Raw genomic sequence first — 106,968 nt, forward strand, 5'->3', positions numbered from 1 at the left:
GGCCTAGTGCGGGGCGGCCGGCCATCCGATCCCACCACACGAGAGGCACCACCATGACCACCAGCCCTGCCGAACTTCCGCCCGCCTCGCAGAAGCTGCTGCTGGAACTCGCCCGCCGCGACACCGGAGACGGCGTCGCCGTCCGCTACTCCGGCCGCGACCGCTGGTACCTCGACAGCGTCAGCACCCAGGGCCTCTACAGCACTCGCCTCTTCCCCGCCCTGTGCAAGGCCGGTCTGACAACGGGATGGGACGAGTACGGCGAGAGCCCGCTCCACATCACCGAGGCCGGCCGGAAGCTGGCCGCCGAACTGGAGCAGCAGGCGAAGGCCCAGCGCGCGGCGAAGCAGTCCCGGCCGAAGGCGAACCCCGACGGACCGACGGCCATGCGCCTGCTGCGGGAGATCGCCAAGCAGCAGGAGCCGGTCCCGGTCTACGACGACGGGCGCCGACGCGTCTGGCAGCTCGGGTCGCGGGACGGGTTCAGCGCCTCTGTCGACATCTGGCTGGCGTTGGCCAAGGCCGACCGGATCCGCATCGACCGCACGTCCAGCATCGGCGGCCACCTCGTGACCGTGACCGACGCCGGCCGCGCACGCCTCGCCTCTGCCTGACCTGACCCGCCTGGCCGCCCCCACCACGGGGCGGCCCCACCACCCGGAGCACCTGATGACCCACGACCTCGCCGCCGCCCTCGAAGGCATGGAGCGGCTCATCACCACCAGCAGCCGCGACTGGGGCACCTACCGCGTCGACGCCTGGCTGTACGCCGTCCTCGTCGGCTGGGACTGCGAAGACACCACCCACGACGACACGTGCGTCCACGGCGCGCTCGAGGAGATGGCCTCCCGGCACGGCTGGGACGCGGACGCCGTCGCGAAGGCGCGTCGGTACCGGGCCGCGGTGCGCGCCGCTGTGTCTGCTGCCGTGGCCCCGCTCACCGGCCGCGCCGCGCTCCGCGAGGCCGTTGCTGAGGCCATTCATGCCGACCGTTTTCCCGACCACAGCTGGGAGCGGCAGCCCGAGGCGATCCGTGACGACTACCGCGGCACAGCCGACGCGGTGCTGGCGGTGCTGCCCGAGCCCGCCGACCGGACCGTCGTCCTCCGCGAAGCCGCCGAGGCCCTCGGTCGCATGGACTACGACACGGACAGCCGTGACTACGGCTACGACACGTACTGCGACGCCTGGAACGGCGGGGTCATGGACGGTGCCGACCTGCTGCGCCGCATGGCCGACGAGACGGCAACCGAGACGCCCGCCCGCACGCCGTGCAGCGTCCCCGAGTGCGACGCCGACGGCACCGGGGAGCCCTGCACCCGACACGAGCGCGAGGACGCCCACGCCGAGGGCGACCACGAACTGTGCGGCGCGGAATGCGAGCCCGCCGCCGGGGCGCGGCAGGACGGGGCGCAGTCGTCCCCTCCGCCCGCCTGAGCCCCACGGGAGGCGCTACACGCCCGCTGTAGCGCCTCCCGCCCGCCCGACGACTCTCGCACCGCCGGAACCCTCCCCGACGCCTCACAGGGCCGCACAGAGCTTTCGACCACCAACCCGTAGGCAAACCACCCGAAAGGCCAGCACCGTGACCGAACAGCCCTGCCCGTTCTGCGAGATCGTCGCTGGACGTGCGCTCGCCACCTACGTGCACGAATGGTCCGACGTCATCGCGATCGTTCCACTCAACCCCGTGGTCGATGGGCACATTCTCGTCATCCCGAAGCGGCACGTCCGCGACTTCGCGAGCGACCCCGCCGTCTCGGCTGACGCGATGTTCCACGCGGCGCAGCTCATGCGATGGACGGATCGACCCATGAACCTGATCACCAGCCGTGGTCGGGAGGCGACGCAGTCCGTGTTCCACCTGCACCTGCACCTCGTGCCCCGCGCTGAGAACGACGGCCTCGCATTGCCCTGGTACAGCGGGCGCGGGAAGCGGGTGGCGTCGTGAACCGCCGTGTCCCGGTTCGCTGGATTCCCGACGACGGCAGCGCGCAGATCCTCACCGCCTACGCCCGCCGCCGCGAACCCCTCCGCTCCGCCCTGCGGCGCGCGCTCCGGCTGCTCGCCCAGGCCGACGGCATCCTCGACCCGCGCGGACGGGTCCGGCAGCCCGGAGCCCAGCCGTGAGAGGACTGACTGCCCGACAGCGGCAGGTGCTGCTCCTTGCCGCCTCGGGCCACACCAGTGAGCAGGCCGGCCGTCGACTCGGCATCCGCCGCAGCACCGTCGACCGGCATCTCGGTGAGGCGTACCGGCTGCTCGACGCCCGCGACCGCACCCACGCGGTCGTCCTCGCGATCTACCACGGCCACATCACCCTTGCCGACCTCACCACCATCGCCACCGCCAACCAGACCAAGGGGCAAGCCGCATGACCGACCAGAAGACGCCTGACAGTCCCCAGGAGCGCCCGAAGGGGGGTTTCCCGACTCCAAGGGCATGCGAGGGGTGGAACGGCCCGCAGGCGGACGCTGACGGCCTTCGCCTGCGCGAGCTGATCACCGGGGCCCTCACCCACTGCCCCGACATCAGCACCTGGGACGCCATGGCCGGCGCCGTCCTCGACGCCATAACCCCCCACCTCGCCACACACCACCCGCACACCGTCGACCAGGCTGAGAAGCGACTCCGTCTCGCCCACCAGGCCCGCCGCGCCAAGGAACACCAACTCGACGACATCCGTCGCGCCCTGTGCGACATCGGATTCATGGAGGACGACGACCCGTACTCCCACGCCGACCTCGCCGACGTCATCCGGCAGAACGGGCAGGCAACGAACGCCGCGGCCGACCTGAAGACGCTGGGGCAGACCGCCCTCGGCTACCAGCAGCGCGCCTGGGACGCCGAAGCCGAGCTGAAGCAGGTGCAGACCGCCCTCGATCGGGTCCGCGCCCTGCACCCGCAGGAAGGCGACTACTGCGCCAACTGCACCGAGGACTACGGCCGCCTGTCCGCGCCCTGGCCCTGCCCCACCATCCGCGCCCTCAACCCGCCCGCCCGCAACGCCGGCCCGACCGTCGCCGAATGCGCCGAAGCCGACCGCGCCTACTGGACCGACAAACACGCAGGGGACCAGCCGTGACGTGGCAGCGGCAGGAGTCCACCAGCCGGTGCGACTCCTGCCGCGCCTACTGGTCAGTCCTGCAAGACCTCGGCGAGGAATGGGACGCCGCCGGCCGGCCCGCCGACCCCGACGGATGGGGCGTCCTCATCGGTCGCGGCCTCGTCGCCTACAGCCAGCACCTCGTCGACCACTTGCCCACCCAACCGAAGGAGCCGTCGTGACCGACACCAGCCCTGCCGCGCGAGCACTTCTCGTTGCGTTCGACGAGACCCAACTCGCCGAGATGCACGCCGCCGCGTCCGCCCGGATGAAGCGCGTGCGGGCCCTGCACCGGCAGGAGTACGACGCCTGCGACTGGTGCTCAACGAACGATCGACACGTGCCGTATCCGTGCCCGACGATCCGCGCACTCGACGGAGAGGAGCCGTCGTGATCCGTGACCCCGACTGCCTGCGCGTCGTCTGGCTGTTCAGCCGGCCGTACTGGTGGGACCGCCTCCCCGACGGCCGCCTCACCCTCGCACCCGCCACCTGGACCACGAAGGAGCCCTCGTGATCGTGTCCTGTGTCGCCCTGGCCGTCAGCGTCAGTGCCCTGGTGTACGTCCTGTGGAGTGGGCGCGTGACCCGGCGGATGCAGCGGCAGGCGGAGGTCTACTGGTACCTCGCCGCCGCACGAGCCGGTCGACGCCGGCGGCGGGCGGGGGAGTAGCCCAGGCTGTAACAGAATGATCACTCTGCGTCCGTGCTGGTGCCCCGCGCGGCAAACTGCCCACAACCACCACCAATCAACAGGACGCACCCCGTGATCAAACGCATCGCCTGGACTCTCGTCCCCCTCGCCAGCGCCGGACTCCTCGCCTTCGCGCCCTTCCTGTACCTGCACCTCACCCGCCGCACCCGCCGAGACCGCGGCCTCCTCGCCGGCAGCATCACAGCCGTCGTCGCCGAGGTCGTGATGCTCGCCCTCGTCGGCAGCGACACCATCGAAGGCCTCCCCGACTTCTTCGGCGGCGTGTACATCACCGTCCTCGCCGTCGTCGCCGCGATCCTCACCTGGATCGAAATGCGGCCCGGTAAGGAAGCCGCCGCCCTCCCCGGCCGCGCCTACCTGTAACCGTGCACGACAACGCCCCCGCACCTCGGCTTGAGGTGCGGGGGCGTTCGCTGTCGGGCCCTCGACCGATAGCGAACCCCTGGCATATGCCAGGTAGCGTCAGCGAGGAACGTTCCCCGGTGGTACCACCACTGCGGCCCAGGCCGTGCGCTACGGTGAAATCACGCTCCAAGAATCGCGCGGGCCAGGAGGCGACCATGAGCGAGCAGCCCTGGACCATCGAGTCCATCCGTGACGCCCTCGGCAACCCTGCCCTCGCCCAGCGCTTCCTCGCCGAGATCAACCGAGCGCCCGCCCACCAGCTCCTTGGCGTCTTCGCCCGCTGGGAACGCATCGCGAAGGACACGCTGGCAGCCGTCGAGCGGGGCCGCGCTATCGCTGCCGCTGAGGCCCGGGGTGAGGAGCCGACTGCGGGCTGGAGTGACGCGACCGACCGTGTCCTCACCGACGCCGACCGTATCCGAGCGTGCGGCGCCGCCTGATCGAGGAACGCGGCACACTGCGTGTCGCCATCCTGCTACTCTCTGCATCATCCCTGAGGCCCTTCACTCCCACTCTGCCTGGACCGACTAGGGGTGAGGTGCGCCCGTGTATCGCTTGAAGTACGACCCTGCCGCCGAAGCCGTCCATGAGGCGATGCCGCCGGCCGCGAGTGAAGCCCTCACCCTCGCGCTCGCTGAGGCCTGCCGTGACCCGCACGCCGTGACCGAGCCTTACGGCGAAGACGACGGCGTCGTCCGGATGATCGTCACCAAACAGGCCTTCGCCGTCCTCCTCATCGGCCAGGCGATGAAAACGATCACCGTACTGCAGGTCACCTACCTCGGGTGAAGACGACAGCGCCCCCGCCACCTCAACCCGAGGCGACGGAGGCGTTTCTTAGCACCCCCCTTGCTTTATTCTTAGGGGGGTGCTAAGTTTCTCGTGTCGGGAGGGAACGGCCCACCCGCAGAAGGGGGAAACATCATGCTCCGCGTCATCCGCTCCAGCATCCAGGGCATCGACATCGACACCGACCAGGCCGACGACTTCGAGGCCGCCATCAACGCCGCCCTCGGCCGCCGCGACGAGGTACGCGAGACCTTCAGCCTCGACGAGATCGGCCAGAAGGCCTACCACCTCGCCCTCATGCCCTACACCGACCCCAACGGCGAGCACCGGTGGGTCATCTTCGACAGCGGCCCCAGCGAGTGCGACTTCCAGGACACCGACGACCTCGACGAGGCAATCGCCGCCTACGAGGAGTGGGTGCGCGGCGCGACCGCCGGCGCTATGCCCTCCTACGACAAAGAAGGCGAAGAGCTCCCCATCTGGGACGAGACCGACGTCGAAGGCATCTCCGCCAAGGAGATCTACGACGGCGCCGCCAACAACGACACGGCCCGCCTGATCGACGCGGAATGGGCGCACGAGAAGTTCAGCAAGGCCGAGGAGAGCTACCAGCAGGCCACCCAGCGCCGGCAGATCGCCTTCGCCAAGATGATCGACTCCTGGGGGCGTGGCGGCCAGGCCATCCTGGCCAAGAGGGTCGACATCAAGGAACCCACGGTGAAGACCATCGCCGACAAGGGCCGCGCCCTGCTCGCCCAGCGCCGCGAGGACGACGGAAAGAGCGGCGAGTGACCCTGCGCCCTTCCCAGCTCCCGAGGGTGCGGCGGCAGACGCTGCGGCACCTTCGGGAGCCGTCTTCGTCCATCCGGTCCGGGACCGGCGCAGACATCGCAGAAGGCTTAGACGCTCTGGCGTCCATGCTTGAGGTCGGTGAGCTGTTCTGGGTACAGCAGGACATGGCCGCTCTCGCCATGCACGCCGGTGAGCAGCTCGCCGCCGCACGGTGGGCGACCGCGGACCGGCCGGCCCCGTGCGGGCTGCTGTACTGGCAGGACGGCATCGGCCACATGGAAGCGCAGGGCGTGCAGGTGCCGGTGGAGGCATGCGCGTGGGGCCCGTACCAGGACGAGCTGCTGGTGTGGCTGCTGATGTCCCGGGACCGGCTGGTGGCCGAGGCTGCGGCAGCCCGGCCCGAGCTGGAGGTGGTCGTCGAGAAGATCCCGCCGCTGATCCCGATCTATGCGGCGACGATTCCCGTCACGGCGGAGCCGCTGCCAATGGCACAGCTCGACTCTGAGATGCCCCAGCCGGTGGTGGCGGCGCTGGCGTCGGCGTGGCTGCTGATGCAGCAGCCGCTCCTCATCGACCGCACCCGGGAGCGGGCCGACAAGCCGACCGCGCGGGCCTATGCGCGGGATGGTCTGCCCGCCCCGGAGGTGACCGTCGTCGATCTGCGTCGCCAGTACACGCCGCAGGATCAGGACCCGGACCGGGAGACGGCCGGCTGGCATTACAAGCACAGGTGGGTCGTGTCGGGGCACTGGCGGAACGCCTGGCGACCGTCTGTTCAGGAGCACCGGAAGGTGTGGGTGCCCTCACACGTGAAGGGCCCGGAGGGTGCGCCGTTGTTGTCGACGGAGAAGGTCAACGTGTGGCGGCGGTAGGCCTGCACCGCGATGCCCCCGGCCGTTACAGCGGTCGGGGGCATCGTCGTTTCAGCGGAGAGTGGTGCCTGTCTCGTCCACGCCCAGGTAGGCATGTCCGCCGCCACCGGCTTCAATGCCGCCGTTCCACTTCCGCGCCACCTCGAGCGGCGCCGACGAAGCTACCCGGACCCTGGTCCGGTTACTGGGATTCCCAGCGGTCCACACTGCCCACCTTGCACGTGAACTTGCCCGAGATCTCCTTCAGCCCCATCGCGTCTTCCTTCGCCTTCTGCCCCGGCTCCAGCGCCGTCACGATGGTGCCGCCCTCCGCCAGACGCGTACCGTCCGCGCCATTGAACGACACCTGCACGTTCATGTCCTGCGTCTTATCGGTGGAGTTGACGACCTCAAGCTTCGCCACCGGATAGCCGAACTCATCCTTCGAACACGCGGTGATCTTCACGTCGGCTTTCGCATCCGGCTCCTGAGACGACTCCTTCTCATCCCCGCCCAACGCATCCGCGATGGCCGCACCAGCAGCCCTCTCCGCGATCTTCTCCTTCGTCGCCTCATCCAACCCCGCACACGACGCCGGCAACTCCTCCGCGTCCCTCGCCGCCTTGTCCCCGCCCATCGACTTCTTCACCTGCTCGGTCACGGCCTTCTCGCACGCCGCGGTGTCCGCCACTGCGGACGAGCCGCCGCTCTTCGCGTCGTCGCCCCCATCCCCACCACCACACCCCGACAGCATGACCACACCGGCGACAACGGCAGCAGACACGACGAAACCACGCATAAGAACCCCCGTAAGGACACAGACAGAAAAGAGCGGTGATCGAACCCGCACGAGTACAACTATCACGCACACACCACCAGCACGTCACGAACCGTCACCACCGTGACACGGGCGTAACACCCCACCACCGTCAGCACGCGACACGCCCGCTGGCCAGATCGCATCCTTGTCGACCAGTGCCACCCACACCACCCTGTACCGGGTCACTAGTGACCATGAGGGGGAAAAGTGCCATTCGGCAGTGGAGACAGGGTCCAGCTTCAGCAGATCCTCGACCAGCTCGGGAAACTCGCCACCGACCTCGCCGCCGTCAAGCAGCAGGTCGCCGACCAGCAGCACATGATCGACCAAGCCCGGCGGGACGCCACCGCCGCCATCACCAGCGGCCTCGCCGAGATCCGAGCCGTCGCCCGCGAAGCGCTCGGCCGCACCAGCGACGTCGCCACCGGACACCTCGCCAACATCGGCAGCGAACTCATCGCCATCCGCGGCGCCATCGGGCAGCTGGACGGCAGGCTACGGGAGACGCCGCCCCCAGTGCCGGAAGCGTCGGAGCTCAGGGAGGAGCCCGCCGCCACCCCCGAGCCGCAGCCCGTCGAGCACCCGGCACCCGAACCCGCGCCCGAACCCGAACCGACCATCGAACCCACAACCGAGCCCGATCCGGACATCCTCCGCGCCGCCGCCGGCATCGCCCACGCCACCGTCGAAGCCCACCGCGACACCTGGGCCTTCCTCATCCAAGTTGCGGGGAACGAGCAGCACTTCCACATCCCCGGCAAAGTCCAAGACGACGACGGCTTCGTCCAAGTCCGCTTCTCCGGCCCCAGCCTCGTAGCCGCCATCACCAGCCTCGACCACGTCCACCACACCGCCAACAGCCCCGTCACCCGAGCCATCGCCGCCCACATCCACGACAAAATCACCACAGCCGTACAGGCGATCATCGACCGCCCCCACCACGGCGACGGCGACGGAACACCCGTCCGCATCGTCATCGACGACCGCGCCACAACCAGCGAGGCTGCAGAGCAGTAGACGTGCGATGCCCCCGATCGCCGCTGCGATCGGGGGCATCGTCATGCTGTCAGACGGCGAAGCGTTCGATCTCGATCGCGAGTGCCCCCAGCGCCTCCTTCTCCGGCGGATAAATGGCCCGAATATTCGCGAGCTGCTGCTCGCGGCCCGCCGTGGGGTTCACGTTCGCCGGGCCCTCGCCGTCGAGGAGCGCCTCGAAGTCGTCATAAGCGGTCACCCGCAACACTCGGACGTCGCACGTCTCGTCGGTGCCCTTGATCCGGAACCGAATCGTGTCACCCGCAGCCATTCCGGCGAGGTGCGGATACCGCACTCGAACCTCGATCCTCTTACGGCCAGCGGCGACCAGGTCGAAGTACTGCCGGTACAGGTTCAACTCGTACCTACGGACGATGCCGGTATTGCTCATGAGGTAGTGGTCCTCCTTGTCGGTGCGGACATCAGCCGGCCAATCTCCCCAGCCGAGTACGAGCGGAAGAAGTGCCGCGGATCGGACAGGACAACCTCAGTCATGCCGAGCAGCCCGTCGGCGTACTCGGACAACGAGCCCGGCCACTCCCGGGTGTCGAGCATCCAAGGCGCAGCACCCTCGGGCAAGGACGCGCGCCCCTCCCGGATAAGCGACTTGGACAGCTTCGCACCGGTGTCCGTGACAACCTGCGGGCAAAACAACCGAGCGGGCAACTGCGCACCAACGAGCCCGATCGCGGTGAGCGCATTGTCGACGAGGGTTGAACCGAAAACCCAGTCCCCACCCTTCACCATCACACTCAAGCAGCCCCGGTCCGCGCCGGCAGCCAACTCCTTGACGAGGTTGCGGTACAGCGTCGCAAGATCGAGATAGCCACCACTGTCCGGAGCGATGACGATCTCGTATGGGCCGTGGTGAAGGCAGACCGCATGCACCACGGCGTGCTCGTCGCCGACCAGAATCCGAGTCCGCTCCGCGTACTTCTCAGCCCAGCCGCAGCCCGGCTTCGAGCACGGAACACGGACATGCGGAGTGCCGTGAGCCGGGTCAAGCCACCATCGGGCAGCGTCGATACGGCGATGCGCCCGTAACCAGGTACGGCGGAAGTGCCCATCGGCCTGCTGCCGGGAGTACATCTCGATCGAGTACGGGACCGACAGTCGCTCGGAAAGAGCTACGAACAGCGGCCGGTACAGGACGTCTACCTGATCGGCGAGAACATCCTCACCGAGCGCCTGAGCGTAGGCGCGCTGATACCGGTGCCCGGACCCCGAGTCCACAACGACCTCGTGAGGGGCATTGTCGAGAGCGCCGAACGCCACCTCGACAGGGATACCGAAACGCTGCCGAACCCGGGCAGCAGTGGCGAAGGTGAGGGACTGCACCAGCGAGGTGCCCAGGTGAGGCACACCGTTGATCTGAGTGCCGACCATGAACACGATGCGCTCAGGCGGCGCAGTGCGAATCCGCGGCGCAAGAACATCCTCGGCACGGCCGAGCGCGTTGGCGAGCACCGTGTTCGGGGAAACGGGATAGGCAGTCATGCTCTGCTCCCTGGACGGGTGGGGTCAGATTTCCGTGGTTGTGAACGGGGCCGGGAGCTTGGGCAGGTCGACGTCGAAGACCTGGGCGAGGAGGTAGCGGGCCATGGTTTCGTGCTCCAGCTCGCTGCGCCCGGCCGGCATGGCGAGGAGGACGTCGCCGTTCTTCCGCTGGACGGCCGCGCCGAAGAAGTCCCGGTCGGGGATCGCGCTGTCGATGATCTCGGCGCCCGTCTCGGCGAGCAGCTGCGGCAGCGGCGCGTCGAGCAAGTGGTCGGGGGAGAGGGGAAGCGCTACAGTCATGGGCAGACTCCAATCGCGCAGATTGAGTTCACGGTCAGCGGCTGGCACCGCTGATGACTTCGACGGCCGGGGTGTTGACGCACCTCGGCCGTTTACGTGCGTTCAAGCCGTCACGCAAAGTGCGGCGGCGAGCACGCTTAGACCGTAGACCTTATTCGCACTTGTATCAAGCCTTCGCGTTCGGCATGACAAAGCCCCCGGCATGAGCCGAGGGCTGTCGGACCTCTGATCAGTGCACTTCGATGTGGTAGCCCATCTTGAACCGGTGGGCCGGCTTCGTCAGTAGCGTGACCTCGATCGGCTTCTCGTCATCGCTGTAGACGATGCGGAAGATCTCGAGCACCGGTACGTCCCGTGGGATCTCCAACGCCTCGTACTCCTCCGTCGTGGCTGGCCTGGCGGCGACCGCGTCATCCTGGGATCGCGTCGGATACCCCATCTCTTCCAGTAGGGCAGGGGAGCCGCCGGGGATGAGTCGGCGGTCCGCAAGTCGCGTGCCGCGCGCCAACTCGATCGGGTAGTACGAGTGCACCAGCTCGGCCGGTTGGTCATCGAGGAATCCGATGCGGGAACGCAGCATCGCTGTTTCGCCCTCTTCGAGGCGTAGGGCTCGCGCGACCTCGAGGGGGGGTGCGACTTCGTGAACCTCGAGCATCCGATACTTGCCGCGCTGCTGTCTCTTGCTCGCTTCGGTCAGCCAGCGGTATGGCCGGCCCGGTTCCGAAGGGGCGATGTAGTGAGCGGGTTGGATGGTCTGCGCGCGACTGCTGCGCACGAATACGCCCACGCCGGTCTGGCCCTCAAGGAACCGCTCATCCTTGAGGATCTGGAGTGCGCGTTGGATCGTTACGTTGGACGTCTCGTACCTCGTGCGTAGTTCTTCGTTCGTGGGGACCTTGCGGCCGGGCTCCCAGTCGCCGGACATGATCAGCTTTCTTATGTCGGCGGCGATCCGTTCGGCAAGGGGGCGCTTGTCTTCGTGCGGCTCGGGCATGTCAGTCGACCTCGATCTCGTAGTGGAGGCGACGAGGCGCCTTCAGGACCATGAGTTGCACTTCGAAAGGGCTCCCGTCTTCGGTGGATGTGGTGCGTAGCAAGGTGAGGACGTTAGCCCCCTCGGGCAGGGCCAGCGCGTCGAGCTCAGTCTTGTCGGCGGCCCGGAACTCCAGGTCCTCGCTGACGTGGCGGGCCTGGTAGCCGAGTTCTGCCAGCAGTGTTGGGGCGCCGCCCTTGATCTTGCGCTTCTCGGTGAGGGCCGTGCCGCGGGCGATGGCGCGAGGGTAGTACGAATCGGCGAGTTCGATCACGTCTCCGTCGAGGGAGATGGCGCGGCGCCGGACGACTGCTGGCTCGCCGGGAGAGAGGCGCAGCGCCTCGGCTACCGCGCTAGGCGGGATGACCTCGGCAACCTCGGTGAGCTGCTGCCCTCCTCGCTCCCCGGCCTCTTTGCTCCAAGCGTCGGCCTGCCCGCTTCCCTGTGGCGCGATGTAAGCGAGTGAGTCGGATTGTCGCTGCTTATCGGTCATCTCCTGCGCCTCCTCCCCTGCTGACTATGTGGCTGCTGACCTCCCCACCTTAATCCTTTGATGCTTACGCCTGTCGGGGTGACTCTGGCCAGTTTCATGCCGTATGGCTTGCTACCTAGATACGTAAGGTATTAACGTCTGCTGACAGATGCGAAGCACTCGATCGGAGGCGTAATGCTGCGAGTTCGAGACGTCGCGACGCACTTCCGAGTGCACCCCGCGACCGTCTACCGCTGGATCCACCAGGGCTTTCTCCCGGCCTACAGGAACGGCCAGCCCTACAAGCCCGGAGACGGCGCAACCGGAGCCCTCCGGATCCCCGAGTCCGTCCTGAATTCGACGGCTCCCACCGAAGCCACTGAGGAGGCGGCGTGATGTCTACCACCGTCGAACCCCCCACCCCCGATTTGACCGCCCCGCTTTCCGCCTCTGCCGCTGCGCTGCTGGACCGGCTGCAGGCCGAGTTCCCGTTGGTGCGTGCGGTTGCCCAGTACGAGACGGCTGCGATGCACGCGGTGCAGCTCGCGGCGCTCGCCGTGGCCGGCGAGATGACCGACTTGGATGCGGACAGTCTGGCTGCGGCGGAGGACGTGATGTCCGCCGCTCGCGCGGTTCTCGCTGAGGCCGGCCGTCTCGACTTGATCGGGGAGGCGTCGTGAGCGATCCGACCCGCATCGACATGGCGGCCTCGAACGGCGAGGCCATCCGCGAGACGCTCGACAACGGCGGCCGACTGGAACTCCACGACTCCACTCGCCCCGACGTCGCCCCGATCGTTCTGGACGACTTCCTGATGGCCGTGATGCGGGGTGAGGTCCGGTGACCGCCCGCGAGATCCTCGACCGGTTCCCGGCTGGTGGCCCGCGCGGGTCGTGGCCGGCGGAGGAGAAGGCCGCCGAGCTCACCGCTGCTGGTACGCCCGCGACCGTCCGTATGGACCTCGAATCTGACCAGTTCCTCGTCGTTGAGGAGGTGGCGTGATGTCCCGTATCGAGCTGGACGCCGCCGACCGTGGGTCGGTGGGCCGGGCCCGTGAGGTGCTCGCCACCGCGAGGGCGACCGACTACGCGGCGCTGTCCCGCGCGGATCTGCTGATGCTGGTCGGTGATCTGCAGGGGCAGCTGGGCATCGTCCTCCGCGTCGTCGAGGGCGGTGAGGTCCGGTGAGCGCCGACCTGGCCCTGTTGCACGCGAAGCGGGAGACCGCGGATCGGATTGCCGCCCGGGTTGGTGACTGGGACGGCGGGGAGTCGTCGCGGCTGATGGTCGCGGTGATCGACCCGGAGACGAACACCCGACTGGCGACGGCGTTCGTCACCGTCCGGCCCGAGCCGGCCACCCCGCGCCTGTACCTCGTCGGGGAGGCGTCGTGAGCGCCGAGCACGAGAAGGTCAAGGACCCGCTGCCGATCCGGCCGCCGCGCCCCCACCCGCAGGGCTTCATCTGCTGGCTTGACGAGGAGGGCCACAAGAAGCTCTCCGAGAAGGTCCGCGAGGTCAACAAGCAGTCGCAGCAGCGGCCCCGCTAGCCCCCTTGTTCTGTCGCGGGGGGCGGTTTCCGACCCCCTGTCCCGCCCCCGCGGCCCACCACTCCTATTCCGGCATGACCAACCGAGGAGATCAGCCATGCCTTCTTCCGTCGAGATCACCGACCACCGGTACAGGTGCACGGTTCACGACGGTGAGCAGTGCGACGGGCACTGTGTCGTGACCCCCGAGTCGATCCTGGCCGTCGCCGACATCGTCACGGATGTGACCGAGCAGCCCGCGGCGACGTCCTTGTCCGAGCTCGCCGACCAGCTCGACGCGGCGTACATGCGCATGGAGGACGCCGGTATCGACGGCGCCGAGGACGTGGGTCGGGCCGCCGTCTTCATCGGTGAGGCCGCCGACGCCACGGGGAGCGAGCAGGCGATCTTGCTGGCGAAGGCGCGCGGCCTGCTGAGCGGCCTCCGCGACCTGGTCGAGCAGTACCGCAACACGGACTAACCCTCTGAGCTTCACATCACCCCATCCCACTGCACTCGAAAGGGCTACCCCTGTCATGTCTCCGTTCATCTCCGACGCCGACCTCTCCCGCACCGAGCTGGGCCGGCGTGTCCGGTCCACGACGACGATCGCCGACCTGTTCGGTGACGCCCTCGACCGGGCGCTGTACCGGGAGGACGTCTACGCGGTGCCGCTCGCCGAGCGGTCGACGTGCCCGATCCACCTGGACTGGGTGACCGGCTGCGCCGAGCTCCACCTGCACTACCCGGCCGCCGCCTGATGGGCCTCCGCCGCCGCCAGGAGCCGACCGGCTACCGGCCCACCGAGACGGAAGTGCAGGACGCTGCCGCCCGGCTCAACACCGGAAGCCCGCACGCCGCCTACGACCTGGCCGCCCACTCCGGCGACCGCCGGCAGGAGACCGCGATGCGGATCCTCGGCCACTGCGCGCAGGACCCCGAATAGCCCACCCACCGACCCGAGAGGACACCGCAGATGAGCAACGACGACTTCCAGGACCGCATGTTCCTGGCGTCAGAGGCCGTGTACGAGCAGATCGAGCAGGGCCAGCCCGTGGACGTGCCGGCCGCCCTCATGGACGCGCAGGTCCAGGCGTCCGACGACTCCTACTGACCCGAGAGGACCCGCCATGTTCGGCACCCGCCACAAGACGCGCGTCGAGCGCACCCACGACGACCGCTACCAGGCCGTGTGCAGCTGCGGACACCGCAGCTGGGACTGCGTCAGCTACCGGTCCGCCGCCCAGGCCGGCCGCGAGCACGAGAACAGCGCCCGCAAGTGACCCACCCGCCCCGGAGTACGGCGTGATGCTGCCGGATCGAATCCGGCCCGGGGCACGCACCACCACCCGATCCGATCACTCAAAAAGGGAGAAACCCTGATGGCTTGGTACAACAAGGCGAGCGACGCGGACCTCCAGCAGAGCATGGACCTGGCCTGCGCCGCCGCGAAGGACGCCCGTGAGAACGGTGACCGCGAGCGTGAGGCCGCCTTCCACGAGGACCTGAACGGCATGGTGACCGAGGCCCAGAACCGCGGTTGGACGCAGGGTTCCGGCTGGAAGGCCGGCCGCCGATGAACGTCACCGTCACATCGTTTGGCTACCTGCATGGGGAGCCGCCCGCCGCGCACCTGACCGTTGATCTCCGCCACCACTTCCGGGACCCGCACGTCTCCCCGGAGTTGCGGCACATGACCGCCCACGACAGCGAGGTCCGCCAGGCCGTCCTCCGCACGCCCGGCATCCCGGCTCTGATCGACGCGGTCTCCGATGCGGTCGTGGCCTACCGGCACGGTCCCGGCGGCCAAGACGTGGAGGTGGCGGTCGGTTGCGCTGGCGGACGCCACCGGGCTGGGGTCGTTGCCGCCGCGATCCGCACGGCCCTTGCTGATGAGGGCGTCCCGGCCACCGTCGTGCACCGCGACCTGGACAAGCCCGTCATCGACCGCTGACCGGTTGCCCGCCCCGCCCGTCTCGCACGGGCGGGGTCGAGGGGAACCGCTCAGCGTTCCACCACCCACCCGAGAGGAACCTCGCATGCCGAAGTGGGCACTCACCGCCACCAGCCGCACCGGCCAGAAGGTCAACACGATCACCGGCGCCGCGACCGACAGCGTGAACGTCTACAGCCAGGACGACCTCGACCGCCGCCTGGAAGCCGCGAAGAACGACCCCCGCGACCTCGACGTCCAGGTCGAGCGCCTCAGCTGACCGGCCGCCCGATCCAGCCCCGGCCCGGTCGATCTCGGGCCTACGCCTCAAACGCAGGCCGGGGCACCACCTCTGACCCACCCCTATCCGTTCCGACCTTGGAGAGGTCGTCATGCTCCGCTACATCGCCTGGGCGCTCGCCGCCCTGTACCTGCTGACCGTCGGCCTGTGGCCCGCCGCCATCACCCCCGTCACCCTGACGCTCGCCGGCCTGGCCGCCGTGATCGCCACCATCCCGCCGTCTGTGCTCCTTCTCGCCGCCGCCGTCGTGTGGTTGAAGCGCAAGCCCGCCCTCGCCAAGCCCGTCACCGCCTGACCGACCGGAAGGACAGACCGTGCCCATCGACTTCGGCACCCTTCCCGACACCCGGGTCCTTAACTTCGTCTCACGGCCCACCGACCAGGTCATCACCGGGATCGCCTACCACGAAGCCGGCCACGCCGTCATCGGCATGACCTACGGCATGAGCCTCGCCCGCCTCCGCGTCTACACCATGGACGTCGACGGATACATGGGCTGGACCGGCTCCACCACCTGGAACAACTGCTTCGCCCGCTGCTTCCACCTGGCCGTAGAACTCGCCGCCGGTGAGGCAGCCGAGAAGCGCCACCTGACCAGCGTCGGCCACCCCCAGTACGTGGCTAACCGTCTCGCGGCATCTCCCCACGACCGGGACATGGCCATCGCCGCCCTGGCCAGCTCCAACTACACCGTCACCCTCGACGGCACCGAGCACGAAGACCCGGCCACCGGCACCAGCTGGGCCCGCGTCATGGCCGCCGCCGACCAGGCCGTGAGCCAGGCATGGGACCAGATCACCGTCACCGCCGAAGCCCTCATCGCCGCACCGCGCCGCGAGATGACCGGCGCTCAGGTCGCTGAGCTCACCGGCATCCGCAACGGCCTTCCCGCCCCGGCGACCGCCTGATGGCCGCCGACAACGCTTACGGCGCCCGCACCGACGACAACCGCCGCCCCCAGTACACGGCCCCCGCCCAGCCCAACGGCCCCGGCGACGCCCAATTCCAGGGCCGCACCCCCACCACCACCGACGACCACCTACGCCGACGCGCCCGCGTCACCGCCAGCTAGACGCCACCCCAAGCCGACCGTTCACCCCACCAGTCCTGAAAGGACAACCATGAGCAGCGGATACCGTTCCTGGGAGGAGCGTGACGCCGACGTAGCCAAGACGAAGGCCGAGACCGCCCGCATCGCGGCCGAAGCCGAGAAAGCAGCCAAGGACGCCGAGGCCGCCGCAGTAGCGACCGAGACCGTGAAGCTCGCCGAGCAGGTCAAGCAGGCCAGGATCCGTAACCAGCTCGGCGAGGTCACCGAAAAGGCCAAGGACGACAAGAAGGCCCGCCAGGCGAAGCGACGCGAACAGCGCGACGAGGACGGCACCACCTTCAAGATCCTCGTCAACATCGTCATGGCGCTCGGCCTGCTTGCCGCGCTCCCCGCCCAGATCTCCTACTTCCTCGGCCTGGACCGCAAGGACGACAAGGACCCAGGCCTGGCCTGGACGCTCGCCCCGATCCCGTTCTTCCTGGAACTCCTCGCCTGGGTTGGCGTCATGGGCACCAGGTGGGCGCACCGCAAGGGCCTGCCTCGCTGGCCGTTCTGGATCCTTACCGCGTCCCTCGGGTCGCTGGCTGGCTACATCAACTGGGCTCACGGCGTCACCGAGTACGGGCCCGTTGCCGGCTACGCCCTCGCCGCTACGTCGATCATCGGACCGCTGCTTGCCGAGGTCCGCCAGTACCTCGAGTCGAAGGCCGCCGAGGACGGCCGGGATCTGAGGCAGCGCGCGAAGGACCGGCGGGTCGCCCGGGTAGCCGCGAAGGCGGACCAGGAGCGCAAGCGGGTCGAGCGTGCCGAGGACGAGCGTCGCAAGAAGCTGTTCCCGGACGAGTTCGAAGAGTACGAGCGGATCATGGCAGCGCATCCGACCGGGGCCATTACCCGAGAGGCTGCGTGGCAACAGGCGTGGGACACGAAGCACGGCCTGCCGCTGTCGCTCACGGCCGAATCCCTTGCCTCCAAGGAGGCCGCCCGGGAGGCGGTTGAGGCGGTGATGCGGGATCACGGTCGCACCCCCGAAAGCGTCGCCGTCGACCTGTGGCTCGCCGACGTTTTCGGCTCGAACCGGGGCGATGACGGGCCCGCTGGAGCGTCCGCAGAAGACCGCCCTGAAGGGCCTGCGGGGGGAGGGTCACGGGCCCGCTCCCGGAGTACCTCCGAAGGGCCTGAAGTCCTTGGGCGTAAAGGGAAGCAGGGCTCTGGACGCACCTCCGCCAAGACCCCCGAGAAGCCCCTCGAGCCAGCCCACATTGAGAAGGTCCGCAAGCTCGCCGATGCCCTCGGAGACGTCGACCGACTCTCCGCTCGCAAGGTCCGCGAAGTGATCGGAGGCGGATCCAACGAGTACGCCGTCCGGCTCCGCGACTACGTCAAGAGCAATCCCACACCCACCGCCTGACTCACCGCCCGGAAGAAGGACTGAGCCCTCTCATGGTCACCCCGATCACCGACCGCCAGACCCTGGCGGTACCCGTCCAGCCGACCGCGGCCGGCCCCGTCGAGACGGTCGTCGACAAGCGGCCCGCCACCCCTCAGCGGCACCTGCCCGCCTGGATCCACTCGCAGGCAGCGATCGCCCGCCGGACCGCCCGCACGGTCGGCCACCACCCGTCCGTCGTGTGGATCGGCTGGACGGCGCGCGGCTGGTGGCACATCGCCCGCATCGAGCACGACAAGATGGTCGGCGACTACCCGCAGATGATCCGCACCGCCCGCGCCCAACTGAAGACAGTCAAGGGCGACGTGTCGAAGGAATCCCAGTTCGACGCGGTCGTTCACCGGCGCACCCAGCAACTGAAGGATCGCCGTAAGAACTACCTCATCACCCGCGTCATCACGGCCGTCCCGGTCGCCGGAGCCGGAACCTACAGCCTGGCCGAAGGCGGACTGTGGGTCGCTGCCCTGTACGCGATGGCTGCCGTCACCGTCGGCGTACTGAAAGGCCGGCCGCGCAGTGTCGACCCCGGCAAGGTGGAGATCGCCGCCGCCGACGGTGAGCCGTTCCCGATCGCCGACGCCCGGAACCGCACCGAAGCCGCCGAATGCGTCCGCCGAGCGCTCGCCTCCGAAGGCATCCAGGTGAAGGAGGTGGAGGCGAACCGGCGCTACGAGTGGGGCTGGGAAGTCACCGTCCACCTGCTCAAGGGCAAGCCGGCCGACATCGTGTCGAAGGCTCCTGACCTGGAGACGCCGCTCGACCTGCCGCAGGACGGACTCCTGTGCCAGCCGCTGCGTGCCTCCCGCGGCCGTGTGCTGCTGCGCTTGGTGCAGAACGACCCGTTCGCGAAAATGCCGTCGGCACCCGAGCGGAAGCCCAACAGCCGCCGCATGCGGGACAAGCAGGTCGTGGCCTACCGGATGGACGGCCAGCCGTTCGACGTGAGCCTGCTCGGTGTCCACGTCGTCGTGATCGCGTCCTCGGGCGGCGGGAAGTCGGTGATCCTCCGAACCCTTGGCGACATCCTCACCGCCTGCTCCGATGTCCTGGTCGGCGACCTCGACCCGGCGGGCAACGGTCTCGCCCCTCTCGCTGAGGCGATCGGAGTTCGGGCGATCGGCGACGACAACATGGGGCAGATCGAGGCCATCCTGGAGCAGGCCCTGAAGATCGCGAAGGCGCGGCCGAACCTGTTCGCCGAACTCGGTATGGGCGACAACTGGGAACCCACCCCGGAAGACCCGGCGATCGTCCTCGTCATCGACGAGTTCCCGCAGCTGTCCGACCGGGCTAAGGAACTGGCCGTCAAGATCCTGCGCACCGGCCGCAAGTCGCGCGTCCAGCTCATCATGGCCGCGCAGGAGGCCACCGTCGACTCGCTCGGTGACGCCATCGCCGACTCCATCGCCCTGAAGATCGTGGGGCCGTCCCGGCACCAGGACATCAAGCAGGTCTTCGGCACCGGCGCCGGTGCTGACGGCTGGCGCCCCGACCGGCTCCACCCCGCTCAGGGCGAGGACCCGGCCGACGCCGGCAAGGTCTACATCATGGGCTGCGGCTCCACCGAACCGATGATCCACAAGTTCCTGATGCTCGATGTGAAGGAAGCCACCCGCCGCGGCAAGGAGCGGGCAGCCGCCGGCCGCCCCACCGTGGGGCGCCGCTCCCTCGACGCCGCGGGCCTGGACCACTTCGGCGCCACGGAGGAGGACCGGCTGCGCTCCGACCTGCCGAGGATCGTGATGATGGTGCGGGGCGCATTCGCCGCTGCCGACGACCCGGACTTCCTGCCGACCGGGGACATCCTCGACTACCTCGGCACGCACGACCCCGACGCGTGGGCGCTCGAGCAGTTCGGCGACGACGAAACGAAGGCTCGCCTGGCGGGCGCCAAGAAGCTCGCCGGCGAACTGAAGCGAGCGGTGGACGCGCTCGACCTGGACGTCAGCACGGCGACGGTCCAGGTGACCGGCGGGGCGCGCGGCTACCGCCTGGAGACGATCAAGCAGATCACCGGCGAAAGCAGCGTCCAGGCCGCTTGACGACCGTGACGGCACCGTGACGCCGCAGGTCAGGGCCGTGACCCTCACCGTTACGACCCGTGATTCGCGGTCCGTAACCGTGACGGCGTCACGGGTCATCACGGACACCATCACGGCCCTGACCTGCACCATCACAGACCATCACGGTCCCTGTAACGGTCGGAATGCGTAGGAGATCCCGCTATGGCCATCACTCTGAAAATCCTGCACGCAGCACTCGACAGCACCCCCTACGGGTGCCCGGACTGCGCTTCCGCGGCGTTCACCCTCGACGGCGACCGGTTCGACAGATCACCCGCCCGAGGGAGCTGCGGCAACGGCCACAACTGGGAAGACCCTCTCATCACGGTTGCCGACCTCAAAGCGATCAAGGCGGCATCCACCGGGCGAGAGAAGCCCGAGGACGCCGACCTGTTCGAGATCACTATCGGCGGTGCGGTCCTCGCCGGGGAGCTGTACCCGGAGGTCACGGCGGAGGACGTGAAGGCGGTCGCCCGCGTCTACTGGCGGAAGCTGATCAAGCCCGCGATCCGCAAGCAGAAGCGGCGGGCCGTCCGCGCCGTCACCCAGCCGGTCAAGACGGCGGCCCGCAACGGAGCCGCCGCCGCGAAGGCCGGAGCGCTCGAGGCCGCATGGACCGTACAGGCCGGCGGGTACGAACCCGACCCCGACCACACCCCCGAACCGATCAACCCGTGCCCCGCCTGCAAGGGCAACGGCAAGCACGCCATCGAAACCCGCCTCCACACCACCACGACCGCCCCCTGCCTCGTGTGCTCCGGCACCGGCGAAATCGACTAGGAGAACCCGCATGACCGAGCCCGTCATCCCGATGAGCGAGGAGGCCGCCAAGGAAGAAGCCGCCCGCCTCATTGCCTCCGCCTACCAGCCCACCACCTTCCGCGACGACACCCCCACCCCCGAGGTCGGGGACGCCCCGCCCGTCCCGCAGCCCGGTCGGCCACCCATGAGTCAAGGCGCCACGGACGCCAGCGTGCTGATACTCGCTGGAGGGGGAGCCTTCTCCATGGTCAGCCTGTCCGCGGGCGTGCTCATGTATCTGTCCCAGTACGCCGACCCCATCGTCTGCGGCATCGTCTTCGGCGCCCCCACCACTCTTTTTCTCGCTCTTGCGCGGCTCGCCAAGAGAGTCCGGCCCGAGCCGGAGGTGCACCAGCACTTCCACGGGGACGTCACCCAGACCACCGTCAACGCGAAGAACACCGGCGTCTGGGCCAAGAACATCAACGGGCGCTGAGCTACCCAGACACGGCAGGGCCCCGACTGTCCGCCTGGACGGTCGGGGCCTTCGACGTGGGTACAGCACGAGCGACCCAACCGCGGCCGGTGCCGGCCGTCGGCCGCAGTGTCGGCCGGGCATCGAGCGCCACACACAGGCGGTCCAACTCCCGCTGGCACGCTTCCCGCGTCCCACCCCGCACCATGTACACCACATCATCCATGCCAGCAGTCTGACGCGGACTGTGGGGGAGTAGGGGCGGAATCGGCGAAGCGCCCCGCCAGAGTCATCCAACAAGGCGCTTCAGGTATGCAGGCTACGGCCACCACTCCTCGCGGTAGCCGCCGGGCCGGTCCGCGTCGAGCTGCGCGTCCAGCCACCGCGCCAGGTCATCCCTCCTCCTCCCGCTCCTTGCGGGCAGCTTCGACGACGGCCCGGTCCGGGCGGTCGGGCAGCTTCGCGCCGGGCTCGCGGATGTACCAGTCGATGAGCTGCCGGATCACGGCCGCGCGCTCGGTCCCCATGGCCTTGGCGGCGGCGTCGAAGTCGTACCAGGTCTCGCCGATGCGGATCTGGCGGGCGGGGGTCTTCGGCACGTTCGGCGACATGCGCTGACCGTATCCGGGTGTAGCTACCTGCGTCATCTTCACTCCTCTCGGGTGTAGCTACCGGTGTAGCTACAGAATCTCGATCGAATGGCTTGCGGTGTAGCTACACCCAACTCTATGGTGTAGCTACACCCCGAGCAAGGGGAGCGTCAAGAACCATCAAGGGGGACCCGCATGATCCGCACCAGCCGCGCCCGCCGCGCCGAACTCCGCAACCGTGCCCGCACCACCCGAGCCGCCGCCCGCATACGCCGCCGCGGCACCGGCACCCTCACCACCCACTGCATCGCCGCCGGCCTCACCCCCCGCGAAGCCCGCTCCGTCGCCGGCACCCTCCGCAAAAAGGCCAAAGAACTCGGCATCAACGGCACCCCCGCCCGCATCCACGCCGGCCGGAAGATGCGCAACGACTGCCGCCGCTACACCCCCACCCAGGTCGCCCGCATCGCCATCGCCTACCGGCCCCGGAAGCCCGCCTACAAGACCGCCGCCACCCGCCTCGCCCTCGCCGCCTGAACCTGATCGGAGAACCCACCATGACCAGCATCCGCATCGCCCAGCTCCGTGAGTCCATCGCCCGCCGCGCCCTTGACGCCAACAGCACCCCGACCGACGCCCGCATCCTGAACGTCGTGCGCACCGGCACCGTGTTCACCGTGGTCACCGAACAGCCCGGCCAGACCTTCCGGTACGGCGTCGACAGCTTCCGCATCCCCACCCCGGACAACACCGACCCCGACCATGAGGAAGTCACCGCCCCGAAGCTGTGGACCGTGGTCGACGAGGACTGTGGCGCCGGCCTGGACGAGGTGCCCGGCATGCTCGCCCGCGCCACCGCCTACGCCCGCTCCATCGCCTGACCCACCCCCCGGGGCGGCAGCCTTCTCCGCGCGGCGGCCCCGACCGACCCGGAGGCCCGTCATGCTCGGCATCATCCCCACCGAGACCGTCCTCGACATGCTCACCCCGGACGACGACGACACCCCCGACGCCCTGTACGTGCGGGACGTCCTCGACCACAAGCGGCGCTCCGAGCACTACGCCGGCCTGCTGGAGGAGATACGGCGTGACGGGATTGCCCTCCCCATCATGATCCGCACCTACCGGGGCCAGCCGTGGCTGGTCGACGGGCACCACCGCGTAGCCGCCGCCCTCGACGCCGGCATCACACACCTCGTGTGGTCGGACCTGCCGCTCGAGGTGGAGGACCGCCCGTACAACCCGATGCTCCGCGGCGAGTGGGGCCCCTACCGGCCCGCCGCCTGACCGAAAAGGAGATCCCCATGAGCCAGGTTGTCGGTATCCGTGACGGGCACCGCTACACGATCACCGTCACCGGACGCGGCGGCATCGCGACCGTGGACCGCATTCACCGGGCGGACTGCCCCTGCCACACCCGCCCGGCCCGTCCCGCCCTGTCGGCGCGTGTCGCCCGGCGCCGCAAGCCCGGCCGCACCGTTTGACCTCCGCCCTACGCTCAACCCACCGCCACCGAAAGGCCGCCCCATGTCGTTCCGTCTGATCGTCACCCGCCCCAACGGCACGCAGACCCAGACCAGCGCCGACCCCCTGCCGGACCGCGGCACCGTCGGCATGTCCGCGCTGCGCTTCCTGGCAGCGGAAAACGTTGCGTTCGGGAGTGCTGGGCTGGCTTTTGGTCGCGAACTGCGCGACGCCCCGCTTGGCAAGACCCTGACGCACGACTCCGGCTACACCTTCCGCACCGAGCAGTTCTAACTGCCGCCTGATCTCGGCGTAACTGAAGGCCCGTCCCACGCCCTGGGACGGGCTTTCGTCCTGCGCGCCCACCGCCGAGCCGCCGCCCCGGTTGTACGCATCGTTACCATCTGACGTGATCAGGCAGTAACCCCGAGCGGAGCGGAGGCGTCATGGCCAACCCCGACCAAGACAGCCGAGACGGCAAAGGCCGCTACATACGCACCCCCGAACACGCCACCCGCGACGCCCGCGCCGCTCAACTCCGCGCCGAAGGCTGGACACTTCAGCAGATCGCCGACGAACTCGGCTACAGCGACAAATCCAGCGCCCGCCTAGCCATCCAACGCGCCCTCCGTGAAATCGTCCAAGGCCCCGCCGAACAACTGCTGCAGATACACCTCACCCGCCTTGAGACGCTGTACCAGTCGGCACTGGACGTCCTCGAAGCCGATCACGTGCTCGTGTCCCACGGCCGGATCGTCAAAGACGACGACGACCAGCCCCTCCCCGACTACGGGCCCAAACTCGCAGCCATGCGCGAAGCCCGCGCCGCCCTCGCCGACTTCCGCAAAGCCATAGGCCTCGACGCCGCCCAGAAGGTCGACGTGTCCGGCGGCGTCCGCTACGAGATCATCGGCCTCGCGGACGATGAACCCCATGCCTGACACCGTCAGGTTCGAGGCCCGCGGCGCCGTCCGGGAACTCTTCCGGTCCACGGACACCGAAGTGCTGCTCTCCGGGGCCGCGGGCACGGGCAAGAGCGTGGGCGCACTCATGTACGTGCACCTGCAGTGCCTCGACAACCCGAAGACCCGGGCGCTGATCGTCCGTAAGACCCATGCGTCGCTCACATCATCGACACTGGTCAGCTTCCGGGAGAAGGTCGCCCGGGAAGCGATCGACGCCGGGCTGCTGCACTTCTTCGGCGGATCGGCACAGGAGCCGGCCAGCTACCGGTACGCCAACGGCTCAGTGATCGTGGTCGGCGGACTCGACCGGCCAACGAAATTGCTCTCGACCGAGTTTGATCTTGTCCTGGTGGATGAAGCGATCGAAGTCACTGCCGAAGACCTGGACACCATCGTGTCCCGCCTCCGTAACGGTGTGCTGCCGCTCCAGCGGCTGATCATGTGCACCAACCCGGGACCCCCAAGCCACCACCTCAAGCTGCGCGCGGACTCCGGCCGCTGCCGCATCCTCTACAGCCGCCACGAAGACAACCCCCGCCTCTACCAGAACGGCGAATGGACCGAGTACGGCAACGCCTACCTGGCGCGCCTCGACAGCCTCACCGGGCCCCGCTACCAGCGCCTGCGGTGGGGCAAGTGGGTCAGCGCCGAAGGCGTCATCTACGACGAGTGGCAGGACGTCGTACACCTCGTCGACCGGTTCGCCATCCCCGACGCCTGGCAACGGTACATATCGATCGACTTCGGATTCACGAACCCCATGGTGATCCAGTGGTGGGCCCAGGACGGGGACGGGCGCCTGTACCTGTACCGGGAGATCTACAAGACGCGAACGCTTGCGGAGGATCACGCCAAGCAAGTGAAGCGGATCATCGGCGAGACCGGCGAACCGCACCCAGTTGCGGTGGTCTGCGACCACGACGCCGAAGACCGGGCCACCTTCGAAAAGCACTCCGGGCTCTTCACCACCCCTGCAAAGAAGACGGTCTCTCCAGGCATTCAGGCCGTGCAGACCCGAATCCGTCCGGCCGGCGACGGCAGGCCGCGGCTGTTCATCCTGCGTGACTCCGTCGTCGACCGGGACCAAGACCTGATCGACGCCGGAAAACCGACCTCGACAGTCGACGAGATCAACGGCTACGTGTGGGCCGTCAAGCCGGGCGCGGCAGGCGGGTTGAAGGAGCAGCCGCTGAAGCAGGACGACCATGGCATGGATGCGATGCGGTACATGGTCGCGGCGGTGGACCTGGTGGGTGTGGCCCGAGTGCAGTCGCCTGCCCGCCGTGTTCCGGGGGTGTCGGCTGCTGCTTCCCGCTATGCCCGGCCTGTGGCTGGGGGAGCGGGACGGTAACCCACCCCGAACAGGAGATCTTCCTGCTGAAATCCTGTGCGACCATAAGATTTTCGGTTGTGGCTTTATAGTGATGCCCGTACCCGAAGGATCTCCACAGGGGGCGGCCTTGATCAACGTCATGGAACTCGCAGTGCTCGGAGCCGCGTCCTACCGGGCAACCCAACTCGGCGTCCACGACACGATCCTCGACCCCGCCCGCCAACGCCTCCACGCCTGGCACGCCAACAACCTCGACAGCCGACCCCGCGCCTTCATCGTGCAGCTCATCTCCTGCATCTACTGCCTGGGCTGGTGGCTGTCCGGCGTGACGCTGCTCGTCTACCTCCTCGCCACCGACTCCTGGGGCGACACCTCGTGGATCGTCCACGGCATCGAGTGGTTCGCCATCGCCGGCATACAGGCCCTCCTGAACCGGCGCGACGACACGTTCGGCGGGTGACCGGCGTGTCCCGCCAACTCGTCGCACCCTTGCCGCGGCAGCTCACGGCCGCTGCCGCCCGCTACACGGCCAAACGCACCGGCAGCAGCCAGAAGAAGCCCGATACGTCCTGGCAGTCCGAGGCATGGTCGTTCTTCGACAAGGTCCCCGAAGTCCGCTTCGCCGGTACATGGGTCGGTAACGCGATGGGTGGCGCGACGCTTTTCGCCGGGCGCCGCGCACCGGACGGCACTGTCGAACGCCTCCCCGACGACCACCCGGCCGCCGAGATCGTGCAGCAGATCGCCGGCGGCCCCGACGGGCAGTCGACGCTTCTGTCCGATTTCGGGCCGCACCTCACCGTCGCCGGTGAAGGCTGGATCGTCATCCGCCCCATCACCGAAGGCGAAGGCAGATCCGTCACCGGCTACGACTGGCGCGTCCTGTCCACGGGCGAGGTCAGCCAGCAGAGCGGGAAACTCATCGTCGAGATCGACGGCGAACCTGTCAACGTTCCCCCGTACAACCCGGACGCCGACTACGACCACACGGCACCGATCGCGATCCGCGTATGGAAGCCGCACCCGGCCCGACGGATCGAAGCCGACAGCCCCGTCCGCTCCAGCCTCCAGCTCCTCGAGGAGCTGCAACTGCTGAACGCTGCCGTCGCCGCGATAGCCCGGTCGAGACTGACCGGCCGCGGTGTCCTCCTCATCCCCAAGGGCACCCGTTTCCCCACCGCGCCGGGCGCGACCTCGGACGCCGAGGACGACGTCATCGACATTTTCATGGAAGTCGCTGCCACCGCGATCCGTGAGCCGGACAGCGCCGCCGCGACGGTCCCGATCGTCCTCGAGGTTCCCGCCGAAGCCATCGGCTCCATCAAGTGGTTGCAGTTCGAGAGCGACTTCGACGACCTCGCGCTCCGCCTGCGTGAGGAAGCCATCAGGCGTTTCGCCAACGGGTTGGAAGTGCCGGCGGAAATCCTCCTCGGCCTGGGCGACGCCAACCACTGGAGTGCATGGGCGCTGACCGCCGAAGCGATCCGGCTCGGCGTCGAACCACGCCTGGCGATCATCGCGCACGCCCTCACAACGCAGTGGCTCCGCCCGCTCCTTGAGGATCGCGGCGTCGACGACGTCGATGAACTCCTCGTCTGGTACGACACCAGCACCCTGCGGGTCCAGGCCAACCGCGCCCAGACCGCGCTCGAGGCATTCAACGCCGGACTCATCTCCGCTACGGCCGCCCGCCGCGAGACCGGCTTCGACGAGACGGACGCCCCCGCCGCCTCGACCGCCGAGCGGAACCCCGGCGATAGCGATCCCCCCGAGGACACCAGCACCGACGACGAGACGAGCCTGCCCGTGAGCGAGACGACATCCATCCCGGACACCCTCCCCGCCTCCGCCCTCCCCGAGGGTGTCCTTGCCGCCGTCGACGGTCTGATCTACAACGCTTTGTACGCGGCCGGCGTCCGGTTGCGGAATCGGCCCGTGTGTCCGCGCCCGGAGCGTGCCCGCGCTCGTGAGATAGCGCCCGCCGAACTCCACACGGTGTTCCCCGTCGATCCTGAGCTTGTCGACGAGTGGCGCTTGTTCGACGGTGCGTGGACGCGGGTCGGTGAGATCGCGGCCCGGTACGGGCTCGACCCGGACTGTCTGACGCGGCAGCTCGACGACTACGCCCGCGCGCTGATAGCCGCCCGTCTGCCGCACTCCTTTGAGGACACCGCCCGCATCATGCGCAACCCCTGCGAGGCGAGCGCAGCATGAGCAGCCAGCCCGGCACGTTCGTCACAGTCCTCGACGTCGCCAACGTCCGGGGTGACCAGTGGTGCCCCGTGTGTAAGGCGTACACCGGGTTCCTCGCCGACTTGGTCGCTCTCCATGAGGGTGGCGTGGCCGTGGTCGGCACGGTGGCCGGGTGCGTGATCTGCAGCGACCCCGACGACCCGGAGGCCCACCGTGGATGAGGACCTGGAGCAGCTCCTCCAGACCGTCGAGGAGGACGTCGCGACTGAGGTACGCGCGATCCTCGACGAGCTCGCTGACGCGATCGCCGCCGAACTGGCGGACGCGACCGAGATCGTCGCAGCCCGCTTTTCCCTCAGCCGCATCACCAGCATGTGGCGCGAGCGGGTCCCGCGCGTCATGCGGCGCCTCTTCCGCGTCGCCCAAACCGCAGGCGAACAGGCCGCGACCCATACCGGCGCACAACTTCCCGACGACTGGGACGACCTGCCCGCCCGCTACGACGACGGCCGACTGCCGCCCTCGCTCGGCGACTACGCCGAAGCGACCGAGCACCTGCTGCGCGCCGTCGGTGAGCGGCTCACCGAAGCCGCCGTCGCCGCACTCGCCGAAGGCCTCGACGCCGGGGAGGACACCGAAGCACTGCGGGCCCGGCTGCGCGCTCTGTTTGCAGCCGACGGCACCCAGCTGGGGGAGACCCGCGAGGAACGCATCGCCCGCACCGAATCCACGCGGGCCTGGAACGCGGCAACCCTCGCCGCCGCCCAGGACTTGACTGGCCCGGACCGGCCCCTCGTCAAACAGTGGATCACCCGCCACGACCAGCGGGTCCGTGAAACCCACGCCGACGCCGACGCCCAGCTGCAGCTCCTCGACGAACCCTTCACCGTGGGCGGCGTCGACATGGCCTACCCAGGCGACCCCACCGCCCCAGCCAACCTGACCGTCAACTGCCGGTGCGTCCTCGCCCTCGCGCGAGCCGAAACCGAGCAGACCGCCGCCACCAGCCCACCAGGAGAGGGAAACCCCGTGCGCGAACCCCACACCACCGCCGCCGCAACGGACGACCCGCCACCGATCCTCACCTGGTCCACACCCGAAGACGCCGCCCTCGCGTTCATCGGCCAGCAGACCGGCGACGGCCGAGTCTTCGCCGAAGGATCCCTCTACTGGGAGGGCGGGCCGTGGCCCCTGCAGTACGCCGACGAAATGGGCGCTGGCCACGACGGCGCCGAACTCGCCGGCGCGATCCAGACAATGGACATCGACGGCCCGCGCCTCACCGGCACGGGTGTCCTCTACCTCACGCAGCGCGCGGGCGCCGAGGCGGCGATGCTCCTCGCCCAGGGGGCTCCGCTCGGCGTGAGCGTTGACCTCGACTCCGTGGATGTGGAACTCGTCGACAACACCATCAGCGGCGACGAGGACGGTGCCGATCTGGTGCTGGCGGCGGCGTCGTTCGCGTCGATGAGCGTGCTCCGTCTCGCCGATGACGGCGGGTGGATGATCACCGCGAGCAGCGCCGCCGAGTGGACCGCCTCCGGTACGGCGATGAGCCGCAGCAGCCGCACCACACAGCTCATATCCGGGCCCGGCGGCAGCCTCACCGCCGCGGCGGCCCGCGCCCTCTTCCCAGGCGCGCTCACGGCCGCCGCCGGCGACCCCGACAACCCCGAGACCGGGACCGTCGTCCACACCGAGAACGCGGGCGACCTCCTGGTGCGTATCACCCGCGCCCGCGTCCGCGGCGCGACGCTCGTCGCGATGCCCGCCTACGACAAGGCGCGCATCGTCCTGGACGACGTCGAGCCCGAGGAGCCCGGCGAGCAGGTCGCGGCGGCGGGCAGCGGCGACTACGAGCGGGTCATCGCCCACGTCTGCGCCGCACCGGTCCCGGTCAGCGCCCGCGACGTCGCCAAGGCCCTCGACCTGCCCGCCGCGACCGTGCGCCGACACCTCGCGAAAGCTGCGACGGCTGGCCGGCTCGTGCGGATCTCCCGCGGCCTGTACACCGGCCCGTCGACCCTCCCCGAAAGCGACGCCACCGCTTCCGCCGATGGTGCCGGTATTGGCCTGGGCGAGCTGGAGGCGTCCGCGTGGCGGGTCATGCAGGAGCAGCCGCCCATGCCCGCCTCCTGGTTCCGCGAACCCACCGTCGAGGAACTGCCCCCGGACTCGGGGGGTGTGCACTACAAGGACGGGCGCGTGTACGGGTGGGTCGCGCAGGCCGGTGTGCCGCACGAGGTCCACGGCCGGAAGGTGCAGATCGACAAGCTCGGCAAGATCGACACCTCGTACTTCCTGCGCGCCAAGTTCGACCTCGACGACGGCAGCGAGATCGCCGTCGGCGCGATCACCATGAACGTCGGCCACCACCGCGACGGCGCCGAATGCGAGACCGCCGCCTGCCAGTTCGACGACACCCGCACCGTCGCAGGGATCGTCACCGTCGGCATGAACCGCGGGGGGATGTGGTTCTCCGGCGCCGCAGCGCCGTGGCTGTCCGACTGGGACCTGACCGCGTTCCGGGCCTGCCAGCCCAGCTACCACATGACGCAGGACCGCGACGGCACCTGGCAGCTCAAAGCCGTCCTGTCCGTGCCCGTACCCGGCCATCCGTCGAAGCTCGCCGCTGCCGCGCACCTCGCGGCGACCGCCGTCGTCGAGCGCTCCAACCTGGCGCTGACGGCCGCCGCGGCGGCAATCCCCGACAGCCCGGACGAGGACCAGGGGGAGCCGGAACCGCAGCACGCACACCCCGCCGAGGTCACTGCGAGCAGCGAACCCGCGACCGCACCGGCCGTGCGTGAACTCACCGCAGCACTCCTCACCCCCGAGTTCCTCGACGAGCTCTCCGCCGCGCTCCACCGCCGAGAGACCGAGCGTGCCGCCCAGGCCCGCGCAGAGATCCAGCAGCTCGCCGCCGTCGTCGACGGCGTCGCCGCATAGCAGAAAGGACACCACCGTCATGGCGTGCAACTGCGGGAAAAACAAGACGCAGTACGAGGTCGTCGACACTGCGGGCCGCCGTGTGTTCGGCCCGACCACCTACAAGACCACCGCCCAAGCCGTCGCCGACCGCGAGCCCGGACGCGAGGTCCGCGAGGTCGCGAAGGGCGACGCCTGATGGGCTGCGGCTGCGCCAGCAAGAACCGGGCGCGCAGCAGCAACGGCACAGCGCCGCGCGTACTGCACCAGGTCGTCCTCGACGGCGGGCAGGGCCGCGTCGCTTTCCAGTCCCACGACGTCGGACAGGCTCGTGCGGTCGCCCGCTCCTACCCAGGCAGCATCGTCCGTGAGGACAGCGCCACCACCACCGCGGCGGGCACTACCGCCGGCGCCGAGACGACCAGCGGCGCCCCTGCCGCGCCGGGCGTCACGGCGTAGACGCAGCACGGGCGGCAGGACCCTCACCTGCCGCCCGTACAGCTAAGATTCAATTCCGACTGCTGGTTTTGGGCCGAGTCTCCTTGATCACTCAGGAGACAGCAGTCATGGCCGAGCCGATCGAGCTCCCCACCGACATCACCGTCCTCGACGACGCCCAGCTTTCCGAGATCCTCGACGGCGCCCGCGCGGAGTTCGCGGCACTGTCCGCGCAGGACACCATCACCGACGACAGCATCACCCGCATGCGGGCGCTCGCCGCGACCGTCGACGGCATCCGCACCGAGCAGTCCGCCCGGATCAAGGCCGCGCAGCAGGCAGCGGCCGAGATCGAGTCGCTCGCCGCGCAGATCCGCGGCGACGAGGCCAGCAGCGAGAGCAGCGAGACGACTGCCGACCCGGCCGCCGAGGACGCCCCGCAGGAGACCGCGTCCACCGAACCTGCCCCCGCCGCGCCCGAGTCGGCCCCGGCCGCGGAGGTCGAGCCGGCCCGGACCGCGTCCGCCGTGCTCGCCCGGCCGGCGCTGAACTTGGGCGCGGTGCGCCGCGCCCAGCCGCGCGTGCTGCCCGAGCCGCCCGCACCGGGCACCCACATCACCGCGGCCGTCGACGTGCCCGGCTACACCCCCGGCGCGAACCTGAACTTCGACGACGTCGTGCGCGGCATCAACTCCCGGGCGACCGCCCTCAAGACCGCGGGCGGCGGCGTCGGGCAGGTCATCTCCTACCGGCACCCGTACCCGCAGGAGACCATCGTCACCGACTCCAGCTCGGCCCCGGAGGGCACGACGGTCGCGATGACCGCCTCCTCCCAGGGCCGACTGCCGCAGGGCGACCTGGTCGCGTCGGGCGGCTGGTGCGCGCCGTCGGAGACGCTGTACGACATCACCGGCGTGTCCTGCCCCGACATGCTGTGGGACGCCCCCGAGATCCAGCTCGCCCGCGGTGGCCTGCGCTACTACATGCCGCTGTCGCTGGACGTTGCCGCGATGACGTGGGTCCACACCGAAGCGGACGACATCGCCGGCAACGAGAAGCCGTGCTTCAGGATTCCGTGTCCGGATCCGGTCGAGGTGCGCTGCGACGCGGTCGGCGTGTGCCTCGAAGCCGGCATTTTGACGCAGAGGCATTTCCCGGAGCTGATCTCCTGGTACCTGCAGAACGCCATGGTGGCGCACGAGATCCGCATCCGGCAGCAGCTGTTCCAGCAGGCCCTGGCGACCGCGACGCCGGTCACCATGCCCGAGTCCATGGGCGCCCTGTCCGCGGTCTTCGCCGCCGTCGCGCTCCAGGCCGCCGACATGATCGAGCGTCACAGCCTGTGTGAGTCGACCGCGCTCGAGGTGGTGTTCCCCTGGTGGAGCCGCAACCTGTTCCTGGCGGATCTGGCGCGCCGTAATGGCTGCTGCCCCTCCGAGGTGTCCAGCCGCGACGTGCAGGCCCTGTTCAGCCCGCTCGGTGTGCGCATCCAGTGGGCGCGCGGCCTGTCCCCGGCTGTCCCGACGGATATCGGCGCGCCGACTGCGGCCGTCGACTGGCCCGCGACGCTCAACTTCCTGATCTACCCGGCGGGCGGGCTCGTCATCGGCCGCGGCGAAGAGATCAACTTGGGGGTAATTCATGATTCGACGAAGTTCGTCACCAACGACTACACGGCGCTCTTTGCCGAGGAGTGCGTGGCCCTCGTGAACAGGAGCGTCGACACCCGCGTCGTCACCGTCCCTGTCTGCCCGACCGGCGAGACCGGCGCGCAGACCCTCATCACCTGCGGTGCCGGCGACGCCTCCTGACCGCCACCTCCAACAGCACCATCACGCGGCCGGTCTCGTGACCCGACCACGGAACCGGCCGCGTCCCGAACCCCACGACTGGAGGTCGCGCGATGCCGGCAGGGCTGCGCAGCAACGTAGAGGCGATCAGGGGCACGCCACTGCCGCATGGCATCCTCGGATCGACCTGCACGGACGTTATCGACGTCACCGAAGACCGCATCCACGAGCTGAACGGCGTCGACTGGCTCGCACTGGGCTGCTGCCCCGCGCGGGACTGGGCCGACCCGTGCGAGCAGGACGTCCCCGGCCCCGCACCGGAGAAAGATTTCTGCCGCCCGGAGGCGGAGCACGCCCGCCCGATCACCGTGTACGCGGGCGCGGAGTGCTCGGCGCTCGGCTTCTCCTACGAGGAAGCCCGCGAACAGGCCCTGGCGTCCCTCGCGCTCGGCGAACAGCACGCCGTCGAGGCCGGTTTCATGCGCACGCGGCTGAGCATGGACGCCGAGGACCTCACCCCGCCCGAGGGGCCGCTGTCCCTCGCGCAGGGGGTCGCCGCGCTGGAGGGCTGTCTCGCCGAGTCCTACGGCGGCATCGGTGTCCTGCACATCCCCGCCGGGGCCGCCGCCCTGCTGGGCTGCTGCAACATCCTGCGCGAGACCCCGGACGGCTCGCTGCGGACCCTCGCCGGGAACTGCGCGATCATCGGCGCCGGCTACTCGTACCTGAACATCGGGCCGGGCGGGCAGCCGGCCGAGCCGGGTACTGCCTGGCTGTACATCACCGGGCCGCTGATCATCCGGCGTGGCCCCATCGACGTCGTCCCCGACCGGTCGCGTGCCGCCGCGTCGGTCAACCCCCGCACCAACGACCGGCGCGTGCTCGCCGAACGCACCTATGTCGTCGGCACCACCTGTAAGGCGTGCGCGGTGAAGGTGAGGGTCTGCGAATGAACGAGAAGATGATTCACGTCCGTCCGGCCATCGCCCAGCGCCGGAACTTCGCGCGCTGGGCGACCGGCCACACCCCGAAGCTGCGCACCGTCAGCCCGGACACGTTCGCGGTGCCGCCCCACCTGTTCGTCGACGCCCCCGAGGAGCTCCTGATCGGCGCCCTGGTCGACGGGCACCCGTACCGGTCGCCCCTCGAGGACGAAGCGAACGGCACACCGCCGCCCGGCACGGCGCTCGTCGACGAGACCGACCCCGAGACGACCCTGCTCGAGGGGCCCGGCAGCGAACTCACCGGGGTCGCCACGGCGCAGGCCCTCGACACCCCGGAAGGCTGGCGCACTGAGCCGCCGATCTCCCTGCCCGATCCCGAGCCGGTCGCCGAGCAGCCCACGGCGGGCGGTACGCCGTATGCCTGCGACGGATGCCCGCGCACGTTCACGACTGCTCGCGGCCGGGACACCCACCGCCGCCAGGCCCACACGGAGGACTGAACCGTGCCGGTCGAGCCCATACCGTGTGCCCCCGACGGCGGCGGAGGCTTCCCGCCGGAGTGCGGCGCGGCCGTCGTCCTCCCCCTGTGCGACCAAACGCCCACCGGGGAGTGTGTGCCGTTCCTGCGGCACCTCACCCACGACTGCGACGGGCAGGTCACCGGCAGCACGGACACCCTCACCGACGGGATCACCCCCTACACCCCGCAGGGCACGGTGGGCGACTGCGACGAGTGCCCGTGCGAGGACGGCAGCAAGGTCGTCCCGCTGTGCGACTACCAGCCCGACGGCACGACGACGCCGTTCCTGCGGCACCTCACCTACGACTGCACCACCGGCCAGGTCACCGAGCAGACCGACACCGAAACCGACGGCACCACCCCGTACACGCCCACCGGAGAAGTCGCGGAGTGCGGCCAGTGCCGGCCGACCCCGATGTGCCCGCAGCTCCTCGGCCTGTCCGGCCCGGAGACCTGGACGATGCCGGAGGGCACGGAGTCCCTGGCCCTGACGGTGGCGTGCGGGCCGGTGACGGTCACCGACTGCGCCGGTAACGCCACCGTCGTCAACGAATGCGGGACCACCTTCCAGTGGACTGCCCCACCCGTCGACTGCGCCCCCGGACGCCTGTGCGGCCCCTTCACCATCGACGTCCCCGCAGGCGGGGCCGTCTACCTCAACTTCCTCACCCCGTGCGCGCAGGGAGACATCTCGTGAGCTGCAACTGCTGCCCCCCGGTCATCGTCGGGAACAACATCCCGCCGTGTGTCTCAACCGACCCCGGCAACGTCCTCACCCAGGGCGCGGACGGCTGCCTGTACGTGCCCGAGCCCGCCCCGCCGACCCTGGACCCGGCCGCGTGCAACGCGGCCCGGGACGACGGGGCCGGGCTGCTGGTGCCGCGAACCGAGGTCACCGGCGTGGTCGGCTCCGCCCCGGCCGCGACCGGCACCACACGATCCGTCGACATAGACGTCGTCGAGACGCCGGGCTGCCCGCACACGTGGGCCGTCGGCGCCCGCCTCACCCCAGCGTCTGGGTTCCGGAACTCCGAGCGAGGCCACGCCGATCTCCTGGCCGCGCAGGGGACGGACGTGCCGATCCCGGAGTCGGACGTCGTGCTCCCGGAGCCCGGCACGTACCACCTGGACACCGATGTGCGGTACGCGCTCGGCACGGACATCGGCGGGAGCGGCTACATCATCGGCCACCTACGGGACGAGACCGCCGGCACGCTCCTCACGAGCTTCACGCAGATCGCGGCCATCAACTCTCCCAGTGCCCAGGAGTACCAGGGCGGTACGACGCACATCATGGCCGAGCACACGGTCACGACCGCCCCCCGCACGGTGCGCTTGCACCTGATGTTCGTCTACACCGGGGGCACGATCGCCGCCGCCGCGGCCGGAGGCAGCGACAGCAACGGTGCGACCAGGACGCGGTTCCTCAAGGTGAGGGACTAGAGGGGCCGCCTGATGACCAGTACCCACGCCGTGCCCAGCACTTCCACTCCACCGATGGGGGTTTGACTGATATGCCCGTTGGAGGCAACTTCACCGGCTGCGGCTGCGGCCCGGACGCCGAGGTCTGCGACTCCCCGACTCAGCCGGTCGCCACGGTCGGGCTCTGCCTGGCCGACGGCACTCCGATCGCGGTCACCGTCGTCCGGGACTGCGCGGGGGCCGTGACCTCCGAGGGGTGGATCGACCTCAACACCGGCGCCTACACCAGCGGACCGGCCCCCGCCGGCGCCGGGGCGTGCGACGCCGGATGCGTGGACACCGTGTGCCGCACCCTGTGTGACGACACGGACGGCGACGGCCAGGCGGACACCACGTATTCCGAGCTGTGGTGCATCCGCGCGAACGGCTCGGCCGAACTGGTCCTCACCTACCAGGACGACCCCAGCGTGCCCTACACGCCGACCGCGCCGGTGGACTGCGAGTACGGATGCCCGCAGACAGAGACGGTCCAGCTCTGCGACGACGCCGGGGCGTTCCTCCGCCGCTACACCTGGCTCCAGGGCGCCGCGAGCTTCGAGGACTGGGCGCTGGACGGGGCCACGCCCCACGTCGTGACCGGCACCGTCCGGCAGTGCGCGGCCTCCTCGGACTGCGACGCCGCCACGACGCCGGCCGCGACCCTCGGCCTGTGCCTGGCCGACGGAACCCCCATCGCCGTCCTGGTCACCCGGGACTGTGACGGCCTGGTCACTCAAGACGGGTGGCTGAACCTCACCACCGGCGCCTGGTCCGCCGGGGACCCGCCGGCCGGAACGATGGCGTGCGGCAACCCGCGGAGCATCACCACCGCCGGAGTGTTCTGCGACGTGGACCCGGCCACCGGGGACGTCCTCGGCCTGGTCCTCGTGGAGTACACATACGGCTCGGACGGCGCGGTCGCCTCCGTGCGCCTGGTCGACGCCATCACCGGCCAGACCTACACCCCGCAAGGGGAAGTGACGACGTGCCCGGCGGGAGTGGAGCAGCCGGAGCGGGACGTCCTCCAGCTCTGCGACACCGCCACGGACGGCACCGTGACCGAGTTCGTCCGGGACTACACGCGAGACGAGAACGGGACGATCACCGGGCACACGGACTACCGCCTGGACGGCACCCCGTACACGCCGGCCGGGACCGTCGGCCGCTGCGTCCAGGAGTGCCAGGACTGCCAGACGGTCATCCTCTGCGACACAGACCCCGCCTCCCCGGCCGCCATCGCGGGGACGGAGGCCTCCGGGACGCTGCCCAACAACGTCGCCTGGACGGCTACCGCCTCCTCGCCCCAGCCGCCGAGCCAGCAGAGCGACGGCGCCGCCTGGTGGGGGATGGGCACCTTCCCCAACCCGTCAGTCCCGCTGAACACGTGGACGTTCGACCAGCCCGTCACGGTCGAGTTCAGCGTCGCCATGCTCTACTCCACCGGCACCAACGCCGGGGAGAACACCGTCCAGCTCCCGGCCGGCGCGGTCCCGGTGAGCCTCCCGCCCGGCTACACCTACGATCCGGCCGCGAACGTCGTCCGCGGGGACGCCTCCCTCACCGACTGCGCCATCCTCAACGCCCCCACCCGGGAGACCAGCGCCCGGTTCCGCGTGACCGGGGTGACCTCGCTCCAGCTCCGCTACCTCGGCGGCCGGACCGCTTTCTCGAACTGCCAGCGGATCGGCTCGTGGCTTTTTGGCGCCCTGGACGTCTCCGTGGGCGGCACGTTCGCCCGCACGGTGTGCCGGGACTGCACCGGCGCGGTCACCTCCACCACAGACACGCTCCTGGACGGCACCACGCCCTATGTGCCGGTCGGGACGGTCGGCGTCTGCGGCCCGGCCCCCGCCACACAGGAGGAGCCGTGCCGCAACACGAGCACCCTCCTGCTGTGCGACCTGCCCGCCGAGGGCGAGCACGAGGGTGCCTCGACCGCGACCGATGACACCGCGTCCCTCACCTACAACCCCGGCCCCGGCCACACCCCCCTGCCCGGAGGGGCACCGCCCCTGTGGGCAGGCGACCCGTTCACCATCCCGTCCGACCCGGACGGCAGCGCGGGCTCCGGTGATCAGGTCTACCGGATGGTCTCCGCGCGGCTGACCCCCTCGGCCGCGGTCCCCGACTGCAACGACGGCACCGTGACCGTCACCGCGGCCATGGACGTCACCAACGACGGGCCAGCGGCGGGCGGCGGCTACTCCGGCCGGCTGCTGCTCCTGTCCGGCGGCGTCCAGGTCGACGAGGACCCGCTCACTGGCAGCAGCCCGGTAGGCGTCACTCAGCACCGGACCGTCACAGCGCAGGTGCCGCTGGCCGATTTCGAGGCCGGCGCGGTCGAGATCATCCTCATGGTCGAGACCTGGCAGAGCCGGCCGAAGTCCTGGACGGCGCAGAGTTTCACCGCCTCCTACGAGGTCGGGCAGCCCTCCAGCGGGTGCGCGCCGCAGTTCCTCCGCACGATCGTCACGGACTGCGAAACCGGGCAGATCGTTTCCAGCACGGACACCACCCTGGACGGGCAGCCGTACACCCCCACCGGGGAGGTCGGCCAGTGCGTCCCGACTGGCGGGGGCGGGGAGTGCTGCCCGCCCCCGGAGCCGGAGCCGTGCCGGGACTCGACCACCCTCCTCGTGTGCGACCTCCCCACCGGAGGCACCCCCGAGGCGGCCGTCACCGACACCGACCCCACGCCGTACTACCCCTACCCGACGGCCGCCCCCGTGGCCGGCGCGCAAGCGCTGTGGGACGGCGGCACGCTGGACCTTCCTCCGGGCACGGGCCCGCAGCCGGGCACCACCGGCAGCGTCAACAGCTTCGCGGCGATCGTCCAGGCGCCGCGTCCGGCCTGCGACACCGGCACCGCCCGCGTCGCCGTCTCCCTCACCGTCCAGCAGACCGGCCCGGACGACGGATGCGGCCCGACCGGACACTTGAGGATTTTCAACGGCACGACACAGGCAGGGCTCACCGTCCTCCCCGCCAACACCCCCAACGGGTTTTTCGGCACGCTCACCGTGGAGGCCGACGTCCCGGCCGCTGACCTGGCCGCCGGGAACCTCGCGTTCGCGCTCGCCCTGGACGCGTTCGACGACAGCCCCACGACGTGCATGCCGAGCCCGCGCCGTACCGGCTGGCAGCTCTCCGCTTTCACCGCGACGGCCGTCTACGACCAGACCGGCTGCGAGACACAGTTCCTCCGGACCGTCCTCACCGACTGCGACACCGGCACCGTTCTCACGGTCACGGACACCACCCTGGACGGCCAGCCATACACGGTGACCGGGGAGGTCGGCCAGTGCCTCCCGGCCGGAGGGGGAGAGGCGGAGCCTCCGCCGCCGTGCGAGGCCCACAACCTCCTCACCGCCTGCCGGTGCGACGACACGACCGGAGACGGCCTCGCAGACACGGAGTACGTCGAGCTGCTGGCCGTGGACTGCGCGGGCACCCTCACCAGCATCGGCACCTACACCCCGGACCTGTCCGCCCCCTACACCCCTGTGGCCCCCATGCCGTGCGAGAGCGGCAGCGAGGACGCTGACCCGGCATACGGAGTCCAGGCCCACCGAATCGAGCTCGCGCCGGGCGCGTCGTGGTCTGCCGCCACCTACGGGCCCGCCCTGCGGTCCGTGACCGCCGTGGCCCACACCGGCCCGGGTGAGATCACCACGGCGGACGGCAGCAGCACCCTGTTCCAGGGCGAATCCGTTACGTGGTCCATCGACAAGGGCCAGGACGCCGGCCTGGTCGGCCCCCTCACCATCACTGCTACCGGCGGGATCGTCACCGTCACCTACACCCTCGGAGGGATCCAGCTGTGAGCGGATGCTGCGGGCAGGGACCCGTGATCGTCAGCGGTACTACTGCTACGCCCCGTATGGACGTGGAGACCGTCCTGCTGTGCGACGTCTTGGCGGACGGCACGGTGGCTGCCACGGTCCTGGTCGAGCCGGTCTACGACACGTCCAGCGGGGCCAGGATCGGCACCCGCACCGTGGACCCGGCGACCGGCGCCGACTACACGCCCGCGGGCACCCTCGGCCGCTGCCCGACCACCACGAACTGCGCCTCCGAAACGACGCCCACCGCGACGGTCGGCCTCTGCCTGGCGGACGGAACCCCCATCGCGATCACCGTCGTCCGGGACTGCGACGGCGCGGTCGCACAGGAGGGGTGGATCAACCTCGCCACCGGAGCGTTCTCCGCCGGCGCGCCCCCGGCCGGGACGATGGCGTGCGGAGACAGCCAGTCCGTGCAGGTGTCCGGCACGTTCTGTGACATCGACGCGGCCACCGGGGATGTCCTCGGCCTCGTGCTGATCGAATACTCCTACGCGGCGGACGGCACGATCAGCAGCGTGCGCCTGGTCGACGCCGTCACCGGCACCACATACACGCCCACCGGCACCATCACCGTGTGCCCGGCCGGGGTCGAGCAGCCGGACCAGGACATGGCCCAGCTCTGCGACGTCCAGACGGACGGCACCCGCGTGCCGATGATCCGGGACTACCGGCGGGACGAGAACGGCGCCATCGTCGGCCACTCCGACTACACCCTGGACGGCTCGCCCTACGTGCCGACCGGCACGGTCGGCACCTGCGACCCGCCGAGCGGCGTGGACGTCGAGACGTGGCCCCTGTGCGTCCTCAACACCGACGGCAGCGTGATGCAGCACATCCGGGCCGAGCAGACCTACGACGCCACTGGGGCGCCGTCCGGACTGCCACGGCTGGTCGACGCCGTCACCGGCGGCCCGATCGCCATCCCGGGCGGGGCAACGATCGGCGTGTGCCCGGCCCCGGAGCCCTGCGCCCGCCAACTCCTGGAGCGGTGCGGCTGCGACGACACCGACGGGGACGGCGTCGGGGATGTCAAGTACACGGAGCTGTGGGCCGTCGATCCGTGCAACGGGGAGCCGCCGGTCCTCCTGGGCGCGTACCAGGACGGGGACCTGACGCAGCCCTACACGCCGGTCGCGCCGGTGGAGTGCACCGCCGCGGAGGCACTGCCCGGCCCGCTGTCCACCGGAGTCCGGGCCGTCACCGGCACCGCGCCGCAGGACATCGCCGGGGCGTTCCCCGGCCTGCAGAGCGTCAGCCTCACCGTGTTGAGCGACCGGGTCTTGGTCAGCATGTCGGACGGTACCGCCGTGCCGATCCCGGCCGGCGTCACGATGACGTGGAGCGTGGCGCAGGACCCGGACACCGCCCTGGCGGCGGCATCCTTCGCCGGCGCGACCGCCACCGCCTCCTACCTTCTGAACTGGACGCACAAGTGATGGCCGGTAGCTGCTGCGGCGGTAGCGTCCGGGTCCTTCCACGCCTGGACCCGGCCGAGTGCAACGCCCTCCAGCAGACGGCGGCCGGGCTCCTGGTGCCGCAGGTCCAACTCGCCGCCGATCCGGGCGTGACGGTGACGGCACCGACCGCGGGGGACTGCCCGCAGACGTGGCGGGTCGGTATCGACGGGGCGTGGGCGCAGACGGAACCCACCGCGTTCCTCCACACCCTGAGCGGGCCAAGCTGGCAGTTCGAGCCGGTCCCCGCGCTCCCCGCGGTGACCATCCCCCGGTCCGGGTGGTGGGACGTGGACTATCAGGTCCGCGCGGCCTCCGCCATCCCCGACGCGAACACGGGGACGCTCATCCGGCAGAACGGAGTGGGCGCTGGGCTCCTCCACAACGGGACCGTGGTCCCGGGCACGGAGATGACGGTGATCATGCAGATGCAGCAGCCCGGGGATGAGGGGCGGCACCTGCAGACGGAGACGACCCGGCGGCGCGTCCTCGCCCTCACCGCCGGGGACACGCTCGCTCTGGCCGCGCGCCCCTTCACGGACCCCCCGGACGGCAACGCCTCTGTCATCGGAGCGGGCACCGCTCACGTGCTGGGCGACGCCAACGGCTGGACGCACATCAGCGCCCGGTGGATCGGACCGGTAGGAGACACACCAGCATGACGGGTACGGACGCGCACTTCCACGACGAGACGGACCCGGTCCTCATCGACCCGGCCGCGTGCAACGCGCTCACCCAGACGGCGGCCGGGCTTCGGGCGCCACGGACCGCGCTCCAGGCCCTCGCCAGTACAGCCCCGGCCCCGGTCGGCGCGGCCCGGTCCGTGAACGTGGACCTCGTGCACCCGGGCGGCTGCCCGGACGTGTGGCAGATCGGCGCCCGCCTCTCCCCGGTCTCCGGGGAAGCCGTCCTCACCACCGCCGCCAATCTGCTGCCCTCGCCCGGAGCGTGGGTGAACACGGCCCTCGTCGTCACGCTGCCCGAGCCGGGCAGGTACTTCCTGGCGTGGGACGTGCGGGCGCAGATCTGCGCGCAGATCAACTACTGCACGAACGCGTGGGCGGAAGCGGCCATTTTCGACAACGCGACCGGCGGCGTGGAAGCCGGGGCGCGCACCATCGTGCAGCACCAGTTCTCCAAGGCCAACGACGGGGCCGTGCTCCAGACGTGCCAGTCCGGGTCTATACCGATCACCCACATCACCGGTGTGACGGCCGCGCAGGGCAGCCGAACGCTCCGCCTGCGCGGCCTCTTCCAGAACAGCACGACCTGCCCGAACACCCGTTTCCAGTCCGCGACGATGGTTGCGAGTCGCAACTACGTCACCTGGTACAAGATCACCGACTAGGAGACCGACGTGAGCGAACCCATCACCGCGGCTGAGGCTCCCCTGCCCGCCCCGATGCCTCGCTACTTCCTTCACTCAGAGGGCAGCCTCCAGTCCGTCCACAACCTCCGCGACCCCGGCCCGTACCTGGCGGCCGGGTTCGAGGAGATGGACGAGGCCACCTACCGGGCGGCCCTGGACGGCGGCATGAGCGGAAGCGTGGCCGACACCACGGTAGAGCGGGAGGTGTGAGCATGGCGGGGACTGGCTCCGGCGTCTCTCTGGACTGCCCGGTCACGCTCGCGAACGAGTGCTGGCGGATACCGGGGTACCGGTACGTCACCTACGACAACTCCGCCACCACACCGTGCGGCGTCTCCGCCATCAACGGCACCCCGGCCGGGATCTGCGACCGGCCGAACGTCCAGTTCACGTCGTGGATCATCAACGGCCGCAACGTCATCGCCGACCCGGTCAACGACGGCCTGGACGAGTGCGGGACACCCTTCCTGTCGGACCTGGCCGCCGTCATGAACATGCACGACCCGTTCGGCGGCAACTGGACCACGACCGTCTCCAGCACGTGCGCCTACTACATCACCTCCCGGGCTCTGCCGCCCACAGGCACGGACTACGGCGTCCTCACGGCCGTGGACAACGACACCGGCGAGACGCTGACGTTCACGCCGGCGCAGGTCGTCGTCCCCGACCAGGTCTTCCGCCGCCTCACGGAGGTGGACTGCGACGGGCAGAGCACGGTCCGGTGGGTCGATGACGCCGGTGCCCCCGTCGCGGCCCCGGACCCGGCCCAGATCGTGGAGTGCACCGTCCCGGCCGTCCCCGACAGCCGTCCCTCCCCGACGAACCGGGTACGCCCCCGCATCAAGCGCTACACGGGCGCCGTGAGCAGCCTGAACGTCGACGCGATCTCCTGGGATGTCCAGTCCGTCACCCTCACCGTCCTGGCCGGCGCCGTCCGCGTACAGGCCGCCGGGTCCGGGTCCTCCAACGGGGGCGCCCCCACCGCCTACGCCGACGACGTCACGGTCCCGGCCGGCGTCACGCTCACCTGGGGCGTGGACGGGGACTCTTACGACCTCGCCCTGGACGGTTCGCTGATCTTCACGGGCACCGCGGCGGGGGCGGACTTCCTCATGACCTGGACCGAGCACGCCTACATGGACGCGGACTGATGGCCACTTCCAGCAGTATCCAGATCACCGGGCACGGCTTCGCCGAGCTGCCCGTCGCAATCGATCTCCAGTCGACCGCCTCCAACACGTGGGTGAACACGGGCTGCCAGGTCGCGCTCCCCGTCGCCGGCACCTACCACCTGGACGCGGTGGTGCGTGCGAATCTGTCCGTGCCGGACGGTTCCAACGTGTGGATCGGCGCACGGCTCCTCGACGTCACCGCCAACGTGACGGTGCCGGACAGCGAGATGCTCATCTACCAGATCGCCCACAGCGTCGCGCCGACGACAACGGCGGTGACGATAGCGGGCAACCAGTCCGCACCGATCCTCGTCCCGTACACCGTCCCCGGAACGCGGCTGGTACGGCTCCAGGTCCGGCGGGTCGTGGGAGTCGGCAACTCGACCGTGGCCCGCATCCTCAGCGACGGCAACAGCCGCACGACGCTGAGGTATGAGCGGGTCGCTTGACCAGGAGGGGGCTGACGTATGACCGGTACGGACGGAAGCACGGGGGTTCCGGGACCGCCAGGCGTGCCGGGACCGCCAGGGCCGGCCGGACCAGTAGGCCCGGTGGGCCCGCCTGGCGCTCCGGCCCCCACCGGGCCCCGTGTGGAGCGTGCTATCGGCGTGACGAACAGCTCCGGCGTCGTCACGTTCACATGGCCTGCTGGGGCGTTCCTCATGCCTCCGGTCGTCGCCCTCGCCGTCCAGGCCGGGGACGGCTTCCGCTCCGCCCGGATCTCCGCGAACACCGCGACGTCCACCACGGTCACCGTCCTGGCCGCCTCCGGCGTGACGCTCCTCGGGATCGGCGTTCTGGCCGCCGGGGCACCGGCCGTCGGCGTCACCGTCCACGCCACCGCCACCGCCACCCCCTGACACGTTGGAAGGGACCATGAGCAGCCACACGCCCCTCGCTCGCCAGGCCCGGGAACCTCGCCTCCGCGTCCTGGTGGTCCTCCCCGCGTGGGGGGCAGTGCCAGCCGCCGGCGCCTTCGTCACGACCCGGGAGTACGTGCTCGGCCTGGCGGCGTCCGGCCACCTGGTGCACGTGGTCACCTCCGGCCGTGAGCCGGGACGCCGGTACGTGGAGGGCGGGGTGACGGTGTGGCCGCTCCAGTCCTGGCGGTCCGCGGTACGGGAGGCGCGGCCGGAACTGGTGATCTCCCACCACGGGGACCGGCGCGCGGTCCGCCTCGTGGCCGAGCTCCCTCGCCGGGTGCGCCGCATCCTCATGGTCCATGGCATGTCCCCGCGTCGGGAGTTGGGCCGGCCGGATCTGGCCTGGTTCCCGTCCCGGGCGTGCGCCGACCACTACCCCTACACGGGGCGGGCGGTGGTGCTCCCGCCGCCGGTAGATCCCGTCCGTTACCGCACGACGCGCGGCGGGCTGGTGACGCTCAACGGAACGACCGCGGCGAAGGGCGCGGACGTCCTGGCCGCCGTCGCTGAGGCGATGCCGGACCGGCGGTTTCTCGCGGTGCGCACCCCGTGGCATGAGGAGGTCCCGCTCCCGCCGAACGTGACGGTGATCGACCGCACCGAGCCGGCCGCCGTGTACGCCCGTACCCGGCTGCTCCTCATGCCGTCCGTGACGGAGTCGTGGGGCCGGGTCGGGGTGGAGGCCATGCTCTCCGGTATCCCCGTCCTCGCTTCCCCGCTCCCCGGCATCCAGGAAGCGCTGGGGGAGGCGGCCGTCTACCTCCCGCGGGAGGACCCCGGCTCGTGGGTGGCCGCCATCCGCGGCCTGGACGAGCCGGCCGCCTACACCGCGGCGTCCGCCCAGGCCCTGGAGCACACGGCCGGGGTGGACTACGCCGCCGACCTGGCCGCGTTCGAACGGGCCTGCTCGGACCTCGTCCACCCCACCGCCGCCCGGCGCCCCACCTCCGCCTCTCCGCCGGCGCCCGCGCGCCCGGCCCTGACCCCGGCCCCCGAGGCACCCTCCAGAGTCCAGGTGGTGGCGTGGGTCCACTACGGCGTGCCGTACCGGCGTGCCGGGTCGGAGACGATGCTCCACACGATGATGCGGGCCCTCCACCAGGCCGGGGTGTCCGTGGCCGTGGTGTGCTCCGACATGCCCGAGGCGCCCGCCTCCTGGCACGTGGACGGCGTCCCGTACCTCCACCTGGACGCCGAGGCCGCGGAGGACTTCCTCCGCACGGCCGGCGCCCGGGTCGTGGTCACCCACCACGACTACGCCACCCGCGCCATCGGCCACGCCCGGACCATCGGCGCCCGCCCCGTCCTCCTGGTGCACTCCGACTTCGACATCGCGGCTCAAGGGCTCATCGCGCACCCGGACCTGGCCGTCTACAACACGCAATGGGTCCTCAAATCGCTGGCGGCCCGCTACCTCGAGGTGGACCAAATCCCGCGGCTGGTCATCCACCCGCCCGTGAACCCTGCCGAGCACCGCGCGCCGGCCACGGGCCGTCACGTGACGCTGGTCAACCTCAACCGGCACAAGGGCGTGGACACCTGGCGCGCCGCCGCCCGGGCGCTCCCGCGGCTGCCGTTCCTCGGCGTCACCGGAGGGCACGGCCCCCAGGTCCTCACCCCCCGCCTGGCGAACACCCGGATCATCCCGCAGACCTCCGACATGCGGCGGCACGTGTGGGCCCAGACCCGTGTCCTCCTCATGCCTAGCGTGTACGAGTCCTACGGCCTGGCCGCGGTGGAGGCCCTCGCGTCCGGTATCCCCGTCATCGCCCACCCCACCCCGGGCCTCCGTGAAGCCCTCGCCGACGCCGCGGTGTTCCTGGATCGGAGCGACTTCCGCGCGTGGAAGGCGATGGTCCGAGAGCTTTACCAGGCGACCGCCCGCCGCGGCCGTCTGGTGGCCGCCGCGCGGGAACGGTCGGCGCTTTTGGGGCAGCAGAGCCGGACGGAACTCGCCGCGTGGGTGGATGTCATCCGGGACCTGTCCGCCCGGGGAGCGTGACCCGCCGGGGCGTGCGGGGCGTCGAAGCAGGCGCGGGCGCATGCGGACAGCCTCGGCTACGCGGGCAACCTCGCCTGGTTCGCCGCCGCCTGCGTGAGCCTGCGGGGCGGCCCTTCATGGGTTGTTTTGCGGCGGCCCGTGCGAGCGGCATCCGAGCAGCGGGCAGCCGTAGATAAACTCCTATAAGAGCTGCTGGTTCTGGGCCGAGCCTTCTGAAGCCTTTCAGGAGGTTGCGGCCGTGTCCTGTCCGCTCATTGCAAACGCCGACGTCATGCGCGTCACGCGCCTCGACCAGTGCGGTAACCCGGTCTGCGGCGAAGAGAACGGGTTTGTTTTCGACTGCTTCGCGTCGCTGGGGATGAACGTCAACTCCGACGACGGCGAAGACATCGAGTACAAGGCGGCGAACGGAAGGGTCTGCGGCTTCAAGCGCGGCTGCCCGACGTTCCGGGGCTTCGACCTGGAACTGAACGTCTTCTCGGTGTCGCCGGAGCTGATCGAGATCCTCACCGGCAACCCCGTCGTCCTCGGCTACGACGGCAAGCCGATCGGGTTCGACACCTGCTCGGTGCGCTGCGACACCGGCTTTGCCTTGGAGCTGTGGGCGGAAGTCCTCGCCGAGGAGTGCGCCGAGGGCGCCGAAGGGCAGTGGATCTACTTCCTGCTGCCGTGGGTCACCAACGGCCTCCTCGGCGACCTGGAGATCGGATCGGAGGCGGTCACCCTCCAGATCACCGGGGCGACCCGCGCCGGCGGCTCCTGGGGTGTCGGCCCATACGACGTCCAGCCGATCGACGCCGCCGGCACGCCCGGCCCGATGCTCACCCCGCTCGACCCGTCCTGCCACCGCCGCACGTTCATCACCACCGTCGCGCCGCCCGAGCCGTCGTGCGACTACGTGCCCGTGCTCTGCGACGCGTCCGTGTGAGACGGGCGCAGGCATGAACGGGGCACTGCCCGACATCGTCGTGCCGGTGCGGCAGGCGCCGACCAACGAACAGCTCAGGTATGCGCTGCGCTCGTGGTCGGCGAACCTGCCGCACCGGCACGTGTGGATCGCCGGCTACCGGCCGCCGTGGCTGACCGGCGTACACCACCTGCCCGTGCCGCAGACCGGCACGAAGTACGCCAACACCACGGCGGCCGTCCGCGCGGTGTGCGAACACCCGGCCGTGAGCGAAGCCTTCCTGCTGTGCAACGACGACTTCTTCATCATGGAGCCGGTCGTCGGACAGATGCCGATGCTGCACCGCGGGCCGATCCGCGACGTCGAGGCCACCTACACGGCCCGCGGCATCAACGGCCGCTACGTGCGCGGCATGCGCGAGACGCGGCGACTCCTCGAGGAACTGGGCTACGACGAGCCGCTCTCCTACGAGCTGCACGTGCCGATGCCCGTCACCAAGGCGGGCATGCTGCGCGCCCTCAAGGCCGGCGCACGCCTGGACGTGCTGCACAAGCGCACCGTGTACGGGGTGATCAACGAGGTGGGCGGGGACCGTATCGACGACGTCAAGGTCCTCACCCGGCACGCCTTCCCCCGCGGCTCGTTCCTGTCGACGCTGCCGGACACCTTCGCCAACGGGGCTGTCGGCCGCCACATCCGCCAGGCGTTCCCACGGGCATGCCGCTACGAGACACCGAGGAGAGCCTGAGTGCCGATCGAAACGAGTCCGTGCGAGCCGTGGCCCATCGACCTCGCCTGCTGCCCGGCCGCCAAAGACGCCGACGAGCAGGTCCTGGACCGGTGGCGGCGTGTGGCGACGTCGATCCTGTTCAACCTGTCCGGCCGCCGCTGGGGGCCTTCCTGCCCGCACACGGTGCGCCCGTGCCGGCGTGCCTGCCTGGACGCGCTGCCGCTCGCCTCCAGCCGCTCCTACGGCAGCCCGTGGATCCCCTACCTGGGCCGCGACGGCATCTGGCGCAACGCGTCCGTGTGCGGGTGTGCTTCGGACTGCTCCTGCGGGGAGCTGTGCGAAGTGCGCCTCGAAGGGCCGGTGTACGACGTCCTCGCGGTCGAGATCGACGGCCAGGTCCTCCCGGCCGACGCGTACCGGGTGGATGCGGCCGGCCGGCTCGTCCGCCAGGACGGCGGCTGCTGGCCAGACTGCCAGGAGATGGGTGCGCCGCTCGGCGAGCCCGGCACGTTCGGCGTGACCTACCGGATCGGGCTGGCGCTCGACGACGCGGCGATCGCAGCGGTCAGCGCCCTTGTATGTCACCTGATTCGCGGCTGCTCCGGTGGCGGCTCCTGCGGCTGCAAGATGCCGGCGAACGTGACCCGCCTGTCGCGGCAGGGCGTTGACATCGAAATGCCGGACCCGACGCTCCTCTACACCGAGATGCGCACGGGCATCCCCGAAGCGGATCTTTGGCTGATGTCCGTGAACCCGTACCGGCAGGCCAGCCCGTCAAGGGTCTGGAGTGTGGACGCCCCCAGACCCCGGCGCAGGGTGTGGCCGTGATATCAGACGAGATGACGCCAGGTGGCGCCCGTGACCGCCAGGCGCATAGCCGCGACGGTCACGCCGTACTTCGCCGCCAGGGCGGTGTACGTCACGGTGCCCTGGGCGTAGAGACGCCGGGCCTCCCGCACGTCCTTCTCGGTGAGGACGTGCCGCCCGTTGCGTTCCCCTCTTGGGTCACCGTTCCGGTCACGACCCGCTGCGACCATGTCGGCGGCGTTGTCCGCGCGGGTGCCCAGGTACAGGCAACGGATGTTGATGCATCCGTTCTCGCCGGACCCGCCGCCGCATCGATGGCAGACGTCCATGCCGTCGATGCCCTCGGTACCGTTGGCGAGGATCCAAACAGCGCGGGCTGCGGGCATGCTCTTGCCGTTGAACTTGACGACCGGGCGTCCCTGGAAGCCGGTCACGATGATGCATTCCTGGGTATGGCCCTTGGCTGCTTCCCGGATCAGGGCCTGAAGCTCACCGCTCGCGCGTTTCATCTTGACGAGCGGGCTCCCGTATTTCCGCTTCCGGCCCGCGTGCATGCTGCACATACGGCCTTTGTGTACGTCCTTGGGGCATCGGTTGCCGTCCTCCAGGACGACGGTGCAGTGTCCTCCGGTCGGTTCGTGGCGAGTCCTAATGTTCGGGTCTGCCCACGCGTGGGTGCGGGACCACTCGTAGCAGCCACCGCACCAGCCGTACGAGGGTTTGACGACAGCCCGGTCGCACGCGGCCGTGGTGCAGGTCCCCGGTACCGTGCCGAAGCCAGGGCGGGCCGAGGAAGCGGCTTGTGGGTGGTTGCTCGCCCACACCTCGCAAGCCCCGCATCTCGTGCTGGTGCGCAGCCGAGGCGATCCGCAGCCCGAGATGCTGCACGGTGGGTGCGCGCTGCCCTTCACCGCGCGGGGGCGGCCGTTCGGCGACGCCCACCCGTTACGCAGCGACCACTTGTAACAGGGCTTGCACACGTCGAGGCGCCCGTACCGGGCGCGAGTGCACCGCGAGCGGTCCTCGTAGACGGTCACACAGGTATCGTCGGCCATGTCGACTCCTACTCAGTCGGCCGTGCCCCGGACGGTTGCCGCCGTCGCGGGGTTTTGACATGCGATTTTACGGGGGTGGGCTGACAATGGCCCTTGCTGCCCTGGCCGTTCACGAGATCGCGGACGCGATCCTTGCCTGTGTGTGCGCCGCGCTCGACGAGACCGCCGCCGAGATCGACGACTTCCCGGGCTGCCCGTGCCGGGCCTGTGTGGTGCCCGGCACGCCCGCGTGGGACTCGTGCGAGGACCCGTGCACGGGCGAGACGGGCGGGCAGCTCTCCGTCAACGTCGCCCGCATGTACCCGTCGAGCAGCTTTCCGGCGCAGGACGCGGAGGTGCAGGGGGTGCGGGGCTGCACCCCGGCACCGATCACCGCTGTCGAGTACGTGGTGACGCTGCTGCGGTGCGCGCCCTTGCCCACCGAGCGCGGCTGCCCGCCGTCGTGCGACGAGCTGGCGGAGGCCGCCCGCATCACGCATGTGGACGCGGCGGTCATCATGAACGCCCTGTTGTGCTGCTTGCCGGGGACGAGCAGCAGCCGGCGGGGCCGGAAGTTCGTCCTCGGCCAGTCGCGGATCGTGGGCCCCGAGGGTGGCTGCGTCGGCGTCGAACAGCGCGTCACCGTGGCCCTGCCCGGCTGCAAGTGCCCCGAGACGGGAGTGACGCCGTGAGCGTCGAGGTCACCATCGACCCGAGCCGGATCGCGCGGCTGCTGCGCCGCCGCGGTGGCCGGGTCGAACAGAAGCTACGGCAGCGCACCGAACGGACCGCGAACATCGCCCAGCAGCTCGCGCCCGGCTCGATGGGCGACTACATCACCTGGAAGGTCCAGGACGGGCCGCGTAGCCTCCAAGGCGTCATCGTGTGCGACCACCCTGCGGTGCACTACGTCCTGAACGGGACCCGTCCTCACCTCATCCGGCCGCGCCGGGCAAAAGCACTCCGCTTCGAGGTCGGCGGGCGCGTCGTCTACACGAAACTCGTCCGACACCCCGGCACGCGAGCGAACAACTTCCTCGGCCGTGCCCTGCGCGAAGGGCGCTGATCCCACTCTTCCCGGGCGGTCGCCGCTGCTACGATTACGGCACCCGCTGGCGGTCCTGGACCGGGCGGGGCCTCTACGCTGCTGGTCATGGGCCGGGCGAGAAACGACTCCTTGGAGTGTTTTCGTGCCCCTTGATGTCCCATTGCAGGAATCCCACCGCGGCTACATCCGAGCCGTCACCGCCGTGCTTGCCCAGGCCGGTATCAGCGTCACCGACGTCGACTTCCTCGACGACGTGTGGGACGACGGCGAACCGATCCGCTGCGCCCAGCTCCACCTCGCCCGCCTCGCCACCATGCAGGTGTACGGCGTCCGGCAGGTCTACCTGTCGTGGAGCGAGGAATGGGGTTGGGCTTTCCACACCAGCACCCCCGACAGCATCATGGCGGGCTTGACGCACCCGCTGTGCGGCCAGGTGCTGCCGGCCCCGGCCGAGGTGCTCGCCGCCGTCCAGGATGTGCTCGCTGAGCTGCCCGAGCTGACCGGCCGCCCTCACCCGTCGTACCGCTTCTACGGCCACCACGACGAAGCCCTTGAAAACCAGCTCGACACCTACACGACACAGGAGACCCGGTCATGACCCGCTCCGCTTTGGACGACGCCCGGATCATCGGCAAAGGCATCCGCCTCGGCGGTGCGCCCGAGATCGTGCGCGCCCTGGACGCAGCGCTCGCAGAGGGGCCGCTCACCCCGGACCGTATCGAGCAGCTCGCCCACCCCGACTGGGACCGTCTCACGTTCGAGGAGCAGACCAGCAGGCCAGTGTCCGAGGGTGCCGACGCGGTCGGTCTGGCTCGCCTGTACGGGCCGGACGAGATGGACGCGGCTGGCCTCACGCCGTCATGGGGCCTGGCAGCCGCCTGGTACGGCTGGCTACCTGGCACGTACACGGACCGGACGGCGGCGCTCCTGGCCTACGGGTACATCCTCGGAAACGAGAGCGGCGGACTGCTGGAGGAGCTGCGTGATCGGATCACCCGCGACCAGCGTCGGCCGATCACCTCCAGTGACCTGATCGCGTTCGCCGGACGAGGATCGCTGGACGCATGAGCAATCCACCCGCGAAGCCGTACGACGATGTGGCGGATGAGGAACCGGCGGCCACGCCGCTGCCTCGCCTCGGATGGCGCATGCAGGCAGCGCTCGACGTGCTGCTTGAGGACCCGTGCCGCGAGGTGTGGCCGTACTGGCTCGACCAGCGATCGCACGCCAGAGGCGATAACCACCAGATCCTCAAACGGCTCGCTGAGGCCGGGTGGCTCACCACGCGCCGTGAGACTGACAAGCCGAACGCCCGAGTGCTGTACCGCTTCACGGCCGCCGGGGAAGCCCTGGCCCGTGAGGCAGTGGAGCGCCCGGTGAGGTGGCCCGAAGGCGTGACACGCCGCCGCTGAACCCGGTGAAGTGGCCCCGTTCCCAGGGATGGGGCCACTTCGCGTGTGCGGCTACCCTTCGTGGTGCGCCGACTGGTTTTGGGCCGGGCGAGGAACGGGAGACAGGGACACCACCTGTGCGTAAATCCTTCGCCCTCAACACCGAACCGCACGTCGCCGACATCGGCGGCACAGAGCTGAAGTTCGAGCCAGAGGTCATGGGCGACGAGTTCATGGACGCCTACGCCGAGCTGCGCGAGGCCCAGCGCGCGAAGGGCATCGGCCTTGAGGACCTCGCCGAGGCGGACCCGAAGGACATCCGCCGCACCATGCGCTCCCTGCGGCTCTTCCTCGCCCGCCAGATGCTCCCCGAGAGCGCCCAGTTCTTCACCCGCCTCGACGTCGTTAGCGCCGGCGGCGAGGTCATCGAGTCGTTCCACGACCTCGACGAGGCCGAGAAAGCAGCCGAGCAGCACGACGGTGCGCGCGTCGTCGACCACTTCCGGCTGCCGACGCGTGTCGTCGTCGAGCTCCTGGAGTGGGTCGTCGAGCTCTTCGGAGGGGGCTCGCGCCCTACTACGTCGTCCTCCGCATCTGCGACAGCATCGCGGAGGGCTGGGACTCGTGGCTCGGCTCCCTCGCCCTCCAAGGCGTCGACCCGCACGCGTGGCCGCTGAAGACGATGCTCGCCGCCGCCGAGGCCGCGATGGACATGGCAGCCGAGGACGACGCCGCCCGGCAACGCAACAGGGCGAAGCTGTACGCGCCACCGCCCGGCACGGCAGGGCGAGGAGCCCGCGGTCGGCCGGCTGCGGCACGTGTCGATCCGGCGCAGGCGCGAGCGATGATGGCACAGGTCGCAGCAGAGGACGCACGGCTCGCAGCACGCCGTAGCGGCTAACCTGAGAAGACGCCGTCTGGTTTTGGGCCGGGCACCACACGATCTCGTGAGGGTGCCCGGTGACCACCCCGGCCGGCGACAGCGAGGACTACGGGTCCGCCCGCATCACGATCACGCTCGACGACAGCGACGTCGTCGGCGAAGCGCGTGACCTCGGCTTGCGGATCCGGCGCGCTCTGGATCGTGCAACGCGGGACGTCGGGCAGCAGATCGCGCGGAACATCCAGCGCGGCCTGGGCCGGGTCTCGGTGTCAGTGCGGGTCACGCCGGATCTGCGGCGTTTCGACTCGGCCCTTGTGGACGGGCTGCGTGGGATCGGCTCGCTGAGCATCCCGGTCCTGCCGGACGTCGACGCGTTCATGACGCGGCTGCGGGCCGCGCTCGCCGGCGAAGAGATCCAGGTCCGCGTCGTCCCCGATCTGGATGATTTCGACGACCGGATCCGCAGGCATCGGCCGCCGGACGTCACGGTCAACGTCAACCCGGACACCGATCGTTTCTCCCGAGCCATGTCCGGCCTCGCCGGGATCGCCGGCCGGGTCGGTGGGATGCTCGCCGGGCTGCTGCGGTTCGGCGCGATCGGGATCGCCGCCGCGGGCGCCGCTCAGGGGGTGGCCGCGCTGGCTGCGGCGCTGGCCCCGGCGGCCGGAATCATCGCCGCCTATCCGGCGGCGGTTGCCGCGGTGCAGGTGTCCATGCAGACGCTGCGCCTGGCCGTCCTCGGTGTCGGCGACGCACTGTCGGCTGCGCTGGGCGACGACGCCGAAGCGTTCCAGGAGGCGCTGGAGAAACTCGCCCCGGCCGCGCAGGAAGCGGTGCGGGCGGTCCGTGCGCTGGCGCCCGAGCTGCGTGAGGTGCAGCAGGCGATCCAGCAGTCGTTCTTCCGGCAGTTCGCCGGCGACGTCGAAGCGGCGATCCGAAACCTGCTGCCGCTGCGAGCCGAGCTGGCCAGGCTGTCGGCGGAGTTCGGGAGGGCCGCGAGCGAGGGGTTGAGGTTCGCTGCCTCGCAGCAGGCGGCGGCTCCACTGCGGGCGATCATTCAGGGCACCACGCAGGCGGCGTCCGGGTTGCAGACGGTGGTTGCCCCGCTGGCGAAGGGGTTCCTCGACGTCGCCGCGGCGGTGTTGCAGGCGTTCGGTCCGCAGGTTGGTGCGTGGATCGCGCAGACCGGCGCACAGCTGGGGACGTGGCTGTCGGTGCTCGCCGCGTCCGGTTCGGCGGTGGAGAACGTTCGCGGTGCGCTCGCGGTGTTCCAGCAGCTCGGGGCGATCGCGTCGAACGTCGGCGGCATCATCTCGGGGGTTTTCGCCGCGGTGAGCACCAGTGGTGCCGGGCTGCTGGGCAGCTTGGAGCGGATCACCGGCGCGATGCGTGAGTTCGTCAACAGTGCGCAGGGCCAGGAGGCGATCGGGGCGATCTTCGGCACCGTGTCGCAGATCGCGGCGCAGCTCGGGCCGATCCTTGCGGCGCTGGTCACGCAGGTCGGTGCGATCGCGCCCGCCTTGGCGCCGATTTTCACCACGCTGGGCCCGGCGATCGTCTCGCTGATCAACGGGATCGGGCCGGCGCTCGCGGCGATCGCTCCGAGTCTCCAGACGGTGGCGTCGGCGCTCGCCGAGGGGCTCGGGATGATCGACTTCGGTCCGCTCGGTGCTGCGATCGGGCAGGTGGTGTCCGCGCTCGCGCCGCTGCTGCCGCTCGCCGGTCAGGTCGTCGCCGTTCTGGCGTCGGCGCTCGCCCCGACGCTGTCGATGCTCGCGCAGTTGTTCGCGCCGATCGTGTCGGCGCTGTCGGGCGCGCTGCTGCCGATCCTGCCGACCTTGTCCGCGGCCTTCGTGCAGCTCGTCAGCGCCTTCCGGCCGCTCGCCGAGGGCGTCGGCCAGGCACTCGCACAACTTTTTGCCGGACTCACCCCAGTTTTTGCGTCTTTGGCGGGTGCTGCGGCGCAGGTCGTCGCCGCGATCGTGCCGCTCGCGACGGCGCTCGTGTCCGCGTTGCTGCCCGCGCTGCCGCCGATCGTCAACGCGGCGCTCGCCCTGGTCAACGCGCTACTGCCGCTCGTGCCGCCGATCGTGAACCTCGTCGCGGCGATCGCTCCGCTCGTCGGCATGATGACGCAGCTCCTCGCCCCGATCATGCAGATCGCGATCGGATTCGGGTCCTGGATCATCCTCCAGGCAGTTGTGCCGCTGGTGCAGGGCGTCGTCACCGTCCTGTCCGGGCTGATCGGCGGGCTGACGGGCGTCGTCACGTTCATCACCCAACTGCCGTCGCTGATCATGGCGGGGCTGTCCGCGCTCGGCTCGGCCATCGGCACGTTCTTCACCACGCTCGCGACGAACCTGGTCACGTGGGTCACGACAGGTTTCCAGGCCGTGCTCGCGTTCTTCACCTCACTGCCGGGAATGATCTTGTCGGCACTCGCCGCACTGCCCGGCCTGCTCGTCAACCTGTTCGTCCAAGCGATCGCCGGTATCGTCATCGCACTGCTGTCGGCGATCGCAGGCGTGATCTTCATCTTCACCGAGCTGCCGGGCCGGATCATGTCCGCGCTGTCGTCACTCGGCGCGCGACTGGTGGCGCTGTTCCTGTCGGCATTCCGCTCGGTGAACTCGGCGGTCTCCTCGTTCCTGTCCTCCGTGGCCGCCTTCTTCTCCCAGCTCCCCGGGCGGGTGGCCTCAGCCGTCTCCGCGTTGCCCGGCCGGCTGTCGTCGATGTTCCGCTCGGCGGGGTCGAGCGCGCTCTCCGCCGCGCGTTCGTTCGGCTCGTCCGTGGTGTCGTTCTTCAGCGGCCTGCCGGGTCGGATCGTCTCGGCGATCACCAGCCTCGGCACCCGGATCGCCTCCGTCTTCTCGAGCGCGGCCGGCCGCGCCCGGTCCGCCGTCTCCTCGCTGATCTCCGGCATCGTGTCCCTGTTCTCAGGCCTGCCCGGCCGGATCGTCGGTGCGCTCGGGAACGTGGGATCACGGATCATGGACAGCATCAAGGGCGGGCTCCCCTCTGCCGTCCGCAAGTACCTGCCCTTCGCGCAGGGCGGCATGGTTTTCGGCCCGACGCACGCGCTGATCGGCGAAGCCGGTCCCGAGGTCGTGATCCCGCTGACGAAGCCGCGCCGGGCGGCGCAACTCGTGGAGCGGTCCGGGCTGATGGGCATCATCGGCGCCAACACCGGCGACGGCAGCAGTAGCGGAGGCGGAGGCGTGACGATCGCCCCGCAGTTCACCATTCACGAGGTCGGTGACGGTGAGGCGACCGCCGCGCGGGTCATGCACCGCATGGCGATGGCGTACAGCCTGGGGTGAGTGGTCAGGTGCGGAGATGCTTGAGCGCCGTCGGCCGGGACATCAAGCCGTTCACGCGCTTGGCCACGCTGTTCTTCGATTCACCCCCGAAGGTGGCAGCGTCCCGCATGGCTGCGACCAGTTCGGCGGCGGCAATGTCAACCGCCACGTCGGCTACCTGCTTGGCTTCGATGGCGGCTTCAAGAACTTCCACGGACTCGGAGACGGGGGAGGGGTCGTCAAGCTTGGCGAAGCGCCCGGGCTGTTCACCGAACACCTCGATCGCCGCCGGGAGCCCGGCGGCCTCACCCATGACGTTCTGGTGCCACTTCGCCAGAAGGTGCCGGGCGAGGGAGTGTGCGGTGCCATTCCACTCGATCCGCCCCTGGCTTTCCGGGTGGTTCCAACTGTCGTTGAGGTCGGCGATGACTGGCACGTGGATCCGGTATTCGAACTGCATGGTCGGTCACTCCCGTCGCCTGGGCAAGCACTTGCCCGGACTGTACCGGTCAACGTGTTTACTGGTCAACTCATTGACTAGTCTGCCCTCGCTCGATGCGACCGTAAGCTGAGATCGCCGCTGGTTGTGGGCCGGGCGTACTCCTGACCGGGGGGTGTGACGTGCTCACCGACTATCTGAGCGTCGGCGGCATCGAGGTGATCAACACGGCTCGGCTGCGCGCCTACCTGGAGACGGTCGGCTCGCCCCTGGATTCCGGATCCGACATCTGCGGCTGCTCGACGCTGACGGCTGACATCCTCGACCCGGACGGCATCCCGTACACCACGCCGGACGACCCCGACAGCCCGGCGCCCTGGTACGACCCCGACGTACCCGAGAGCGCCCAGTTCGTCGGGTTCCTGCCCCTCGCGTTCGAGGGCGTCGACGACTACCCGGTACGCCGCACCGTGACCAACGCGGTCATCGGCGGCGGCGCACTGGGCCCGGCACGCGTCCAGCCCCGCACCATCACCGTCACCGGAATCCTCCTCGGAGCGACATGCTGCGCCGTCGAGTACGGGCTGCACTGGCTCGGCGAGGCCCTCCAGGGCTGCACCGGCAGCGCGTGCGGCGGCGACTGCGTGCAGATGCTCAACTGCTGCCCCGGCGAAGCCCAGGCGCCCGCCGAGTTCCTCGCCCGGCACCGCCGCACCTTCCGGCGCGTCGCGCTCGTGCAGGGGCCCACGATCACGGCACGCAACGGCGACGGCTCCTGCGCCGCCGGCCAGTGCAACAGCGGTGCGGACATCCTGACCGTCGAGTTCGTTCTGACGGCCGCCACCCCGTGGGCGTGGACCGACGAGGTCCCCGTCCTGTCCGTCAGCGTGCCCACGGACGACGACAGCGAGTGCATCCAATGGTGCGTTCACCAGAGCTGGCTGCCGGACTGGGTGTCGCAGTGTCTGCCGGGCGGCTGCCGGCTCGCGCAGTGCCCGGACGCCGGGGCGGAGTGCGGCGACCCGTCCTGCTCGTTTCCGTCGCCGCCGCAGCCGTCGTCGCCGGCGTCGTGTTTCTGCCAGGCCCTCGCGACGAACCGCGAGTGCTACGACCTGGATCTGACCGGGCGGCCCGCCTGGTCGTCGGATGTGCCGGTCATTACCGTGTATGCGGGCAGTGAGGAACTGCGCCGGCTGACGATCTCCTTCTACGAGCGCAGCGACGCCGATGCCGGGCTGACGGCGGGGGAGGTCGCTGACAAGCGGCGTTGTGATCCGCTCGCCGTCTACGAGGTCGGCTACGTCCCGGCCAGCGGCACGCTGACGCTGGACGGGCAGATCGGGCGGGCCACCGTCGAGTGCGGCGGCACATGTGAGACGTCGACGAGCGTGTGGGGCCGCGACGGGGCACCGGCGTCCTGGCCCGAGATCGACTGCGGGTCCATCGTGGTCTGCCTGGAGAGCGACGAGATCGTGCCGCCTGCCGACGATGCGACGGTCTCGATCGCCATCACCGGCCGCGGTTACTGAGCAGCCGTAGTCTGCTGGTAGCCGACTGGTTGTGGGCCGGGCTTCCTCTGTGCGAGGGGTGCTCATGTCTTCAGCCGGCTGCGGAGTCCACAGCGCGTTCATCGTGGACCGGGACGGCGCGGTCGTGACCCATGCGAATGTCCTTGTCTCCGTGGAGTGGTCCCGCGTCCTCGACGACGTGTCGACCGCCCATGTGATCATTCACCCGGACGGGGACTGCTGCGCGCAGCTCGGCAGTGTCCGCACCTGGCGGCACAAGTTGGTCATCGCGCGGGACGGTGTCACGGTGTGGGAGGGGCCGATCATCCAGGCCGAATGGCGTTACGGCCTGGTCGAGTTGTGGGCGAGTGATGTGCTGGTCTGGCTCGACCGGCGGGTGCCGCACCAGTCGCAGGAGTTCACCAGCACAGACTTGACGGACATCGCGAACTGGCTGATCGAGGACGGCTTCGCGCCGGACGACCCTGGCCATACGGTGGAAATCCTCGGCCCGGCGAACGTCGACGGGGGCCGCGCGTACACGGTCGATGACGGGCAGAGCGGCGACCATCTGCGTGATCTCGCGGATACGGGCCTGGACTACACGGCGGTCGGGTCGACGATCGTCCTCATGCCGGAGGACTGGTCGGCGTCCGTCGGCATGCTGACCGACGCCGACCTGCCCGAGGGCCTGATCGTCGCCGAGGACGGCTCGCAGCTCGCGACGCGCGTCATCGTCCACGGCGACCAGAACAGCGGCGTGAAGGGCATCTCAGGCGGCGCGGACGACTACTACGGGCTGCTGGAGATCAGTACCGAGCAGACGTCGGTGAAAACGGCAGCCTCGGCCGAAGCCGCGGCGCGCTCCAGGCGGGCAGCGAACTATCCGGTGCCGGTGTTCCTGTCCTCGGACGAGGTGACGCTGTCGCCCGAAGCGGCCGTCGACGTCGCGCGCCTGGTGCCCGGCTGGTGTGTCGACGTCGCGACGCAGGTCACCTGCCGGCCGCTGACGCAGCGCCTCAAGATCGTGGGCCTGAAGGTCGAGGAGGACGGCGACGGCGAGAGCGTGAAAGTCGTGCTCGCGCCGGTGACGAGCGAGCTGGAGGGGTGAGGGTATGGCGTCGCGGGGTTCAGCGGTTCGGCGGGTGCCGGGTGATCCGATGGGCGGGGTACTGCGCGAGGTGGGGCGGAAGGCACGCACGGCATCGCGCACACCAGGCCCGCGCGGAGATCAGGGGCCGACGGGCCCGCCGGGGGAGCGAGGGCCGGCGGGTGAGCGAGGTGAGCAGGGGCCGCCCGGCGAGCGCGGCCAGCAAGGCCCGGTGGGGCCGCCTGGCGCGCCGCCTGCCGTAGCCGTCGTCACCACGGGCAGCGACGGCCGCGCCGTGTGGGCTTTTCCCGCGCCGTTCGCCGCGCCTCCGGTGATCGGTGCGCTCGCCGTCGATCCGGCGCCGACCGATGACCGCACGGTGCTGGCGACGCTCGAGTCCGTCACCGCCGACCGGGCCACCGTCCGCGTGTGGCGGACGCAGCCGCTCCTCGGGCTCGGGCTGCTGCCGCTCATGCCGGCGGGGGCGGGGGTGCAGGTCCACATGACGGCGAGCGGCCAGCCGGCCGACGCCTGAACGGCGCGTACTCTGTCGGTGCGCCGACTGGTTGTGGGCCGGGCGAGGTTCGGACCTCAGGGGTGATCCCGATCGCCAGGGCGTGCGTTTGTGACGACTACTTCACGGTGGGCAGCGACGGCGAGCTGTGCTTGCAGCCCGGCACGATGGGCCTGCGACGCATCCTCCACTTCAACCCAGGCACCCACACGTTCCGTAAGGCCTCGTATCCGTGGCTGGCCCGCGTGCTGGTCGAAGTGCAGGGCGGCGGCGGGGGATCGGCGGGCGCGGACGCTGCCGCGAACGAGTGCGTCGCGCGGCCCGGCGGCTCAGGCGGCGGCTACTCCCGGTCGCTGCTGGAGGTGTCCGCGCTCGGCGCTTCCGAACCGGTCATCGTCGGCGCGGGCGGCAGCGCGGGCGGCTCCAGCAGCGACGGCGGCGACGGCGGGGTGAGTTCGTTCGGCTCGTTCGTCATCGCACCCGGCGGATACGGCGGCACCTCGAACATGCCGAGCGGCACTACCGCCGACACCTCGCAGGGCATCGGCGGGCCGCAGGCAGGCACGGGCCAGTTCACGATGGGCGGGGGCTCGTCGGGGACGGCGATCCGCCTGAACGGCACGAATGGTGTTGCGGGCGCGGGCGGCGGTTCCTTCCTCGGAACCGGCGGAACGGGCCGCTCGACACAGGGAGTCGGGGCCAGTCCACGGGGCCGCGGCGCGGGCGCAGGCGGCGCCGTCTCGTTCGGCAGCGCCTTCGCGGGAGGAGAGGGCGGCAGCGGCATCGTGATCGTGCACCTGTACGGGTAGCCGTGCAGGAGCGGACTATAGACTGATCTGGACGTATGCGCCGCTGGTTGTGGGCCGGGTGACTCCTTCCTTCGAGGAGCCCACCCATGGCCGACTGCTGCGGCGCACGCCGCTGCACGTGCACGCTGGTCGCCGGTCCCGGCGTCGAGATCGACGGCGGCGGCTCGACGACCAACCCCTACGTCATCTCCGCCCCCGGCGGGAGCGGCGGCACGCCCACGGTGATCCAGGCCGGGGACACGGACACGGTCGACACCACCGTCACCGGTGCCGGCACCACCGCGGACCCGGTCGTCGTCAGCTCCGCCGTCCGCCTCGACGCGACCCCGCCCGGCGGCGGCACCAACCTCATCCAGACCGGCCCCGACGGGCTGTACGCCGAACTCGCGACAGCGTGCGGGCTGACCGGTGCCGGGACGACGGCTTCGCCGCTCGCCGCCGCCGTGCAGAACTGGCCCTACCCGTGCGACGTCGACATTTTCGGCGGGGTCATCGCCTGCGGCAGCGATGGCGTCCTGCGCGGCGAACCGCGAGGGAAGGCGACGCTGGTCCAGCGCGGGCAGTCCCGCGCATACGACATCCTCGTGCCGTCCGGCGACACCGCCAACACGGTTGCCGACACCTTCAGCGCCACGTTCACCAACCCGGATACATGCCGGGACGCGTTCGTGTTCCAGGTCATCGAGTGGGACGTGTGGTTCGAACTGCCGCCCGGGTCGGGCGCGGCAGCCGGCGTCACCGGAGACGAAACTCAGCACGTCTACAACACCGGCAGCAGCACCATGAACCAGTTCCATGTGCAGCAGATGAAATTCCTCGGGGCCAACCCGGCGGTCGTCGGGCCCGGCGCCGACTACACGGCGAGCATGAGCGTCCTCGTCGGTCAGGGCGTGGGCGGCGCCCGGTACACGCACATCCAGTCCATCATCCGTGTCCTTTTCCTCTCGATCTGACGGGGTGCTCCATGGCCACGCTGTACGCCATCTACGACGACGGATCCGTCGGGACGATTGAGTACGAGGAGGAGACGCCGCCGCCGCTGTCGGAGCCGGGCCGTGTCGTCACCGAGGCCGAGTACCTCGCCGCCTACGACGCGCTCCAGCAGCAGATCAGGCAGCGGCGCGAGGCTGCTGCCGCGGCCGACCTCGCCGAGCGGCGGGCGGCCTACGACGAGCTGGTCGCGGCCGGGATCTCCGATGCGGCAGCACGGAAGCTGTCCGGCTACACACCTCCCGACCCGGAGTAGCCGCAGACGTCCGACGTGCGATTCAAACGCCGCTGGTTGTGGGCCGGGCCAAGACAGACCGTGAAAGGCGGACACCGTGGCCAGGTGTCAGTGCGGCGGAACCGGCTGCAACTGCGTCATCGTCGCAGGTGACAACGCGGAGGTGACCGGGGCGGGCAGCACCCCGAACCCGTATGTGATCTCCGCGACCATCGAGTGCGACGACGTCCGCCCGTGCATCTCCGCCGGGCCGGGCGCGGTGTACGACCCGGCGACGGGCATCGTCGGCGCGGACATCTCCGAACAGGCGGGCAACAACCTCGTCTTGCAGCCGGACGGCTTGTTCGTGCCGACTGGCGCGGCCACCGTCACGGCCGGCTGCGGACTGGCAGGGGACGGCTCGGCGAGCGCGCCCGTCCACGCGAACACCGGGTCGTGGCAGTACGAGTGCGACCTCGACGAGACCGCCTCGGGCGTGTACTGCGACAGCACCGGCCAGCTGCGCGGCGAACCGCCCGCGAAAGCGCGGTTCTTCCAGAACAACATCAACAACAACCTGTCGACATCGGCCCTCGTGCCGACTGCGGCGGATACGCAGGTGGCGTCCCTGACGCTCGCCATCGTCAACCCCGACCCGTGCCGAGAGGCACTGTGCATCCTCTTCCAGGACGTCGACATCGACCTCGTGCTGCCGCCCAACAGCGGGGGCGCCTACGGCATCGACCTCGACGACATGGTGTACCTCGGCAACGGCGGCACGTCCACCGTCAACGCCACCCACGTGCAGGTCAACAAGCTGGTCAATCTCACGCTGGCGCCGGGCGAGACCCGGACCCACACGCTGCCGGTGACGATGGGCCGCGGCTCGGGATCCGCGCGGTACAGCCGTGTCCAGGCCACGCTCCGCGCGTGGGTGATCTCCCTCCCGACGTCATGAAGAGGCCCCAGTGAACGAGAAAACCTTCTACTACCTGTACCCGGACGGGTCCGTGGGCGAGCGGACCGTGTCCGGCGTCGACGAGGTCACCCACCCCGAGGGCGTCGTCCTGCTGTCCCGCGAGGAGTACGAGACCCGGCTCGCCGAGATCCAGGCGCAGCGTGACGCCGAGGCCGAGGCGACCCGGCAGGCGGAGCTGGAGCAGAAGCGGGCCGACTACGAGGCGCTGATCGCGCTCGGCCTGCCGCCGGCGACGGCGTCCCGGATCACCGGCTACTACCCGCCACCCGAACCGGAGCCGGACCCGCTGCCGGACAACGACGAGCAGTCGGCGCAGGAATTGCCGGCCGAAGGAGGTGACAAGTGATGGCCTGGTATCCGGACGCCGCCAAGTTGGAGCTGCAACCCGAGAGCGATGGTCAACCCGCGATCCGGCCGACGCAGTTCATCGTCCACAGCATCGTCGCCCCGTGGACGGCCCAACGGCTCTACGAGTACTGGAGGTCTACCTCGCTTGAGTCCCACTTCGGGCTCGGTTACGAGGGCGACATCGCCCAGTTCATCGGGACCGAGACCCGCGCCGACGCCAACGCCGGAGCGAACCGGCGCCCGGACGGCACCGGCGCGGTGTCCATCGAGACCGCGTCCAACACCAAGGCATCCGATCCCTGGACAGACGCACAGGTCGAGGAGCTGATCAAGCTCGGCGTGTGGCTGCACCAGCGGCACGGCATCCCGCTCAGGATCTGCCGCAGCCACTCCGACCCGGGGTTCGGCTACCACTCGCTGTACCAGCAGTGGTCAACCAGCGGGACGGCCTGCCCCGGAGCCGCGCGGATCAAGCAGTTCCGCGAGGTCGTGTTCCCGGGCATCGTCGCCCGCGCGACCGGCAAAACCAGCACCCAGGAGGACAGCGTGGCCATCAGCGACTCCGACGCCGAGAAGATCGCGAAGAAGGTCCTGCAGATCGACGGCGTCATCCCCAACCCGAACGCGGCGACCGCGAAAACGAACTCGCACATCGCGCTGGCCACCTCAGCCCGGAACATCGAGATCGTCGCCCGGCGCACCGAGAGGAAGCTCGCCGCACTCCAGGCCACCGTCGACAAGCTGATCGGCCTGGTCGGCTCCGACGTGGACACCGCCACCGTCGTCACCGCCGTCCAGAAGGCCATCGCCGACGCCGTCGTCAAGGTCGACGTCGACATCACCGGACAGGAGTCCTGACCATGAAGCTCTTCGGCAGGGAGCCTGCGCTCCTCATCGCCGCCGTATCGGCCGGCCTCAGCCTGCTCGTCACGTTCGGGTTCGGCCTGTCCGCCGAGCAGGCGGGCGCGATCGTCGCCGTCATCAGCGCCGTGTTCGCCGCGGCGACCGCGGCCGTCACCCGGCCCATCGCCCCGGCCGCGTTCACCGGCGTGGTCGCCGCCTCCTCCTCCCTCCTTGCCGCCTACGGCCTGGAACTCTCCGCGGAGCAGGTCGGCGCCCTCAACGCGGTCGTCCTCGCCGTCCTCGGCCTGCTCACCCGCGGACAGGTGTCCCCGGCCACCCAGACCGGCCCGCGCAGCGTCTGACCTCTGATCGGAGAAGCGTGCCCGACGAGCTGAGCGTCGGCGAACTCGGGCGCACGGTGGACGCCATGCGCCGCGAGTTCCGCGACGGCATGGCGTCCATCAACAGCCGCCTCGACCGGTTGGTGTCGGCTGAGGTGTACGCCCTGCAGTCAGCCCACACCGACCAACGCATCACCGCCCTGTCGCAAGAGCTGCAGAAAGAGGTCAGCGCACGAGAAGCCGTCGAGGCAGCGTTCGAGCAGTACCAGCTCGACGAACGAGACCGCCGTGAGAAGGAGCGGCAAACCCGCCTGTACCAGGCGATCGTGCCCGTCCTGATGGGGTTACTCGCCGCAGCGATCGCGATCTGGGCGGTGGTGGCGAAATGACTGCAGCCCACAGAAAGCGCCGCCCGTTCCGCCTGCCACGCGTGGAGTGGCTGATCGGCCTGACCAGCGCCGTCGTCCTCATCCTCCTGGCCTGGCTAGCCATCCAAGTCGTCGCCCTCGCCAACGAGCTGCGGTCAGCGAACGAGGCCCGCGACGCGCTGGCCTCCCAGGTGCAGGAGCTGGGGGCGAGCCCTGTCGCCGGCCCGCCCGGCAGCCGCGGAGAACCGGGGGAGAGCGTCGTCGGCCCGCCAGGTCCGCCCGGCCTGCAAGGCGATCGGGGCGAACCCGGCCCGCCCGGCCCGCCCGGCCCGCTGGGGCCGTCCGGTGCACCGGGGCCGTCCGGAGCGCCGGGCAGCGACGGAACCAGCGGAGCCGATGGACCAGCAGGAGAACCGGGCGCGGCCGGCGCAACAGGCCGGGCAGGACCCGCAGGCCCACCCGGACCGCAAGGCGAACCCGGCCCGCCCGGACCACAGGGAGAAACGGGAGAGAGGGGCGAACCAGGCCCCCCAGGGCCGGCCTGCCCCACCGGATACAGCCTGCAGACCCCCTCGTATGACCCAGACGCACTGGTGTGCCGCAAGGACGACGCCCCACAACCCGACCCGTCCGGCGGCAGCCCGCAAGCCCTCGCACTCGACCCCAGCCGCCGCCAGTACCTGTAGGAGACCGTGATGCCCGACGAAGAGCCGCCGTTCTGGCTGTCACCCCGCCCGTTCCTCGAACCCGACTGGCCACCCGACGACGAACCTGCGTGAAGACCTGCGCCCCGCTCCTCCTGCCACATCGCGGCCGGGGAGCGGGGCGCTTTTGTCGTGCCCGCGGGCAGCGACCTGCGACGACGGGGTGTTCATCAATCGGTCGGAACGTGAACCTGAACCGTGATCTTGCGCAACTCGACGTTCGGCAAGTCAGATTGTTCAGAAACTCGTTCATCAATCTGGTAGTGTTCATAATGCCCACCGATACGTTTGATGAACGAAAGGGGATGTAGATGGCCCTAGTCGGCCTCGTCCGCGTCAGTACCGACAAGCAGAACGTCCAACGGCAGCACGACGCCCTTGACCCGATCTGCCTCAAGGTCTTCGAAGAGAAGATCAGCGGCAAGCTCACCGCCGACGAACGCCCCGGGCTCAAGGCAGCCATCGAGTACCTGCGCGACGGCGACATGCTCTGCGTTCAGGAAGTCGACCGCCTCGGCCGCAACCTCCTCGAAGGGCTCATCGTCCTCAACGACCTCTTCGAACGCGGCATCGCAGTCAAGGTGCTGGAGGGCATCGCGGCTGGCGAGCACCGGGAACGATCCCTCATCCTCGACCTTGCCCTCGCACTCGCTGAAGACCGCCGCCGGGACATCGTCAAGAAGACGAAGGACGGGCTGGAGGCAGCACGCAAGCGCGGTCGCGTCGGAGGACGCAAGCCCGTCATGACGGAGGCGCTCGTCGTCCAGGCCGCCGCGCTACGAGACCGCGGGTTCACCATCCGTCAGATCCAACCCCACCTCCGAATCACCGAGGGTGCCAACAAGGGGAAGCACCCCAGCATCGGCGCGATCTCCCAGGCACTCCGCGCCCACGACGCATTCAAGGAGGCGGCCGAGTGACGGACCCGAGACCGCCCAAATGGGCCATCGTGCAGTACTGGGCGAACAAGCCCCCGGGGCACGACGTGTTCACACCGCACTTGGACCCCGACAACCCATGCTGCTTCGCCTGCGGCTGGTTCTCCGAGCGCTGGACGGAGGGCAGAAGCCCCCGAAAGGCATGGGAGCGAGCGACGCTGGAGCGCGCGCACATCGTCCCTGCGGGGCTGGAAGGCTTTAACGCGGCGAGCAACATCATCTTGCTCTGCAGTCCCTGCCATCGCGACTCGCCGGACTGGCACGACCCCTGGGAGATGGCGGTCTGGATATCCAATCGGGACGAGCGCCCGAGTAAGGAGATGGAGCACGTCGATGCATGGCTTCAAGCCGCGGGCCGCGTTCCACTCTTCAAGGTGGCCCTCAGCGAGGTGGTCGCCAGAGGTGGATCCGCGGAGGAGGCTGCCGGGGTAATGCGCCAGCATGCGCGCCGTGCAGTCGTGCATAGTGGAGAGCTGAGCCAAGGAACGATGGAGGCGATCCTGCGCGCCACAGCTCGCGAACTGCTTCCCTGATCTGATGGAGCGTCGCCCAGGCGAAGCGGAAGCCGCCCGTCCTATCAGCCCTTCATGCCACACTGACCGCAGGCCCGCCAGGTCCCCCGTCCTGGCGGGCCTGTCGCGTGTCAGCTGTCAGCTGTCGCAGCCGGTGCCGTCGCCGTCGCGGTCGAGGTGGCTGCCGTAGCCGGGTTCGCCGCGGTGGACGGGTGCGGCTCCGGCGGCGCGGGCGGCGGTGCAGTTCTGGTAGTAGACGCTGCCTCCGCCGCTGCTGTCGTCGCTGCCGCTGTACCCGGATCCGGACCCGCTGCCGGTGTCGACGTCGGCTTCTTGGGTGACGGTCTCCGTCACTTCCACCTCGACGGTTTCGGTGACGGTCGGGGCGGGCTTCGGCTTGGCGGTGGGGCTCGCCGTCACGGTCGCGGTTGCGGTGACTGTCGCGGACGGGGCCGCCTTGGCAGCGGCGGGCTTCGCGTCGTCCTTCGGTGGCTCGCTGCTGGCGCCGGCTCCGATGCCGATGAAGAAGGCGAGGCCAAGGGCGGGTAGTACGTACCGCTTGCGGGCCCACTTCGGCGCGGGGCGTCCTGCTGGCGGCGTGTACGGGTTGGCCATGATGTCCCCCCAGGGTGATCGGTGGACCGCTGACAGTAGCGGTTACGGGTGGGGCTCGGGAGGCTCTGGGGGAGCGGTCACCGATTCGTGACGATCACAGCAAGACGGGCCGCCCACCCCAGCGTCAGGGCAGGCGCTCGTGCGTGTTCAGGTCCGCGGTTCGGGGAGCTGGCCGGGCTGGACGGGCACGATCTCCACGTCGGTGCAGCCGGCGTCCTCGAGTTCGCCGCGGCGTTCGTCGGCGGAGGGCTGGTCGTAGGCGACGGCGGAGGCGCGCGGGGTTCCGGTGGTGTCGGTCCAGGTGAGGGCGTAGTTCTTCATGCGGGCCATCATTGCTGCTGGCACTGACAGCGATGAATTCCGGCCGTGATCTTCCGTGTGGCTGAATCATGGTGCATGGTGGTGGCCGCGGGATCCCAGCTCCCCCAGGCGGGACTCCCCTGTCGGGCCCTGCCGTGTCTCGCCGGCCGGCAGGGCCCGCCGCACCTCCCGGCTCCCCACGGAAGGCCACGAGGCTGCCCACCATAGGCTGACGCCGTGAACCCCGAGCGCTACCACCTCGTCCTTTCCTCGGCTGGCCGTCCGGTCGCGCAAGGCTGGTGGGGGAGCGAGACGACCGCCCGCGACAAATTCACGGAGTGGGTGGGGGAGTGGGGCAAGCCCGGCGCCCAGGTCACCCTCCTCGACGAGGAGACCGGCGAGACGTTGACGGAGTGGCCGGACCGGGCGTGATCCTCTGCCATTCTGGCGGCATGAGCGTCCGCCCGTACCCGTCCCGCGACCGCGCGCTGCGGCAGATCCTCCGCCGCCACCACAACGAGCTCCCGCCCGGCATACTCCCCGCGGCCCGGACGCCGGAGCGGCCCGGCCGGTACGTCCTGTCGACGCGACGCCCCGGCACTGTCGGTGGCACCTCGTAGGCTGGTCGGACTATCAGCCCTTGCTGGCGCAGTGCTGAAGCCGCCCCGTCTGGTCACGCAGACGGGGCGTCCTGCTGTCAGTCCTCCGGGTGTCGGACGGCCTTCTTCAGCGCCATCTCGACCTTGTACCGGTCGGCCTCGTGCTCGGTCGCGTAGGCGGTGATGGCCTGCTGTACCTCGTCGGCCTGCTCGGGGGTGAGAGTCCCGGCCTGGATCGCCGCCCAGGCGCGACGCTCCAGCTCCAGCAGGGCGTCGGGGAAATCGAAGGTGCTCACGGCCGGAGTCTAAGCCGCTGTCGTGATCTCCTCGCGGACGGCCTCCACCCACTCGTCCCGCAGCCGCTCGTACTCCGCCCGGGTCGGTCCCCACAGCCAGCCGCCCGTCTCCTGCAGCAGTGCACGGATCTCCGCCTGCACGACCGCAGCAGACCGCGCAACGCCATCCGGCGGGGGAGAAGTGGGCATACCCGGATCGTATCGGCGGGGTCTGACAGCGGCTACGGACTCTCGGCGGGCGGCTGACCGACGTAGGTGCCGCGGCCCTGTACCGTCCACACGACGCCCTCCTCGACGAGCACGGCGATCGCCCGCCGCACCGTGGACCGCGCGAGCCCGTACTCCTGCACCAGCCTGGTCTCAGACGCGATCGGCCGGCCAGGCGCCCAGTCCCCGCGCGCGATCCGCGCCTTCAGGATCTCGGCGAGCTGCCGGTAGGGCGTGACGGGACCCTCGTGGTCGATCTCCGCATCCGGATCAATGGCCATGCCCTGAAGCTAGGCAAGCCCCTACAGGTCAGCACCTCGGGCTATGTATAGATACGTCGCGAGACAGAGCGATACAAGTCGGCGTAGCCTGCAATTGCAGAGACCCCCGCGACCGCCGTCAACGGCCCGGGGGCATGGCCGACGAACGGGAGTCGCCGACATGGGCGAGCGTAGAGAGCAACCAGCCGTGCCGGAAAGGCGGCCCGTCATTGCCGCTGCGACCCGCCTATCGCCGGTGCAGGAGGCCTACGCGAGATATGCCCGCCACGCCACCCAGTGCGGCGCCTGCCGTGACGTCGATCAAAGCTGCATCACCGCAGTCGAGCTGCATCAAGCGTGGCGAACTCAGGCGGACGCCGCCTTCGATCAGCTCGCCAGCGAGGCACCCTTGCCTCCTGGGCAATAATCGACTGCTGTTCGACGCTTCACGGGAAAGCTCAGGCCGGAGCGTAGACAGTCGGTTACGGAAACGTGCAGGCCGTGCACAGACTGCATAGATATATGTGGCTGACACCTTCCCTGGCTGATCAACCTGCTGTTGAATCTCCATCCATAGCCCCGGTCAAAAATCGGCCGCACCGGTGATCAGCCGTGTAGGAGGTCGGTGACGTGTACACCCAGGACGCAGGCGATCTTCCGGAGGGTCCCAACGCGAGCGTCGACCGTGCCGGCTTCGATCTCCTGGTAGGTGGAGCGGGCGACGCGGGCCGCGAGGAATACAGATTCCTGGGTGCGGTTCTGACGGATGCGGATGACACGGATGCGGTCGCCGATGGCGTGCTGCTCATCGAGGAGCCAGTCGTCGTCATCAGGGAGCGTGGGCACGCGTCACACGCTCAACCGAAGATCACCTTAAGTCAGCCTGGTTTACCGGGCATTATGTGATCTTGAATGGCGGCTCCGGCCCTGAGGCCGGATGGCGGGCGCCGCAGAGTCGCGGACAGCGTCCGATAGTCGAACGCTTGTTCCTTCTTCTGGGTGAACCAGAGGATCTCCTCCACCCTTCCGGCAACGCGGAAGGCCGGGAGGGTTAAGGCGTGTCGGTGTGCAACGGTGGGACGCCCCTCCCTCGTGGCCACCGGCGCGAGCGCACCCCCAGCCTCCGGGCTGGGGGTGCGTGCGAGTCCCCCCGGGAGATTTGGGAGACGAATGGGAGATGGGCTATCGAATCCAATCCGAGCGAACACCCAACGAACCCCCGCGAACGCAAGGGAAGCCCTTGCTCTTACAGGGCTCGGGCCAGAGTGGTGCAGGTCAACGAACACCCAACGAAGGTGCTCGGGCGACGCGGGGGATCGTCCGAGGTGAACGGTCCTGGACGCAGGGAGAGCAGCCTCAGCCGGTCAGTTCCCGGGTGCCCGGACCCGCCGGTGCGCCGGACAGTGCCGCCGGTGGATCCCCACGGCCGTGACGGCCACCAGGGCGCCGATCAGCCAGCCGCCGAGGACGTCCGTCGGCCAGTGGACGCCGAGCCAGACCCGGGTGAGGCCGACGCCGGTCACCGAGAGGGCCGCCACGACCAGCGCCGCGCGCCGCAGCACGCGGCCCGCCCCGTGACGGTGCAGCAACCACAGCAGCAGGCCGCAGACGACCGTCGCGGTCATGGCGTGCCCCGACGGGAACGCCGCGTAGTGCGCGGAGTCCACCGGGTCGGGCCAGACCGGGCGGGCACGGTCCAGAGCGGCCTTCAGTCCCTGCTGCACCGCCGTTCCGACGGCGACCGTCAGCACCAGCCAGAGCGCCGTCCACGAGTCCGCGTACCACCGGACCAGCAGCACCGCCGCCACCCCGCACAGCACCCGCATCGTCCACGGGTCCCACACCCAGTCCGTCAGCACGCGGGACGTCTGCGTCAGCCCTCGCTCCTCGACCGCCCAGCGGTGTGTGGTCCGGGCGATGTCGGCGTCCAGCTCGAGCAGCGGACGCCACTCGACGCCGACCATCGTCAGCAGCAGCACCGAGCACAGCGCGAGCACTCCGGTGAACAGGGTGGCCGGGCGGTGCTCCGGCGGCCTGAGCGGGGATGCGGCGTGGGGGGTGTGCATGAGGTGATCCTTGCTCAACGCCGACGTCCGGTGCCAGTGACCCGTCCCCGCCGGGCTTCCCGGGCCCGTGTCAGCCCCTTTCAGGACTTGCGTCTGCCCTTCCCCGGCTTGCGCACTCCTTCCCGGGCTTGCGCGGATCCTCCCGGGCCTGTGTCCGTCCTTCCCGGGTCCGCACGGGTTCCTCCAGGGCTTGCGCCGTTCCTTGGTGTCCAGCTCCGCCCTCTTCAGGGCTTGTCCGTCCCCCGGGGGGGCTGCGTCCGGCCCTCCTCGGGCCGGACCCGTGCCCTCCGGTCCTTGCGCCCTCGCGCCCGCCCCTTCCGCGGCTGCCCGTTCCCGCACTCGCATCCGGCCTCCTTTTGGCCCTCGCGGGCTTCCTTCCGGCCCTCACGGGCCCCCTCCCGGATCCCACGGGTCCCCTTCGACCCGAACCGGTCCCCTTCGGCCCGCGCCGATGCCGCCTCGGCGCGCCCCGACGGACGCGGGTCAGCCGAGCGCCCGCAGTCCCGGCACGAACGCCACCAGCACCGGGATCACCGGAACCAGCGACGCCACCGCCGTGAGCCGCAGCCGGCGCGGTGCGGTCACCGTCGCACCGTACGTCCCGCCCTCACATCGCCAGCAGCATCGCCACCATCGCGATTCCCATGGACAGCCGGCAGGCCCGCGCCAGCTCCGGCCGGTCGCCCCAGCCGGCCTCCCGGCCGCCCCCCGCCACGGCGGTCACGGGCACCAGCCGCACGCCGGTGGCGAACACGTACGCGACGAAGTAGAGCAGCAGGAACCCGGTCAGCAGGGGGACGTCCGAGCCGCTGTGCCCGTGTCCCTCCCCGGTGGAGGTGGAGGTGGAGGCGACCATGGTCACCGCCATGTACACCATCGCCCCGGCGCCCACCAGATGGTGCAGGTGCCGCACGCCGGTGCGGGCCGCCCACAACGCCTGCAGCCCGGCCGAGCCGAACACCGCAGCGAGGACCGGCCAGGCCCACGCCGGCGGAGTGAACACCGAGGCGGGCACGGCCATCACGGCCATGCCGAAACCCATGAGCGCCTCGCCGCCCGCAGCGCGGCGCTGCTCCGCCACATGGCTGCGCATGCGCAGCAGACAGTAGGCGCCGTTCGCCGCGCAGAGCGCGACCAGCAGCCAGCCGGACGGCGCCGGTCCGTACACCCGAACCTCCCCCTCGCCCCGCTCGACGGTCGGTCATGGCATGCCCGGCTCCGGCGGTGGACACCCGAGCGCACGGAAGTGCGCAGGGAGCGTTCAGGGAGCGTTCAGGGGAGCGCGACCGGGCGACTCTTGTTACTTTACAAGTAAAATATCTGCTAACGTTGTTTTCATGCACAGTGCCACCCCCACCCCGAGGGCCGTTTGGCGCCTCCCGCTCGCCGCCCCGCTGCGCCTCGGGCGGCCCTCCGACATCTGGTTCAAACCGGCCCTCAGCGTGGTCGCCGCGGTCGCACCGCCCAATCTGCTCCTGGTGGCCCTCGGCCGTCTCGACCTCGCGATGTACACCATGGCGGGTTCCCTGTGCGCCCTCTACGCCCACAACCGCCCGTACGCCGCCCGGGCCAGGGCGCTGGTGTGGGTGGTGCTCGGCATGCTCGCCGGCCTCGCCGCGGCCCTGGTCACCGCCTCGCTCACCACGAACGCCGTCGTCCTGGTCGGCGTCGGTGCCGTCCTGGCCGCCGCGCAGAAGGCGCTGTGCGACGCCGCCCGCATCGGCCCGCCCGGCCATGTGATCCCCGTCTTCGTCAGCTCCGCCGCGCTGTTCGTGCCCCAGACCCTCGGACAGGTCCCCGGGCACCTCGCGCTCGCCGCCGCGGCGGGTGTGTGGGCCTGGCTGGTCGGCATGGCGCCCGTGCTGGTGCGGCCGCACGGCCCGGAGCGCCGGGCCACCGCCCAGGCCCTGAGGTCCGCCGCGGCGTACGCCGAGACGGCGGGCACCGGGGAGGGCCACCCGCGCCTCCGCGCCGACGCCTACGCCGCCGTCCAGGCCGCGTGGCAGTCGCTGCCGGCCGCGGGAAACCGTCCCTCGGCCACCCGCCGGGGGCTCGAACGACTCGTGATCCGCGCCGAGGTCGCGCTCGCCGCGCCGGCCGGCGTCGACCCCGCGCGTCTGCGCGCCTGGGCCGGCGGCCTGCGAGGCACCGGCCCGCTTCCGCACCCCGACGACCCTCGCGCGGGCGCCGACGATCTCCTGGGCGTGGCCGCGGAACGCGCCGTCGCGCGGCGCTCCCTGTGGAGCCGGCTCGGACCGCTCGCCCCGATCGCCGTCCGCACCGCGCTCGGCTGCGCGCTCGCCGGCTGCGCCTCCCTGGCTCTCGGCGTCGGCCGCCCCTACTGGGCCCTGGTCACCGCCGCCTCGCTCTACCAGGCCAACATCACCCTCACCTGGAGCCGTACCGTCCAGCGCGTCGTCGGCAACCTCGTCGGCGTCCTGCTCTTCGCCGCCGTCGCCCCGGTCGCCCACCTCGGCCCGCTCGCCCTCGTCCTGTGCTGCCTCGCCTTCAATTTCGGCGCCGAGGCGTTCATCAGCCGCAACTACTGGCTCGGCAGCGTCTGTGTGACCCCCCTCGCCCTGCTCGTCACCGAGTTCCCCGGCCACCAGCCGACCGGCGAGCTGGTCGCCGACCGCGTCATGGACACCTTCGTCGGCGCCCTGGTCGGATTCGCCGCGGCCACGGTGGTCACCAACCGCAGGGCGGGAAACCGTGTCGAGGGGGCGCTCACCGCCGTCGACCGTGCCCGTGAGGGCGCTGCCCGCCTGCTGGCCGACCCGCAGACCGCGCCCGCGGCCCTGGACGCCGCCCGCCGCGATCTGGCCGCAGCCCTGGTCGACCTGCGGGCCACCGTCGACGCCGCGTCCGGCGAGTGGTGGCAGCGCGCACTGCCCCAGGAGCAGGTCGTGCTCGCCGAGCAGTCGGGACACCGTACGCTCGCGGCGACGGTACGACGCCAGGGGCTGCTCCCGGACCCCGGCACGAACACGAAGGACGTACGGCCATGACGGCGACCGAAGGACCAGCGGCGGCCGAAGGACCAGCGGCGGCCGGCGGCGGGGCACCGGCGACGGCCGGCGGGGACACGCCCGGACGTTCGCGGGACGACACCGTCGCCACCGTCGTCCGGCAGTGGCGGGCCGTCCATCCCGGCCTCGACACCGGCCCCATGGAGATCATCGGCCGCATCAACCGCTGCGCCGCACTCCTCCAGCAGGCGGAGGACGCCCCGCTGCGCAGGGAGGGGCTGACCCGCCCGGAGTTCGACCTGCTGGGCGCGCTGCGCCGCACCGGCCACGAGCTGACACCCGGCGAGCTGGCCCGTGAGACGTTCTCCTCGGGCGCCGCCGTCACCAAACGCCTCAAGCAGCTCAGCGAACGCGGGCTGGTGGAACGGCGCGGCGACACCCGCGACCGCCGGGTCGCCCACGTCCGTCTCACCGACGCCGGACGCGACCTGGTCGACGGCATCCTGCCCGTGCAGCTCGCCTACGAGACTGCCGTGCTGTCCGGTCTGGACGGCCCGGAACGCGGCGAGCTCGCCGCCCTGCTCGGCGAGCTGCTCGGCCAGCTGGAAGGACGCCTGGGGGCGCTGCGGGCGTGACGGACGGCGTCCCGTCCCCGGCTCATCCCCCGTCCGCCGCCCGGTACACGCCGAACATCGCCCCCTGCGGGTCGCGGAGCACCGCGATGCGCGGTCCCTCCGGGTGCGATACGGGCTCCATCAGCACCGTGCCCTGCGCCGTCGTGGTCGTCACCGCGGCGTCGTCCACGTCGTCCACGGCGAAGTACGGCAGCCAGTGCGCGGGCACCTCGTGCGGGAACTTGTCGTCCATGGTCACCATGCCGCCGAAGTCCGCGCCGTCGATGCCCCACTGCGGGTACCGCGGGGAAGCGTCCACGCTCCAGCCGAACACGGTGGTGTAGAACGACACGGCCTGCCGCGGCGCCCGCGTCAGCAGCTCCACCCAGCCCAGGGATCCGGGCACGTTGAACGCCCCTGCGCCCGGGAAGGCGCCCGCCTGCCACAGCTGGAAGACGGCGCCGGTGGGATCGGCGGCCACCGCGAAACGGCCGGCGTCGAACACCTCCGTCGGGCCGAACAGCGGCTGCCCGCCCGCCGCCTCCACCGCACGGAGGGCGGCCTCGGCGTCGGCCACCGCGAACGACACGTTCCAGGCCACCGGCTGCGACCGCTGGTACAACGGCGCCAGCCCGGCGACCGCCGCGTCACCGAGGTACGCGACCGTGTAGCCGCCCGGCTCCTGACGCGGGTCCGTCTCGGGGCGCCAGCCGAACAACCGTGTGTAGAACCGCCGGGCGGACTCCGGATCGGTGGTTCCCAGCTCGACCCAGCAGGGCCCGCCGGTCACCGGCGCGGACTGTCTCATGGCGCTCCCTTCCTTCCCCCTCAGCACGCTAAGCCCGGTCCCGGGCGCAGGCCATCCGGCGCGGAACCGGCGGGGGAGGGAGCACCCCCTAGACGCCCGGCCGGTACCGGAGCGGGTGTTCGGCCGGGATCTCGACCAGCACGATCGGTGTGCCGTCCGGGTCCGCGATCCACATCTCGATCAGGCCCCACGGCTCCCGCACCGGGGGACGGACGATGTCGACGCCCCGGGCCGCCAGTTCCTCGTGCGCCGCCGCGATGTCCTCGACCTGGAGCCACAGCCGTACGTCCGGGGAGGAGGACGCCTCCGAGGAGGGGGCCGCGCGGCCCGAGAGCTCCAGGAACCCGCCGCCGAGGAAGTAGACGGTGCCGCGTTCCGGCCCGGTGCCGAACTCGCGGTGGACGGCGAGGCCCAGCCGTTCCCCGTAGAAGGCGCGGGAGCGGTCGGGGTCGGTGGGGCGCAGCAGGACGCGGCTGCTCAGTACATGCACCATGCGACCGAGCGTAGCGGCCGGGTTAGTCTCGTTGCCGCCCGAGCCGCGCCGGAAGGCGCCAGACGAACCGGAGACGCGCGCATGGAATCCGCCACCGACACCGCACCGACCTTCCGCGACGCGACCGACGCCGATGTGGACGCCCTCGTCGCGCTGATCGAGTCGGCGTACCGGGGCGAGTCCAGCCGGGCAGGGTGGACCACCGAGGCGGACATCCTCCAGGGACGGCGGACCGACCCGGAGGGGGTGCTGGAGGTCGTCAAGTCGCCGGACAGCCGGCTGCTCGTGGTGGAGCGCGCCGGCCGCGTGGTCGCCTGTTGCCAGCTGGAACACCGTGGCGGGCACGCCTACTTCGGGATGTTCGCGGTCAGCCCCGCCCTCCAGGGCGCCGGGCTGGGCAGGACGATCATCGCTGAGGCGGAGCGTCAGGTCCGCGAGACCTGGGGCGTGACCGAGATGCACATGACGGTGATCTCCGTACGCGAGGACCTGATCGCCTGGTACGAGCGGCGCGGTTACCGCCGCACGGGGGAGACGACGCCCTTCCCGTACGGCGACGAGCGCTTCGGCGTCCCGCTCCGCGACGACCTCCGGTTCGAGCTGCTGGTGAAGGAACTGGCCTGACGGCTCACGCCGTGAAGCGGCCGGTGCGCTTGATCTCCGGGTAGTCGGTGGTGGCGCCGTCGAGTCCCAGGGCCCGGACCAGTCTGAGGTGGTCCTGGGTGTTCACCACCCAGCCGATGATCCGCAGCCCGGCCTCCTGCGCCCGCTCCACGGTCTCCAGGGTGAGCCGGCGGATGTCGAGGCAGACGGTGGAGGCGCCCGCCCGGACCGCCCGTTCCACGACGCCGGTGTCGTAGCGGCTCGCGATGAGCGCCGTACGCGCCCCCGGCACCAGACGGGCGATCTCCACGACGGCCTCGTCGTGGAACGAGGACACCTCGACCCGGTCGGCCAGACCCCGCCCGTTCATCACCCCGGCCAGCGCCCGTGCCGCCTGGACGTCCTTGATCTCGGCCTGCAGGGGCGTGCGGACGGCGTCGAGCACCTCCTCGAAGACGGGAATCCGCTCGCCCCGCCCGGCGTCCAGGGCGCGCAGCTCGGCGAGGGTCTTGTCGGCGATCGCGCCCGTGCCGTCCGTGGTGCGGTCCACCTCCGTGTCGTGCATGACGACGAGTGCGCCGTCCTTGCTCAGGTGCAGATCGAGTTCGATGACGTCGAGGCCCGCTTCCTGGGCGGCGACGAAGGACCGGAGGGTGTTCTCGGGTTCGACGCCCATGACGCCGCGGTGACCGATGGTGAGGAAGTTCAAGATCCGACTCGCTTCCGTCGACGACGGCGGGGGACCGCGTGCCCGCGGTCCCCCTGGACCGTATCGCCTGTGCCCGCCGCGTCCAGAGGTTGAACCCGGATCGCAGACACCGTCGCCTGCTCTCATGTTCCACAGGAAAAAACGCGGTGAAGGCCGGGGTAGGGCAGGATAATTTCCCGAGGTGCCCCTTGCTGGGAGAAAGCTCGTGTGTATACGGTCTTCTTACGCGAGGTTCTCCTGTGGAGGGTGGGACATGACGGAAGTTCTTGTGCAGGTGGGTACCGAGGGGCAGGTTCCTTCGGGGATCAGGGTGGTGGAGCACCCGGCATGGCCCGTGCTCAAGGATGCCGTGGAACGGATCCGTCCCTGGCAGTCCAAGGACGGCTCGATCGACCTCGACGCCGACGGGGCCCCGGAGCGTGCCGACGCCGAGCGCGCGGTGCGCACCGTGATCGGCGCCGTCGAGGAGCTCTCCCCGCTGCTCCCGCACGACCGTGCCTACCACGAGGTCCTGGCGAAGGACCTGAGCCGCTGGGCCGAGGGCGGCTTCGAGGTGCCCGACTTCCTCGACTCGCTGCTGGCCTTCCAGCCGGCCGCGAGCCGCGCGGACGGCCTCCAGCACCTGGTCGTCTTCCCGATGTACACCCAGAACGGCAACCCGGACCGCAACCTCGAAGCGGTCGTGCTGCGCATGGTCTGGCCCGACTGGCTGGCCGAGCTGGAGCGCACCCGCTACGACAACCCGCTGTTCTGCGGCATCACCTTCGAGGACTTCACCTCGGGCTACGACACCAACTCCGCGGTCCTCTTCCCCGAGACCATCGCCGTGCGGGAGGCCCCCGAGCGGTTCACCTGGGGCGGCATCTTCTGCGACCGCGAGGCCGCCCGCTTCCGCCGCGTCACCGAGGCCGCCGTGGACATCCTGGGCCTGGAGCTGCCCGAGGACGTCGCCGCGATGCTGCACGACCAGAAGCGCTGTGAAGAGGCGTTCGTGCTCTGGGACATGGTCCACGACCGTACCCACAGCCACGGCGACCTGCCGTTCGACCCGTTCATGATCAAGCAGCGCCAGCCGTTCTGGATGTACGGCCTGGAGGAGCTGCGCTGCGACCTCACCGCCTTCAAGGAGGCCGTGAAGCTGGCCGGCGACGGAGTCCCGCAGGCCCGCGACGTCCAGGTCGCGGTGCTCTTCGACCGGATGTTCCGCTTCCCGGTCACCGGTGAACGGGTGCGCAACTACGACGGCCTCGGGGGGCAGCTGCTCTTCGCCTACCTGCACAAGCACGACGTCGTCCGCTGGAGCGACAACAAGCTCTCCATCGACTGGGAGCGCGCCCCGCAGATCACCAACCAGCTGTGCGCCGAGATCGAGACGCTGTACCGCGACGGCATCGACCGCCCCAAGCTCGTCCACTGGTTCGCCGGGTACGAGCTGGTCTCCACCTACCTCTCCCCGCACCCGGGCTCCGTGTGGGCCAAGGGCCCCGACGCCCTCGACCTGACGCTGCCGCCGCGCAGACTCGTGGACGACGTGCTTCCGGACGAGTTTCCGCTGAGCATGTTCTATGAGGCACTCTCCAGGAAGCTGAAGAACGTGATCGCCTCCACCAAGGGCATCACGGCGGACGGCGCCGAGCGGGTCGCCGCATGAGCGATCGCAAGTCCACAACTGCTCAGGAGGCGGGAACCATGGGGAACGGTGCGCTCGACGGTGCGGTGATCGCGGTGGCCGGAGCGGGGGGACCCGCGGGCCGGGCGACACTGCTCAGGCTGGCCGAGGCGGGAGCGATCGTCGTAGGCTCGGACAACGACCCGGAGCGGCTGGCGGAGGCCGTGGACGCGGCGCGCTACGCGCACGGCGGCGCCACCGTCACCGGTGACACGGTCGACCTGCTGGACCTGGGCTCCACCCGCGACTGGGCCGCCCGCGTCGAGAAGGAGTTCGGCCGGGTCGACGGTCTGGTCCATCTCGTCGGCGGCTGGCGCGGCAGCGAGACCTTCACCAAGACCAGCCTGGACGACTGGGACCTCCTGGAGCTGCTGCTGGTGCGCACCGTGCAGCACACCAGCCTCGCCTTTCACGAGGCGCTCCAGCGCAGCCGCCGCGGCCGGTACGTCCTGATCAGCGCGGCCGGCGCCACCAGGCCCACCGCGGGCAACGCCGCGTACGCGGCCGGCAAGGCCGCCGCCGAGGCGTGGACGCTCGCCATGGCCGACTACTTCCGCAAGGCCGGGGGCGAGCAGGGGCCGACGTCGGCGGCTGCCATCCTGGTGGTGAAGGCGCTGGTGCACGACGCGATGCGCGCCGACCGCCCCAACGCGAAGTTCGCGGGCTTCACGGACGTCAAGGACCTCGCCGAGGCCATCGTCGGCGTCTGGGACAAGCCCGCCGCGGAAGTGAACGGAAACCGCCTGTGGCTGACCGAGAAGCCGTGAACCCACCGAGGACCGACGCGCGTCGTCACCACGACCCGGACGTCCGCGGTTTCGCCAGCGACAACTACGCCGGAGTCCACCCGGAGGTGCTCGCCGCCCTGGCCGTGGCCAACGGCGGACACCAGGTCGCGTACGGCGAGGACGCGTACACCGAGAACCTCCAGCAGGTGGTCCGTAGCCACTTCGGGCCCACCGCCGAGGCGTTCCCGGTCTTCAACGGCACCGGCGCCAACGTCGTCGCGCTCCAGGCGGTCACCGACCGCTGGGGTGCGGTGATCTGCGCCGAGAGCGCCCACATCAACGTGGACGAGGGCGGCGCCCCGGAGCGGGTCGGCGGCATCAAGCTGCTCACCGTGCCCGCCCCGCACGGCAAGCTCACCCCCGAGCTGATCGACCGGCAGGCGTACGGCTGGGACGACGAGCACCGGGCGATGCCCCAGGTGGTCTCCATAGCCCAGGCCACCGAGCTGGGCACGGTGTACACCCCGGACGAGATCCGCGCCATCTGCGAGCACGCCCACGCGCACGGGATGAAGGTGCACGTCGACGGCTCCCGGCTGGCCAACGCCGCCGCCACGCTGAACGTGCCGATGCGCGCCTTCACCAACGCGGCCGGTGTCGACCTGCTCTCGCTGGGCGGCACCAAGAACGGCGCCCTGTTCGGCGAGGCGGTCGTGGTGCTGAACCCGGACGGCATCCGGCACCTGAAGCACCTGCGTAAGCTGTCCATGCAGCTCGCGTCCAAGATGCGCTTCGTCTCGGTGCAGCTGGAGGCCCTGCTGGCCCGGGACCTGTGGCTGCGCAACGCCCGCCACGCCAACGAGATGGCCCAGCGCCTGGCCGAGGGCGTGCGCGCCGTGCACGGGGTGGAGATTCTCCACCCCGTGCAGGCCAACGCGGTCTTCGCGCGGCTGCCGCACGACGTGGGGGAGCGCCTGCAGAAGCGGTTCCGCTTCTACTTCTGGGACGAGGCGGCCGGCGACGTCCGCTGGATGTGCGCCTTCGACACCACCGAGGAGGACGTGGACATGTTCGTGGCCGCGCTCAAGGAGGAGATGGCCCGCTAGCAGCGCATGAACAGGTGTGCGGTCGATCGGGAATTCACTGGCTGCCGGTCGACCGCACACCTGTGCTCCGGCGGCATGCAGCTGATCCAGGAAACCCCGGGCCTCTCCGCCGGTCCCACCGCCGGCGAGGCGATCGACCCTCACCATCCGCCGGCCCTGAGCTTCGGGCCGGCGGTTTCGCCGGTGGTCCACCGGCGGCTGAGACCTGGGACCCGGGGAAGGGGTGCGCGACGGGCGTCAGTGTGCCTCGGCCTCGCGGACCTGCTCCGGGGTCGGGGCCGTACCGCCGAGGTGGGCCGGCATCCACCAGGTGTCGTCCGGGTCCTTGGGGCGCACCGGGTAGGCGCGCTGCGCCGCCTCCAGCAGCTCCTGCACCCGCTCGCGCAGCTGCCGGGTGATCGCGCCCGCGTACTTGTCCCTGGACGCCTCGACCGCCTCGCCCACACGGAGGGTGATCGGGATGTGGCTGCGCCCGAAGTTGCGCGGGTGGCCCTTGGTCCACAGCCGCTGCGTGCCCCACACCGCCATCGGGATCAGCGGCACGCCGGCCTCCTGCGCCAGGCGCGCGGCACCCGACTTGAAGCTCTTCAGCGTGAACGACTGCGAGATCGTCGCCTCGGGGAAGACGCCCACGATCTCCCCCGACCGCAGCGACCGCAGCGCGTGTTCGTACGCCGCCTCGCCCTGCTCGCGGTCCACCGGGATGTGCTTCATGCCGCGCATCAGCGGACCGGAGATCCGGTGCCGGAAGACCGACTCCTTCGCCATGAAGCGGACGAGCCGTTTCTGGGGGAGGGCCGCCAGGCCGTTGAAGACGAAGTCCAGATAGCTGATGTGATTGCTCACCAACACGGCGCCGCCCGAGCGCGGTATGTTCTCCGAACCCTGGCAGTCGATCTTGAGGTCCCACACCTTGAACAGGGTGCGGGCGAAACCAACGACGGGCCGGTAGACGAGTTCTGCCATGGGCGGGTCGGAACCCTTCCTTCTCTGCCTGGGAAGGAAGCTCCCAGTCGAAGTTACGGAGCCGTAGGTTTTACGGCTTGTCGCAGATGGTGCCCGAAGAACGGCCGGTGAACCAGTCCTGGCGCCCGTCGGCGGCGAGATTCTCGTCACGTCCACTCCTCGATCCACCTCGGACTTTGCCCCACGACCGGGAATGCCCGCCCTCCCGGCGGCGCTGGGGACCGTTGACGGGTGATGTACGAGAGGAGTGCGCGAGTGCGGGACGGGGACGACGGAGGACGGCTCGACGTGCCGGAACCGTGGGCCGGGCCGGGAGCAGGCCTGGGAGAGCGCGCCACCCTGGTGCAGTTCTCCAGCGCCTTCTGCGCGCCCTGCCGGGCGACCCGGCGGGTGCTCGCCGAGGTGGCGGCACTGGTGCCGGGCGTGACCCACGTGGAGATCGATGCCGAGGCACGTCTGGACCTCGTGCGCCGTCTGGAGATCGTGAGGACACCGACGGTGCTGGTCCTCGACGCCGCCGGCCGGGTCGTACGGCGCGCGGCCGGGCAGCCGCGCAAGGCCGATGTGATCGCCGCGCTCGGGGAGGCCGTGCGAGGGGCGGCCGGGCCGCGGTGAGGCATCTCCCACATCACGGGACCGGCTTGACTGTGCATGCCACCCGTCGTCAGCCTGGCCCCATGCCTTCGGAACTCCTTCGCCTCCTGCGGGTCCCCGGCCGCCCGACGGCCGCCGTCCGCTCCGCGCGTGTGCCCCGACCGGGTCGGTGAGCAGCCGCGAGCCCGTGCGTCACCTCCCGCAGAAGGACGGTTTCATGACGGCCACGCCCGGCCTGGGCACCGCCCGGCCCGCCTCGCCCGAGCTGTTGCGCTCCGTCTTCCGCAGGCATGCGGCGGGCGTCGCCGTGATCACCGCGAGCGGCGGGTCCGGTCCGGTCGGCTTCACCGCCACCTCCCTCGCCTCCGTCTCCGCCGAGCCTCCGCTGCTGTCCTTCGGCGTCGGCGGCAGAAGCTCCAGCTGGCCCGTGATCGCGACGGGCGAGCACGTCGGCGTGCACCTCCTCGGGGAGCACCAGCAGGAGCTCGCGGAGACGTTCGCGCGCAGCGGCGCCGACCGCTTCGGGCCGGCCACCGCCTGGCGGGAGGGCCCGCAGGGGGTCCCCGTACTGGACGACGTGCCGGCCTGGATGGTGTGCAGGGTGGTGGCCCGGGTGCCCGCCGGCGACCACCGGATCGTGATCGCCGAGGTCCTGTTCGGCGACCCCACGGGTCACGGCCGTCCGCTCCTTTACCACCAGGGACGCTTCAACGGCCTGCGCGACTGAGGTGGGGTCCCCTGCTCGCGAGCCCGTCGAGTTCCGGTTACGCTGCGTTGCGAAGGTCACAGTTCAAAGCGCTTGCTTAGCGGGAAGGAACTGGGTGTACTGACGAGTAACGTTTCGATCGGAGCGCGGGCCGCCCCGACCGGGATCGCCCGCTTCAGGCGCCTATGCTGCCTGCAGGCAGGCAGCCAGAAATGACGATGCAGTAGGAGAGCCGGCGTGAGCTTGAGGATCGTTGTCACCGTGAAGTACGTGCCCGACGCCACTGGCGACCGGCACTTCGCCGATGACCTGACCGTCGACCGGGACGACGTGGACGGTCTGCTCTCCGAACTGGACGAGTACGCGGTCGAGCAGGCGCTGCAGATCTCGGAGAACTCCGACGACGACGTGGAGATCACCGTGCTGACGGTGGGTCCCGAGGACGCCAAGGACGCCCTGCGCAAGGCGCTCTCCATGGGCGCGGACAAGGCGATCCACGTCGAGGACGACGACCTGCACGGCACCGACGCCATCGGCACCTCCCTGGTCCTGGCCAAGGCCGTCGAGAAGGCCGGCTACGACCTGGTGATCTCCGGCATGGCCTCCACCGACGGCACCATGGGCGTCGTCCCCGCGCTGCTCGCGGAGCGTCTGGGCGTGCCGCAGGTGACCCTGCTGTCCGAGGTGTCCGTCGAGGACGGCACGGTCAAGGGCCGCCGCGACGGCGACGCCGCCTCCGAGCAGCTCGAGGCCTCCCTCCCCGCGGTCGTGTCGGTCACCGACCAGTCGGGCGAGGCGCGTTACCCGTCCTTCAAGGGCATCATGGCGGCGAAGAAGAAGCCGGTTCAGTCCTGGGACCTGTCCGACCTCGACATCGACGAGGACGAGGTCGGTCTCGAGAACGCCTACACGGTCGTCGACTCCGCGACCGAGCGCCCGGCCCGCACCGCCGGCACGATCGTCAAGGACGAGGGCGAGGGCGGCAAGCAGCTCGCCGAGTTCCTCGCGAGCCAGAAGTTCGTCTGAGCGGCGAACCTCCACTCGCTTCCCGCCCCTCACCCTTCGCAAGCAGGAGAGAAGAAGTCCCATGGCTGAAGTTCTCGTCTACGTCGACCACGTGGACGGTGCCGTCCGCAAGCCCACCCTGGAACTGCTGACGCTGGCCCGCCGCATCGGCGAGCCGGTCGCCGTCGCGCTGGGCGCCGGTGCCGGTGACACGGTCGCCGCGCTCGCCGAGCACGGCGCGGTGAAGGTCCTCACCCACGAGGCCGCCGAGTACGCCGACTACCTGGTCGTGCCGAAGGTGGACGCCCTGCAGGCCGCCCACGAGGCCGTCTCCCCGGCCGCCGTGCTGGTCCCCTCCTCCGCCGAGGGCAAGGAGATCGCCGCCCGCCTGGCGCTGCGTCTCGGATCGGGCGTCATCACCGACGCCGTCGACCTGGAGGCCGGCGACGAGGGCCCGGTGGCCACGCAGTCGGTGTTCGCCGCCTCCTACACCACCAAGTCCCGTGTCTCCAAGGGCACCCCGGTCATCACGGTCAAGCCGAACTCGGCCGCCGTGGAGGCCGCCCCGGCCGCAGGTGACGTCGAGGCCCTGTCGGTGACGTTCTCCGCCGCCGCGACCGGCACCAAGGTCACCGGCCGTACGCCGCGCGAGTCGACGGGGCGCCCGGAGCTGACCGAGGCCGCGATCGTGGTCTCCGGCGGCCGCGGCGTCAACGGCGCGGAGAACTTCGCGATCATCGAGGCGCTCGCCGACTCGCTCGGCGCCGCCGTCGGCGCCTCGCGCGCCGCGGTCGACGCCGGCTGGTACCCGCACACCAACCAGGTCGGCCAGACCGGCAAGTCGGTCTCGCCGCAGCTGTACATCGCCTCCGGGATCTCCGGCGCGATCCAGCACCGGGCCGGTATGCAGACCTCGAAGACCATCGTGGCCGTCAACAAGGACGCCGAGGCTCCGATCTTCGACCTGGTCGACTACGGCGTCGTCGGCGACCTGTTCGACGTCGTGCCCCAGCTCACCGAGGAGATCAAGAGCCGCAAGGGCTGATCACCCGAGCCGTACCAGGCCCCCGCGACCGGCACCGGTCGCGGGGGCCTCGGCGCGTCAGGGCGGCAGGGCGGCCCGGACCGGCAGATGGTCGCTGGGCAACCGGCCGTCCACCGCGAGGGTGTCGACCGACGCCCGGTGCACCGTGACGCCGGGAGTGGCCGGGACCCAGTCGATGCACGCACCCGTCCCGGAGGCGGTGCCGGCGACGGGACGTCCCCCACCGGCGTCGCCCGCCGCTAGTCCGCCGGGGGCAGCTCGCCGGAGCCGCGGGTGATCAGCCGGGTGGGGAGTTCGATCCGCTCCGGGGTGAGCAGGGTGCCGTCCAGTTGGCGGAACAGCCGCTCGGCCGCGGTCCGGCCGAGGGTCGCCGCGTCCTGGGCGACGACCGTGACGCCCGGCCGGAGCAGATCGGCGAGCTCGATGTCGTCGAAGCCGACCAGGGCGACCCGGCGGGCGTGTCCGGCCAGCACCCGGATCACGGTGACCGTCACCCGGTTGTTGCCCGTGAAGATCGCGGTGACCGGATCCGGGCCGGAGAGCATCTCCTCGGCCGCCCGGCGCACCCGTTCCGGGTCGGTGGCGCCCAGCGACATCCAGGAGTCCGCCACCGTTATCCCCGCGTCCTCCATGGCGGTCCGGTAGCCGCGCAGCCGCTCGGCCGCGGTGTGGATGCGGGGCATGTCGCCGATGAAGCCGATCCGGCGGTGCCCGTGTGCGATCAGGTGGCTCACACCGTCGTGGGCGCCGCCGAAGTTGTCCGAGACGACGACGTCCACGTCGATGTGCCCGGCCGGACGGTCCACGAAGACGGTGGCGACGCCCGCCCTGATCTCCGGCGCCAGATAGCGGTGGTCGTCCCCGGCCGGGATCACCACCAGCCCGTCCACCCGGCGCGCGCACAGCGCCAGCACCAGCTCCTGCTCGCGGTCGGCGTCCTCCGCACTGGAGCCGTTGATCAGCAGGGCGCCGTGCGTGCGGGCCACCTCCTCGACCGCCCGGCTCAGCGGCCCGTAGAACGGGTCCGCGAGGTCCTCCAGGACCAGACCGATGCTGGCGGTGCGGCCCTTGCGCAGCACGCGGGCGCTGTCGTTGCGGCGGAAGCCGAGCGCCTCGATCGCCTCCCGGACGCGGCGCTCCGTCTCCGGCGTGACCCCGGGCTCGCCGTTGACCACGCGGGAGACCGTCTTGAGTCCGACCCCGGCGCGCGCGGCCACGTCCTTCATCGTCGGACGGTTGCCGTAACGGGTCCCTGGGATGCGGTCGGTGCGGCGGGTCGTCTCCGGCACGGTACGGTGTCCTGTCCTGTCGGTCACGGGGATGCGTGGGGCCATGGGGTTGTATGAGGATGTGGCGTCGAGCATAGAGCCTGGACAACGTTGTCAGGCTCGGGGGACACTGTCCCACGCGCACTCCGGCCCGCACCTCGCCGCACGACCGGGCCGTTGCTCGTGCTCCATGTGCCGCCTCGTGGTCGCACATGGTCGTTCTCGGCGATTTCCTGATGCTTCAACGGGGAGAAACGACACTGATGCACACCGACCTCGTGGCCGCGCTCGACATAGGCGGCACCAAGATCGCCGGCGCGCTGGTGGACCGTCAGGGACGGATCCTGGTCCGCGCCCAACGGCCGACGCCCGCGCAGGGGAACGGTGAGACCGTGATGCGGGCGGTCGAGGCGGTGCTCGGTGAACTCGCCGGCTCCCCGCTGTGGCACCGCGCCGGCGCGGTGGGCATCGGCAGCGCCGGCCCCGTGGACGCCTCCGCCGGCACGGTGAGCCCGGTCAATGTGCCCGGCTGGCGGGGCTATCCGCTCGTCGCCCGGGTCCGGGACGCGGCCGGGGGCCTGCCCGTGGAGCTGATCGGCGACGGGGTGGCGATCACGGCCGCCGAACACTGGCAGGGCGCCGCCCGCGGCCACGACAACGCGCTGTGCATGGTCGTCTCGACCGGGGTCGGCGGCGGCCTGGTGCTCGGCGGCCGACTGCACCCCGGCCCCACCGGCAACGCCGGCCACATCGGTCACATCAGTGTGGACCTCGGCGGCGACCTGTGCCCGTGCGGTTCGCGCGGCTGCGTGGAGCGCATCGCGAGCGGCCCGAACATCGCCCGCCGGGCCCTGGACGACGGCTGGCGTCCCGGCCCGGACGGCGACGTCTCCGCCGCCGCGGTGGCCTCCGCCGCCCGGGCCGGGGACCCGGTGGCCGTGGCGTCCTTCGAGCGGGCGGCCAGGGCGCTGGCCGCCGGGATCGCGGCCACCGCGACACTCGTCGAGATCGACATCGCGGTGATCGGCGGGGGGGTGGGCAAGGCGGGCGAGGTCCTCTTCGCCCCCCTCCGCAAGGCCCTCACCGAGTACGCCACCCTGTCCTTCGTCCAGCGCCTCGCCGTGGCCCCGGCCCGGATGGGCACGGACGCGGGCCTGGTGGGCGCGGCGGCGGCGGCGCTGGAGGGCCGGACGGACGCGGCGGTGGTGGGGGTCTGAGGGCCGGGGCCGGGCTCGGGCCGGGTGTGCGTGTCCCGGGCGCGCGGTCGGGTCGCGGGTGTCCGGGGCCGGTGGTCCGGGCGTCGGAGCCGTGGGCGGCGCGAAGGGGCGCGGGAGCTCTCCGGTCCGGGCGCGGACGTCATGGCGTCCGGTCGCCGGCGTCCGGGCTCCGCGGTGCGGCCCGTCGTGTGCGACGCAGCGACGGCCACCGGGGTGCTCCCGGGAACGCGTGCGTGACCCCGAGGCCGTTCCGGCAGTTGAGGCGGGTATGAAGAAGCGCAGCATGCTGGCCATCGCCTCCCTCGCCACCGGTTTCGTCGTCGCGGCGGTCACCCCGTCGCACGCGGTCGCCGACGGTGTCGCCCCGCTCGGCGTCGACGACACCCTCAGCACCCTCGACCGGACCGTCGCCGAGGACAACACCCTGGACCTGGACATCGACCGGGGTGACAAGGCCTGAGAGGCCCCACGGCACGACCGTACGGCGCCGGCGCCCCCGGACGACAGGGGCGCCGGCGCCGTTCCCGTGGTTCTCGCGCGTTCTCAACCGGATCTGGTTTCCGTGGCAGGGTGGAGCGGGCAAGCCACAGGGGGCCAACAGAAGAGGGGGAAACGTGATCGTCTGGGTCAACGGCGCGTTCGGTGCGGGAAAGACCACCACCGCGCACGAACTGATCGAGCTGATCCCGAACAGCACGCTCTTCGACCCCGAGGTCATCGGCGGAGCGCTGGACCAGCTGCTTCCGCCCAAACGCCTCGCCGAGGTCGGTGACTTCCAGGACCTCCCGATCTGGCGACGGCTCGTGATCGACACGGCGGCCGCGATGCTCGCCGAACTCGGCGGGACCCTCGTGATCCCCATGACCTTGCTGCGCCAGGAGTACCGCGACGAGATCTTCGGCGGGCTCGCCGCCCGCCGGATACCGGTCCGGCATGTTCTCCTCGCCCCGGCGGAAACGATCCTGCGGGAGCGCATAGCCGGCCGCGAGGTCCCGGCGGGCCTCCCCGACGGCGAGATGCGCGTCCGGCAATGGTCGTACGACCACATCGAGCCGTACAAGGCGGCCCTCGCCGCCTGGCTCACCGCCGACGCCTACCCGGTCGACAGCGGAACCCTCACCCCCTACGAGACCGCCCTGCGGATAGCCGAGGCGGTCGGCAGCGGGGAGGCGCCGGCCTGCGACATCGTGCAGACGCCCGAACCCGCCGCGGAGACGGTCGCCGCCGGCGTCCTGCTCTTCGACGAGCAGGACCGGGTCCTGCTCGTCGACCCGACCTACAAGCCGGGCTGGGAGTTCCCGGGAGGGGTCGTGGAACGCGGCGAGGCGCCCGCGCGCGCGGGCATGCGCGAGGTCGCCGAGGAGACCGGAATCCGCCTCGGCGACGTGCCGGCGCTCCTCGTCGTCGACTGGGAGCCGCCCGCACCGCCTGGATTCGGCGGCCTGCGGATGCTCTTCGACGGCGGCCGTCTCGCCTCCGCGGATGCCGGACGCCTCCTGCTGCCCGGACCGGAACTGCGCGGCTGGCGCTTCGCCTCCGAGGCCGAGGCCGCCGATCTGCTGCCCCCGGTCCGCTACGAACGGCTGCGGCGGGCGCTGCGGGCACGGGAACGCGGGAAGGCGATGTACCTGGAGGCCGGGGTGCCGGTCGGATGAGACCGGACCGGCGGACGCCGGCCGGCTGCTTGCCGTGCGGGGAGGGCGGACCCGCCCGGCGCTGTGGCGCCGTCGGCCGACGGGGCCGCCCTCCCCGCCCGGCGGGCCCGAACGCTCCGCCATGTCGGGGAAGTCGTCCTCCTCACGGCGTTCCCGGGAACGACCGGACCGCGGTGGTCAGTTCGTGCCGGACGCGTAGGCGCGCAGGAACAGCGCCTCCGCGACCGACAGCCGCTCGAGTTCGTCGGGGGACACGCTCTCGTTCACCGCGTGGATCTGCGCCTCCGGCTCGCTCAGGCCGATGAGCAGGATCTCCGCCTTCGGGTAGAGGGCGGCGAGGGTGTTGCACAACGGGATGGAGCCGCCCTGCCCCGCGTACTGCATCTCCTGGCCCGGGTACGCCACCGCCATCGCGTCGGCCATGGCCCGGTAGGCCGGGCTGGTGGTGTCCGCACGGAACGCCTGCCCCTGACCGATCTGCTCGGTGCTCACCCGCGCACCCCACGGCGTGTGCGCCTCCAGGTGTGCCCGGAGCAGCCCGGTCGCCTCGACCGCGTCGACGCCCGGCGGCACCCGCAGGCTGATCAGCGCGCGGGCGCTCGACTGCACCGACGGCGTGGCGCCGACCACCGACGGGCAGTCGATGCCGAGCACGGTCACCGCCGGACGAGCCCAGATGCGGTCGGCGACCGTGCCGGAACCGATCAGCCCCACCCCGTCCAGCACCTTGGCGTCCTTGCGGAACTGCTCGTCGTCGTACTGCAGTCCGTCCCACGCCTCGTCGCCGGCCAGCCCGTCGACGGTCGTGCTGCCGTCCTCGGCGCGCAGCGAGTCCAGTACGCGTACCAGCGCGGCCAGCGCGTCGGGCGCGGCTCCGCCGAACTGGCCGGAGTGCAGGTTGCCCTCCAGGGTGTCGATCCGCACCCGGACGAGCGTCATGCCGCGCAGGGTGGAGGTGACCGTCGGCAGGCCGGCGCGGAAGTTGCCCGCGTCGCCGATCACGACGGCGTCGGCCGCCAGCAGGCCGGGGTGTTCCTCTGCGTACCGCTCCAGACCTCCGGTGCCCTGTTCCTCCGAACCCTCGACGATCACCTTGACGTGCACGGGTACGCCGCCGTTCGCCTTCAGCGCCCGCAGCGCCAGCAGGTGCATGATCACGCCGCCCTTGCAGTCGGCGGCCCCGCGCCCGTACCAGCGGCCGTCGCGCTCGGTCAGCTCGAAGGGCGGGGTGCTCCAGCCGGACTCGTCCAGCGGCGGCTGCACGTCGTAGTGCGCGTACAGCAGCACGGTCCTGGCGCCCTCCGGGCCCGGCAGGTAGCCGTACACCGACTGCGTGCCGTCCGGGGTGTCGAGCAGCGCCACGTCCTCGAAGCCCTCGGCGGTGAGCGCGTCCGCGATCCAGCGCGCGGCGCCCTCGCTCTCCTCGCGCGGGAACTGGCCGAAGTCCGCGACCGACTTGAAGGCCACCAGTTCGGCGAGCTCCCCCTTCGCCCTGGGCATCAGCGAGGCGACGGTCGCGGCGACCGGATTCGACGACATGGGCACGCTCCTTGTGGGTGCGACGTTGAAGCTGTTGCGAACTTCTTTGTACGAGATGATCGTGCGGTGTGCGTGAGGGCCCGTGTACGGGGCACTTACGCCGCCGATCCTCCCACAGTGGCCCGAGGTGAACGCCGCCGTAGGATGCGGGGGGACAGGAGCGGCAGGCGGCTGGATCGGGAGCAGTAGACCATCGTGAGCAGCGAGAACTCTTCGGCGGACGACGTACGGCAGGTGTGGGACGTCGTCGTGGTGGGCGCGGGACCCGCGGGGGCCTCGGCCGCCTACGCGGCGGCGGTCGCGGGGCGGCGCGTGCTGTTGCTGGAGAAAGCGGAGCTGCCGCGCTACAAAACGTGCGGCGGCGGCATCATCGGTCCCTCCCGCGACTCGCTCCCGCCCGGCTTCGAGCTTCCGTTCAAGGACCGGGTGCACGCGGTGACGTTCTCGAACAACGGCCGCTTCAGCCGCACCCGCCGTTCCCGGCAGATGCTGTTCGGGCTGATCAACCGGCCCGAGTTCGACCAGCAGCTCGTGGAGCACGCGCAGAAGGCGGGCGCCGAGCTGCGCACCGGCGTCGCCGTGCAGCGGGTGGAGCAGCACGGTTCGGCCGTACCGGACCGGCGCACGGTCGCCGTCGTCCTGCAGGGCGGCGAGACGGTGCTCGCCCGGGCCGTGGTCGGCGCGGACGGCAGCGCCGGCCGCATAGGGGCTCATGTCGGCGTCAAGCTGGACCAGGTCGACCTGGGCCTGGAGGCGGAGATCCCGGTGCCGGAGACGGTCGCCGAGGACTGGAAGGGGCGGGTGCTCATCGACTGGGGCCCGATGCCCGGCAGTTACGGCTGGGTCTTCCCCAAGGGCGACACGCTCACCGTTGGTGTGATCTCGCGGCGCGGTGAAGGCGCCGCGACCAAGCGCTACCTGGAGGACTTCATCGGGCGGCTCGGCCTCGCCGGTTTCGAACCGAGCATCTCCTCGGGCCACCTGACGCGTTGCCGCGCCGACGACTCGCCGCTGTCGCGCGGACGGGTGCTGGTGTGCGGGGACGCGGCCGGACTGCTGGAGCCGTGGACCCGCGAGGGCATCTCCTTCGCACTGCGCTCGGGCCGGCTGGCGGGGGAGTGGGCGGTGCGGATCGCCGAGGCGCACGACGCCGTGGACACGCGCCGGCAGGCGCTGAACTACGCCTTCGCCGTCAAGGCGGGACTCGGCGTGGAGATGAGCGTCGGCAAGCGGATGCTGGCCGCGTTCGAACGGCGTCCAGGGGTGTTCCACGCGGTCCTCACCGGCTTCCGCCCGGCCTGGAAGGCGTTCAAGGACATCACGCAGGGCTCGACGACGCTCGGCGAGCTGGTCCGCACCCACCCGTTGGCGCACCGCGCGCTGGTGGCGCTGGACCGGCGTCCCGCGGGTGACGAGGTCAGCTCCTGACGGTGATCCGGAAGACCGGGTGGTCGTGGGCGGCCGCGACGATCTCCGCGTCGGAGGACCGGGCGGTGACCCCCTGGAAGTACTGGTTCACCTCCCAGCCCCACTTCTCCAGGTAGGTCCGCAGGATCGGGAGCTTCTCCTCGTCGGGAAGCTCCACCGCGGTGAAGCTGCGGACCGTGCGGCCCACCCGCAGTTCCCCGCCGCCGGCGGCGCGCATGTTGCGCACCCACTGGGAGTGACCGCGTGCCGAGACCAGGTACTGCCCGCCGTCGTGGGTGTGCGGGTTGACCGGGATGCGCTGCATCCGCCCGCTCGTGCGGCCGCGGACGGACATCTCCGCGGCTCCGGCGAGGCTGAGACCGCGCCGGGCCAGCCAGCCGATGACGCTGTTGAGCCGAACGGCCATGGGACTGCCCTTGAGGTAGTACGGCGCTGACGACGGCATCGGTGACCCCCGGGTCGGAGTAATGGCGAGAGTGCTGCTCTCTTTTGTGAGCGCTGCTCTCGCGGCGTCTCTTCAGTCTGCAGGACTCCGGGCGGCAAAGCAAGAGCGCTGCTCTCGTTTGCGTGCTCCGCTCTCGTTCGTGTTTTCTGCTCTCGTTTGCGTGTGCTGCTCTTGTTCGTGTGCACTGCTCTGGGGCCATGGAACACTGGACGGCATGACCAGCTCCGCACACGGCGTCCGCGCCCGGGCCAGGATCGAAGTCACCGCGGCCATCAAGGAAGAGGCTCGCAGGCAGCTAGCGAAGGAGGGCGCCGCCAAGCTCTCGCTGCGGGCCGTCGCCCGCGAGCTCGGCATGGCGTCCTCCGCGCTCTACCGCTACTTCCCCAGCCGTGACGACCTGCTGACCGCGCTCATCATCGACGCCTACGACTCCCTCGGCGCGGCAGCCGAAGCGGCCGGCGACGCGGCCGCCGACATCGGGCCGGTGGGGCGCTGGACCGCCGTGTGCGAGGGCGTGCGCGGCTGGGCGCTCCGGAACCCGCACGAGTACGCGCTGCTCTACGGCACGCCGGTGCCCGGCTACACCGCGCCCGACACGACCGTCCCGGCCGCCGCCCGCTCCGCCCTCGTCGTCATCGGCATCCTCCGTGACGCACACCAGGGCCTCGGTCTCGCCAAGCCCTCGCTGTCGGCCGAGCTGAGGCCCGAGGCCGTGCGCATGGCCGCCGACCTCGCCCCCGACCTGCCGCCCGAGGCGGTGGCGACGATGGTGGCCGCCTGGGCCCAGCTGTTCGGGCTGATCGGGTTCGAGGTGTTCGGCCAGTTCAACCGGGTGGTGGAGGACCGCGACACGTTCTTCCGTCACGCGGTGGGGCAACTCGCCCACACCGTGGGCCTGGTGTATCCGCAGCAGGGGCCCGCGGGCGCGCCGGGCGGGCGCGCCGCCGAGCCGTCGTAGGAGGCGGGGCCGGACGGACGTACCGCGCCGGGAGTACGCGTGGTCACCGCGCCGGGGTGGTGGCGCACCGGGGCGCCCGGCATCCGGCGTGACGGACAGGGGCGAGCGGAGTGGACACGGTGGCCGGCCGCCGGGGTGGTGGCGCCCGGGGCGGCCGCTTCGGCAGGGCCCGCCCGGCGGGAGCGGCCGGCCACCGAGGGCGGCGGAGGCCGACGCCCTCGGCGGCCCTGGGGCTCCACCGTGCCGCTCACGGAGTTCGGCTGATCGGCTCCGACTTCGCCGAGCACGTCCAGGAGGGTGGACGGGCAGCCCCGGACCCCTTCGGCGGGTCCTGTTGTTCCTGCGGGCGCGGTCCCGCTGTGGCGCAGGCGCCACCCCGTGCTCGTGGCGTCCGGCACGGCGGCCGCCGTCCTGCTCTGTGCGGGAGTGGGCTATCCGTGGCTATCCGTACGGGCCGGTGTTCCTCACCGTCGCCGTGGCCTGCTTCCGTACCGTCGTCCCGGGACACCTGCACGCCGCATGGGCGGCCATGGGCACCCTCCGGGCGGGGCACGTGCTGATCGCCCAGGTGCTGTACCGGTGGCTGCCGCCCTCTCCGGCGAGAAGATCGCCCGTCGTCCGGTCGTCAGTCCGCTCATCGCCAGGACCCACGTCAGCCGTACCATGGTGAAACCGGGCGCCCGTGACCGGGTCCGACCGGTGGTACCGCCCTAGGAGTCGGGGTTGGTGCTGCCCGGTCGGCTGGGCTGATCCGCCCGCCCGAACCGGATCAGCACGGACACCGTGCGGACGGCGAACAGCACCGCCGCGAGCAGCACCCCGGTGCGGCGCAGCACCGTCTCGAAGGCGCCCGGCAGCTCGAAGAGCAGCGCCGGCCCCGTCACGGCTCCGAGGACGACCGCCGCCGCGAACGCCGCGCTGCACAGGGCGTATCCGATCTCGACGGTGATCGCGTCCCGCACGGCCTGACTCCGCCGCCCCCGCACCCTGTCCCGCTCGCCCCCGCATCCGGTCACTCGAGGAGTCAAGCAGGCGTGCGCCCGGCGGGCAAGGGGCCGGGCCGGGGCGCACGCACCGGGGACGGCCGCCTGGCTGCGGGCGCCGGCGCAGCGGCTGTCGCGCGGTCCGTGAGCGTGGCGAGGGGGCGGTGAGGCGACGCCGGCTCCCCGCCGCGCGGAGCACCGGCGGAGCGCGCCCCGCGGCCGGGGCCCGGCGTCCGTCGGGGACAGGGGCGGGGAGCGGAGGGGACATGTCCGGAGGACGTGCGTGCGCATGCCTGCTACGGTGCGCCCATGGCGGCGAAGCAGGCCGAACAGGCGCTCGTGGAACGGTGGCGGGGTGTGCTCGCGCTGCATGCGCGCACCCAGTGCGAGATCGACCGGGCCCTGCACGAACACGGCCTGTGCGCCAGCGACTTCGAGGTCCTCGACATCCTCGCGCAGGGTTCCGGACCGGGCGGCTGCTCCTACCGCGTCCAGGAGATCTCCGAGCGTGTCCACCTGAGCCAGAGTGCGCTGTCCCGGCTGGTCGCCCGGCTGGAGAAGGAGGGCCTCGCCGAGCGCGGGACGTGTCCGGAGGACCGGCGGGGAGTGCGGGTGTCGCTCACGCCGAAGGGCCGCGCGTTGTACGGCGAGGTGCTGCCCGTCCAGCGTGCGGTGCTGGCCCGGATGCTCCCGGACGCCGGCTGACCGGGCCGACGAGGGGCGTTCAGACCACGGCGGACGTCTCCCGCCACAGCGCGGCGAGTTCCGGATTGCCCGTCACCGTCGGCACCGGTGTCCGGTTCCACAGCGCGAGATACAACTGCTCGGCGGTTCCGGTGAGTTCGCACTCCGCGTGCCCGGCCGCGTCCCGGGTGGTCACCGGCGGCTCCCGGGACAGCCGTACGGTCCACACCGCGTCCGCGTCGGTCGCGCGCACCCGCAGGACGCGGGGCGTCCTGGTGCGCACCCGGCTCCTGGGCCGGGCGTGGAAACCGCGCAGCAACTCGTCGACGCCGTCCACGGCGAGATCCGCGGCGATCGGCGACGGTGTGCCGCCGCGTGCCGACTCGGCGTCGAACCGGTGGACGGTCGTCTCGTGCGCCTGCCGGCGGGCCCAGAACGCGAGGGCGGAGGGCGGTCCGGGCAGAAAGGTGAAGCATTCCACGTCGGGCGCCGCGCCGGCCAGGGTGTCCACCAGGCGGCGGTGACCCTCGCGGTACCAGACCACCAGCTCGGGGCCGTCCAGCCCGGGCTGTTCGCCCATCGGGCGCGGCGCGGTGTGCCCGTTCGCGACGAAGGCCGTGGCCCACCGGTGCACCACGCCGGTGTGCCGCACCAGGTCCCGCACGCGCCACCCCGGGCAGGCCGGGACGGCGGCGTCCGCGCCGGCCCGCTCCGCGGCGTCGGCCAGCAACCGGCCCTCCTCCTGCAGTACTTCAAGGAACCAGGCAGTGTCCATGGGCAGAATTCTGCCGTGCGGGCACGCCTGCCGGGGCGCTATGGAAGAGGAGTCCCGCCTGTCGCGTTGACGATCTCCGCGGTGATGTACGACGCCTCCTGCGAGGCGAGGAAGACGTAGGCCGGGGCCATCTCGGCGGGCTGGGCCGGACGCCCGATGGGCGCCTGCTTGCCGAACTCCGCGGTGTCCGGCATGGTGGCCGGGATCAACGGCGTCCACACCGGCCCCGGCGCCACGGCGTTGACCCGGATGCCTCGCTGGATCAGCATCTGCGCCAGCCCTTGGGTGAAGGTGACGATGGCGCCCTTCGTGGTCGCGTAGTCCAGCAGGTGCGGACTCGGCTTGTAAGCCTGCACGGAGGCCGAGTTGATGATGCTTCCGCCCTCCCGCATGTGCGGCACGGCCAGCTTGCACAGCCAGAACATGCCGTACAGGTTGGTCCGCAGTACGCGGTCGAACTGTTCGGTGGAGATCGCCTCGATGCCGTCGGGCTGCGACATCTGGTACGCCGCGTTGTTCACCAGGATGTCGATCCGGCCGAACTCCGACACCGCGCGGTCGATCAGCGCCCGGCAGTTCTCCTCCTCCCGCACGTCGCACGCGACGGGTACGGCCCGCTGGCCGGCCTCCTCCACCCACCGCGCGGTCTCGGCGGCGTCGTCCTTCTCACTGTCCAGGTAGGTGAAGACCACGTCGGCGCCCTCCCGGGCGAACGCCAGCGCGACAGCCCGGCCGATCCCCGAGTCCCCGCCCGTGATCACGGCCTTGCGGCCCGCCAGCCGGCCGCTGCCCCGGTAGGAGTCCTCCCCGTGGTCCGGCGGCGGGTCCATGGGGCCGGTCCAGCCGGGATGCGGCTGGTCCTGGGACGGGAAGCCGGGGGTCGGGTGCTGCTCGACGGGATTCTGCTGCTCACTCACGGTCTCTCCCATGTCCCTGGAGGGGCGATCGGATGATCGGTGTCCGCCGACGGAGGATCGGCGGACACCGATCACCCTGGTACCCCGGCACCGCGCATCTGATCCGGTCCGTTCCACCACCACCCGGACGGCCGGAGGACCGCACGGAGTCGGCCCGCGTGCACGTGGCGGGTCGCGGAGCCGATGACGGTGGCCATCGCCGCCAGTACCGCCACGCCGGTCAGCGCGGCCGGGAGACTGAACCGGTCCGCCATGGAGCCGATCGCGGGCGGGCCGAGAGGCGTGTGCTGCCGTAGCCCAGGGTGGAGGCGGTGGCGACCCCACCGGGGCCCGCGAGCGCGCCCGCCCGCTCGACGGCCACGGGGAACAGGTTCGCGAGCCCGGGACCGGTGGCCGCGTAACCGAGCAGGACCGCCCACAGGGACCGCGCGAGCGCGCCGAGCAGCATGCCGGCCGCCGCGGCGGGACCGCCGGCGAGGACGGTGCCGAGCAGGGCCGGGCCGAGGGCGCTCGCGAAGGCCGCCGGCCCGTCCCCTGACGGCGCGGATGCGCACCACCCGGCCGGCGAGGACGAAGCCGTCGAGGGCGAAGGAGGCGGTCGGGACGACACGGAGCCGGACGAGGCCGGCATCCGGTACCACACGGCGCGATCGGTTTTGTTTGCCAGCGGCACAAAGTCGGGCCAGGGGGCCGTGCGATCCGGTGCAGGGGCGGCCGGACGGGGTGGGCGCGGCCCGTGTGCCGCCGGAAGGGTGGAGGCGTTAACCCGTGTGAACGTCCTGGATGGTGGGGCCGGGCGCCATGGCCGAGCGTGGATCACGCCGGAGCCCGGGACACCCGTGCTGACGAGAAGTCAGCTGCCCGGCCTCCCGTGGAAGGACTCTCAGATGCGCTCTGCCCGCATGGTGCTCGCCACCGCGACGGCCACGGCGGCCCTCGCCATCGCCGCGCCCGCAGCCTACGCCGACCACTCGGGCGACGAGGGGCACGACAAGTCTTCCTACAGCAAGGAGCACGAGGAGGAGAGCAAGGAGCACGACAAGGAGGCCAAGGAGCACGAGGAGTACGACAAGGAGCACGAGGAGGGCAGCAAGGAGTACGACAAGGAGCACGAGGAGGGCAGCAAGGAGTACGACAAGGAGCACGAGGAGGGCAGCAAGGAGTACGACAAGGAGCACGAGGAGTACGACAAGCCGCGCGGAGGCATGAACACCGGCGGTGGGGCCCTGGCCGCAGTGAACGAGGCGGACTGGGACACCGCCAAGGACTCGAAGTACGGCCCCGAGACGTACAAGGGGAAGCACGACTCGCGGAGCGAGGAGTCCTACGGCGGCAAGGAGGACAAGGAGAAGCCGCGCGGCGGGATGCACACCGGCGGTGGTGGGCTCGCCGAGCCCGGTGTCTCCGCGGGCGGCCTGGCCGCACTGGCGGCGCTCGGCGCCGGTGCCTACGCGCTGCGCCGCAAGAAGGCCGCCGGGAGCGTGGCCTGAGCCGTGCCCGGCGCCATAACGGGGCCGTCGTACGTGCCTCGCGCGTCATGACGGCCCCGCTCGCTCGTCCGTGTGCCGTGTCCGAATGAGGTGGTCCTCCCCATGCCGGCCAGTCCCCCTTCCTCCCTCGAAACCGATCAGACGTCGCCGACGCGGCGGAGGCTGCGCGCCGTCATGACGGCGGTCTTCTGGAGCGGAGCCGGCCTGCTGCTGGCCATGACGCTGACGGGCGGCGGGGAGGACCCTCCCGACGACGCACACGGGCCGCGCGCGGCCTCCGCGGTCTCCTCCGCGCCGTCCACGAGCGCCCCGGCCGACGGCGAGCCCACCCCCCGCGCACCGGCGGCCGGGCATCTGCCGCGGTCCGAGCCGACCCGGCTGCTCATCCCCGCCATCGACGTCGACGCCCCCTTCACCGACCTCGCCATCGGCAGCAAGGGGCAGCTGGAGCCACCCCCGCCCCACGACACCAACCTGGTCGGCTGGTACGCCAAGGGAGTCTCCCCGGGAGAACGCGGTACGGCGATCATCGCCGGGCACGTGGACACGACGACGTCCCCGGCCGTGTTCGCGCGGCTCGGCGAACTGAAGAAGGGCGACCGTTTCCGGGTGCTGCGTGCCGACGGCAGCAAGGCGACGTTCGTGGTGGACGAGACGGAGTCCTTCGAGAAGGACGACTTCCCCGACGAGCGCGTCTACGCCGACACTCCCGACGCCCAGGTGCGGCTCATCACCTGCGCCGGGGACTACGACCACGCAGCCAAGGACTACACCGAGAACCTGGTGGTCTTCGCCCATCTCGTCTGAACCGGCTCCGGACCGGCCGGGACGGCGGACTGCCCGGAAGGGGAGGGCGCCTTCCGGGCAGCGGTCCGTCAGACCACGGAGCAGTCCGCGCCGTTGAGGCTGAACGCCGTGGGACTGGGATTCACGCCGGTCCACGAGGCCGTGAAGCCGAGGCCGACCGAGCCCGAGGCGGGGATCGACGCGGTGTACGGGACGGAGGCGACGCTGACCCCGGAACCGCTCTGCGTCGGCGTACCGCCCCACATGTTGGTGATGCGCTGGCCGGCCGGGAAGGTCCAGCGCAGCGTCCAGCCGTTCACCGCCGAGCCGCCCGTGTTGCGGACGGTGACCTCGCCCTGGAACCCGCCGGGCCACTCGCCCGTCACCCGGTAGCCGATCTCGCAGGCGCCCGTCGTGTCGCCGGAGGACGTGGTGACGGTCACCGTGGCGGAGCGCTGCGAGCGGTTGCCGGCGGCGTCCCTGGCGTAGACGGCGAAGGTGTAGGACGTGGCCGGGGCGAGTCCGGTGACGGTGGCGGAGGTACCGGCCGTCGTGGTGACGGTGCTCTCCGTACCGCCGGTGATCCGCACGACGTCGTAGCCGGTGACCCCGTTCGCGTCGGTGGCGGCGCCCCAGGTGAGAGTCGTGGACGAGGAGGTCACCGCCGAGGCGCTCGGAGCGCCGGGAGCGGTCGGGGCCGTGGTGTCGCCGCCGGACCCGGACCCGTAGACCGCGGCCTCCTCGGACGTGGCGGCGATGCCGTCGGCACCCTCGAAGAGGCGCCGGCCCCAGCTGGTCAGCCGGTCCGGGTCGAAGTCGGTGACCATGTCGAGGTACTCGACGCCGCCGCCGTTGCCGCTCCAGGACCAGCCGAGGTAGCCGAGACCGAGCTGCCGGGTGACGGTCAGGATGGTGTCCTCGTCGGGGTCGCCGTCGGAGTGGTTGTGCCCGAACTCGCCGACCACGATCGGGAGTCCCGCCGAGACGAAGCGGCCCAGGTAGTCGCTGATCTCGGCGGCGGTGTCGAAGACGCCGTACATGTGGATGGAGAACACGGTGTTGGCGTCCGGGTCGGCGGCGAAGACGGAAGCGGCGTTGTCGCGCATGGTGAACGCCCAGTCCTGGCCCCAGTTGGGGGCGTCGACCATGATCGTGTGGTCGAACCCGGCGTTGCGCAGCTTCTGGATCGCGGCCTTGGTGTCGGCCGTCCAGGCCGTGTAACCGGTGTTGCCGTACGGCTCGTTGCCGATGTTGACGATGACGTGGTCCTCCTGGCCGGCCAGGGCGCTTTGGACGCTGATCCAGTAGTCGGCGGCGCGGGAGAGGGTGACCGCTCCGCTCTGCTCGCCGTAGCCGGTGGTGTCGTGCACCTCCAGGACGCAGATCAGCCGGTTCTGCTTGCACCGCGCGACGACGTTCGCCACGTCGGCGGCGTCGTTGCGGGTCCAGCGGTCGCCGCTGGACAGGACGACGCGCACGGTGTTGGCGCCCTTGGCCTTGATGTGCGCCAGTGAGTCGAGCCGGTCGGCGTACCAGGTGTGCGCGTGGTTGACACCGCGCATCACGAAGTCGTTCCCGGACGCCTCGAGGAGCCGGCCGTCCTCCACCCGGAACCCGGTGGGCGCCGCGTGCGCCGGAGTGGTGAGGGCGAGGAGAGGGAGGAGGAGTCCCAGGAGGGCGGCGAGCAGGCCGGCGGTCCGTGGGGAGGCGGGCGTACGGGGTCTCATGGCGGCTCCAGCGGGGATGCGGTTGGCTGTCGGTGCCGTGCGGTTGCTCTGTGCGCCGTGCGGTGGTCCGTGCCGTGCGTCAGGAGGCGGTCGTGCAGCCGACGGTCGCCGCCGGGGCGGTGGAGGCCGCCGGGGCGGTGGCGATGAGACCGAAGGCGGTACTGGCTCCGGGCGCCAGGGTCCCGTTCCACCGCGCCTCGGTGACGGTGGCCGTGCCGTCGGCGGCCGTGCCGAGGGTGCCGTTCCAGACCTGGCTCACCCGGGCGCCGTCGGCCGGTACCACCGTCACCGTCCAGCCCGTGACGGGGGTGGCGGAGGTGTTGCGCACCGTCACCTCGGCCTGATAGCCGCCCTGCCAGCTGGAGACCGCCCGGAAGGACGCGGTGCAGCCGGGGCCGTCGGGATCGTCCGGACCGTCGGGGACGCCCGCCTCCAGGAGCGCGGCCAGGGCCGGGAACCAGCGCGCGGCGATCTTCTCGTTGCCGGCGGCGTTCGGGTGGACGCCGTCGTAGGTGTCGGTGGCCGTGTCGAACCCCGTCCACTGGTCGACCACGGTCACCGGGGAGCGGTCGGTGCTCGTCGCCGCGGCCCACGCGGGGATCCGGGCGTTGAGATCGACCACGCGCCGGGCGCAGGCGGCACAGGTGCCGGGGTTCATCGGGATGATCTGGGCGACGAGGACCCGCATGTCCGGGTTGGACTCCCGCATCTGTCCCACGAGCCTGGTGTAGGCGGTGAGGATGCGGTCGGGGGAGACGTTGCTCCAGACGTCGTTCGTGCCGAAGTGCATGACAACGATGTCCGGCAACGTCGCCGCCAGCCGTGCGGGAAGCAGGTCCCGGTCCGCCACGTCGGTGACCAGTTCGCCGCCGTGGCCTTCGTTGTCCCCGTCGTGCGCCACGCCGCAGCCCTGCGCGGGCAGGGTGCCGACGAAGTCGACGTCCGTGTGTCCGGCGTCCAGCAACCGGTTCCACAGCAGGGCCCGCCAGCAGCCCGGCGACCCGGTGATGGAGTCGCCGAGCGGCATGACACGCACCGGGCCGGCCGCCGCCGGCGAGGCCGTCGCGGTCGGTGCGGGGATCGGGCCGAGGGGGAGGAGCAGGGCGGCCAGCAGGCCGAGGAGCGGAAGCCTGCGTAAGCGCAGGGGGTGGATGCCGCGCATGGTTGGTCCCCTTCCGTGGAGGATGTGGGAGCGCTCCCATGCAGGACATCAAGCCACTGTTGTCATTGACGCGTCAAGAGGTCGGGCCGAGGTCGTTGTCCGCGAAGGGCCGGGCTCCGCGCCACGGCTCGCCCGGCCGCCGTGGCGGATGGGCGGGGGCCGTGGCAACCGTACGGCCGGGCGTGCTGCGGCCCGGGGGCTGCCCGGAACACGTGCGGCAGCGGGGCGGACGAGCCACCGCGGCGCGCGACCGGCGGCGCGTGGGACGCCCGGTGCCCGAGTCCGCCGAGCGGCGCCGCCCGCGGGGCGGACCCGCCCTCGGGGCCGCGGCCGGGCGTCCCGTGCCGTGGGCACGGCCGACGGACCGCGGGCGCACCGGCCGGCGTGATCCGTGCCTGCCCGTCGGGGCACGCGCACCCCGACGGGCGGAACCCGCCAGCGGTCGGCTGCCGGCGCCCTTCCCGGACGGCGCCTTGCGCACCAGCGGCCAGGCCGGCAGCAGCACGACGACCGCGTGAACGCTCACCGAGAACGGTGTGTCGGCCAGCCCCGTGACGTTGCCGTCGCCGATCTGCAGGGCGCGGCGCATCTGCTGTTCGGCGGCCGGGCCGGGAACGACGCCGATGACGGCGGGCAGCACCGGCTGTCCGTACCGCCGCATTCCGAAGCCGGTCAGGCCGATGACCAGCAGCACCAGGTCGACCACCTCACCGCCGAACGCGTACGCGCCCACCGCCGCGAAGAACATGATCCCGGCGTAGAGGTACGGCCGCGGGATGCGCAGCAGCTTCGCCCGTACCGGGGCCGGCGGCAGGTTGAGGGCGGGCAGCGGCACCATGCCGACGAACAACGAGGCGACCAGGTCCCACACCAGGTCGGGTTCGCGTTCGAAGAGCAGCGGGCCGGGCTGGATGCCGTACTGCTGGAACGCGGCCAGCATCACCGCCGTGACCGCCGTGGTCGGCAGGCCCGGGGTCGGCATCGACACCAGCGTGCCCGCCGCCGAGGCCGACGCCGCCGACTCCGGGCCCGCCACGCCCTCGATGGCGCCCTTGCCCCACTCGTCCTCGCGCTTCGGCAGCCGTTTCTCCGTGATGTACGACAGGAAGGTCGGAATCTCCGCGCCGCCCGCCGGGATCGCGCCGAACGGGAACGCCCGCGGTCGGGAGGCCGAGCGGGCATGAGCGCGGAGGCCGCCGGGCTGGTCGAGCGCACCCTGCGCGAGGCCGACGGCACCCTGTCGGCCACCGGGTGCGCCGCCCCGGCCGGGGACTGGCGGGTCAGTGCCTGCCGGTGCCTGGAGTGCTTCCGCACCGTGGGCGCCGCGGAGGTGACGCTGCGGTACGGGGTGGCGGGGCGACCCGAGCAACGGTACCGGTTCCCGGGGCGGGGCGGGGGGACTGTCACCGGGGGAGGGACGCGGGCGCAGGAGGACCGGGTTTCGGTTCCGGCCGGTCCCGAACAACGGGGGCCGGGGTTGTTCCTGTCGGCGGGCGGGCCTAGGGTCGACGGCGAGGGAAAGCGCTTTCTAAAGTTTCCCGTCCTGCCTTCGCCGTCGTTCCGAGGAGCGCCGCATGTCCTTGCCCCCCGTCCGCCGCCGTGTCGCCGTCGTGGGCACCGGCGCCATCGTCAGCGCAGGCCACCTGCCCGCGCTGCGCGCCCACGCCGAGCGCACCGAACTGGTCGCCGCCGTCGACGTGGACCGGGGCCGGCTCGACGCCTTCCGCGAGTCCGCGGGGGAGCGGGTCGCCGGGTTCACCTCGATGAGCGCGATGCTGGACGCCGTACGGCCGGACCTGGTGCTGATCGGGACCCCGCCGTCGCTCCACCGGGAGCAGACGGTGGCCGCGCTCAAGGCCGGCGCCTGGGTGCTGTGCGAGAAGCCGCTGTGCCTGTCGCTCGCCGAGTACGACGACATCGCGGCCGCCGAGGAGGCCTCGGGGGCGTACGCGTCCGTGGTCTTCCAGCACCGCTACGGCTCCGGTGCCGTCCACGCCCGCGAGCTGATCCGCAGCGGTGAGCTGGGCGCCCCGCTGGTCGCGCACTGCCAGACCACCTGGCACCGGGACGCCGCGTACTACTCCGTGCCCTGGCGCGGACGCTGGGCCACCGAGGGCGGCGGGCCGACGATGGGACACGGCATCCACCAGTTCGACCTGCTGCTGCACCTGCTGGGGGAGTGGGAGGAGATACGGGCCATGGCGGCGCGCCTCGTCCACGACACCGAGGGGGAGGACGTCTCCACCGCCCTGGTCCGCTTCCGCGGCGGTGCGCTCGCGACCGTCGTCAACAGCGTGCTCTCGCCGGACGAGGTGAGCCGCATCCGCGTCGACTGCGCGGACGCGACGGTCGAACTCACCCACCTGTACGGGTATGCCAACGACGACTGGAGCTACACCCCGGCCCGGCACGTCCCCGCCGAGCGTGCCGCCGCCTGGCGCACCCCGGCGCTCGACGTCCCCAGCTCGCACACGGCCCAGCTGGAGACCCTGCTCGACGCCTACGACGCCGGGGTGCGGCCACCGGGCAGCGGTCAGGAGGCGCGCGGCACACTGGAGTTCGCCGCCGCGCTGTACAAGGCCGCGTTCACCGGGCGGCCGGTGCGGGCCGGCGATATCACGCCCGGCGACCCCTTCCACGCGGCCATGCACGGCGGCCGGCTCGACTGGGCGGCCGAGGAGCGCGCATGAGCATCCACGTCATCCACCGGCACGGCGAGTCCGTCTCGGTGACGGCACCGGACGGCACCGAGATCCTCTGTTACGTCTACCGGCCCGACCCCGAGCCGTTCGAGTCCCGCAAGCCGTACGCCCATCCGGTGCGCACGCTCGCCGGGCACACGGTGACCGGGTACCGGCCCAACGACCACCGCTGGCACAAAGGGCTGCAGATGACGGCCAGCCACCTGTCCGGGCAGAACTTCTGGGGCGGCAACTCCTATGTGCACGGGCGGGGTTACCTTTCGCTGCCCGAGCGGATCGGTTCTATGCGGCACGACGGCTTCTCCGTGTTCGCGGCCGGGACGGAGCGCTTCGACTGCACCGAGGACCTCACCTGGGTGGAGAACGGGGGGGCCGAGTGGGCGCGTGAGGAACGCGGGCTGAGCGTCCACTCGGTGGACCTGGCGGCCGGGGCCTGGGTGCTGGATTGGTCGATCCGGCTCACCAACCTGCGTGACGTGGCACTGGAGTTCGGCTCGCCCACCGCCGCCGGCCGTGAGATGGCCGGCTACACCGGGCTGCAGTGGCGCGGACCGCGCGACTTCACGGGCGGTACGGTCCTCGTGCCGGACGTCGGCGAGGGTGCCGGTGCCGAGGCCGGGAAACTCATGGGCACACAGGGGCCGTGGCTCTCGTTCAGCGCCGAACACGACGAGCACGACGGCCACTCCACGCTCGTCTTCGCGCACGCACCGGAGAACCTCGACGGGAGCGCCGTCCACCCGTCGCACTGGTTCGTGCGCTCGCAGCCCGTACCGTCGGTCGCGTTCTCCTGGGCGTTCTTCGAGGAGTTCGCGCTGCCGCCGGGGGAGTCGTTCGCGTACCGGTACCGCATCGTGGTCGCGGACGGGGTGTGGGACCGGGAGCGGGTGGAGACGCATCTGAACGGTCTGCTGTGGTGAGCGGTCCCGCTCCACTCCCCGGCGCGCTCCTGGTTCAGGCCGATCAGCGGTACGAGACCCGGGGGCTGCGGGACCGGCGGGCCTCCGAGGTCGCACGCCTGCTGGCCGCCGCCCACCGGTGGCGCCCGGTCACCGGGGACCGGAGACCGGAGACCGGGACGGCTGCTGCCACCTGCTCGAGGCGGTCCTGAATCCGGAGGGCGGCATCTTCTGGGGAGAGAGTCCGGTCCGGGGCCTCGTCAGTGAGGAGTACGAGCTCGAAAGCCCCGATGGGGACTGCTCCGAGGCGCTGTGGTCGGCCATCGGCGAGTGTGGCTTCCTCAGTACGTCGGAGGGCTGCGCCCTCTTCGACGGCGGCGAGACCCTCCCGCTCCCGATGCCCTCGGCCGCCGCCTGCACGGGCCGGCCCTGGCGGACGGCCACGAGGACGTGGCGCACGCCCTGACCCATGCCTTCGGCGAGGCGACCTGCCCCCGGTGCGGGAGGCGCTGCTCCGTCGTCGGACAGGTCGTC

At 70.9% G+C, this 106,968-nt stretch carries 140 protein-coding genes and 3 pseudogenes; 112 read left to right on the plus strand and 31 right to left on the minus strand.

Annotated features, from left to right (window positions below; all coding sequences use genetic code 11):
* The first annotated feature begins 53 nt into the window (after positions 1-53).
* The 15 genes from KYY02_RS19660 to KYY02_RS19730 all read left to right on the plus strand — a co-directional run bounded on the left by KYY02_RS19660 (position 54) and on the right by KYY02_RS19730 (position 6,677).
* Positions 54-614 carry a hypothetical protein gene (locus tag KYY02_RS19660; RefSeq protein WP_371239586.1) on the plus strand — a complete coding sequence of 187 codons (561 nt, stop codon included), beginning with the start codon at positions 54-56 and terminating at the stop codon, positions 612-614.
* A 55-nt stretch (positions 615-669) separates the two neighbouring features.
* The gene (locus tag KYY02_RS19665) at positions 670-1,437 is read left to right on the plus strand and encodes a hypothetical protein (protein WP_371239588.1); all 768 of its coding nucleotides are present in this window, start codon (positions 670-672) and stop codon (positions 1,435-1,437) included.
* Positions 1,438-1,585: 148 nt separating this feature from the next.
* Positions 1,586-1,951 carry an HIT family protein gene (locus KYY02_RS19670; protein ID WP_371239590.1) on the plus strand — a complete coding sequence of 122 codons (366 nt, stop codon included), beginning with the start codon at positions 1,586-1,588 and terminating at the stop codon, positions 1,949-1,951.
* Positions 1,948-2,130 (plus strand): hypothetical protein, encoded by a 183-nt coding sequence (locus tag KYY02_RS19675; protein WP_371239592.1) that lies wholly within the window; start codon positions 1,948-1,950, stop codon positions 2,128-2,130. The genes KYY02_RS19670 and KYY02_RS19675 overlap by 4 nt, the downstream gene beginning before the upstream one ends.
* On the plus strand, positions 2,127-2,378 hold the full coding sequence (locus tag KYY02_RS19680; protein ID WP_371239594.1) for a response regulator transcription factor: 252 nt from the start codon (positions 2,127-2,129) through the stop codon (positions 2,376-2,378). Before KYY02_RS19675 ends, KYY02_RS19680 begins: the two co-directional genes overlap by 4 nt.
* Positions 2,375-3,085: a hypothetical protein gene (locus KYY02_RS19685; protein ID WP_371239596.1), complete on the plus strand. Its 711-nt coding sequence runs from the start codon at positions 2,375-2,377 to the stop codon at positions 3,083-3,085. The genes KYY02_RS19680 and KYY02_RS19685 overlap by 4 nt, the downstream gene beginning before the upstream one ends.
* Positions 3,082-3,288 (plus strand): hypothetical protein, encoded by a 207-nt coding sequence (locus KYY02_RS19690; RefSeq protein ID WP_371239598.1) that lies wholly within the window; start codon positions 3,082-3,084, stop codon positions 3,286-3,288. Before KYY02_RS19685 ends, KYY02_RS19690 begins: the two co-directional genes overlap by 4 nt.
* Positions 3,285-3,500: a hypothetical protein gene (locus tag KYY02_RS19695; protein WP_371239600.1), complete on the plus strand. Its 216-nt coding sequence runs from the start codon at positions 3,285-3,287 to the stop codon at positions 3,498-3,500. Before KYY02_RS19690 ends, KYY02_RS19695 begins: the two co-directional genes overlap by 4 nt.
* Entirely contained in the window at positions 3,497-3,622 is a 126-nt protein-coding gene (locus KYY02_RS19700; protein WP_371239602.1) for a hypothetical protein, read from the plus strand. The genes KYY02_RS19695 and KYY02_RS19700 overlap by 4 nt, the downstream gene beginning before the upstream one ends.
* Positions 3,619-3,777 (plus strand): hypothetical protein, encoded by a 159-nt coding sequence (locus KYY02_RS19705; RefSeq protein ID WP_371239604.1) that lies wholly within the window; start codon positions 3,619-3,621, stop codon positions 3,775-3,777. Before KYY02_RS19700 ends, KYY02_RS19705 begins: the two co-directional genes overlap by 4 nt.
* A gap of 93 nt (positions 3,778-3,870) precedes the next feature.
* The gene (locus KYY02_RS19710; protein ID WP_371239606.1) at positions 3,871-4,182 is read left to right on the plus strand and encodes a hypothetical protein; all 312 of its coding nucleotides are present in this window, start codon (positions 3,871-3,873) and stop codon (positions 4,180-4,182) included.
* A gap of 197 nt (positions 4,183-4,379) precedes the next feature.
* Positions 4,380-4,664, plus strand: coding sequence for a hypothetical protein (locus tag KYY02_RS19715; RefSeq protein WP_371239608.1), 285 nt, complete (start codon positions 4,380-4,382; stop codon positions 4,662-4,664).
* 106 nt (positions 4,665-4,770) lie between these two features.
* On the plus strand, positions 4,771-5,013 hold the full coding sequence (locus KYY02_RS19720) for a hypothetical protein (protein ID WP_371239610.1): 243 nt from the start codon (positions 4,771-4,773) through the stop codon (positions 5,011-5,013).
* Between the two features lie 135 nt (positions 5,014-5,148).
* Positions 5,149-5,805 carry a hypothetical protein gene (locus KYY02_RS19725; RefSeq protein WP_371239612.1) on the plus strand — a complete coding sequence of 219 codons (657 nt, stop codon included), beginning with the start codon at positions 5,149-5,151 and terminating at the stop codon, positions 5,803-5,805.
* Positions 5,806-5,930: 125 nt separating this feature from the next.
* A complete protein-coding gene (locus KYY02_RS19730) occupies positions 5,931-6,677 on the plus strand; it encodes a hypothetical protein (RefSeq protein ID WP_371239614.1) in 747 nt (248 codons plus the stop codon).
* A 181-nt stretch (positions 6,678-6,858) separates the two neighbouring features.
* Here the strand turns inward: KYY02_RS19730 and KYY02_RS19735 are convergent, their stop codons facing one another.
* The gene (locus tag KYY02_RS19735) at positions 6,859-7,455 is read right to left on the minus strand and encodes a hypothetical protein (RefSeq protein WP_371239616.1); all 597 of its coding nucleotides are present in this window, start codon (positions 7,453-7,455) and stop codon (positions 6,859-6,861) included.
* A gap of 228 nt (positions 7,456-7,683) precedes the next feature.
* Here KYY02_RS19735 and KYY02_RS19740 point away from each other — a divergent pair, with 228 nt between their 5' ends.
* Positions 7,684-8,493 carry a hypothetical protein gene (locus tag KYY02_RS19740; RefSeq protein WP_371239617.1) on the plus strand — a complete coding sequence of 270 codons (810 nt, stop codon included), beginning with the start codon at positions 7,684-7,686 and terminating at the stop codon, positions 8,491-8,493.
* Between the two features lie 49 nt (positions 8,494-8,542).
* On the opposite strand, the gene KYY02_RS19745 is transcribed toward KYY02_RS19740, so the two are convergent.
* The 5 genes from KYY02_RS19745 to KYY02_RS19765 form a co-directional block, all read right to left on the minus strand.
* Entirely contained in the window at positions 8,543-8,902 is a 360-nt protein-coding gene (locus KYY02_RS19745) for an ASCH domain-containing protein (RefSeq protein WP_371239618.1), read from the minus strand.
* Entirely contained in the window at positions 8,899-10,008 is a 1,110-nt protein-coding gene (locus KYY02_RS19750; RefSeq protein ID WP_371239619.1) for a hypothetical protein, read from the minus strand. Before KYY02_RS19750 ends, KYY02_RS19745 begins: the two co-directional genes overlap by 4 nt.
* Before the next feature lie 24 nt (positions 10,009-10,032).
* The gene (locus KYY02_RS19755) at positions 10,033-10,308 is read right to left on the minus strand and encodes a hypothetical protein (RefSeq protein WP_371239621.1); all 276 of its coding nucleotides are present in this window, start codon (positions 10,306-10,308) and stop codon (positions 10,033-10,035) included.
* Positions 10,309-10,537: 229 nt separating this feature from the next.
* Positions 10,538-11,302 (minus strand): GntR family transcriptional regulator, encoded by a 765-nt coding sequence (locus KYY02_RS19760; protein ID WP_371239622.1) that lies wholly within the window; start codon positions 11,300-11,302, stop codon positions 10,538-10,540.
* A 1-nt stretch (position 11,303) separates the two neighbouring features.
* Positions 11,304-11,834, minus strand: coding sequence for a UTRA domain-containing protein (locus KYY02_RS19765; protein WP_371239624.1), 531 nt, complete (start codon positions 11,832-11,834; stop codon positions 11,304-11,306).
* A gap of 174 nt (positions 11,835-12,008) precedes the next feature.
* Here KYY02_RS19765 and KYY02_RS19770 point away from each other — a divergent pair, with 174 nt between their 5' ends.
* The 22 genes from KYY02_RS19770 (at position 12,009) to KYY02_RS19875 (ending at position 21,375) form a co-directional block, all read left to right on the plus strand.
* Positions 12,009-12,209 carry a helix-turn-helix domain-containing protein gene (locus KYY02_RS19770; protein ID WP_371239626.1) on the plus strand — a complete coding sequence of 67 codons (201 nt, stop codon included), beginning with the start codon at positions 12,009-12,011 and terminating at the stop codon, positions 12,207-12,209.
* Positions 12,209-12,493, plus strand: coding sequence for a hypothetical protein (locus tag KYY02_RS19775; RefSeq protein WP_371239628.1), 285 nt, complete (start codon positions 12,209-12,211; stop codon positions 12,491-12,493). The genes KYY02_RS19770 and KYY02_RS19775 overlap by 1 nt, the downstream gene beginning before the upstream one ends.
* A complete protein-coding gene (locus tag KYY02_RS19780; protein WP_371239630.1) occupies positions 12,490-12,657 on the plus strand; it encodes a hypothetical protein in 168 nt (55 codons plus the stop codon). The genes KYY02_RS19775 and KYY02_RS19780 overlap by 4 nt, the downstream gene beginning before the upstream one ends.
* Positions 12,654-12,815 (plus strand): DUF8839 family protein, encoded by a 162-nt coding sequence (locus tag KYY02_RS19785; protein WP_371239632.1) that lies wholly within the window; start codon positions 12,654-12,656, stop codon positions 12,813-12,815. The genes KYY02_RS19780 and KYY02_RS19785 overlap by 4 nt, the downstream gene beginning before the upstream one ends.
* Positions 12,815-13,000 carry a hypothetical protein gene (locus KYY02_RS19790; protein ID WP_371239634.1) on the plus strand — a complete coding sequence of 62 codons (186 nt, stop codon included), beginning with the start codon at positions 12,815-12,817 and terminating at the stop codon, positions 12,998-13,000. The genes KYY02_RS19785 and KYY02_RS19790 overlap by 1 nt, the downstream gene beginning before the upstream one ends.
* Positions 12,997-13,206 carry a hypothetical protein gene (locus tag KYY02_RS19795; RefSeq protein WP_371239636.1) on the plus strand — a complete coding sequence of 70 codons (210 nt, stop codon included), beginning with the start codon at positions 12,997-12,999 and terminating at the stop codon, positions 13,204-13,206. Before KYY02_RS19790 ends, KYY02_RS19795 begins: the two co-directional genes overlap by 4 nt.
* Positions 13,203-13,361 (plus strand): hypothetical protein, encoded by a 159-nt coding sequence (locus KYY02_RS19800; RefSeq protein WP_371239638.1) that lies wholly within the window; start codon positions 13,203-13,205, stop codon positions 13,359-13,361. The genes KYY02_RS19795 and KYY02_RS19800 overlap by 4 nt, the downstream gene beginning before the upstream one ends.
* 97 nt (positions 13,362-13,458) lie before the next feature.
* Positions 13,459-13,821, plus strand: a complete 363-nt coding sequence (locus tag KYY02_RS19805; RefSeq protein ID WP_371239640.1) for a hypothetical protein — start codon at positions 13,459-13,461, stop codon at positions 13,819-13,821.
* A gap of 55 nt (positions 13,822-13,876) precedes the next feature.
* On the plus strand, positions 13,877-14,101 hold the full coding sequence (locus KYY02_RS19810) for a hypothetical protein (protein WP_371239642.1): 225 nt from the start codon (positions 13,877-13,879) through the stop codon (positions 14,099-14,101).
* Positions 14,101-14,286 (plus strand): hypothetical protein, encoded by a 186-nt coding sequence (locus KYY02_RS19815; RefSeq protein WP_371239644.1) that lies wholly within the window; start codon positions 14,101-14,103, stop codon positions 14,284-14,286. The genes KYY02_RS19810 and KYY02_RS19815 overlap by 1 nt, the downstream gene beginning before the upstream one ends.
* Positions 14,287-14,316: 30 nt before the next feature.
* On the plus strand, positions 14,317-14,454 hold the full coding sequence (locus KYY02_RS19820; protein ID WP_371239646.1) for a hypothetical protein: 138 nt from the start codon (positions 14,317-14,319) through the stop codon (positions 14,452-14,454).
* Positions 14,455-14,470: 16 nt separating this feature from the next.
* Entirely contained in the window at positions 14,471-14,623 is a 153-nt protein-coding gene (locus KYY02_RS19825) for a hypothetical protein (RefSeq protein WP_371239648.1), read from the plus strand.
* 99 nt (positions 14,624-14,722) lie between these two features.
* On the plus strand, positions 14,723-14,920 hold the full coding sequence (locus KYY02_RS19830; protein WP_371239650.1) for a hypothetical protein: 198 nt from the start codon (positions 14,723-14,725) through the stop codon (positions 14,918-14,920).
* The gene (locus KYY02_RS19835; RefSeq protein ID WP_371239652.1) at positions 14,917-15,294 is read left to right on the plus strand and encodes a RapZ C-terminal domain-containing protein; all 378 of its coding nucleotides are present in this window, start codon (positions 14,917-14,919) and stop codon (positions 15,292-15,294) included. Before KYY02_RS19830 ends, KYY02_RS19835 begins: the two co-directional genes overlap by 4 nt.
* Positions 15,295-15,379: 85 nt before the next feature.
* Positions 15,380-15,553, plus strand: a complete 174-nt coding sequence (locus tag KYY02_RS19840) for a hypothetical protein (protein WP_371239654.1) — start codon at positions 15,380-15,382, stop codon at positions 15,551-15,553.
* A 112-nt stretch (positions 15,554-15,665) separates the two neighbouring features.
* Positions 15,666-15,869, plus strand: a complete 204-nt coding sequence (locus tag KYY02_RS19845; protein WP_371239656.1) for a hypothetical protein — start codon at positions 15,666-15,668, stop codon at positions 15,867-15,869.
* Positions 15,870-15,888: 19 nt separating this feature from the next.
* Entirely contained in the window at positions 15,889-16,482 is a 594-nt protein-coding gene (locus KYY02_RS19850; protein ID WP_371239658.1) for a hypothetical protein, read from the plus strand.
* Positions 16,482-16,646 carry a hypothetical protein gene (locus KYY02_RS19855; RefSeq protein WP_371239659.1) on the plus strand — a complete coding sequence of 55 codons (165 nt, stop codon included), beginning with the start codon at positions 16,482-16,484 and terminating at the stop codon, positions 16,644-16,646. Before KYY02_RS19850 ends, KYY02_RS19855 begins: the two co-directional genes overlap by 1 nt.
* A 49-nt stretch (positions 16,647-16,695) precedes the next feature.
* Complete coding sequence (locus KYY02_RS19860) at positions 16,696-18,036, plus strand: ICP22 family protein (protein ID WP_371239661.1); 1,341 nt, start codon at positions 16,696-16,698, stop codon at positions 18,034-18,036.
* A gap of 32 nt (positions 18,037-18,068) precedes the next feature.
* Positions 18,069-20,117: a P-loop NTPase family protein gene (locus KYY02_RS19865; RefSeq protein ID WP_371239663.1), complete on the plus strand. Its 2,049-nt coding sequence runs from the start codon at positions 18,069-18,071 to the stop codon at positions 20,115-20,117.
* A 183-nt stretch (positions 20,118-20,300) separates the two neighbouring features.
* Positions 20,301-20,918, plus strand: coding sequence for a hypothetical protein (locus KYY02_RS19870; protein WP_371239665.1), 618 nt, complete (start codon positions 20,301-20,303; stop codon positions 20,916-20,918).
* 10 nt (positions 20,919-20,928) lie between these two features.
* Entirely contained in the window at positions 20,929-21,375 is a 447-nt protein-coding gene (locus tag KYY02_RS19875) for a hypothetical protein (RefSeq protein ID WP_371239667.1), read from the plus strand.
* A 371-nt stretch (positions 21,376-21,746) separates the two neighbouring features.
* On the opposite strand, the gene KYY02_RS19880 is transcribed toward KYY02_RS19875, so the two are convergent.
* Positions 21,747-22,001: a hypothetical protein gene (locus KYY02_RS19880; protein WP_371239669.1), complete on the minus strand. Its 255-nt coding sequence runs from the start codon at positions 21,999-22,001 to the stop codon at positions 21,747-21,749.
* A gap of 138 nt (positions 22,002-22,139) precedes the next feature.
* Between KYY02_RS19880 and KYY02_RS19885 the strand changes: the two genes are divergently transcribed.
* The 30 genes from KYY02_RS19885 to KYY02_RS20030 all read left to right on the plus strand — a co-directional run bounded on the left by KYY02_RS19885 (position 22,140) and on the right by KYY02_RS20030 (position 49,210).
* Positions 22,140-22,481 (plus strand): hypothetical protein, encoded by a 342-nt coding sequence (locus KYY02_RS19885; protein WP_371239671.1) that lies wholly within the window; start codon positions 22,140-22,142, stop codon positions 22,479-22,481.
* A 20-nt stretch (positions 22,482-22,501) separates the two neighbouring features.
* Positions 22,502-22,825 carry a hypothetical protein gene (locus KYY02_RS19890; RefSeq protein ID WP_371239673.1) on the plus strand — a complete coding sequence of 108 codons (324 nt, stop codon included), beginning with the start codon at positions 22,502-22,504 and terminating at the stop codon, positions 22,823-22,825.
* Between the two features lie 61 nt (positions 22,826-22,886).
* Positions 22,887-23,231 (plus strand): ParB/Srx family N-terminal domain-containing protein, encoded by a 345-nt coding sequence (locus KYY02_RS19895; RefSeq protein WP_371239675.1) that lies wholly within the window; start codon positions 22,887-22,889, stop codon positions 23,229-23,231.
* A gap of 17 nt (positions 23,232-23,248) precedes the next feature.
* Positions 23,249-23,428: a hypothetical protein gene (locus tag KYY02_RS19900; RefSeq protein ID WP_371239677.1), complete on the plus strand. Its 180-nt coding sequence runs from the start codon at positions 23,249-23,251 to the stop codon at positions 23,426-23,428.
* Positions 23,429-23,471: 43 nt separating this feature from the next.
* Positions 23,472-23,702: a hypothetical protein gene (locus KYY02_RS19905; RefSeq protein ID WP_371239679.1), complete on the plus strand. Its 231-nt coding sequence runs from the start codon at positions 23,472-23,474 to the stop codon at positions 23,700-23,702.
* Positions 23,703-23,854: 152 nt separating this feature from the next.
* Entirely contained in the window at positions 23,855-24,349 is a 495-nt protein-coding gene (locus KYY02_RS19910) for a hypothetical protein (protein WP_371239681.1), read from the plus strand.
* Entirely contained in the window at positions 24,342-25,724 is a 1,383-nt protein-coding gene (locus KYY02_RS19915) for a phage terminase large subunit (protein ID WP_371239683.1), read from the plus strand. Before KYY02_RS19910 ends, KYY02_RS19915 begins: the two co-directional genes overlap by 8 nt.
* A gap of 121 nt (positions 25,725-25,845) precedes the next feature.
* Positions 25,846-26,166 carry a DUF1360 domain-containing protein gene (locus KYY02_RS19920; protein WP_371239685.1) on the plus strand — a complete coding sequence of 107 codons (321 nt, stop codon included), beginning with the start codon at positions 25,846-25,848 and terminating at the stop codon, positions 26,164-26,166.
* Positions 26,082-27,920 (plus strand): hypothetical protein, encoded by a 1,839-nt coding sequence (locus tag KYY02_RS19925; protein WP_371239687.1) that lies wholly within the window; start codon positions 26,082-26,084, stop codon positions 27,918-27,920. The genes KYY02_RS19920 and KYY02_RS19925 overlap by 85 nt, the downstream gene beginning before the upstream one ends.
* Positions 27,917-28,120, plus strand: coding sequence for a peroxiredoxin family protein (locus tag KYY02_RS19930; protein ID WP_371239690.1), 204 nt, complete (start codon positions 27,917-27,919; stop codon positions 28,118-28,120). Before KYY02_RS19925 ends, KYY02_RS19930 begins: the two co-directional genes overlap by 4 nt.
* The gene (locus tag KYY02_RS19935; RefSeq protein WP_371239693.1) at positions 28,113-30,848 is read left to right on the plus strand and encodes a phage minor head protein; all 2,736 of its coding nucleotides are present in this window, start codon (positions 28,113-28,115) and stop codon (positions 30,846-30,848) included. The genes KYY02_RS19930 and KYY02_RS19935 overlap by 8 nt, the downstream gene beginning before the upstream one ends.
* Before the next feature lie 19 nt (positions 30,849-30,867).
* Positions 30,868-31,026, plus strand: coding sequence for a hypothetical protein (locus KYY02_RS19940; RefSeq protein WP_371239696.1), 159 nt, complete (start codon positions 30,868-30,870; stop codon positions 31,024-31,026).
* Positions 31,026-31,286 carry a hypothetical protein gene (locus KYY02_RS19945; protein WP_371239700.1) on the plus strand — a complete coding sequence of 87 codons (261 nt, stop codon included), beginning with the start codon at positions 31,026-31,028 and terminating at the stop codon, positions 31,284-31,286. Before KYY02_RS19940 ends, KYY02_RS19945 begins: the two co-directional genes overlap by 1 nt.
* A 107-nt stretch (positions 31,287-31,393) precedes the next feature.
* Complete coding sequence (locus KYY02_RS19950) at positions 31,394-33,076, plus strand: major capsid protein (RefSeq protein ID WP_371239703.1); 1,683 nt, start codon at positions 31,394-31,396, stop codon at positions 33,074-33,076.
* A 92-nt stretch (positions 33,077-33,168) separates the two neighbouring features.
* Positions 33,169-34,008 carry a cupin gene (locus KYY02_RS19955; RefSeq protein ID WP_371239706.1) on the plus strand — a complete coding sequence of 280 codons (840 nt, stop codon included), beginning with the start codon at positions 33,169-33,171 and terminating at the stop codon, positions 34,006-34,008.
* Positions 34,005-34,499 (plus strand): hypothetical protein, encoded by a 495-nt coding sequence (locus tag KYY02_RS19960; RefSeq protein WP_371239710.1) that lies wholly within the window; start codon positions 34,005-34,007, stop codon positions 34,497-34,499. The genes KYY02_RS19955 and KYY02_RS19960 overlap by 4 nt, the downstream gene beginning before the upstream one ends.
* Positions 34,500-34,502: 3 nt before the next feature.
* Entirely contained in the window at positions 34,503-35,216 is a 714-nt protein-coding gene (locus KYY02_RS19965) for a hypothetical protein (protein WP_371239713.1), read from the plus strand.
* Entirely contained in the window at positions 35,213-35,962 is a 750-nt protein-coding gene (locus tag KYY02_RS19970; RefSeq protein ID WP_371239717.1) for a hypothetical protein, read from the plus strand. The genes KYY02_RS19965 and KYY02_RS19970 overlap by 4 nt, the downstream gene beginning before the upstream one ends.
* A 71-nt stretch (positions 35,963-36,033) precedes the next feature.
* The gene (locus tag KYY02_RS19975) at positions 36,034-39,804 is read left to right on the plus strand and encodes a hypothetical protein (RefSeq protein ID WP_371239719.1); all 3,771 of its coding nucleotides are present in this window, start codon (positions 36,034-36,036) and stop codon (positions 39,802-39,804) included.
* Positions 39,801-41,261, plus strand: a complete 1,461-nt coding sequence (locus tag KYY02_RS19980; RefSeq protein ID WP_371239721.1) for a hypothetical protein — start codon at positions 39,801-39,803, stop codon at positions 41,259-41,261. The genes KYY02_RS19975 and KYY02_RS19980 overlap by 4 nt, the downstream gene beginning before the upstream one ends.
* On the plus strand, positions 41,261-41,941 hold the full coding sequence (locus KYY02_RS19985; RefSeq protein ID WP_371239724.1) for a hypothetical protein: 681 nt from the start codon (positions 41,261-41,263) through the stop codon (positions 41,939-41,941). The genes KYY02_RS19980 and KYY02_RS19985 overlap by 1 nt, the downstream gene beginning before the upstream one ends.
* The gene (locus KYY02_RS19990; RefSeq protein ID WP_371239726.1) at positions 41,938-42,627 is read left to right on the plus strand and encodes a hypothetical protein; all 690 of its coding nucleotides are present in this window, start codon (positions 41,938-41,940) and stop codon (positions 42,625-42,627) included. Before KYY02_RS19985 ends, KYY02_RS19990 begins: the two co-directional genes overlap by 4 nt.
* Positions 42,628-42,636: 9 nt before the next feature.
* Positions 42,637-42,858, plus strand: a complete 222-nt coding sequence (locus KYY02_RS19995; protein ID WP_371239728.1) for a hypothetical protein — start codon at positions 42,637-42,639, stop codon at positions 42,856-42,858.
* A 2-nt stretch (positions 42,859-42,860) separates the two neighbouring features.
* Positions 42,861-43,799, plus strand: a complete 939-nt coding sequence (locus KYY02_RS20000; protein ID WP_371239730.1) for a hypothetical protein — start codon at positions 42,861-42,863, stop codon at positions 43,797-43,799.
* A complete protein-coding gene (locus tag KYY02_RS20005) occupies positions 43,799-44,269 on the plus strand; it encodes a hypothetical protein (protein ID WP_371239732.1) in 471 nt (156 codons plus the stop codon). The genes KYY02_RS20000 and KYY02_RS20005 overlap by 1 nt, the downstream gene beginning before the upstream one ends.
* Before the next feature lie 159 nt (positions 44,270-44,428).
* The gene (locus tag KYY02_RS20010) at positions 44,429-44,680 is read left to right on the plus strand and encodes a hypothetical protein (RefSeq protein ID WP_371239734.1); all 252 of its coding nucleotides are present in this window, start codon (positions 44,429-44,431) and stop codon (positions 44,678-44,680) included.
* A 16-nt stretch (positions 44,681-44,696) separates the two neighbouring features.
* Complete coding sequence (locus tag KYY02_RS20015; protein ID WP_371239736.1) at positions 44,697-46,745, plus strand: glycosyltransferase; 2,049 nt, start codon at positions 44,697-44,699, stop codon at positions 46,743-46,745.
* Positions 46,746-47,016: 271 nt separating this feature from the next.
* Positions 47,017-47,673 (plus strand): hypothetical protein, encoded by a 657-nt coding sequence (locus KYY02_RS20020; RefSeq protein ID WP_371239738.1) that lies wholly within the window; start codon positions 47,017-47,019, stop codon positions 47,671-47,673.
* 13 nt (positions 47,674-47,686) lie between these two features.
* Complete coding sequence (locus KYY02_RS20025) at positions 47,687-48,400, plus strand: hypothetical protein (RefSeq protein ID WP_371239740.1); 714 nt, start codon at positions 47,687-47,689, stop codon at positions 48,398-48,400.
* A complete protein-coding gene (locus tag KYY02_RS20030; protein ID WP_371239742.1) occupies positions 48,401-49,210 on the plus strand; it encodes a hypothetical protein in 810 nt (269 codons plus the stop codon). It begins immediately after the preceding gene.
* 2 nt (positions 49,211-49,212) lie between these two features.
* Here the strand turns inward: KYY02_RS20030 and KYY02_RS20035 are convergent, their stop codons facing one another.
* Positions 49,213-49,743 carry a hypothetical protein gene (locus KYY02_RS20035; RefSeq protein WP_371239744.1) on the minus strand — a complete coding sequence of 177 codons (531 nt, stop codon included), beginning with the start codon at positions 49,741-49,743 and terminating at the stop codon, positions 49,213-49,215.
* A gap of 587 nt (positions 49,744-50,330) precedes the next feature.
* Between KYY02_RS20035 and KYY02_RS20040 the strand changes: the two genes are divergently transcribed.
* The 7 genes from KYY02_RS20040 (at position 50,331) to KYY02_RS20070 (ending at position 56,865) form a co-directional block, all read left to right on the plus strand.
* Complete coding sequence (locus tag KYY02_RS20040) at positions 50,331-50,915, plus strand: hypothetical protein (RefSeq protein ID WP_371239746.1); 585 nt, start codon at positions 50,331-50,333, stop codon at positions 50,913-50,915.
* On the plus strand, positions 50,912-51,289 hold the full coding sequence (locus KYY02_RS20045; RefSeq protein ID WP_371239748.1) for a hypothetical protein: 378 nt from the start codon (positions 50,912-50,914) through the stop codon (positions 51,287-51,289). Before KYY02_RS20040 ends, KYY02_RS20045 begins: the two co-directional genes overlap by 4 nt.
* A 142-nt stretch (positions 51,290-51,431) precedes the next feature.
* A complete protein-coding gene (locus tag KYY02_RS20050; protein ID WP_371239750.1) occupies positions 51,432-51,869 on the plus strand; it encodes a DUF6292 family protein in 438 nt (145 codons plus the stop codon).
* On the plus strand, positions 51,866-52,339 hold the full coding sequence (locus KYY02_RS20055) for a hypothetical protein (protein ID WP_371239752.1): 474 nt from the start codon (positions 51,866-51,868) through the stop codon (positions 52,337-52,339). The genes KYY02_RS20050 and KYY02_RS20055 overlap by 4 nt, the downstream gene beginning before the upstream one ends.
* Entirely contained in the window at positions 52,336-52,683 is a 348-nt protein-coding gene (locus KYY02_RS20060; RefSeq protein ID WP_371239754.1) for a hypothetical protein, read from the plus strand. The genes KYY02_RS20055 and KYY02_RS20060 overlap by 4 nt, the downstream gene beginning before the upstream one ends.
* A gap of 116 nt (positions 52,684-52,799) precedes the next feature.
* On the plus strand, positions 52,800-53,339 hold the full coding sequence (locus tag KYY02_RS20065; protein ID WP_371239756.1) for a hypothetical protein: 540 nt from the start codon (positions 52,800-52,802) through the stop codon (positions 53,337-53,339).
* A gap of 283 nt (positions 53,340-53,622) precedes the next feature.
* Entirely contained in the window at positions 53,623-56,865 is a 3,243-nt protein-coding gene (locus KYY02_RS20070; protein WP_371239758.1) for a hypothetical protein, read from the plus strand.
* 4 nt (positions 56,866-56,869) lie between these two features.
* Here KYY02_RS20070 and KYY02_RS20075 read toward each other — a convergent pair whose 3' ends face one another.
* Entirely contained in the window at positions 56,870-57,304 is a 435-nt protein-coding gene (locus KYY02_RS20075) for a hypothetical protein (RefSeq protein WP_371239760.1), read from the minus strand.
* 161 nt (positions 57,305-57,465) lie between these two features.
* On the opposite strand from KYY02_RS20075, the gene KYY02_RS20080 reads away from it, so the two are divergent.
* From KYY02_RS20080 to KYY02_RS20140, 13 genes are all read left to right on the plus strand, one after another.
* Positions 57,466-58,812, plus strand: coding sequence for a hypothetical protein (locus KYY02_RS20080; RefSeq protein WP_371239762.1), 1,347 nt, complete (start codon positions 57,466-57,468; stop codon positions 58,810-58,812).
* A gap of 64 nt (positions 58,813-58,876) precedes the next feature.
* Positions 58,877-59,902 (plus strand): hypothetical protein, encoded by a 1,026-nt coding sequence (locus KYY02_RS20085; RefSeq protein WP_371239764.1) that lies wholly within the window; start codon positions 58,877-58,879, stop codon positions 59,900-59,902.
* Positions 59,903-60,113: 211 nt separating this feature from the next.
* Positions 60,114-60,416, plus strand: a complete 303-nt coding sequence (locus tag KYY02_RS20090; protein WP_371239766.1) for a hypothetical protein — start codon at positions 60,114-60,116, stop codon at positions 60,414-60,416.
* Between the two features lie 62 nt (positions 60,417-60,478).
* On the plus strand, positions 60,479-61,204 hold the full coding sequence (locus KYY02_RS20095; protein ID WP_371239768.1) for a glycine-rich domain-containing protein: 726 nt from the start codon (positions 60,479-60,481) through the stop codon (positions 61,202-61,204).
* Positions 61,205-61,290: 86 nt separating this feature from the next.
* A complete protein-coding gene (locus KYY02_RS20100) occupies positions 61,291-62,157 on the plus strand; it encodes a hypothetical protein (RefSeq protein WP_371239770.1) in 867 nt (288 codons plus the stop codon).
* 11 nt (positions 62,158-62,168) lie between these two features.
* A complete protein-coding gene (locus tag KYY02_RS20105; protein WP_371239772.1) occupies positions 62,169-62,450 on the plus strand; it encodes a hypothetical protein in 282 nt (93 codons plus the stop codon).
* A gap of 76 nt (positions 62,451-62,526) precedes the next feature.
* Positions 62,527-63,366, plus strand: coding sequence for a hypothetical protein (locus tag KYY02_RS20110; protein ID WP_371239774.1), 840 nt, complete (start codon positions 62,527-62,529; stop codon positions 63,364-63,366).
* Positions 63,367-63,376: 10 nt separating this feature from the next.
* Complete coding sequence (locus tag KYY02_RS20115) at positions 63,377-63,733, plus strand: hypothetical protein (protein WP_371239776.1); 357 nt, start codon at positions 63,377-63,379, stop codon at positions 63,731-63,733.
* Positions 63,733-64,593: a peptidoglycan recognition protein family protein gene (locus KYY02_RS20120; protein WP_371239778.1), complete on the plus strand. Its 861-nt coding sequence runs from the start codon at positions 63,733-63,735 to the stop codon at positions 64,591-64,593. Before KYY02_RS20115 ends, KYY02_RS20120 begins: the two co-directional genes overlap by 1 nt.
* 2 nt (positions 64,594-64,595) lie before the next feature.
* On the plus strand, positions 64,596-64,940 hold the full coding sequence (locus KYY02_RS20125) for a hypothetical protein (RefSeq protein ID WP_371239780.1): 345 nt from the start codon (positions 64,596-64,598) through the stop codon (positions 64,938-64,940).
* A 17-nt stretch (positions 64,941-64,957) separates the two neighbouring features.
* Positions 64,958-65,308: a hypothetical protein gene (locus tag KYY02_RS20130; protein ID WP_371239782.1), complete on the plus strand. Its 351-nt coding sequence runs from the start codon at positions 64,958-64,960 to the stop codon at positions 65,306-65,308.
* Positions 65,309-66,302: 994 nt separating this feature from the next.
* A complete protein-coding gene (locus KYY02_RS20135) occupies positions 66,303-66,911 on the plus strand; it encodes a recombinase family protein (protein ID WP_371239784.1) in 609 nt (202 codons plus the stop codon).
* Entirely contained in the window at positions 66,908-67,462 is a 555-nt protein-coding gene (locus tag KYY02_RS20140; RefSeq protein ID WP_371239786.1) for an HNH endonuclease signature motif containing protein, read from the plus strand. The genes KYY02_RS20135 and KYY02_RS20140 overlap by 4 nt, the downstream gene beginning before the upstream one ends.
* Before the next feature lie 117 nt (positions 67,463-67,579).
* Here the strand turns inward: KYY02_RS20140 and KYY02_RS20145 are convergent, their stop codons facing one another.
* The gene (locus KYY02_RS20145) at positions 67,580-68,056 is read right to left on the minus strand and encodes an excalibur calcium-binding domain-containing protein (RefSeq protein ID WP_371239788.1); all 477 of its coding nucleotides are present in this window, start codon (positions 68,054-68,056) and stop codon (positions 67,580-67,582) included.
* Between the two features lie 147 nt (positions 68,057-68,203).
* Positions 68,204-68,377 carry a DUF8636 domain-containing protein gene (locus tag KYY02_RS20150; RefSeq protein WP_371239790.1) on the minus strand — a complete coding sequence of 58 codons (174 nt, stop codon included), beginning with the start codon at positions 68,375-68,377 and terminating at the stop codon, positions 68,204-68,206.
* Positions 68,378-68,593: 216 nt separating this feature from the next.
* Here KYY02_RS20150 and KYY02_RS20155 point away from each other — a divergent pair, with 216 nt between their 5' ends.
* Entirely contained in the window at positions 68,594-68,788 is a 195-nt protein-coding gene (locus tag KYY02_RS20155) for a hypothetical protein (protein ID WP_371239792.1), read from the plus strand.
* 20 nt (positions 68,789-68,808) lie between these two features.
* Entirely contained in the window at positions 68,809-68,976 is a 168-nt protein-coding gene (locus KYY02_RS20160; RefSeq protein WP_371239794.1) for a hypothetical protein, read from the plus strand.
* 77 nt (positions 68,977-69,053) lie between these two features.
* Here KYY02_RS20160 and KYY02_RS20165 read toward each other — a convergent pair whose 3' ends face one another.
* The 6 genes from KYY02_RS20165 to KYY02_RS20190 all read right to left on the minus strand — a co-directional run bounded on the left by KYY02_RS20165 (position 69,054) and on the right by KYY02_RS20190 (position 72,952).
* Complete coding sequence (locus tag KYY02_RS20165) at positions 69,054-69,251, minus strand: hypothetical protein (RefSeq protein WP_371239796.1); 198 nt, start codon at positions 69,249-69,251, stop codon at positions 69,054-69,056.
* A 9-nt stretch (positions 69,252-69,260) separates the two neighbouring features.
* Positions 69,261-69,392 (minus strand): hypothetical protein, encoded by a 132-nt coding sequence (locus tag KYY02_RS20170; RefSeq protein WP_371239798.1) that lies wholly within the window; start codon positions 69,390-69,392, stop codon positions 69,261-69,263.
* An 80-nt stretch (positions 69,393-69,472) separates the two neighbouring features.
* The gene (locus KYY02_RS20175) at positions 69,473-69,739 is read right to left on the minus strand and encodes a GntR family transcriptional regulator (RefSeq protein WP_371239800.1); all 267 of its coding nucleotides are present in this window, start codon (positions 69,737-69,739) and stop codon (positions 69,473-69,475) included.
* Between the two features lie 585 nt (positions 69,740-70,324).
* The gene (locus KYY02_RS20180; protein WP_371239802.1) at positions 70,325-70,564 is read right to left on the minus strand and encodes a helix-turn-helix domain-containing protein; all 240 of its coding nucleotides are present in this window, start codon (positions 70,562-70,564) and stop codon (positions 70,325-70,327) included.
* 518 nt (positions 70,565-71,082) lie between these two features.
* Complete coding sequence (locus KYY02_RS20185; RefSeq protein WP_371239804.1) at positions 71,083-71,784, minus strand: phosphatase PAP2 family protein; 702 nt, start codon at positions 71,782-71,784, stop codon at positions 71,083-71,085.
* Positions 71,785-72,391: 607 nt separating this feature from the next.
* Positions 72,392-72,952: a DUF5134 domain-containing protein gene (locus KYY02_RS20190; RefSeq protein ID WP_371239806.1), complete on the minus strand. Its 561-nt coding sequence runs from the start codon at positions 72,950-72,952 to the stop codon at positions 72,392-72,394.
* A 169-nt stretch (positions 72,953-73,121) separates the two neighbouring features.
* Here KYY02_RS20190 and KYY02_RS20195 point away from each other — a divergent pair, with 169 nt between their 5' ends.
* Entirely contained in the window at positions 73,122-74,792 is a 1,671-nt protein-coding gene (locus KYY02_RS20195) for an FUSC family protein (RefSeq protein ID WP_371239808.1), read from the plus strand.
* Positions 74,789-75,388 (plus strand): MarR family winged helix-turn-helix transcriptional regulator, encoded by a 600-nt coding sequence (locus KYY02_RS20200; protein WP_371239810.1) that lies wholly within the window; start codon positions 74,789-74,791, stop codon positions 75,386-75,388. The genes KYY02_RS20195 and KYY02_RS20200 overlap by 4 nt, the downstream gene beginning before the upstream one ends.
* 22 nt (positions 75,389-75,410) lie before the next feature.
* Here the strand turns inward: KYY02_RS20200 and KYY02_RS20205 are convergent, their stop codons facing one another.
* Both KYY02_RS20205 and KYY02_RS20210 read right to left on the minus strand, forming a co-directional pair.
* Entirely contained in the window at positions 75,411-76,175 is a 765-nt protein-coding gene (locus KYY02_RS20205; protein ID WP_371239812.1) for a VOC family protein, read from the minus strand.
* Positions 76,176-76,263: 88 nt separating this feature from the next.
* A complete protein-coding gene (locus KYY02_RS20210; protein ID WP_371239814.1) occupies positions 76,264-76,668 on the minus strand; it encodes a VOC family protein in 405 nt (134 codons plus the stop codon).
* 81 nt (positions 76,669-76,749) lie between these two features.
* Between KYY02_RS20210 and KYY02_RS20215 the strand changes: the two genes are divergently transcribed.
* Positions 76,750-77,292, plus strand: coding sequence for a GNAT family N-acetyltransferase (locus KYY02_RS20215; RefSeq protein ID WP_371239816.1), 543 nt, complete (start codon positions 76,750-76,752; stop codon positions 77,290-77,292).
* Positions 77,293-77,296: 4 nt separating this feature from the next.
* On the opposite strand, the gene KYY02_RS20220 is transcribed toward KYY02_RS20215, so the two are convergent.
* Positions 77,297-77,980, minus strand: a complete 684-nt coding sequence (locus KYY02_RS20220; protein WP_371239818.1) for a glycerophosphodiester phosphodiesterase — start codon at positions 77,978-77,980, stop codon at positions 77,297-77,299.
* 253 nt (positions 77,981-78,233) lie between these two features.
* Between KYY02_RS20220 and KYY02_RS20225 the strand changes: the two genes are divergently transcribed.
* From KYY02_RS20225 to KYY02_RS20235, 3 genes are read left to right on the plus strand one after another with little or no spacing between them, the layout of a single operon-like run.
* Positions 78,234-79,631, plus strand: a complete 1,398-nt coding sequence (locus tag KYY02_RS20225) for a DUF6421 family protein (RefSeq protein ID WP_371239820.1) — start codon at positions 78,234-78,236, stop codon at positions 79,629-79,631.
* A gap of 38 nt (positions 79,632-79,669) precedes the next feature.
* Positions 79,670-80,416: an SDR family NAD(P)-dependent oxidoreductase gene (locus KYY02_RS20230; protein WP_371239822.1), complete on the plus strand. Its 747-nt coding sequence runs from the start codon at positions 79,670-79,672 to the stop codon at positions 80,414-80,416.
* On the plus strand, positions 80,413-81,483 hold the full coding sequence (locus KYY02_RS20235; protein WP_371239824.1) for a threonine aldolase family protein: 1,071 nt from the start codon (positions 80,413-80,415) through the stop codon (positions 81,481-81,483). Before KYY02_RS20230 ends, KYY02_RS20235 begins: the two co-directional genes overlap by 4 nt.
* A gap of 237 nt (positions 81,484-81,720) precedes the next feature.
* Here the strand turns inward: KYY02_RS20235 and KYY02_RS20240 are convergent, their stop codons facing one another.
* Positions 81,721-82,449, minus strand: coding sequence for a lysophospholipid acyltransferase family protein (locus KYY02_RS20240; protein ID WP_371239826.1), 729 nt, complete (start codon positions 82,447-82,449; stop codon positions 81,721-81,723).
* Positions 82,450-82,683: 234 nt separating this feature from the next.
* Between KYY02_RS20240 and KYY02_RS20245 the strand changes: the two genes are divergently transcribed.
* The 4 genes from KYY02_RS20245 (at position 82,684) to KYY02_RS20260 (ending at position 85,799) form a co-directional block, all read left to right on the plus strand.
* Complete coding sequence (locus tag KYY02_RS20245) at positions 82,684-83,064, plus strand: thioredoxin family protein (RefSeq protein ID WP_371239919.1); 381 nt, start codon at positions 82,684-82,686, stop codon at positions 83,062-83,064.
* A 196-nt stretch (positions 83,065-83,260) separates the two neighbouring features.
* The gene (locus tag KYY02_RS20250) at positions 83,261-83,770 is read left to right on the plus strand and encodes a flavin reductase family protein (protein ID WP_371239828.1); all 510 of its coding nucleotides are present in this window, start codon (positions 83,261-83,263) and stop codon (positions 83,768-83,770) included.
* Between the two features lie 216 nt (positions 83,771-83,986).
* Positions 83,987-84,775 carry an electron transfer flavoprotein subunit beta/FixA family protein gene (locus tag KYY02_RS20255; RefSeq protein WP_371239830.1) on the plus strand — a complete coding sequence of 263 codons (789 nt, stop codon included), beginning with the start codon at positions 83,987-83,989 and terminating at the stop codon, positions 84,773-84,775.
* 61 nt (positions 84,776-84,836) lie between these two features.
* A complete protein-coding gene (locus KYY02_RS20260) occupies positions 84,837-85,799 on the plus strand; it encodes an electron transfer flavoprotein subunit alpha/FixB family protein (RefSeq protein ID WP_371239832.1) in 963 nt (320 codons plus the stop codon).
* Between the two features lie 239 nt (positions 85,800-86,038).
* Here KYY02_RS20260 and KYY02_RS20265 read toward each other — a convergent pair whose 3' ends face one another.
* Positions 86,039-87,133, minus strand: a complete 1,095-nt coding sequence (locus KYY02_RS20265; protein WP_371239834.1) for a LacI family DNA-binding transcriptional regulator — start codon at positions 87,131-87,133, stop codon at positions 86,039-86,041.
* A gap of 197 nt (positions 87,134-87,330) precedes the next feature.
* On the opposite strand from KYY02_RS20265, the gene KYY02_RS20270 reads away from it, so the two are divergent.
* From KYY02_RS20270 to KYY02_RS20280, 3 genes are all read left to right on the plus strand, one after another.
* A complete protein-coding gene (locus KYY02_RS20270; protein ID WP_371239836.1) occupies positions 87,331-88,284 on the plus strand; it encodes an ROK family protein in 954 nt (317 codons plus the stop codon).
* 268 nt (positions 88,285-88,552) lie between these two features.
* Positions 88,553-88,744 (plus strand): hypothetical protein, encoded by a 192-nt coding sequence (locus tag KYY02_RS20275; protein WP_371239838.1) that lies wholly within the window; start codon positions 88,553-88,555, stop codon positions 88,742-88,744.
* Positions 88,745-88,898: 154 nt separating this feature from the next.
* Positions 88,899-89,939 carry an NUDIX hydrolase gene (locus tag KYY02_RS20280; protein WP_371239840.1) on the plus strand — a complete coding sequence of 347 codons (1,041 nt, stop codon included), beginning with the start codon at positions 88,899-88,901 and terminating at the stop codon, positions 89,937-89,939.
* Between the two features lie 177 nt (positions 89,940-90,116).
* On the opposite strand, the gene KYY02_RS20285 is transcribed toward KYY02_RS20280, so the two are convergent.
* Entirely contained in the window at positions 90,117-91,478 is a 1,362-nt protein-coding gene (locus tag KYY02_RS20285) for a dipeptidase (protein ID WP_371239842.1), read from the minus strand.
* A gap of 195 nt (positions 91,479-91,673) precedes the next feature.
* Here KYY02_RS20285 and KYY02_RS20290 point away from each other — a divergent pair, with 195 nt between their 5' ends.
* The gene (locus KYY02_RS20290) at positions 91,674-92,906 is read left to right on the plus strand and encodes a geranylgeranyl reductase family protein (RefSeq protein ID WP_371239844.1); all 1,233 of its coding nucleotides are present in this window, start codon (positions 91,674-91,676) and stop codon (positions 92,904-92,906) included.
* Here the strand turns inward: KYY02_RS20290 and KYY02_RS20295 are convergent.
* Positions 92,896-93,312 (minus strand): nitroreductase family deazaflavin-dependent oxidoreductase, encoded by a 417-nt coding sequence (locus tag KYY02_RS20295; RefSeq protein ID WP_371239846.1) that lies wholly within the window; start codon positions 93,310-93,312, stop codon positions 92,896-92,898. The genes KYY02_RS20290 and KYY02_RS20295 overlap by 11 nt on opposite strands.
* A 253-nt stretch (positions 93,313-93,565) precedes the next feature.
* Here KYY02_RS20295 and KYY02_RS20300 point away from each other — a divergent pair, with 253 nt between their 5' ends.
* Together KYY02_RS20300 and KYY02_RS20305 are read left to right on the plus strand one after the other, a co-directional pair.
* Positions 93,566-94,309 (plus strand): TetR/AcrR family transcriptional regulator, encoded by a 744-nt coding sequence (locus tag KYY02_RS20300; protein ID WP_371239848.1) that lies wholly within the window; start codon positions 93,566-93,568, stop codon positions 94,307-94,309.
* A gap of 579 nt (positions 94,310-94,888) precedes the next feature.
* Positions 94,889-95,023 (plus strand): annotated as a pseudogene (locus KYY02_RS20305) (DNA-binding response regulator); the annotation flags it as partial.
* Here KYY02_RS20305 and KYY02_RS20310 read toward each other — a convergent pair.
* A complete protein-coding gene (locus KYY02_RS20310; protein WP_371239921.1) occupies positions 95,020-95,295 on the minus strand; it encodes a DUF6332 family protein in 276 nt (91 codons plus the stop codon). The pseudogene KYY02_RS20305 and the gene KYY02_RS20310 overlap by 4 nt on opposite strands.
* A 306-nt stretch (positions 95,296-95,601) precedes the next feature.
* Here KYY02_RS20310 and KYY02_RS20315 point away from each other — a divergent pair, with 306 nt between their 5' ends.
* A complete protein-coding gene (locus tag KYY02_RS20315; RefSeq protein ID WP_371239850.1) occupies positions 95,602-95,997 on the plus strand; it encodes a MarR family winged helix-turn-helix transcriptional regulator in 396 nt (131 codons plus the stop codon).
* Between the two features lie 19 nt (positions 95,998-96,016).
* Here the strand turns inward: KYY02_RS20315 and KYY02_RS20320 are convergent, their stop codons facing one another.
* The 3 genes and pseudogenes from KYY02_RS20320 to KYY02_RS20330 form a co-directional block, all read right to left on the minus strand.
* A complete protein-coding gene (locus tag KYY02_RS20320; protein ID WP_371239852.1) occupies positions 96,017-96,751 on the minus strand; it encodes a maleylpyruvate isomerase family mycothiol-dependent enzyme in 735 nt (244 codons plus the stop codon).
* A 38-nt stretch (positions 96,752-96,789) separates the two neighbouring features.
* Positions 96,790-97,668, minus strand: coding sequence for an SDR family oxidoreductase (locus tag KYY02_RS20325; RefSeq protein WP_371239854.1), 879 nt, complete (start codon positions 97,666-97,668; stop codon positions 96,790-96,792).
* A gap of 161 nt (positions 97,669-97,829) precedes the next feature.
* Positions 97,830-98,152 (minus strand): annotated as a pseudogene (locus KYY02_RS20330) (MFS transporter); the annotation flags it as partial.
* A gap of 403 nt (positions 98,153-98,555) precedes the next feature.
* Here KYY02_RS20330 and KYY02_RS20335 point away from each other — a divergent pair.
* Positions 98,556-99,158, plus strand: coding sequence for a hypothetical protein (locus KYY02_RS20335; protein ID WP_371239856.1), 603 nt, complete (start codon positions 98,556-98,558; stop codon positions 99,156-99,158).
* A 102-nt stretch (positions 99,159-99,260) separates the two neighbouring features.
* Positions 99,261-99,965, plus strand: a complete 705-nt coding sequence (locus tag KYY02_RS20340) for a class F sortase (protein WP_503167869.1) — start codon at positions 99,261-99,263, stop codon at positions 99,963-99,965.
* A 68-nt stretch (positions 99,966-100,033) separates the two neighbouring features.
* On the opposite strand, the gene KYY02_RS20345 is transcribed toward KYY02_RS20340, so the two are convergent.
* The 3 genes and pseudogenes from KYY02_RS20345 to KYY02_RS20355 all read right to left on the minus strand — a co-directional run.
* Positions 100,034-101,671, minus strand: coding sequence for a cellulase family glycosylhydrolase (locus KYY02_RS20345; RefSeq protein ID WP_371239860.1), 1,638 nt, complete (start codon positions 101,669-101,671; stop codon positions 100,034-100,036).
* 79 nt (positions 101,672-101,750) lie between these two features.
* Positions 101,751-102,833 (minus strand): GDSL-type esterase/lipase family protein, encoded by a 1,083-nt coding sequence (locus KYY02_RS20350; protein ID WP_371239862.1) that lies wholly within the window; start codon positions 102,831-102,833, stop codon positions 101,751-101,753.
* Between the two features lie 472 nt (positions 102,834-103,305).
* Positions 103,306-103,986: pseudogene (locus KYY02_RS20355) on the minus strand (tripartite tricarboxylate transporter permease); the annotation flags it as partial.
* Between the two features lie 421 nt (positions 103,987-104,407).
* On the opposite strand from KYY02_RS20355, the gene KYY02_RS20360 reads away from it, so the two are divergent.
* The 3 genes from KYY02_RS20360 (at position 104,408) to KYY02_RS20370 (ending at position 106,900) form a co-directional block, all read left to right on the plus strand.
* A complete protein-coding gene (locus KYY02_RS20360) occupies positions 104,408-105,523 on the plus strand; it encodes a Gfo/Idh/MocA family protein (RefSeq protein ID WP_371239864.1) in 1,116 nt (371 codons plus the stop codon).
* A complete protein-coding gene (locus tag KYY02_RS20365; protein WP_371239866.1) occupies positions 105,520-106,455 on the plus strand; it encodes a DUF6807 domain-containing protein in 936 nt (311 codons plus the stop codon). The genes KYY02_RS20360 and KYY02_RS20365 overlap by 4 nt, the downstream gene beginning before the upstream one ends.
* A gap of 118 nt (positions 106,456-106,573) precedes the next feature.
* Positions 106,574-106,900, plus strand: a complete 327-nt coding sequence (locus KYY02_RS20370; RefSeq protein ID WP_371239868.1) for a hypothetical protein — start codon at positions 106,574-106,576, stop codon at positions 106,898-106,900.
* The last annotated feature ends 68 nt before the right edge of the window (positions 106,901-106,968 follow it).

Origin of the sequence: Streptomyces pimonensis (assembly GCF_041380215.1) — a bacterium.
GTDB classification, from domain to species: Bacteria; Actinomycetota; Actinomycetes; order Streptomycetales; family Streptomycetaceae; genus Streptomyces; species Streptomyces pimonensis.

What these genes read in the sequence shown, in the direction of transcription:
- KYY02_RS20125 (WP_371239780.1), top strand. Translation starts at nt 64,596, where the DNA reads ATGAAGCTCTTCGGCAGGGAGCCTGCGCTCCTCATCGCCGCCGTATCG.
- KYY02_RS19930 (WP_371239690.1), top strand. Translation starts at nt 27,917, where the DNA reads ATGAGCAGCCAGCCCGGCACGTTCGTCACAGTCCTCGACGTCGCCAAC.
- KYY02_RS20150 (WP_371239790.1), bottom strand. Translation starts at nt 68,377, where the DNA reads ATGAAGAACTACGCCCTCACCTGGACCGACACCACCGGAACCCCGCGC.
- KYY02_RS19885 (WP_371239671.1), top strand. Translation starts at nt 22,140, where the DNA reads ATGATCCGCACCAGCCGCGCCCGCCGCGCCGAACTCCGCAACCGTGCC.
- KYY02_RS20275 (WP_371239838.1), top strand. Translation starts at nt 88,553, where the DNA reads ATGAAGAAGCGCAGCATGCTGGCCATCGCCTCCCTCGCCACCGGTTTC.
- KYY02_RS20250 (WP_371239828.1), top strand. Translation starts at nt 83,261, where the DNA reads ATGACGGCCACGCCCGGCCTGGGCACCGCCCGGCCCGCCTCGCCCGAG.
- KYY02_RS19825 (WP_371239648.1), top strand. Translation starts at nt 14,471, where the DNA reads ATGTTCGGCACCCGCCACAAGACGCGCGTCGAGCGCACCCACGACGAC.
- KYY02_RS19920 (WP_371239685.1), top strand. Translation starts at nt 25,846, where the DNA reads ATGGAACTCGCAGTGCTCGGAGCCGCGTCCTACCGGGCAACCCAACTC.
- KYY02_RS19755 (WP_371239621.1), bottom strand. Translation starts at nt 10,308, where the DNA reads ATGACTGTAGCGCTTCCCCTCTCCCCCGACCACTTGCTCGACGCGCCG.
- KYY02_RS19815 (WP_371239644.1), top strand. Translation starts at nt 14,101, where the DNA reads ATGGGCCTCCGCCGCCGCCAGGAGCCGACCGGCTACCGGCCCACCGAG.
- KYY02_RS20260 (WP_371239832.1), top strand. Translation starts at nt 84,837, where the DNA reads ATGGCTGAAGTTCTCGTCTACGTCGACCACGTGGACGGTGCCGTCCGC.
- KYY02_RS20105 (WP_371239772.1), top strand. Translation starts at nt 62,169, where the DNA reads ATGGCCACGCTGTACGCCATCTACGACGACGGATCCGTCGGGACGATT.
- KYY02_RS20000 (WP_371239730.1), top strand. Translation starts at nt 42,861, where the DNA reads ATGGCGGGGACTGGCTCCGGCGTCTCTCTGGACTGCCCGGTCACGCTC.
- KYY02_RS19955 (WP_371239706.1), top strand. Translation starts at nt 33,169, where the DNA reads ATGCCGGCAGGGCTGCGCAGCAACGTAGAGGCGATCAGGGGCACGCCA.
- KYY02_RS20350 (WP_371239862.1), bottom strand. Translation starts at nt 102,833, where the DNA reads ATGCGCGGCATCCACCCCCTGCGCTTACGCAGGCTTCCGCTCCTCGGC.
- KYY02_RS20175 (WP_371239800.1), bottom strand. Translation starts at nt 69,739, where the DNA reads ATGGCCATTGATCCGGATGCGGAGATCGACCACGAGGGTCCCGTCACG.
- KYY02_RS19840 (WP_371239654.1), top strand. Translation starts at nt 15,380, where the DNA reads ATGCCGAAGTGGGCACTCACCGCCACCAGCCGCACCGGCCAGAAGGTC.
- KYY02_RS19735 (WP_371239616.1), bottom strand. Translation starts at nt 7,455, where the DNA reads ATGCGTGGTTTCGTCGTGTCTGCTGCCGTTGTCGCCGGTGTGGTCATG.
- KYY02_RS19730 (WP_371239614.1), top strand. Translation starts at nt 5,931, where the DNA reads ATGCTTGAGGTCGGTGAGCTGTTCTGGGTACAGCAGGACATGGCCGCT.
- KYY02_RS19845 (WP_371239656.1), top strand. Translation starts at nt 15,666, where the DNA reads ATGCTCCGCTACATCGCCTGGGCGCTCGCCGCCCTGTACCTGCTGACC.
- KYY02_RS19855 (WP_371239659.1), top strand. Translation starts at nt 16,482, where the DNA reads ATGGCCGCCGACAACGCTTACGGCGCCCGCACCGACGACAACCGCCGC.
- KYY02_RS20035 (WP_371239744.1), bottom strand. Translation starts at nt 49,743, where the DNA reads ATGCACGCGGGCCGGAAGCGGAAATACGGGAGCCCGCTCGTCAAGATG.
- KYY02_RS20360 (WP_371239864.1), top strand. Translation starts at nt 104,408, where the DNA reads ATGTCCTTGCCCCCCGTCCGCCGCCGTGTCGCCGTCGTGGGCACCGGC.
- KYY02_RS19725 (WP_371239612.1), top strand. Translation starts at nt 5,149, where the DNA reads ATGCTCCGCGTCATCCGCTCCAGCATCCAGGGCATCGACATCGACACC.
- KYY02_RS20335 (WP_371239856.1), top strand. Translation starts at nt 98,556, where the DNA reads ATGCGCTCTGCCCGCATGGTGCTCGCCACCGCGACGGCCACGGCGGCC.
- KYY02_RS19830 (WP_371239650.1), top strand. Translation starts at nt 14,723, where the DNA reads ATGGCTTGGTACAACAAGGCGAGCGACGCGGACCTCCAGCAGAGCATG.
- KYY02_RS20270 (WP_371239836.1), top strand. Translation starts at nt 87,331, where the DNA reads ATGCACACCGACCTCGTGGCCGCGCTCGACATAGGCGGCACCAAGATC.
- KYY02_RS19805 (WP_371239640.1), top strand. Translation starts at nt 13,459, where the DNA reads ATGCCTTCTTCCGTCGAGATCACCGACCACCGGTACAGGTGCACGGTT.
- KYY02_RS20265 (WP_371239834.1), bottom strand. Translation starts at nt 87,133, where the DNA reads ATGGCCCCACGCATCCCCGTGACCGACAGGACAGGACACCGTACCGTG.
- KYY02_RS20055 (WP_371239752.1), top strand. Translation starts at nt 51,866, where the DNA reads ATGACCCGCTCCGCTTTGGACGACGCCCGGATCATCGGCAAAGGCATC.
- KYY02_RS20020 (WP_371239738.1), top strand. Translation starts at nt 47,017, where the DNA reads ATGCGCGTCACGCGCCTCGACCAGTGCGGTAACCCGGTCTGCGGCGAA.
- KYY02_RS20135 (WP_371239784.1), top strand. Translation starts at nt 66,303, where the DNA reads ATGGCCCTAGTCGGCCTCGTCCGCGTCAGTACCGACAAGCAGAACGTC.
- KYY02_RS20160 (WP_371239794.1), top strand. Translation starts at nt 68,809, where the DNA reads ATGAGCGTCCGCCCGTACCCGTCCCGCGACCGCGCGCTGCGGCAGATC.
- KYY02_RS19750 (WP_371239619.1), bottom strand. Translation starts at nt 10,008, where the DNA reads ATGACTGCCTATCCCGTTTCCCCGAACACGGTGCTCGCCAACGCGCTC.
- KYY02_RS20210 (WP_371239814.1), bottom strand. Translation starts at nt 76,668, where the DNA reads ATGGTGCATGTACTGAGCAGCCGCGTCCTGCTGCGCCCCACCGACCCC.
- KYY02_RS19975 (WP_371239719.1), top strand. Translation starts at nt 36,034, where the DNA reads ATGCCCGTTGGAGGCAACTTCACCGGCTGCGGCTGCGGCCCGGACGCC.
- KYY02_RS20340 (WP_503167869.1), top strand. Translation starts at nt 99,261, where the DNA reads ATGCCGGCCAGTCCCCCTTCCTCCCTCGAAACCGATCAGACGTCGCCG.
- KYY02_RS19950 (WP_371239703.1), top strand. Translation starts at nt 31,394, where the DNA reads ATGGCCGAGCCGATCGAGCTCCCCACCGACATCACCGTCCTCGACGAC.
- KYY02_RS20345 (WP_371239860.1), bottom strand. Translation starts at nt 101,671, where the DNA reads ATGAGACCCCGTACGCCCGCCTCCCCACGGACCGCCGGCCTGCTCGCC.
- KYY02_RS19915 (WP_371239683.1), top strand. Translation starts at nt 24,342, where the DNA reads ATGCCTGACACCGTCAGGTTCGAGGCCCGCGGCGCCGTCCGGGAACTC.
- KYY02_RS19775 (WP_371239628.1), top strand. Translation starts at nt 12,209, where the DNA reads ATGTCTACCACCGTCGAACCCCCCACCCCCGATTTGACCGCCCCGCTT.
- KYY02_RS20365 (WP_371239866.1), top strand. Translation starts at nt 105,520, where the DNA reads ATGAGCATCCACGTCATCCACCGGCACGGCGAGTCCGTCTCGGTGACG.
- KYY02_RS20075 (WP_371239760.1), bottom strand. Translation starts at nt 57,304, where the DNA reads ATGCAGTTCGAATACCGGATCCACGTGCCAGTCATCGCCGACCTCAAC.
- KYY02_RS19870 (WP_371239665.1), top strand. Translation starts at nt 20,301, where the DNA reads ATGGCCATCACTCTGAAAATCCTGCACGCAGCACTCGACAGCACCCCC.
- KYY02_RS20225 (WP_371239820.1), top strand. Translation starts at nt 78,234, where the DNA reads ATGACGGAAGTTCTTGTGCAGGTGGGTACCGAGGGGCAGGTTCCTTCG.
- KYY02_RS20205 (WP_371239812.1), bottom strand. Translation starts at nt 76,175, where the DNA reads ATGAGACAGTCCGCGCCGGTGACCGGCGGGCCCTGCTGGGTCGAGCTG.
- KYY02_RS19905 (WP_371239679.1), top strand. Translation starts at nt 23,472, where the DNA reads ATGTCGTTCCGTCTGATCGTCACCCGCCCCAACGGCACGCAGACCCAG.
- KYY02_RS19770 (WP_371239626.1), top strand. Translation starts at nt 12,009, where the DNA reads ATGCTGCGAGTTCGAGACGTCGCGACGCACTTCCGAGTGCACCCCGCG.
- KYY02_RS20245 (WP_371239919.1), top strand. Translation starts at nt 82,684, where the DNA reads ATGTACGAGAGGAGTGCGCGAGTGCGGGACGGGGACGACGGAGGACGG.
- KYY02_RS20060 (WP_371239754.1), top strand. Translation starts at nt 52,336, where the DNA reads ATGAGCAATCCACCCGCGAAGCCGTACGACGATGTGGCGGATGAGGAA.
- KYY02_RS19945 (WP_371239700.1), top strand. Translation starts at nt 31,026, where the DNA reads ATGGGCTGCGGCTGCGCCAGCAAGAACCGGGCGCGCAGCAGCAACGGC.
- KYY02_RS20085 (WP_371239764.1), top strand. Translation starts at nt 58,877, where the DNA reads ATGTCTTCAGCCGGCTGCGGAGTCCACAGCGCGTTCATCGTGGACCGG.
- KYY02_RS19960 (WP_371239710.1), top strand. Translation starts at nt 34,005, where the DNA reads ATGAACGAGAAGATGATTCACGTCCGTCCGGCCATCGCCCAGCGCCGG.
- KYY02_RS20040 (WP_371239746.1), top strand. Translation starts at nt 50,331, where the DNA reads ATGGCCCTTGCTGCCCTGGCCGTTCACGAGATCGCGGACGCGATCCTT.
- KYY02_RS19910 (WP_371239681.1), top strand. Translation starts at nt 23,855, where the DNA reads ATGGCCAACCCCGACCAAGACAGCCGAGACGGCAAAGGCCGCTACATA.
- KYY02_RS19990 (WP_371239726.1), top strand. Translation starts at nt 41,938, where the DNA reads ATGACGGGTACGGACGCGCACTTCCACGACGAGACGGACCCGGTCCTC.
- KYY02_RS19820 (WP_371239646.1), top strand. Translation starts at nt 14,317, where the DNA reads ATGAGCAACGACGACTTCCAGGACCGCATGTTCCTGGCGTCAGAGGCC.
- KYY02_RS20285 (WP_371239842.1), bottom strand. Translation starts at nt 91,478, where the DNA reads ATGTCGTCGAATCCGGTCGCCGCGACCGTCGCCTCGCTGATGCCCAGG.
- KYY02_RS19985 (WP_371239724.1), top strand. Translation starts at nt 41,261, where the DNA reads ATGGCCGGTAGCTGCTGCGGCGGTAGCGTCCGGGTCCTTCCACGCCTG.
- KYY02_RS19900 (WP_371239677.1), top strand. Translation starts at nt 23,249, where the DNA reads ATGAGCCAGGTTGTCGGTATCCGTGACGGGCACCGCTACACGATCACC.
- KYY02_RS19790 (WP_371239634.1), top strand. Translation starts at nt 12,815, where the DNA reads ATGTCCCGTATCGAGCTGGACGCCGCCGACCGTGGGTCGGTGGGCCGG.
- KYY02_RS19810 (WP_371239642.1), top strand. Translation starts at nt 13,877, where the DNA reads ATGTCTCCGTTCATCTCCGACGCCGACCTCTCCCGCACCGAGCTGGGC.
- KYY02_RS20100 (WP_371239770.1), top strand. Translation starts at nt 61,291, where the DNA reads ATGGCCGACTGCTGCGGCGCACGCCGCTGCACGTGCACGCTGGTCGCC.
- KYY02_RS20315 (WP_371239850.1), top strand. Translation starts at nt 95,602, where the DNA reads ATGGCGGCGAAGCAGGCCGAACAGGCGCTCGTGGAACGGTGGCGGGGT.
- KYY02_RS20015 (WP_371239736.1), top strand. Translation starts at nt 44,697, where the DNA reads ATGAGCAGCCACACGCCCCTCGCTCGCCAGGCCCGGGAACCTCGCCTC.
- KYY02_RS19835 (WP_371239652.1), top strand. Translation starts at nt 14,917, where the DNA reads ATGAACGTCACCGTCACATCGTTTGGCTACCTGCATGGGGAGCCGCCC.
- KYY02_RS20320 (WP_371239852.1), bottom strand. Translation starts at nt 96,751, where the DNA reads ATGGACACTGCCTGGTTCCTTGAAGTACTGCAGGAGGAGGGCCGGTTG.
- KYY02_RS20145 (WP_371239788.1), bottom strand. Translation starts at nt 68,056, where the DNA reads ATGGCCAACCCGTACACGCCGCCAGCAGGACGCCCCGCGCCGAAGTGG.
- KYY02_RS20300 (WP_371239848.1), top strand. Translation starts at nt 93,566, where the DNA reads ATGACCAGCTCCGCACACGGCGTCCGCGCCCGGGCCAGGATCGAAGTC.
- KYY02_RS20240 (WP_371239826.1), bottom strand. Translation starts at nt 82,449, where the DNA reads ATGGCAGAACTCGTCTACCGGCCCGTCGTTGGTTTCGCCCGCACCCTG.
- KYY02_RS19940 (WP_371239696.1), top strand. Translation starts at nt 30,868, where the DNA reads ATGGCGTGCAACTGCGGGAAAAACAAGACGCAGTACGAGGTCGTCGAC.
- KYY02_RS19665 (WP_371239588.1), top strand. Translation starts at nt 670, where the DNA reads ATGACCCACGACCTCGCCGCCGCCCTCGAAGGCATGGAGCGGCTCATC.
- KYY02_RS19765 (WP_371239624.1), bottom strand. Translation starts at nt 11,834, where the DNA reads ATGACCGATAAGCAGCGACAATCCGACTCACTCGCTTACATCGCGCCA.
- KYY02_RS19895 (WP_371239675.1), top strand. Translation starts at nt 22,887, where the DNA reads ATGCTCGGCATCATCCCCACCGAGACCGTCCTCGACATGCTCACCCCG.
- KYY02_RS19760 (WP_371239622.1), bottom strand. Translation starts at nt 11,302, where the DNA reads ATGCCCGAGCCGCACGAAGACAAGCGCCCCCTTGCCGAACGGATCGCC.
- KYY02_RS20185 (WP_371239804.1), bottom strand. Translation starts at nt 71,784, where the DNA reads ATGCACACCCCCCACGCCGCATCCCCGCTCAGGCCGCCGGAGCACCGC.
- KYY02_RS19685 (WP_371239596.1), top strand. Translation starts at nt 2,375, where the DNA reads ATGACCGACCAGAAGACGCCTGACAGTCCCCAGGAGCGCCCGAAGGGG.
- KYY02_RS20215 (WP_371239816.1), top strand. Translation starts at nt 76,750, where the DNA reads ATGGAATCCGCCACCGACACCGCACCGACCTTCCGCGACGCGACCGAC.
- KYY02_RS19880 (WP_371239669.1), bottom strand. Translation starts at nt 22,001, where the DNA reads ATGACGCAGGTAGCTACACCCGGATACGGTCAGCGCATGTCGCCGAAC.
- KYY02_RS19875 (WP_371239667.1), top strand. Translation starts at nt 20,929, where the DNA reads ATGACCGAGCCCGTCATCCCGATGAGCGAGGAGGCCGCCAAGGAAGAA.
- KYY02_RS20195 (WP_371239808.1), top strand. Translation starts at nt 73,122, where the DNA reads ATGCACAGTGCCACCCCCACCCCGAGGGCCGTTTGGCGCCTCCCGCTC.
- KYY02_RS19715 (WP_371239608.1), top strand. Translation starts at nt 4,380, where the DNA reads ATGAGCGAGCAGCCCTGGACCATCGAGTCCATCCGTGACGCCCTCGGC.
- KYY02_RS20025 (WP_371239740.1), top strand. Translation starts at nt 47,687, where the DNA reads ATGAACGGGGCACTGCCCGACATCGTCGTGCCGGTGCGGCAGGCGCCG.
- KYY02_RS20295 (WP_371239846.1), bottom strand. Translation starts at nt 93,312, where the DNA reads ATGGCCGTTCGGCTCAACAGCGTCATCGGCTGGCTGGCCCGGCGCGGT.
- KYY02_RS19660 (WP_371239586.1), top strand. Translation starts at nt 54, where the DNA reads ATGACCACCAGCCCTGCCGAACTTCCGCCCGCCTCGCAGAAGCTGCTG.
- KYY02_RS20230 (WP_371239822.1), top strand. Translation starts at nt 79,670, where the DNA reads ATGGGGAACGGTGCGCTCGACGGTGCGGTGATCGCGGTGGCCGGAGCG.
- KYY02_RS19865 (WP_371239663.1), top strand. Translation starts at nt 18,069, where the DNA reads ATGGTCACCCCGATCACCGACCGCCAGACCCTGGCGGTACCCGTCCAG.
- KYY02_RS19860 (WP_371239661.1), top strand. Translation starts at nt 16,696, where the DNA reads ATGAGCAGCGGATACCGTTCCTGGGAGGAGCGTGACGCCGACGTAGCC.
- KYY02_RS20120 (WP_371239778.1), top strand. Translation starts at nt 63,733, where the DNA reads ATGGCCTGGTATCCGGACGCCGCCAAGTTGGAGCTGCAACCCGAGAGC.
- KYY02_RS20200 (WP_371239810.1), top strand. Translation starts at nt 74,789, where the DNA reads ATGACGGCGACCGAAGGACCAGCGGCGGCCGAAGGACCAGCGGCGGCC.
- KYY02_RS19745 (WP_371239618.1), bottom strand. Translation starts at nt 8,902, where the DNA reads ATGAGCAATACCGGCATCGTCCGTAGGTACGAGTTGAACCTGTACCGG.
- KYY02_RS20005 (WP_371239732.1), top strand. Translation starts at nt 43,799, where the DNA reads ATGGCCACTTCCAGCAGTATCCAGATCACCGGGCACGGCTTCGCCGAG.
- KYY02_RS19890 (WP_371239673.1), top strand. Translation starts at nt 22,502, where the DNA reads ATGACCAGCATCCGCATCGCCCAGCTCCGTGAGTCCATCGCCCGCCGC.